The organism is Nocardiopsis lambiniae (assembly GCF_031845465.1).
In the GTDB taxonomy this organism is placed as follows: Bacteria; Actinomycetota; Actinomycetes; order Streptosporangiales; family Streptosporangiaceae; genus Nocardiopsis; species Nocardiopsis lambiniae.
Genome location: NZ_JAVREP010000004.1, coordinates 172,690 through 288,032 on the forward strand (window position 1 = coordinate 172,690; position 115,343 = coordinate 288,032).

94 protein-coding genes (2 of these 94 only partly in view) are annotated in these 115,343 nt (G+C 72.6%); 54 read left to right on the forward strand and 40 right to left on the reverse strand.

Features of this window, described 5'->3' with window-relative positions; all coding sequences use genetic code 11:
- The 6 genes from RM479_RS08465 to RM479_RS08490 all read right to left on the reverse strand — a co-directional run.
- Positions 1 to 490, reverse strand: partial view of a thiolase family protein gene (locus RM479_RS08465; protein ID WP_311511164.1) — the beginning only. It extends 689 nt beyond the left edge of the window; only the first 490 of its 1,179 coding nucleotides appear in the window; it begins with the start codon at positions 488 to 490; the stop codon falls past the left edge of the window.
- A 101-nt stretch (positions 491 to 591) separates the two neighbouring features.
- Positions 592 to 1,347, reverse strand: a complete 756-nt coding sequence (locus RM479_RS08470; protein WP_311511165.1) for a CoA-transferase subunit beta — start codon at positions 1,345 to 1,347, stop codon at positions 592 to 594.
- Entirely contained in the window at positions 1,344 to 2,168 is an 825-nt protein-coding gene (locus RM479_RS08475; RefSeq protein WP_311511166.1) for a CoA transferase subunit A, read from the reverse strand. The genes RM479_RS08470 and RM479_RS08475 overlap by 4 nt, the downstream gene beginning before the upstream one ends.
- Before the next feature lie 677 nt (positions 2,169 to 2,845).
- The gene (locus RM479_RS08480; protein ID WP_311511167.1) at positions 2,846 to 3,784 is read right to left on the reverse strand and encodes an alpha/beta hydrolase; all 939 of its coding nucleotides are present in this window, start codon (positions 3,782 to 3,784) and stop codon (positions 2,846 to 2,848) included.
- A gap of 193 nt (positions 3,785 to 3,977) precedes the next feature.
- Positions 3,978 to 5,324 (reverse strand): CoA transferase, encoded by a 1,347-nt coding sequence (locus RM479_RS08485; RefSeq protein WP_311511168.1) that lies wholly within the window; start codon positions 5,322 to 5,324, stop codon positions 3,978 to 3,980.
- A gap of 263 nt (positions 5,325 to 5,587) precedes the next feature.
- Positions 5,588 to 5,791 (reverse strand): hypothetical protein, encoded by a 204-nt coding sequence (locus RM479_RS08490; protein ID WP_311511169.1) that lies wholly within the window; start codon positions 5,789 to 5,791, stop codon positions 5,588 to 5,590.
- Positions 5,792 to 5,902: 111 nt separating this feature from the next.
- Here RM479_RS08490 and RM479_RS08495 point away from each other — a divergent pair, with 111 nt between their 5' ends.
- A complete protein-coding gene (locus tag RM479_RS08495; RefSeq protein WP_311511170.1) occupies positions 5,903 to 6,214 on the forward strand; it encodes a hypothetical protein in 312 nt (103 codons plus the stop codon).
- A 152-nt stretch (positions 6,215 to 6,366) separates the two neighbouring features.
- Positions 6,367 to 7,254, forward strand: a complete 888-nt coding sequence (locus RM479_RS08500) for a SigB/SigF/SigG family RNA polymerase sigma factor (protein WP_397221657.1) — start codon at positions 6,367 to 6,369, stop codon at positions 7,252 to 7,254.
- Between the two features lie 442 nt (positions 7,255 to 7,696).
- Here RM479_RS08500 and RM479_RS08505 read toward each other — a convergent pair whose 3' ends face one another.
- On the reverse strand, positions 7,697 to 8,884 hold the full coding sequence (locus tag RM479_RS08505; protein ID WP_311511171.1) for a 4-hydroxybenzoate 3-monooxygenase: 1,188 nt from the start codon (positions 8,882 to 8,884) through the stop codon (positions 7,697 to 7,699).
- Positions 8,885 to 8,953: 69 nt separating this feature from the next.
- The gene (locus RM479_RS08510) at positions 8,954 to 9,694 is read right to left on the reverse strand and encodes an IclR family transcriptional regulator (protein WP_311511172.1); all 741 of its coding nucleotides are present in this window, start codon (positions 9,692 to 9,694) and stop codon (positions 8,954 to 8,956) included.
- 91 nt (positions 9,695 to 9,785) lie between these two features.
- On the opposite strand from RM479_RS08510, the gene pcaH reads away from it, so the two are divergent.
- From pcaH to pcaDC, 4 genes are all read left to right on the forward strand, one after another.
- Entirely contained in the window at positions 9,786 to 10,571 is a 786-nt protein-coding gene (gene pcaH / locus RM479_RS08515) for a protocatechuate 3,4-dioxygenase subunit beta (protein ID WP_311511173.1), read from the forward strand.
- On the forward strand, positions 10,568 to 11,125 hold the full coding sequence (gene pcaG / locus RM479_RS08520) for a protocatechuate 3,4-dioxygenase subunit alpha (RefSeq protein WP_311511174.1): 558 nt from the start codon (positions 10,568 to 10,570) through the stop codon (positions 11,123 to 11,125). The genes pcaH and pcaG overlap by 4 nt, the downstream gene beginning before the upstream one ends.
- Positions 11,126 to 11,217: 92 nt before the next feature.
- Positions 11,218 to 12,444 (forward strand): lyase family protein, encoded by a 1,227-nt coding sequence (locus RM479_RS08525; RefSeq protein WP_311511175.1) that lies wholly within the window; start codon positions 11,218 to 11,220, stop codon positions 12,442 to 12,444.
- A complete protein-coding gene (gene pcaDC, locus RM479_RS08530; RefSeq protein ID WP_311511176.1) occupies positions 12,441 to 13,619 on the forward strand; it encodes a bifunctional 3-oxoadipate enol-lactonase/4-carboxymuconolactone decarboxylase PcaDC in 1,179 nt (392 codons plus the stop codon). The genes RM479_RS08525 and pcaDC overlap by 4 nt, the downstream gene beginning before the upstream one ends.
- A 63-nt stretch (positions 13,620 to 13,682) precedes the next feature.
- Here the strand turns inward: pcaDC and RM479_RS08535 are convergent, their stop codons facing one another.
- Together RM479_RS08535 and RM479_RS08540 are read right to left on the reverse strand one after the other, a co-directional pair.
- Positions 13,683 to 14,540: an SDR family oxidoreductase gene (locus RM479_RS08535; protein ID WP_311511177.1), complete on the reverse strand. Its 858-nt coding sequence runs from the start codon at positions 14,538 to 14,540 to the stop codon at positions 13,683 to 13,685.
- 125 nt (positions 14,541 to 14,665) lie between these two features.
- Positions 14,666 to 15,859 (reverse strand): AI-2E family transporter, encoded by a 1,194-nt coding sequence (locus tag RM479_RS08540; RefSeq protein ID WP_311511303.1) that lies wholly within the window; start codon positions 15,857 to 15,859, stop codon positions 14,666 to 14,668.
- Positions 15,860 to 16,189: 330 nt separating this feature from the next.
- Here RM479_RS08540 and RM479_RS08545 point away from each other — a divergent pair, with 330 nt between their 5' ends.
- The 3 genes from RM479_RS08545 (at position 16,190) to RM479_RS08555 (ending at position 18,630) form a co-directional block, all read left to right on the forward strand.
- Positions 16,190 to 16,552, forward strand: coding sequence for a winged helix-turn-helix transcriptional regulator (locus RM479_RS08545; protein ID WP_311511178.1), 363 nt, complete (start codon positions 16,190 to 16,192; stop codon positions 16,550 to 16,552).
- 109 nt (positions 16,553 to 16,661) lie between these two features.
- Positions 16,662 to 17,591, forward strand: coding sequence for a universal stress protein (locus RM479_RS08550; protein ID WP_311511179.1), 930 nt, complete (start codon positions 16,662 to 16,664; stop codon positions 17,589 to 17,591).
- A 4-nt stretch (positions 17,592 to 17,595) separates the two neighbouring features.
- The gene (locus RM479_RS08555) at positions 17,596 to 18,630 is read left to right on the forward strand and encodes a methyltransferase (RefSeq protein WP_311511180.1); all 1,035 of its coding nucleotides are present in this window, start codon (positions 17,596 to 17,598) and stop codon (positions 18,628 to 18,630) included.
- Positions 18,631 to 18,735: 105 nt separating this feature from the next.
- On the opposite strand, the gene RM479_RS08560 is transcribed toward RM479_RS08555, so the two are convergent.
- Entirely contained in the window at positions 18,736 to 19,551 is an 816-nt protein-coding gene (locus RM479_RS08560) for an NAD(P)H-binding protein (protein ID WP_311511181.1), read from the reverse strand.
- Between the two features lie 151 nt (positions 19,552 to 19,702).
- On the opposite strand from RM479_RS08560, the gene RM479_RS08565 reads away from it, so the two are divergent.
- On the forward strand, positions 19,703 to 20,425 hold the full coding sequence (locus RM479_RS08565) for a DNA alkylation repair protein (protein ID WP_311511182.1): 723 nt from the start codon (positions 19,703 to 19,705) through the stop codon (positions 20,423 to 20,425).
- Between the two features lie 27 nt (positions 20,426 to 20,452).
- On the opposite strand, the gene RM479_RS08570 is transcribed toward RM479_RS08565, so the two are convergent.
- Positions 20,453 to 21,052, reverse strand: a complete 600-nt coding sequence (locus tag RM479_RS08570; protein WP_311511183.1) for a hypothetical protein — start codon at positions 21,050 to 21,052, stop codon at positions 20,453 to 20,455.
- 151 nt (positions 21,053 to 21,203) lie between these two features.
- Complete coding sequence (locus RM479_RS08575; RefSeq protein ID WP_311511184.1) at positions 21,204 to 21,902, reverse strand: pyridoxamine 5'-phosphate oxidase family protein; 699 nt, start codon at positions 21,900 to 21,902, stop codon at positions 21,204 to 21,206.
- A gap of 319 nt (positions 21,903 to 22,221) precedes the next feature.
- On the opposite strand from RM479_RS08575, the gene pdxR reads away from it, so the two are divergent.
- The 3 genes from pdxR to RM479_RS08590 all read left to right on the forward strand — a co-directional run bounded on the left by pdxR (position 22,222) and on the right by RM479_RS08590 (position 26,403).
- Positions 22,222 to 23,661, forward strand: a complete 1,440-nt coding sequence (pdxR, locus tag RM479_RS08580; protein ID WP_311511185.1) for a MocR-like pyridoxine biosynthesis transcription factor PdxR — start codon at positions 22,222 to 22,224, stop codon at positions 23,659 to 23,661.
- Between the two features lie 206 nt (positions 23,662 to 23,867).
- Positions 23,868 to 24,665 carry a siderophore-interacting protein gene (locus RM479_RS08585; RefSeq protein ID WP_311511186.1) on the forward strand — a complete coding sequence of 266 codons (798 nt, stop codon included), beginning with the start codon at positions 23,868 to 23,870 and terminating at the stop codon, positions 24,663 to 24,665.
- A 133-nt stretch (positions 24,666 to 24,798) separates the two neighbouring features.
- Positions 24,799 to 26,403 carry a glycoside hydrolase family 10 protein gene (locus RM479_RS08590; RefSeq protein ID WP_449589933.1) on the forward strand — a complete coding sequence of 535 codons (1,605 nt, stop codon included), beginning with the start codon at positions 24,799 to 24,801 and terminating at the stop codon, positions 26,401 to 26,403.
- Here the strand turns inward: RM479_RS08590 and RM479_RS08595 are convergent, their stop codons facing one another.
- Positions 26,404 to 27,159 carry a thioesterase II family protein gene (locus RM479_RS08595; RefSeq protein ID WP_311511187.1) on the reverse strand — a complete coding sequence of 252 codons (756 nt, stop codon included), beginning with the start codon at positions 27,157 to 27,159 and terminating at the stop codon, positions 26,404 to 26,406.
- 284 nt (positions 27,160 to 27,443) lie between these two features.
- Between RM479_RS08595 and RM479_RS08600 the strand changes: the two genes are divergently transcribed.
- Complete coding sequence (locus tag RM479_RS08600) at positions 27,444 to 27,755, forward strand: hypothetical protein (protein ID WP_274809471.1); 312 nt, start codon at positions 27,444 to 27,446, stop codon at positions 27,753 to 27,755.
- Between the two features lie 193 nt (positions 27,756 to 27,948).
- Here RM479_RS08600 and RM479_RS08605 read toward each other — a convergent pair whose 3' ends face one another.
- Both RM479_RS08605 and RM479_RS08610 read right to left on the reverse strand, forming a co-directional pair.
- Positions 27,949 to 29,721 (reverse strand): ABC transporter ATP-binding protein, encoded by a 1,773-nt coding sequence (locus RM479_RS08605; RefSeq protein WP_311511188.1) that lies wholly within the window; start codon positions 29,719 to 29,721, stop codon positions 27,949 to 27,951.
- Between the two features lie 147 nt (positions 29,722 to 29,868).
- Complete coding sequence (locus RM479_RS08610; RefSeq protein WP_311511189.1) at positions 29,869 to 31,578, reverse strand: ABC transporter ATP-binding protein; 1,710 nt, start codon at positions 31,576 to 31,578, stop codon at positions 29,869 to 29,871.
- Positions 31,579 to 31,912: 334 nt separating this feature from the next.
- Here RM479_RS08610 and RM479_RS08615 point away from each other — a divergent pair, with 334 nt between their 5' ends.
- From RM479_RS08615 to RM479_RS08635, 5 genes are all read left to right on the forward strand, one after another.
- Complete coding sequence (locus RM479_RS08615) at positions 31,913 to 32,917, forward strand: ABC transporter substrate-binding protein (RefSeq protein ID WP_311511190.1); 1,005 nt, start codon at positions 31,913 to 31,915, stop codon at positions 32,915 to 32,917.
- 424 nt (positions 32,918 to 33,341) lie between these two features.
- Positions 33,342 to 34,286 (forward strand): ribose-phosphate diphosphokinase, encoded by a 945-nt coding sequence (locus RM479_RS08620; RefSeq protein WP_311511191.1) that lies wholly within the window; start codon positions 33,342 to 33,344, stop codon positions 34,284 to 34,286.
- A gap of 225 nt (positions 34,287 to 34,511) precedes the next feature.
- Positions 34,512 to 36,815 carry an FdhF/YdeP family oxidoreductase gene (locus tag RM479_RS08625; RefSeq protein WP_311511192.1) on the forward strand — a complete coding sequence of 768 codons (2,304 nt, stop codon included), beginning with the start codon at positions 34,512 to 34,514 and terminating at the stop codon, positions 36,813 to 36,815.
- Between the two features lie 51 nt (positions 36,816 to 36,866).
- Positions 36,867 to 37,463 (forward strand): hypothetical protein, encoded by a 597-nt coding sequence (locus RM479_RS08630; RefSeq protein WP_274809480.1) that lies wholly within the window; start codon positions 36,867 to 36,869, stop codon positions 37,461 to 37,463.
- A gap of 289 nt (positions 37,464 to 37,752) precedes the next feature.
- The gene (locus tag RM479_RS08635; protein WP_311511193.1) at positions 37,753 to 38,580 is read left to right on the forward strand and encodes an alpha/beta fold hydrolase; all 828 of its coding nucleotides are present in this window, start codon (positions 37,753 to 37,755) and stop codon (positions 38,578 to 38,580) included.
- A 78-nt stretch (positions 38,581 to 38,658) separates the two neighbouring features.
- Here the strand turns inward: RM479_RS08635 and RM479_RS08640 are convergent, their stop codons facing one another.
- From RM479_RS08640 to RM479_RS08655, 4 genes are all read right to left on the reverse strand, one after another.
- Positions 38,659 to 39,186, reverse strand: coding sequence for a tyrosine-protein phosphatase (locus RM479_RS08640; protein ID WP_311511194.1), 528 nt, complete (start codon positions 39,184 to 39,186; stop codon positions 38,659 to 38,661).
- 10 nt (positions 39,187 to 39,196) lie between these two features.
- On the reverse strand, positions 39,197 to 39,742 hold the full coding sequence (locus RM479_RS08645; RefSeq protein WP_311511305.1) for a class IV adenylate cyclase: 546 nt from the start codon (positions 39,740 to 39,742) through the stop codon (positions 39,197 to 39,199).
- Between the two features lie 1,118 nt (positions 39,743 to 40,860).
- Positions 40,861 to 41,031 (reverse strand): DUF397 domain-containing protein, encoded by a 171-nt coding sequence (locus tag RM479_RS08650; RefSeq protein ID WP_311511195.1) that lies wholly within the window; start codon positions 41,029 to 41,031, stop codon positions 40,861 to 40,863.
- Entirely contained in the window at positions 41,028 to 41,864 is an 837-nt protein-coding gene (locus RM479_RS08655) for a helix-turn-helix domain-containing protein (protein ID WP_311511196.1), read from the reverse strand. The genes RM479_RS08650 and RM479_RS08655 overlap by 4 nt, the downstream gene beginning before the upstream one ends.
- A 309-nt stretch (positions 41,865 to 42,173) precedes the next feature.
- Between RM479_RS08655 and RM479_RS08660 the strand changes: the two genes are divergently transcribed.
- From RM479_RS08660 to RM479_RS08680, 5 genes are all read left to right on the forward strand, one after another.
- On the forward strand, positions 42,174 to 42,575 hold the full coding sequence (locus RM479_RS08660) for a hypothetical protein (RefSeq protein ID WP_311511197.1): 402 nt from the start codon (positions 42,174 to 42,176) through the stop codon (positions 42,573 to 42,575).
- Positions 42,576 to 42,998: 423 nt separating this feature from the next.
- A complete protein-coding gene (locus tag RM479_RS08665; protein ID WP_311511198.1) occupies positions 42,999 to 43,223 on the forward strand; it encodes a helix-turn-helix domain-containing protein in 225 nt (74 codons plus the stop codon).
- Positions 43,220 to 43,420, forward strand: coding sequence for a BldC family transcriptional regulator (locus tag RM479_RS08670; protein ID WP_311511199.1), 201 nt, complete (start codon positions 43,220 to 43,222; stop codon positions 43,418 to 43,420). The genes RM479_RS08665 and RM479_RS08670 overlap by 4 nt, the downstream gene beginning before the upstream one ends.
- A gap of 383 nt (positions 43,421 to 43,803) precedes the next feature.
- Positions 43,804 to 44,169 (forward strand): hypothetical protein, encoded by a 366-nt coding sequence (locus tag RM479_RS08675; protein WP_311511200.1) that lies wholly within the window; start codon positions 43,804 to 43,806, stop codon positions 44,167 to 44,169.
- Positions 44,170 to 44,279: 110 nt separating this feature from the next.
- The gene (locus RM479_RS08680; RefSeq protein WP_311511201.1) at positions 44,280 to 44,486 is read left to right on the forward strand and encodes a DUF397 domain-containing protein; all 207 of its coding nucleotides are present in this window, start codon (positions 44,280 to 44,282) and stop codon (positions 44,484 to 44,486) included.
- A 140-nt stretch (positions 44,487 to 44,626) separates the two neighbouring features.
- Here RM479_RS08680 and RM479_RS08685 read toward each other — a convergent pair whose 3' ends face one another.
- Positions 44,627 to 44,815, reverse strand: coding sequence for a hypothetical protein (locus RM479_RS08685; RefSeq protein ID WP_311511202.1), 189 nt, complete (start codon positions 44,813 to 44,815; stop codon positions 44,627 to 44,629).
- Positions 44,816 to 45,466: 651 nt separating this feature from the next.
- Here RM479_RS08685 and RM479_RS08690 point away from each other — a divergent pair.
- Positions 45,467 to 46,768: a hypothetical protein gene (locus RM479_RS08690; protein WP_311511203.1), complete on the forward strand. Its 1,302-nt coding sequence runs from the start codon at positions 45,467 to 45,469 to the stop codon at positions 46,766 to 46,768.
- A gap of 77 nt (positions 46,769 to 46,845) precedes the next feature.
- Here RM479_RS08690 and RM479_RS08695 read toward each other — a convergent pair whose 3' ends face one another.
- Positions 46,846 to 47,763, reverse strand: coding sequence for an NADP-dependent oxidoreductase (locus RM479_RS08695; protein WP_311511204.1), 918 nt, complete (start codon positions 47,761 to 47,763; stop codon positions 46,846 to 46,848).
- 132 nt (positions 47,764 to 47,895) lie between these two features.
- Between RM479_RS08695 and RM479_RS08700 the strand changes: the two genes are divergently transcribed.
- Complete coding sequence (locus RM479_RS08700; RefSeq protein WP_449589936.1) at positions 47,896 to 48,330, forward strand: winged helix-turn-helix transcriptional regulator; 435 nt, start codon at positions 47,896 to 47,898, stop codon at positions 48,328 to 48,330.
- 126 nt (positions 48,331 to 48,456) lie between these two features.
- On the opposite strand, the gene RM479_RS08705 is transcribed toward RM479_RS08700, so the two are convergent.
- Together RM479_RS08705 and RM479_RS08710 are read right to left on the reverse strand one after the other, a co-directional pair.
- Positions 48,457 to 48,969: a DUF3995 domain-containing protein gene (locus RM479_RS08705; RefSeq protein WP_311511206.1), complete on the reverse strand. Its 513-nt coding sequence runs from the start codon at positions 48,967 to 48,969 to the stop codon at positions 48,457 to 48,459.
- A 79-nt stretch (positions 48,970 to 49,048) separates the two neighbouring features.
- Positions 49,049 to 50,206, reverse strand: a complete 1,158-nt coding sequence (locus RM479_RS08710; RefSeq protein ID WP_311511207.1) for an erythromycin esterase family protein — start codon at positions 50,204 to 50,206, stop codon at positions 49,049 to 49,051.
- A 94-nt stretch (positions 50,207 to 50,300) separates the two neighbouring features.
- Here RM479_RS08710 and RM479_RS08715 point away from each other — a divergent pair, with 94 nt between their 5' ends.
- Both RM479_RS08715 and RM479_RS08720 read left to right on the forward strand, forming a co-directional pair.
- Positions 50,301 to 51,056, forward strand: a complete 756-nt coding sequence (locus RM479_RS08715; RefSeq protein ID WP_311511208.1) for a TioE family transcriptional regulator — start codon at positions 50,301 to 50,303, stop codon at positions 51,054 to 51,056.
- A gap of 202 nt (positions 51,057 to 51,258) precedes the next feature.
- Positions 51,259 to 52,062 carry a hypothetical protein gene (locus tag RM479_RS08720; RefSeq protein WP_311511209.1) on the forward strand — a complete coding sequence of 268 codons (804 nt, stop codon included), beginning with the start codon at positions 51,259 to 51,261 and terminating at the stop codon, positions 52,060 to 52,062.
- A gap of 266 nt (positions 52,063 to 52,328) precedes the next feature.
- On the opposite strand, the gene RM479_RS08725 is transcribed toward RM479_RS08720, so the two are convergent.
- Positions 52,329 to 53,669 carry a TIGR01777 family oxidoreductase gene (locus RM479_RS08725; protein WP_311511210.1) on the reverse strand — a complete coding sequence of 447 codons (1,341 nt, stop codon included), beginning with the start codon at positions 53,667 to 53,669 and terminating at the stop codon, positions 52,329 to 52,331.
- 104 nt (positions 53,670 to 53,773) lie between these two features.
- On the reverse strand, positions 53,774 to 54,592 hold the full coding sequence (locus RM479_RS08730) for an alpha/beta hydrolase (protein WP_311511211.1): 819 nt from the start codon (positions 54,590 to 54,592) through the stop codon (positions 53,774 to 53,776).
- A gap of 139 nt (positions 54,593 to 54,731) precedes the next feature.
- On the opposite strand from RM479_RS08730, the gene RM479_RS08735 reads away from it, so the two are divergent.
- The 4 genes from RM479_RS08735 to RM479_RS08750 all read left to right on the forward strand — a co-directional run bounded on the left by RM479_RS08735 (position 54,732) and on the right by RM479_RS08750 (position 58,227).
- Positions 54,732 to 55,247 (forward strand): TspO/MBR family protein, encoded by a 516-nt coding sequence (locus RM479_RS08735; RefSeq protein WP_311511212.1) that lies wholly within the window; start codon positions 54,732 to 54,734, stop codon positions 55,245 to 55,247.
- A 70-nt stretch (positions 55,248 to 55,317) separates the two neighbouring features.
- Positions 55,318 to 55,953, forward strand: a complete 636-nt coding sequence (locus tag RM479_RS08740; protein WP_311511213.1) for a histidine phosphatase family protein — start codon at positions 55,318 to 55,320, stop codon at positions 55,951 to 55,953.
- A 413-nt stretch (positions 55,954 to 56,366) separates the two neighbouring features.
- The gene (locus RM479_RS08745; protein WP_311511214.1) at positions 56,367 to 56,939 is read left to right on the forward strand and encodes a type I-E CRISPR-associated protein Cas6/Cse3/CasE; all 573 of its coding nucleotides are present in this window, start codon (positions 56,367 to 56,369) and stop codon (positions 56,937 to 56,939) included.
- Between the two features lie 103 nt (positions 56,940 to 57,042).
- Positions 57,043 to 58,227, forward strand: a complete 1,185-nt coding sequence (locus tag RM479_RS08750) for a saccharopine dehydrogenase family protein (RefSeq protein ID WP_311511215.1) — start codon at positions 57,043 to 57,045, stop codon at positions 58,225 to 58,227.
- 274 nt (positions 58,228 to 58,501) lie between these two features.
- Here RM479_RS08750 and aroQ read toward each other — a convergent pair whose 3' ends face one another.
- Positions 58,502 to 58,969: a type II 3-dehydroquinate dehydratase gene (gene aroQ / locus RM479_RS08755; RefSeq protein WP_311511216.1), complete on the reverse strand. Its 468-nt coding sequence runs from the start codon at positions 58,967 to 58,969 to the stop codon at positions 58,502 to 58,504.
- A gap of 131 nt (positions 58,970 to 59,100) precedes the next feature.
- Here aroQ and RM479_RS08760 point away from each other — a divergent pair, with 131 nt between their 5' ends.
- Positions 59,101 to 60,909: an acyl-CoA dehydrogenase gene (locus RM479_RS08760; RefSeq protein WP_311511217.1), complete on the forward strand. Its 1,809-nt coding sequence runs from the start codon at positions 59,101 to 59,103 to the stop codon at positions 60,907 to 60,909.
- A 122-nt stretch (positions 60,910 to 61,031) separates the two neighbouring features.
- Here the strand turns inward: RM479_RS08760 and RM479_RS08765 are convergent, their stop codons facing one another.
- On the reverse strand, positions 61,032 to 62,273 hold the full coding sequence (locus RM479_RS08765) for an FUSC family protein (protein WP_311511218.1): 1,242 nt from the start codon (positions 62,271 to 62,273) through the stop codon (positions 61,032 to 61,034).
- Between the two features lie 423 nt (positions 62,274 to 62,696).
- Between RM479_RS08765 and RM479_RS08770 the strand changes: the two genes are divergently transcribed.
- On the forward strand, positions 62,697 to 64,859 hold the full coding sequence (locus RM479_RS08770) for an ABC transporter ATP-binding protein (protein WP_311511219.1): 2,163 nt from the start codon (positions 62,697 to 62,699) through the stop codon (positions 64,857 to 64,859).
- A 218-nt stretch (positions 64,860 to 65,077) separates the two neighbouring features.
- On the forward strand, positions 65,078 to 67,012 hold the full coding sequence (locus RM479_RS08775) for an ABC transporter ATP-binding protein (protein WP_311511220.1): 1,935 nt from the start codon (positions 65,078 to 65,080) through the stop codon (positions 67,010 to 67,012).
- A 440-nt stretch (positions 67,013 to 67,452) separates the two neighbouring features.
- On the opposite strand, the gene RM479_RS08780 is transcribed toward RM479_RS08775, so the two are convergent.
- Positions 67,453 to 67,926 (reverse strand): GNAT family N-acetyltransferase, encoded by a 474-nt coding sequence (locus RM479_RS08780; RefSeq protein WP_311511221.1) that lies wholly within the window; start codon positions 67,924 to 67,926, stop codon positions 67,453 to 67,455.
- Between the two features lie 493 nt (positions 67,927 to 68,419).
- Here RM479_RS08780 and RM479_RS08785 point away from each other — a divergent pair, with 493 nt between their 5' ends.
- The 5 genes from RM479_RS08785 (at position 68,420) to RM479_RS08805 (ending at position 72,988) form a co-directional block, all read left to right on the forward strand.
- On the forward strand, positions 68,420 to 69,889 hold the full coding sequence (locus RM479_RS08785; protein WP_311511222.1) for a hypothetical protein: 1,470 nt from the start codon (positions 68,420 to 68,422) through the stop codon (positions 69,887 to 69,889).
- A gap of 144 nt (positions 69,890 to 70,033) precedes the next feature.
- Positions 70,034 to 70,540 carry a flavoprotein gene (locus RM479_RS08790; protein ID WP_311511223.1) on the forward strand — a complete coding sequence of 169 codons (507 nt, stop codon included), beginning with the start codon at positions 70,034 to 70,036 and terminating at the stop codon, positions 70,538 to 70,540.
- Between the two features lie 14 nt (positions 70,541 to 70,554).
- On the forward strand, positions 70,555 to 71,766 hold the full coding sequence (locus tag RM479_RS08795; protein ID WP_311511224.1) for a helix-turn-helix domain-containing protein: 1,212 nt from the start codon (positions 70,555 to 70,557) through the stop codon (positions 71,764 to 71,766).
- A gap of 371 nt (positions 71,767 to 72,137) precedes the next feature.
- Entirely contained in the window at positions 72,138 to 72,374 is a 237-nt protein-coding gene (locus tag RM479_RS08800) for a hypothetical protein (RefSeq protein WP_311511225.1), read from the forward strand.
- A gap of 158 nt (positions 72,375 to 72,532) precedes the next feature.
- The gene (locus RM479_RS08805; RefSeq protein ID WP_311511226.1) at positions 72,533 to 72,988 is read left to right on the forward strand and encodes a transposase; all 456 of its coding nucleotides are present in this window, start codon (positions 72,533 to 72,535) and stop codon (positions 72,986 to 72,988) included.
- A gap of 56 nt (positions 72,989 to 73,044) precedes the next feature.
- On the opposite strand, the gene RM479_RS08810 is transcribed toward RM479_RS08805, so the two are convergent.
- Complete coding sequence (locus RM479_RS08810; protein ID WP_311511227.1) at positions 73,045 to 74,025, reverse strand: CPBP family intramembrane glutamic endopeptidase; 981 nt, start codon at positions 74,023 to 74,025, stop codon at positions 73,045 to 73,047.
- Between the two features lie 304 nt (positions 74,026 to 74,329).
- On the reverse strand, positions 74,330 to 74,974 hold the full coding sequence (locus RM479_RS08815; protein WP_274809535.1) for a hydrolase: 645 nt from the start codon (positions 74,972 to 74,974) through the stop codon (positions 74,330 to 74,332).
- Between the two features lie 300 nt (positions 74,975 to 75,274).
- Here RM479_RS08815 and RM479_RS08820 point away from each other — a divergent pair, with 300 nt between their 5' ends.
- The 6 genes from RM479_RS08820 to RM479_RS08845 all read left to right on the forward strand — a co-directional run bounded on the left by RM479_RS08820 (position 75,275) and on the right by RM479_RS08845 (position 79,819).
- The gene (locus tag RM479_RS08820; protein ID WP_311511228.1) at positions 75,275 to 76,234 is read left to right on the forward strand and encodes a DUF5996 family protein; all 960 of its coding nucleotides are present in this window, start codon (positions 75,275 to 75,277) and stop codon (positions 76,232 to 76,234) included.
- 171 nt (positions 76,235 to 76,405) lie between these two features.
- Positions 76,406 to 77,515, forward strand: coding sequence for an LLM class flavin-dependent oxidoreductase (locus RM479_RS08825; protein ID WP_311511229.1), 1,110 nt, complete (start codon positions 76,406 to 76,408; stop codon positions 77,513 to 77,515).
- On the forward strand, positions 77,512 to 78,564 hold the full coding sequence (locus RM479_RS08830) for a pirin family protein (RefSeq protein ID WP_311511230.1): 1,053 nt from the start codon (positions 77,512 to 77,514) through the stop codon (positions 78,562 to 78,564). The genes RM479_RS08825 and RM479_RS08830 overlap by 4 nt, the downstream gene beginning before the upstream one ends.
- A gap of 27 nt (positions 78,565 to 78,591) precedes the next feature.
- Entirely contained in the window at positions 78,592 to 78,990 is a 399-nt protein-coding gene (locus tag RM479_RS08835) for a GNAT family N-acetyltransferase (RefSeq protein WP_311511231.1), read from the forward strand.
- Positions 78,987 to 79,442: a carboxymuconolactone decarboxylase family protein gene (locus tag RM479_RS08840; RefSeq protein WP_311511232.1), complete on the forward strand. Its 456-nt coding sequence runs from the start codon at positions 78,987 to 78,989 to the stop codon at positions 79,440 to 79,442. Before RM479_RS08835 ends, RM479_RS08840 begins: the two co-directional genes overlap by 4 nt.
- 122 nt (positions 79,443 to 79,564) lie before the next feature.
- Positions 79,565 to 79,819, forward strand: coding sequence for a hypothetical protein (locus RM479_RS08845; RefSeq protein ID WP_311511233.1), 255 nt, complete (start codon positions 79,565 to 79,567; stop codon positions 79,817 to 79,819).
- On the opposite strand, the gene RM479_RS08850 is transcribed toward RM479_RS08845, so the two are convergent.
- The 5 genes from RM479_RS08850 to RM479_RS08870 form a co-directional block, all read right to left on the reverse strand.
- The gene (locus RM479_RS08850; RefSeq protein ID WP_311511234.1) at positions 79,816 to 81,621 is read right to left on the reverse strand and encodes a carboxylesterase family protein; all 1,806 of its coding nucleotides are present in this window, start codon (positions 81,619 to 81,621) and stop codon (positions 79,816 to 79,818) included. The genes RM479_RS08845 and RM479_RS08850 overlap by 4 nt on opposite strands.
- Positions 81,622 to 81,936: 315 nt before the next feature.
- Positions 81,937 to 82,245, reverse strand: coding sequence for a GNAT family N-acetyltransferase (locus RM479_RS08855; RefSeq protein WP_311511235.1), 309 nt, complete (start codon positions 82,243 to 82,245; stop codon positions 81,937 to 81,939).
- A 397-nt stretch (positions 82,246 to 82,642) separates the two neighbouring features.
- Positions 82,643 to 83,038, reverse strand: a complete 396-nt coding sequence (locus RM479_RS08860; protein ID WP_311511236.1) for a nuclear transport factor 2 family protein — start codon at positions 83,036 to 83,038, stop codon at positions 82,643 to 82,645.
- 85 nt (positions 83,039 to 83,123) lie between these two features.
- Positions 83,124 to 83,348, reverse strand: a complete 225-nt coding sequence (locus RM479_RS08865; protein ID WP_311511237.1) for a (4Fe-4S)-binding protein — start codon at positions 83,346 to 83,348, stop codon at positions 83,124 to 83,126.
- A gap of 314 nt (positions 83,349 to 83,662) precedes the next feature.
- On the reverse strand, positions 83,663 to 84,292 hold the full coding sequence (locus tag RM479_RS08870) for a TetR/AcrR family transcriptional regulator (RefSeq protein ID WP_311511238.1): 630 nt from the start codon (positions 84,290 to 84,292) through the stop codon (positions 83,663 to 83,665).
- A gap of 122 nt (positions 84,293 to 84,414) precedes the next feature.
- Here RM479_RS08870 and RM479_RS08875 point away from each other — a divergent pair, with 122 nt between their 5' ends.
- Complete coding sequence (locus tag RM479_RS08875) at positions 84,415 to 85,464, forward strand: methyltransferase (protein ID WP_311511239.1); 1,050 nt, start codon at positions 84,415 to 84,417, stop codon at positions 85,462 to 85,464.
- A gap of 134 nt (positions 85,465 to 85,598) precedes the next feature.
- Entirely contained in the window at positions 85,599 to 86,324 is a 726-nt protein-coding gene (locus RM479_RS08880) for a flavodoxin family protein (RefSeq protein ID WP_311511240.1), read from the forward strand.
- A 50-nt stretch (positions 86,325 to 86,374) separates the two neighbouring features.
- Here the strand turns inward: RM479_RS08880 and RM479_RS08885 are convergent, their stop codons facing one another.
- Entirely contained in the window at positions 86,375 to 86,842 is a 468-nt protein-coding gene (locus RM479_RS08885; protein WP_274809556.1) for a MarR family winged helix-turn-helix transcriptional regulator, read from the reverse strand.
- A gap of 111 nt (positions 86,843 to 86,953) precedes the next feature.
- On the opposite strand from RM479_RS08885, the gene RM479_RS08890 reads away from it, so the two are divergent.
- The 5 genes from RM479_RS08890 to RM479_RS08910 all read left to right on the forward strand — a co-directional run bounded on the left by RM479_RS08890 (position 86,954) and on the right by RM479_RS08910 (position 93,798).
- On the forward strand, positions 86,954 to 87,715 hold the full coding sequence (locus RM479_RS08890; RefSeq protein WP_311511241.1) for a MerR family transcriptional regulator: 762 nt from the start codon (positions 86,954 to 86,956) through the stop codon (positions 87,713 to 87,715).
- 205 nt (positions 87,716 to 87,920) lie between these two features.
- Positions 87,921 to 89,486, forward strand: a complete 1,566-nt coding sequence (locus RM479_RS08895) for an MFS transporter (protein WP_311511242.1) — start codon at positions 87,921 to 87,923, stop codon at positions 89,484 to 89,486.
- Positions 89,419 to 89,805, forward strand: coding sequence for an alpha/beta hydrolase family protein (locus RM479_RS27590; protein WP_397221688.1), 387 nt, complete (start codon positions 89,419 to 89,421; stop codon positions 89,803 to 89,805). The genes RM479_RS08895 and RM479_RS27590 overlap by 68 nt, the downstream gene beginning before the upstream one ends.
- Positions 89,806 to 90,113: 308 nt before the next feature.
- Positions 90,114 to 91,784 carry an alpha/beta fold hydrolase gene (locus tag RM479_RS08905; protein ID WP_311511243.1) on the forward strand — a complete coding sequence of 557 codons (1,671 nt, stop codon included), beginning with the start codon at positions 90,114 to 90,116 and terminating at the stop codon, positions 91,782 to 91,784.
- Between the two features lie 1,027 nt (positions 91,785 to 92,811).
- Positions 92,812 to 93,798, forward strand: a complete 987-nt coding sequence (locus RM479_RS08910; RefSeq protein ID WP_311511244.1) for a putative PEP-binding protein — start codon at positions 92,812 to 92,814, stop codon at positions 93,796 to 93,798.
- 198 nt (positions 93,799 to 93,996) lie between these two features.
- Here RM479_RS08910 and RM479_RS08915 read toward each other — a convergent pair whose 3' ends face one another.
- From RM479_RS08915 to RM479_RS08925, 3 genes are all read right to left on the reverse strand, one after another.
- A complete protein-coding gene (locus RM479_RS08915; protein WP_311511245.1) occupies positions 93,997 to 94,347 on the reverse strand; it encodes a hypothetical protein in 351 nt (116 codons plus the stop codon).
- A 42-nt stretch (positions 94,348 to 94,389) separates the two neighbouring features.
- Positions 94,390 to 94,782 (reverse strand): YbaB/EbfC family nucleoid-associated protein, encoded by a 393-nt coding sequence (locus RM479_RS08920; RefSeq protein WP_311511246.1) that lies wholly within the window; start codon positions 94,780 to 94,782, stop codon positions 94,390 to 94,392.
- 1,101 nt (positions 94,783 to 95,883) lie between these two features.
- On the reverse strand, positions 95,884 to 96,270 hold the full coding sequence (locus RM479_RS08925) for a hypothetical protein (protein WP_311511247.1): 387 nt from the start codon (positions 96,268 to 96,270) through the stop codon (positions 95,884 to 95,886).
- A gap of 1,331 nt (positions 96,271 to 97,601) precedes the next feature.
- On the opposite strand from RM479_RS08925, the gene RM479_RS08930 reads away from it, so the two are divergent.
- A protein-coding gene (locus tag RM479_RS08930) for an ADP-ribosyltransferase (RefSeq protein ID WP_311511248.1) crosses the window boundary here: on the forward strand, positions 97,602 to 115,343 show its 5' portion. Its footprint extends 5,634 nt past the window's final position; only the first 17,742 of its 23,376 coding nucleotides appear in the window; the start codon lies at positions 97,602 to 97,604; the stop codon falls past the right edge of the window.

Sequence of the window (115,343 nt, forward strand, 5' to 3'; positions counted from 1 at the left end):
CCAGGGACACGGTCCACCGTTCGGGCATGCGCGGGTTGACCATGCGCCAGCCCAGGGTGGTCGAGTGCAGGGCGGCGTCGCCGACGGGGAAGCCCTTGGCGGGTTTGGGCAGCACCCAGGGGGCGCGGCTCATCGACTCCACTCCCCCGGCGACGGTCAGACGGGCGTCGCCGGTCTGGACGGCGCGGGCGGCCTGGATCGCGGCCTCCATCCCCGATCCGCACAGGCGGTTGACGGTGACGCCGGGGACGGAGGTGGGCAGGCCGGCCAGCAGTGCGGCCATGCGGGCGACGTTGCGGTTCTCCTCGCCGGCGCCGTTGGCGTTGCCGAGGACGACCTCGTCGACGGCCTCCCCGGCCAGAGCGGGGGTGCGTTCGAGGAGGGCGCCGACGACGTGGGCGGCGAGGTCGTCGGGGCGCACCCCGGACAGGGCGCCGCCGTAGCGGCCGAAGGGGGTGCGCACCGCGTCGAGGATGTGGACGTCGGTCATCGGGTCTCCTGGTCCTGGTGTGGGGGGCGCCGCCGCCCGGCGACGCCCTGCGGCGCGGTCCGGGGGCCGCGCCGCGGGCGTACGTCGAGGGCGGCGGGAGGTCAGGCCGCGCCGGTCAGGGAGCGCAGGACCGTCAGCTCGGTGTCGGTGGGCACGGGGGTGACCACCGGGTCGGCCGCGACCCTCAGGTCCCAGCCGGTGGCGGCGCGGACCTCCTCGACGGTCACTCCGGGGTGCACCCCGGTGAGGACGAGTTCGCGGCTGTCGGGGTCGGGTTCCAGGACGCCCAGGTCGGTGATCACCCGGGTGGGGCCCTTCCCGCGCAGGCCCAGGCGTTCGCGGTCGCCGGGGCCGGAGCCGTGACCGACGGAGGTGACGAAGTCGACCCGGTCGACGAACGCCCGTGTGCTCTGGCGGACGATCACGACGACCTCGACGCAGGAGGCGGCGATCTCGGGGGCGCCGCCCGCCCCGGGCAGGCGCACCTTGGGGTCGGCGTAGTCGCCGATGACGGTGGTGTTGATGTTGGCGTACCGGTCGATCTGGGCGGCGCCCAGGAAACCGACGTCGATGCGCCCGGCCTGGAGCCAGAGGTTGAACACCTCGGGCACCGAGACCACGGCGTCGGCGCTCTCGGCCAGCACCCCGTCGCCGATGGACAGCGGCAGGTGGGCGGGGACCGTGCCCAGGGTTCCGGACTCGTAGATCATCCACAGGTCGGGGGCGTGGGTGCGGCGGGCCAGGTTGGCGGCGGTGCTGGGCAGGCCGATACCGACGAAACAGGACATGCCATCGCCGAGGGCGCGGGCCGCGGCCACGGTCATGATCTCGTCGGAGGTCCAGGTCGCGGCGGTCACAGGGTCTCCCCGGAGGTGGCGGTGGCGGCGGGGGTCAGGTCGGCCAGCCAGCGGGTGAAGGCTTCACGGTCGCGGCCGATGGCGTCCCAGGCCTTGTAGGCGTCGTTGTCGCGCTCGTAGTAGCCGTGCGCGTAGGAGGGGGCGGCGCCGCCGGGGACGACGCTGACGCGGTCGACGACCCGGCTCGGGAGGACGACCTGACCGGGGACGGGTTCGAGGGTGTCGACGATCTCCTCGACGGTGACCAGGACCCGGTCGGCGGCCAGGGCGGCCTCCTTCTGGATGCCGATGATCCCCCACAGCTGGACGTTGCCGGCGCGGTCGGCGCGCTGGGCGTGGATGATCGTCACGTCGGGGTTGAGGGCGGGGACGGCGGCCACCTCCTGCCCGGTGAAGGGGCAGGTGACGGTCTTGACGTGGGGGTTGTGCGTCACCAGGTCGGTGCCGCTGTAACCGCGCAGGATCGCGAAGGGCAGCCCGGAGGCTCCCGCGAGGTAGCGGTTGGCCATTCCGGCGTGGCTGTGCTCCTCGATCTCCAGGGGGGCGGGCCAGCCGGCGGAGACGGCGTCGCGGAACCGGTGGAGGGAGCCGACCCCGGGGTTTCCGCCCCAGGAGAAGACGAGCTTGCGGGCGCAGCCGGCGCCGATCATCCGGTCGTAGACGATGTCGGGGGTCATCCGGACCAGGGTGAGGTCGCGCAGCCCCCGGCGGATGATCTCGTGTCCTGCCTCGACCGGGATGAGGTGGGTGAACCCCTCCAAGGCGACCGTGTCGCCGTCGTGGACGAGTTCGGCGATCGCCTCGTCCAGTGGCGCGATCATGAAGGACCTTTCGTTCGTATAGCGAACGATTGTTCTCAAGGCGAACAATCAGGAAGACCGTAACCGTGCGAGCGGGCGCCCGTCAAGATCGCCCCGGCGCCGGGACACCCGGAGCGTCCGCCGTCCCCCCGGAAGGGACCGACGGAACCGTCTCGTGGGCACTTCCCCGCGGTGCGCCCCCGCCCACCTCGGGAGCGGTCGCTCGTGGGCGCGCACCCGCGCGGGGAGTCCGGGGCGGCGATGCGCCGAGGTCGCCGGGGGAACGGTCGGACGGTCCCGCGAGGAGTCGGCGGGCGAACATCACGCGCACGCGGAGAACCCCGGGCCGGGCGTCCGGGGACGGGGGCGCAGGAGGCATCGCGCACACGCGGAAGGCCCCGACCCGGCGGGCGGCGCACCCCGTCGGATCCGGACGCGGACCGCACGCCCCGAGGGGACGGCGCGCAGGACACGACGGACGCGCCCCCGGTCATGCGCGACCACCGTCCGGTCCCCCTGTCGGAGCGCCACCGGGGTCGGTGGTCGGCCGGCCTCGAAGGCGTCCGTGAACCGGGGCCTCGCCCCGAGGGCCATCGCGGTGGGCGCGCCGGGCGACGCCGGCTCCATCACCCACCGCCGGGGAGGACCCGTGCCACCCGCCGCCGCCCTCGGAACGACCGCCGAGCGGCGCGCCCCACTCAGCCCTGGGGGAACAGCGCGGCGCGCAACGCCTCCGTCTGCTCCCGACGGAAGGCCCGGACCACCTCGGTACTCGCGAACTGCACCTCGAAACCGTGGAAGGCCCCCGGAACGATCGTGAGCGCGCACGGCACCCCGGCCTCCTCCAGACGGCGCGCGTAGGCGACGTCCTCGTCGTGGAACAGGTCGTTGGTGCCGACCCCGATCCACGCCGGGGGCAGCCCGGTGAGATCCTCGTGCCGCGCCGGCGCCGCGTACGGGGAGATCCCCTCCGAACCGACGGGGCGGCCCAGGTAGGCGCCCCAGGCGAACCGGTTGCTCGCGGGCGACCACAGGCGCATGCCCGTCGTGTCGACGTCGGTGCGCAGAGCGGTGCGGTCATCGAGCATGGGGTAGACGAGCAGCTGGAACGCCGGTGCGGGACCGCCCCGGTCCCGGCACATCAGCGCCAGCCCGGCGGCCAGGCCGGCACCGGCGCTCGCTCCGCCGATCGCGATCCGCCCGGGGTCGACGTCCAGGTCGGCGGCGTTGTCGACGATCCAGTTCAGGGCTGCGTAGGCGTCCTCCAGCCCGGCCGGTGCCGGGTGCCGGGGGGCCAGCCGGTAGCGGACGGCGACCACGGTGATGCCCAGGTCGCGTGCGAACGCGATGTTGCCCCTCTCGTCCTGCGCGGGGTGGCCCATGACATGGCCGCCGCCGTGCATCCACAGCAGTGCGGGCGCGGTCCCCTCCACCGCCTTCGGCCGGTGGATCCACACCTCGACGGGCGGCGCCCCTTGCGGACCGGGCACGGTGCGGTGCTCGACGCGCATGTCCTCGGGTGCGGGTCCGGGTCGCATCTTCGAGGTGAGCCAGCGCAGAAGCCCCGCCGTGCCCCTGCGGACGGGCGGCGTGGGCAGGAAGCGGGCACGGGAAAGCTCGGGGTGCAGCGGGGGCACGGGGACTCCTCGATGTTCGGCATCGGAAGATTACCCCTCGCCACCGACGGGACCGGACCGAACGGGGCGAACGGGTGCGTCCACGGACCTCCGGGCCCGGGCCGCCGGGTTCCATGGGCCCCGCGGGTGTCCACCGGCCCGGCCGGAACCGCCTCGGACGGGCGCACGGCACGGGCGAGAACGGGTCCCCCGGTCAGCGCCAGACGGGCCGGTCGCCGCCCCACAGGGTGGGCGGGGCGGCCCAGTCGGTCGGAGCGCCGGCGTAACCGAGCGGCGAGCGGGCGTACCGCAGTCCCCCGTACGGCGAATCGGTCGTGGTGAGCCAGCGTTCCGGGTCGTGGGCGCCCTCCGGCGCGGGGGTCGGTTCGATGCCGTGCAGCAGCAGACCGGCCGCCCCCGCCAGCGACAGGCGCAGGTCACGGCCGCGGCCGTCGGCGGCCCGGTCGGCGAGGGCGCGCAGCACGGCCGCGGCCAGCGCGTAACCGGTCCCGTGGTCCAGTGCCTGGGCGGGCAGCGCGCCGGGCGCTCCGTCCTCGCCCGCCTCCACGGCGGCGATCCCGACCCCGGCCTGCACGAGGCTGTCGAACCCGCGCCGGCCGGACCGGGGGCCCGACCAGCCCCAGGCGCACAGCCCGGCCGTGATCAGCCCGGGGCGGCGTTCGGCCAGGTCCTCGGGGGACAGGCCGTACCGGTCCAGGGCCCCGGGACGGTAGCCGGTGATCACGACGTCGGCCGCGGCCAGCAGGTCCTCGAACCTCGCCCGGTCCTCGGTCGTGTCCAGGTCCAGCAGGGTGGAGCGCTTGCCGTGCGCGGTGTCGATGTGGGTGTCCCGGTCCTCGGGCGAGCGCGGTGTGTCCACCCGCAGTACGTCCGCGCCCAGCAGGGCGAGCGTGCGGGTGGCCACCGGGCCGGCGATGACCCGGGTCAGGTCGAGCACCCGTACCCCCGACGCGGGCAGGTCGGCCGGCCCGGGAAGGTCCTTTCCGATCCCGCCCATGACGCGGGACTCCACGAGCGGCGGCCGGGTCGGGTCGGGGTGGTCGGCCACGGCCACCGCGAGTCCTCCGGCGGCGTAGACCGTCTCCTGCACCTGACGCGCCGACCGTCCGGCCAGTTCCCGGCCCAGGCCGTCGGCGTCGGTGCCCCGGGCCAGACCCAGGGCGGCCAGCAGCCGTTCCCGGTGGTGGGGGTAGTTGGCGTGGGTGCGCACCCACCCGTCCGCGGTGCGCCAGAACCCGGACAGGGGCGCGAAGGGCACCATGGGGCGCCCGTCCACACGCAGGTGGCGCTCACTGACGAACGCGGTCGCGACCGCGCCCTCGTCCACCTCCACCGGTCGCACGGGGTCGCCGGTGCGCACGGACAGCAGTTCGGCGGCGGCCAGCGAGCAGACACCGACGGTCGCGCGGGCGAGTTCCCGCACCGGCAGCCGTGCGGGCAGCACCGGCCCGGCACCCCGGTAGGACACCCCCTCCACGAGGTCGGGCGGACCGCCCATCGCGGACCAGAGCAGGGACGTGGTGGCGTCGCTTTCACCCATGAGGGCATTGTGTCCGAACGATCCCCGGGGCACGAGCACGACCCCCCGGCCACCCGCCGCCCCCGGACGGCGTCCTCCCCGACCTCGGGCCCCGGTGGTCGGGACCGGCCCGCCCGAGGGTGCGATGTTCTTCGGGAAAGGACGCACCGGTGCCCTGTCCCACGTCCTGCCGAGGACCAAGGCCCCGGCGACGGCTCGACGCGACGGAAATCCCCATGATCGGGTCACCGGTGCGCCCTCGACCCTCTATCCCCTGTAGGGGGTCAAAATTTCTTGTGCTTCGGGGTCAGGTATTCGCGCGTTCCATCCCCCGCGTGGGCCACTTTTCCTGCGTTACCCTCGTCCCGCATCCTGCGTTTTCCGATGGCCTTGCCCATGACTTTCTCGACCGTACCCGCGGTATCGGACATCGTGGCTTCGCCCTTGCGGCTCTCGGACATTTCGATCGGCTCAGTTCGCTCACTCACAACATTCCTCTAACCGATCACAGAATATTTATGCGGGAAACGGGGAAAATATTTTTCGCCGCCAGGGGGACCTGACACCCAGACTACCCCTGAACAGTGACTATCAATGACATGACTCTCGAAGAACAGGACGTCTCGATGCTCGGATCGGGGCCCGGCGCCGCCACGGGCTCAAATCCGAGACCACGTGTGCAGAAGTGCCTTCCCCGCCGAATACCGAGTGAATTCCATCTCAAATTCTCCCGGCAGCCCGCCCTGGTCATCAAAAACTTGATCTTCGCTTCCCTCTTTTTCGGGGTCCGCCGCGAAGCCGTTTTTGCGTTCCCCATCCAGGCCAGAGGGTATGAGCGCGCTGAATTTCGGCTCCCCATCGGGGAGCGGAAAAACTTCCACGTGACCGGAAAAGCGGATTCATGGGCATGAAGAGCATTGAGACGGGCATGGTGGGAGTGCCGGTTCATCCCACCCACATCGGGAGCGGACGTTCCCTCAGGTGGATGGGGTGCGACACCATCCGACGTCCTGCCCCCGTGGCAGGGGCAGGGGCACCCAGGACCGAGCACAGGGGGTTTCCTTTGTTCCCGTCTGCCACTCAAGACACATCAACGCACACCGCCGCCGAAAAGGGCCTGATCCCCCACCCCCGCAGGCCCGCCGACCACACCCCGACCATCGAGAGCTCCGCCGAAGACCTCCTCACCCGCCTCCATGACCTGAACCAGGACGACCCGCGAGCCCACGACCTGCGCGAGCGCGTCGTGATCCTCTACCAACCGCTGGTGAACAGGATCGCCCGCGACTACAGCGGCAAGGGCGAACCGCTCGAAGACCTCAAGCAGACGGCCATGGTCGGCCTGGTCAAGGCCGTGCGCGGCTTCGACCCGGGCCGGGGCAAGCCCTTCATCGCCTACATGCGCCCCACCGTCACCGGAGAGATCAAACGTCACTTCCGCGACCGCACCTGGGCCGTGCGCGTACCCCGACAGCACCAGGAGAACCGGATCAGGATGCGGCGGATCATCGGGGAGTTCCAGCAGCACCAGGCCCGCACGCCGTCCCTGGCGGAGCTGGCCGAGAGGATGGGCATGTCCGAGCGGGAGACCGGGGACGTCGTCCAGGCGTCGGAGGCCTACCGGTGCCTGTCCCTGGACATGCCGGACTCGACCGAGGGCGACGACGACACGGGGCCGCAGCTCCAGGATCACCTGGGCCGGGTCGACAAGGGGTTCGAGCACGTCATCCAGCGGGAGACGCTCAAGCCGGCGCTGGACGACCTGAACGAACGCGAACGCACCATCCTCCACCTACGGTTCTTCGGCGACCACACCCAGGCCGAGATCGCCGATCGTCTCGGCTGCTCCCAGATGCACATCTCCCGGTTGCTGAAGGGGACCCTGGAGCACTTGCGCGAGAAGGTGGGAGAGAGCGGAACCGCGCTCCCGGCGCCCGGGCCGCAGAACTGACGCGTGCCCCGCGGCCGTTCCCGGCCGACGATCCGAAGCACATCTCCGCGCCCCACCTCCCCGAGGTGACCGCCCGCTCGAACCGGGCCCCACCGAGGGCGGTGATCCGCCGCCCGTGAGCGGCGTCGGCGGCCACGCACGAGAGCACGTCGGCGGCTCCGGCCCGCCATCGCGACCGACCCGGTCGCCTCCCCGGGCCCGTCGTCTCCCCCGACAACGGAACGCGAGGGCCCGCACGACGCCGCGGCACGGCCGGACCGCTCCCCGCGAGCGGGACCGATCCGGTCCCCTCGGCGGGGAGCGGTCGCGCGTCCCGCGCCGCCACGGAACCGACACCCCGGACCACGACCCCGCCCGGACACGAACACCGCACGACACCACCGACCCCTCCCAGGGGCGGCCCGCGCGACCGTCCGCCTCGGGCGAACGGCGCCGGGCCGCCTCAGAACCCGATGGGCAGACCCGCGTAGTTCTCGGCCAGACCGGTGGCGCCCGCCTCGCTGGTGGTCACCCAGCGCAGCTGGGACAACTGCAACCGCGCGTCGAAGGGGTCCTCCCCCGTGTGCAGCATGGTGGTCATCCACCAGGAGAAGTGGGTGCACCGCCAGACACGGCGCAGCGCCGTGTCGGAGTAGGCGTCGGCGAGCCGCTCGTCACCACGGCGCACCAGGTCGACCAGGGCGGGGGCGAGCAGGCCCACGTCGGCGACGGCCAGGTTCAGGCCCTTGGCGCCGGTGGGCGGAACGATGTGCGCGGCGTCCCCGGCCAGGAAGAGTCGGCCGTCGCGCATCGGCGTGCGCACGTGGGAGCGCATCGGCAGGACGCCCTTGTCCGTGATGGGCCCGGGGGTGAGCGTCCAGCCGTCCTGTCCGTGCCCGAGCCGGTCGGCCAGCGCCTCCCAGATCCGGTCATCGCTCCACTCGTCGACGGAGGTGCCGTTGGGGACCTGGAGGTAGAGGCGGCTGACGGTGGCCGACCGCATGGAGTGCATGGCGAACCCGTCGGGGTGCCAGGCGTAGATGAGCTCGTCGGTGGAGGGCGCCACGTCGGCCAGGACGCCCAGCCACGAGTAGGGGTGGACCCGCTCCCACGTGTTCACGACCTCGGCGGGGATCGCAGCGCGACTGGGGCCGAAGGAGCCGTCGCATCCGGCGACGGCGCGGGCCCGCACCCGGTGGGCGCGCCCGTCGGAGTCGGTGAAGGTGACCGAGGGGGACGCGGTGCGCGGGTCGTGCGGCGTGACGTCGGAGGCCTCGTAGTGGATCCGCTGCCCGGCGGCGGCGCGGGCGGCGATGAGGTCCTTCTGGAGTTCGGTCTGGCCGTAGACCCACACGCTGCGGCCGGTGAGGTCCACGAAGTCGATGTGGTGCCGCTCCCCCGGCCACTGGAGGTGGATGCCGCGGTGCTCCTCGCCCTCGGCTTCGAGCCGGTCGGCGAGTCCGACCGAGCGCAACAGGTCGACGGTGGAGTGCTCCAGCACCCCGGCGCGGATGCGGGAGGCGACGTAGGCCTCGGATCGGGCCTCGATGACGACGGACTCGACGCCCTGGGCGGCGAGCAGGTGGGACAGCAGCATCCCGGCGGGGCCGGCGCCGATGATGGCCACGTCGGTGGTGGTGATCTGGGTCATGCCCGCCATTGGACCCCGTCGGGTCGCCGATCACGGAACCGGGTCTTCCACTGAGCGGAAGAACAGGGGTCACAGTCTTCGCGAGATGCCCTGCGCGGCGACCTGGAGGGCCGTGACCAGCCGTCCCCGGTCGCGTTTGAGGGTGGGGACCACGACCGCGATCGCCGCGACGACCTCCTCCCCCCGCCGCACCGGCACGGCCACCGAACAGGCCCCCAGGGTCATCTCCTCCACGGTGGTGGCGTACCCGTCGCGGCGGACCCGCTCCAACTGCCGCAGCAGGATCCCCGGCCGGGTGATCGTGTACGGGGTGACCCGCCGCAGCGACCCGAGCACGCGCGAGCGCACCTCCTCGGGGGCGTGGGCGAGGAGCACCTTGCCGACCCCGGTGGAGTGCAGCGGCAGTGTGGAGCCGACGCTGCTGACCACCGGCACCGACGCCCGCCCCGCCATCCGCTCCAGGTAGAGCGCCTCGTCGCCGTCGCGCACGGCCAGGTGCACGGTGGCCAGGGTGGTGGCGTAGACGTCGTGCAGGAAGGGGGAGGCGGCGTCGCGCAACGTCGTCTGGACCGGGGCGAGCAGACCGATGTCCCACAGGCGCCGCCCCACCACGTAGGAACCGCCCTCACGGGCCAGGGCGCCGTGCCGGACGAGTTCGCCGACGAGCCGGTGCACGGTGGGGACCGGCAGGTCCGCGCGTCGGGCGATGTCCGACAACGACAGCCGTCGATGGTGTTCGTCGAAGGCTCCCAGCACGGCCATCACCCGGCCCGCCACGGTCGCCCCGGGTGTTCCGGTGTTCCCCGCCATGGGGACCATTCTCCCACCGATCTCCATCGAATGTTCCGCTGAGCGGAAAGGAGACCCGCGCCACCCCCGGCCCCCGCCGTACGCTCCCGCCATGAACAGCACCCCGGTTCCGGCTCCCGACCTGGAGCCCCAGGAGGCGATCAGCGCGCGGATCGCCGCCATCGAGGCCGCCCACCGCGCCGACGGCGGGGGCCGCCCCCAGCCCGCCCTCGACTACCCCCCGTACCGCAGCAGCGTCCTGCGCCACCCCACCAAGGACCTGCACCACACCGACCCCGAGACCATCGAACGCGAGGCCCCCTGCTTCGGGGACCGCGACGTGGACCCGCTGGAGGCGGACCTGACCATCGGCGGCGCGGGCGAACCGATCGGCGAGCGCATGATCATCGCCGGCCGGGTCACCGACGCCGAGGGCCGCCCGGTGCGCCGCCAGCTGGTGGAGGTCTGGCAGGCCAACGCCGGTGGCCGTTACGTGCACGAACGCGACCGTCACCCGGCCCCGCTGGACCCGAACTTCACCGGCGCGGGTCGGTGCCTGACCGACGACGACGGGTACTACCGGTTCCAGACGATCAAGCCGGGCCCCTACCCGTGGCGCAACCACCACAACGCCTGGCGCCCGGCCCACATCCACTTCTCCCTGTTCGGGACGGAGTTCGCGCATCGGCTGGTCACCCAGATGTACTTCCCGGGCGACCCGTTGTCCGCCCTGGACCCGATCCTGCGATCGATCACCGATCCGGCCGACCGGGAACTGCTCGTGGCGTCCTACGACCACGACCTGACCACCCACGAGTGGGCGACCGGGTACCGGTGGGACATCGTCCTGGGCGGTTCCCGCGGCACCCTCATGGAGAACGAAGGAGACGAGGCGTGAGAGCGACCCCGGGACAGACGGTCGGACCGTTCTTCCACTACGGACTGCCCTATGACGGCGACCGCGACCTCGTGCCCCCGGGTTCGGTCGGCGCGGTGCGGTTCGGCGGGCGGGTCCTGGACGGCACCGGCGCCGGCCTCCAGGACGCGCTGGTGGAGATCTGGCAGGCGCGGCCCGACGGCACGGTCCCCCGCGAGCCGGGGTCGCTGCGCCGCGACGGGTGGACGTTCACCGGGTTCGGTCGGGCCTCCACCGGCCTCGACGGCCGCTACGCGTTCTCCACCCTGGAGCCGGGGCCGACCGAACCGGGCGGGGCGGCGTTCTTCGCCGTCACCGTGTTCGCCCGGGGCCTGATGGACCGGTTGTTCACCCGGGCCTACCTGCCCGACGACGCGGTGGCGCTGGCCGCCGACCCGCTGTTGTCGTCCCTGCCCGAGGAGCGCCGGTCGACCCTCGTCGCCCGTCGCGACGCGCGGGGGCTGACCTTCGACATCCGCCTCCAGGGCGCGGACGAGACCGTGTTCCTGGACCTGTCGGGGTACCGGAGCCCCTGACCTCTTTCTCCTCCCGGAGGGGAGGGGATCCGGGACCGCCCACCCGCGCCCCTCCCGTTCCACCGACGACCGCCCGCAGGAAAGGAATCCCGTTGACCGACCTGTTCTGGCCCGGCGACGAACGCGCCGACGACCTGTTCGGCGACCACGCGTGGCTGACCGCCATGGTGGAGGTCGAACAGGCCTGGCTGGACGCCCTGGCCGGGGCGGGCACGGCCCCGGCCGGGACCGACCTGTCAGGCCTGGTCGGCCCCGACGACCTGGCCGCCCTGGCCGGGGCCGCCGAGGGCACCGGCAACCCGGTCCCGACCCTGGTACGGCTTCTGCGCGAACGCGCCCACGGCCCCGGGGCCGCCTGGGTACACCGCGGGCTGACCAGCCAGGACGTGGTGGACACGGCGCTGATGCTGTGCGCCCGCGACGCCCTGGACAGGGTGCGCGACGACATGCGCCATCAGATCGGGTCCCTGGCCGCCCTGGTCCGGGCGCACCGCGACACCGTCATGGCGGCGCGCACCCTCACCCAGCACGCGGTGCCCACCACGTTCGGGGTCAAGGCCGCCGGCTGGCTGGGCGGGACCCTCGACGCCGCCGAGGCGGTGGGACGGATCCGCACGCCGGTGCAGATCGGCGGCGCGGCGGGCACCCTGTCGGCCGCCGTGGACCTGGTCCGCGGCCGGGGCTCCGCCGACCCGACCGGGGCGGTGTCGGCCCTGGTCGCCACGGTCTCCGACCGCCTGGGGCTGGCGCCCGCCGATCCCTGGCACACCGCGCGGCGCACCGTCACCGCCCTGGGCGACGCCCTGGTGGGCTGCACCGACGTCTGGGGGCGCACGGCCGCCGACGTCGCCACCCTGTCCAGGCCCGAGATCGCCGAGGTGACCGAGCCCGCAGCCGCCGGACGCGGCGGCTCCTCGACCATGCCGCACAAGCGCAACCCGGTCCTGTCGGTGCTCGTCCGGCGGGCGGCCATCGCCGCTCCCCCGCTCGCGTCGACCCTGCACCTGGCCGCGGCGCTGGCCGTGGACGAGCGCCCCGACGGGGCCTGGCACACCGAATGGGCGACCCTGCGCACGCTGGCCCGCCGCACCGTCGTCGCCGGTTCCCAGACCCGCGAACTGCTGGCGGGACTGACCGCGAACACGGAGCGGATGGCGGCGACCGCGGCGGCGGCCCGCACCGACCTGACGGCCGAAGCCCGGGCCATCGCGGCGCTCACCGGCGCCGATCCCGCCGACGACACCCCGTTGGGCGTCTCCGACGTCCTCATCGACCGCGTCCTCGACCGCGCCCACCGACACCTGGAGGCCGACTCATGACGATCCCCCGCATCACCGGCGTGGAACTGGCCGGTGGCCCGGATCTGCCGCTGCTCCTCGTGGGCCCCTCCCTGGGCACCTCGGCGACGGCGCTGTGGTCGGCCGTGGCGGAACGGCTCGGCGACGCCTTCCACGTCGTGGGCTGGAACCCGCCCGGGCACGACGGCGCCCGGGTCCGGGACCCGTTCACCATGGCGGAGCTGGCGCGGGGGGTGCTCGCGTTCGCGCGGGGGGTCACCGCCGCCCGCGGGGACGCCGATCGTTCCTTCTCCTACGCGGGCGACTCCCTCGGCGGCGCGGTGGGCCTGCACCTGCTGCTGGACGCCCCCGAGGCGGTGCGCACGGCCGCGCTGCTGTGCACGGGGGCGCGTATCGGCACGCCCGACGCCTGGCGCGAGCGCGCCGCGACCGTGCGCGCCTCGGGCACCCCGAGCATGATCGAGGGGTCGGCGAAGCGGTGGTTCGCCCCGGGGTTCCCGGAGCGCGAACCGTCCACCGTCGCGGCCCTGCTGCACGCCCTCCAGGACACCGACGCCGAGGGGTACGCCCTGGCCTGCGAGGCGCTGGCCGACTTCGACGTGCGCGACCGGTTGGACGGGATCACCGCGCCGGTGCTGGCGATCGCGGGAGCCGAGGACGTCCCCACCCCCCCGGAACTCCTGGCGGAGATCGCCTCGGGGGTGCGCCTGGGCCGGTACGAGGTCCTGGAGGGGGTCGCCCACCTGGCCCCGGCGGAGGCCCCCGACCGGGTCGCCGAGCTGCTGCGCGCCCACCTGCGCGCCCCGGAAGCGCCCACCCCGGACGGCGTCCGCGACGCGGGCATGGCGGTGCGCCGGCAGGTGCTGGGCGACGCCCACGTGGACCGGGCGATCGCCGCGACCACCGATTTCACGGCCGACTTCCAGGAGTTCATCACCCGGTACGCCTGGGGGTCCGTGTGGACCCGCCCCGGGCTGGACCGGCGCAGCCGGTCGATGATCACGTTGACCGCGCTCATCGCCCGCGGCCACCATGAGGAGCTGGCGATGCACGTGCGCGCGGCCCTGCGCAACGGGCTGACGGTGGGGGAGATCGAGGAGGTCGTGTTGCAGAGCGCGATCTACTGCGGTGTCCCCGACGCCAACTCCGCCTTCCGCGTCGCCCAGGGCGTCCTGGCCGAGGAGGGCCTCGCCTGACCCCGGGCCGGTCGCCCGGCCCGGGTCCCCCGGCCGAGGGCCGAGGGACCCGGGCGGGACCGGTCAGGCCAGGGCGCGCAGGGTGTCGACGAGCGGGGTGGAGGGGCGCCCGATCAGACGGCGCAGGTCCCCGGTCGGCTCACCGAGCGCGCCGTCACGGATGTTCCCGTCCAGCGCGGCCACGAACCCGGCCGTCCCCTCGTCCAGGCCGACCTCGACCAAGAAGGCGACGTGCTCCTCGGTCGACAGGTCCTTGTAGACGACCTCCCGGCCCAGTACCTCGGACAGGGTCTCGGCCAGTTCGGCGTAGGTCCAGGCGGTGTCGCCGGTCAGCTCATACACCGCGTCCGCGTGCGCGGCCGGGTCGGCCAGCACCACGGCTGCCGCGGCGGCGAAGTCACGGCGGGCGGCGCTGGGCACGAGCCCCTCACCCGCGCTGCCGATGAACGACCCGTAGTCGCGGGCCTGCTCGAACTGCGGCACGTAGTTCTCGTGGTACCAGTTGTCGCGCAGGATCGTACGGGTGATCCCCGAGGCCGCCAACAGCTCCTCGGTGGCCTTGTGGTCGGGGGCCAGGACCAGGGTGCTCTCGGCGGCGTTGGGGGCGCTGGTGTAGACGATGTGCCCGACCCCGGCGGCGACCGCCGCGTCGATCGCGGCCCGGTGCTGGGCGACCCGTCGGCCCGGTTCGGAGGCAGAGATCAACAGCAGGGTGTCGGCGCCGGAGAACGCGGGCGCGAGGGTGGCCGGATCGTCGAGGTCGATCCGCGCGGTGCGCACCCCGGAGGCGGCCAGTGCGGCCAGCCGCTCGGCGTCGCGTCCGGCGGCGACGATCTCCCGCGCCGGGGTCCCCCGCTCCAGCAGTTCCTCGACGACGAGACGGCCCAGGTGGCCGGTGGCACCCACGATGACGACGGACATGAGCGATGGTCCTTCCCACTGCCCGGCCGAGACGTTCCCGGCCGCTGTCAGTGGGCAACCCGACAGGTGGGGGGCACATTCCAAAGTTCCCGTACCCACTTTTTTGTCAGGTACCCACCTTGAGGTTAGCCATGAGGTGGGAGGGGTCCCGGTCGTCCCGGGTCCGTGTCGGGCCCCTCCTCCCGTGGGACGGTCCCCTCCGCCCCGAAACCGTCCTCCCCCTCCGCCCGGATCCGGTCCTCCCCCTCCGGACCATCGGACGTCCGGGCGGCGCTCAACAGGGGGTGCTCGGCCACCTCGTAGCGCCGGATGTAGGTGCCCAGGAACGCCTGGAGGCTCGCCCCCATGGGCAGCGCCAGCAGCGCACCGGGCGCGCCCATGATCGCGACGCCGGCGAGGACCGACCCGAACGCCACGGCGGGATGCATGTCCAACGTCTTGGCGGTGATCCGCGGCTGGAGGACGTAGTTCTCGAACTGCTGGTAGACGACCACGAACGCCAGCACCCACACCGCCGCCCAGGGCCCCTGCAACAACGCCACGAGCACGGGCACGAAACCGCCGATGTAGGTGCCGACCGTGGGGATGAACTGCGACAGGACCCCCACCCACAGCGCCAGCGCGAAGGCGAACGGCACGTCCAGCGCGACCAGGACGAGATAGTGCGCGACGCTGGAGACCAACGCCAGGAGCGCCCGGGAGTAGAGGTACCCGCCCGTCTTCTCGATCGTGATCTCCCAGGCCCGCAGCACCTCGCGATGCGTCCGGGGCGGCAGGACCGAGCAGATGACACGGCGGAAGCGCGGGCCGTCGGCGCACAGGTAAAAGGTGAACAGTGCGACCGTCAACCCGTTGAAGAGCAGCCCCAGCAGGGTCGTCCCCGCGCCCAGGGCGTTGTCGGCGATCCTGGAGGCGTACCCCTCCACCACCCCGCTGGCACTGCTGACCTGCTCGATCAGGGTGGTCGGGGAGTAGTCGGTGTCGAAGGTGGCGTTGAACCAGACCAGCGCGGCGCGCAACATCGCGGGCGTCTCGGCCGCCAGGGCCAGCACCTGGCCGATCAGCATGGAGCCGAGCATGCTCAGGAAGACCCCGGTCGCCACCAGGACCAGGAGCATGACCGCGCCCGTGGCCGGCCCGCGGGGCCAGCGGCGACGGTGCAGCCAGTTGACCGCCGGCTCCAACGCCAACGCCAGGAACAGCGAGATCAGCAACAGGACGATGAGCCCCTGCAACTGGAGGAACAACCACAGGGCGACACCGAAACCCGTGACGGTCCACATCACCAACATGACCGCCCGGGGCAACCACGGGGGCATGCCCGCTCGGCGATCGGCGACCGGGTCCTGGTGCGGTGGGGTGCTCGTGTGCAAGCCGGGCTTCCTTCTCTGTACGGCCCGCGGTCGGACTCCGCCACGGGCCGGGGACGTCGTCCCCGCCCACCGGACGATAGCCGCCCCGGAGCCCGGCCGGTCCCCTCACCCGCGAGAACACCCCGGGCGAGGCGATGTCGGGTCCGGGGGACACCGACGGGGTTCCCCGGCTCCGCCCTCCACGGAACGGGGGACACGATCCGCCAGGGGGAGTCCCCTCCGAGGTCGCGGTACCTCCTTTTCCTCGGGTACCCGCCCCTGGGTAAGTTGGGGGGTATGAGCGTCACGAAGGCTTTCCCGGAGGGTCAGGTGTTCAGCGCCGACTGCCCCTCCCGCCGCCTGCTCGGCGAGATCACCTCCAAGTGGGGCGTCCTGGTCCTGATCGCGCTGGCCGACGGCCCCCTGCGCTGGAGCGGGCTGCTGCGCCGCATCGGGGGCGTCAGCGAGAAGATGCTCGCCCGCACCCTGCGTTCCTTCGAGGCGGAGGGGCTGGTGCTGCGCGACGCGCGCCCCGTGGTGCCCCCGCACGTGGAGTACAGCCTCACCGACGCCGGACGTGAGGTCACCGACCGCCTCGTCCCCTTGGTCGTCTGGGCCGAGGAGTACGCGGTGCGCGCCCACACCGCCGAGCGGGACTGAGTCCTCGGAGTTCTCCGCCACACCAGGGGGACTGTCGGTTCCCGCACCGACCATGGGGCAGACTCCTGGAAGGGCGCGGGTCATGTGCGCCCGACGAGGGAGGCACACGATGACCGACGATCAAGCGCGTACCCCGGCGGTGGTGACGGGCGTCGACGGATCCACCGACGCGCGCGCCGCGCTGGAGTGGGCGGCGGCCGAGGCCGAACGCGGAGGGCTGCCCCTGAAGGTGGTGCACGCCCTGTCGATGCCGGTGGTGACGAGCGTCTACGCGGGGCGCACCCGGTTCCCGCCCACCGAGGAGATCTCCCGGCAGGGTGAACGGATCCTGGAGAAGGAGGCCGACCACGTCCGAAGGCTCCACCCGGATCTGGAGGTGCTCACCGAGCTGGCGCTGGAGGAACCCCCCGTGGCGCTGTTGCGCCGTACCGGACCCGGTGACCTGATCGTGGTGGGGTCGCGCGGTTTCGGCCCGGTGCGCTCGGCCCTGGCCGGCACCGCGGGCGTCCGTTTGGCGGCCCGGGCCACCTGCCCGGTGGTCGTGGTCCCCCACCGCGAGGGGGACGCCGGGACGCCCGCCGCCCCCGAGCGGATCGTGGTCGGCGTGGACGGATCCCTGGACTCCCAGCACGCCCTGGACTTCGCCCTGCACACGGCGGCCCGTTCCGAGAACGGCTCGGTGGTGGTCGTCAACAGCTGGGAGGCGCCCACACCGTTCGCCTCCCCCGCACTCATCGCCTCGGGGTGGACACCGCCCGAGGACTTCCTGGACCGCCAGTCGGAGGAGATCGTCGCCGGGGTGCTGGCCGAGGTGATCGACGAGACCGTGGACCGGGTGGACCTGTCCGTCGTGCGCACCCGCAAGGAACCGGTCACGGCGCTGATCGAGGCGGGCGCCGAGGCCGACCTGATCGTGGTCGGTTCCCGGGGGCGGGGCGCTGTGCGCGGCCTGTTCCTGGGCTCGGTGAGCCAGGGCGTCCTGCACTCCGCGACGGTCCCGGTCGCGGTCCTGCCCCGGCACGCCGACACCGGGGAGTGAGCCGATGACACGACCCTCACCGGACCCGCGACCGCACACGGCGCTGGGACGGATGCTGTTCGGCGGCATGGTCGCCCACCTCATCGGCGGAGCGGTCCGGCTGGGCCTGCCCGACGCCCTGGGCGACCGGGAGTCCACGGCCGACGGGCTGGCCCGGACGTTGGACGCCCGCGCCGACACCGTCGAACGGCTGTTGCGGGCGTTGGCGGCCGTGGACCTGGTGGAGGAGACGGCGCCGGGACGGTACGCGCTCACCCCGACCGGACGGCTGCTGCGCTCCGACCACCCCGAGTCCATGGCCGCGATCGCGCGCCTCTACACCGACCCCCTCCTGCTGGACTCCTGGCGGGAACTGGCCGGGAGCGTGCGCGACGGCTCGGTGGCCTTCGACCGCGTCCACGGGGAATCGTTCTTCGACCACCTGCGGGGGCGCCCCGAACAGGCGGCGATGTTCCACGCGGCCATGGCCGACGGCACCCGGGGCACCGCCCGCGTCCTGCCCGACGCCTACGACTTCGCGCCGTTCACCACGGTCGTGGACGTGGGCGGCGGGGACGGGACACTGCTGAGCGCGGTCCTGGCCCGCCATCCGCACCTGCGGGGGGTGGTGTTCGACAACGCCGAGGGGACCGCCCTGGCGCCGGCGGCCCTGGAGCGCGCCGGGGTCGCCGACCGCTGCGCGGTGGTGACGGGGGACTTCTTCTCGACCGTCCCCGCCGGGGACGTGCTGCTCCTCAAGAGCATCGTGCACGACTGGGACGACGACCGGGCCGTGAGGATCCTGACCCGCTGCCGGAAGGCGATCACCGAGGACGGTCGGCTGTTGCTGGTGGAACCGATGCTGCCCGACGGCGCGGCCACGGCGGAGAACACCGTGCCGTTCCTGAGCGACCTGAACATGATGGTCAACACCGGCGGTCGAGAGCGGACCCGCGCCGACTTCGAGGCGTTGTGCTCGCGCGCCGACCTCACGGTGACGTCGGTGCGGACCCTGGCACCGCCCTCGGGGTACGCGCTGATCGAGATCGCGCCGAGGTGAGGGCGGAGCCCCGGTGACCGACGGACCGTGGTGAACACGGTACCGCCGTGAACGTCGGGCGGGCCCGGGCGCCCACCGGGGACCCGTGCCCCCCCCACGGCCGGCTCAGGACCGGAAGGCGTCGGCGTTGTCCCGCGCCCAGTCGGCGAAGGTGCGGGCCGGGCGCCCGGTGACCTCCTCGACGGTGGGCAGGATGCGGTCGGCGGTCTCGGGCGGGTCGGTGGCCAGGGAGATCCCGAACTCGACGTACTCCTCGGGGAGACCCTGGGCGCGCAGACGCGCGCGCTCCTGCTCCTCGGTGAGGCGCACCCAGGCGACCTCGCGGCCGATGGCCCGCCCGATCGCCTCGGCCCGTGCGGCGGGGGTGAGCGCCTCGGGTCCGGTCAGCACGTGGATGCGGTCGCCGTGTCCGCCCTCGGTGAGGGCGACGCCCGCGACGGCGGCGATGTCGGCCTCGTGCACGACGGCGCTGGGCCAGTCGGAGAGGGTGCGCACGGCCCCCTCCCCGTGCACGTCGGGGGCCCATTCCAGGGCGCCGGACATGAACTCCCCCGGGGCCAGGAGCGTCCATTCCAGCAGGTCGGTGCGTACGGCGCGCTCCATCGGACTGCCGCCCCAGGCGCCCAGGACGGTGGCGCGCCGCGTCCCGGAGGCCACGGCCAGGTCGACGATGTCGGCGGCGTTGTCGAGTTCGTCCCCGTCGCCCCCGAAGGTGATGAGGTGGACGGCGTCCACCCCGGCGAAGGCCCCGGTCAGGGTCGCGGTGTCGGTGAGGTCGCCGCCGACGACCTCCACCCCGGGTCCCAGGTCGGCGCGGTCCGGGGTGCGGGTGAGCGCGCGTACCGGGTGCCCCCGGTCGACCAGCCACCGCACCAGGTGGCGTCCCACGTTCCCCGTCGCCCCGGTCACCAGAACGGTCATGTGTCCCCCTCGTTCTCCTGTGTCGGACGGGCCCCGATGGGCCCGGACACCACCGTCCCGAACGTGGAGGACACTTGATGTCCTCCTCTCGCGCCGTTCTCGGCGAAGTCGGTGCTCGCCGAATGTGGGTGGCGCGCGATCTACTGTCCCCATGAGCACACCTCCCACGGCCGAGGATTTCCTGGCCCGTCTCGACGAGCACCGCAGCGACGAGGAATTGCGCAAGTACCAGCGCTACTTCAGGTTCGACGCCGACCACCAGGACCCCGACGACCACTTCATCGGCGTGCGGATGGGCACGGTCTTCGCCCTGGCCAAGGAGTTCCGGGCGATGGGGCCGGAGGAGATCGAGAAGCTCATGGACAGCCCGGTCCACGAGGCACGCGCCGGGGCGATGAGCATCATGGAGAAGAAGGCCAGGGACCGCAAGGCCACCCCCGAGGAGATCGGCGTGCTCGCGGCGCTGTACCTGCGCCGCCACGACCGGGTCAACGACTGGGACCTGGTGGACCTGGCGGCCCACCACGTGGTCGGCCGCCACCTGCGCGACCGGCCGCGCGACGTGCTGTACGCGTTGGCGCGTTCGGAGGACCCGTGGGAGCGGCGCACCGCGATCGTGGCGACCGCGCACTTCATCGCGCACGGGGACCTGGACGACGCCTTCGCCCTGTCCGGGATCCTCGTCGAGGACGACCACGAACTCGTCCAGAAGGCGGTGGGGTGGATGCTGCGGGCGGCCGGCGAGGTGGACCGCGTCCGGCTGCTCGCCTTCCTGGACGAGCACGCGGCGCGGGCCCCGCGTCCGCTGCTGCGGGCGGCGATCGAGAGGCTTCCGTCCGAGACGCGCGCCCACTACCGGTCGCTCCGACCATGAGGTGCCGGGCCGCCCGGCGCGGCCCGGTCAGGCCAGGAGGGCCTCGACGTGGCGCACCCGGACGGCCCGGGTGGCGGCGGTGGACAGGGGCTCCAGGGTGCCGCCGTTGCCGTCTCCGTCGTACCAGCTCAGTGACCAGGTGAGGGTGAGGGTGAGGGGGAAGGCCCCTTCGGGGGCGTCGCCGGAGGGGCGGGTGTAGGTGTGGGCGCAACCGATCTCGGGGACCGCGCAGGTGAAGGCGGATCCCTCGCCCGTCTCCCAACGGGCGGTCTCGGGGACCGCCACGACGGTGACGGTCTCACCGAAGGCCCGGGAGGTGAGGACGACCTCGGCGCGGGCCGGGCGCGCGGGGCGAAGGCGCAGGGGGGCGCCGGTGACGGTGGTCACGGCGGTGTCCTCCAGAGGCGCGGGCAGGGGCATCAGGGCGCGCATCCGTTCGGCGACGGCCCGGGAGGGCCGGCCGGGGGGCAGGCGGGGCAGGGCCCGGCAGGAGGTGCTCCAGGTGCCGCCCGAACGGCTGTGCTCGTCGCACGTGCCCGGTGCCTCCCGCGCGATCACCGCACCGTCCGCCACCGGGGCCATCGACAGGACCAGTGCCAGAGCGAGCGCCAGGAGACCGCGCGACACAGGGCACACTCCTTCATGTGATGGCACGACTACTGCGAGTGATCACAGGAGACCATAGCCACATCACGCTCCGTACACAACCGGTTCCGCGAAAGCGCCGGGGACGATACGGACCGGGAGGGAGCGATCGTCCCTCCGGCCCCGCACCGCGTCACGCGGGCGAACGGCGCTCCACGACATGGCGGGGCACCTCGATGCCCGACCGCAGCAGCGGGTCCGGCTCGGGTTCGCCGAACACACGACGCACGGGGACGACCCCCGCCCACACGTCCAGGGCGTGGTCCTCCTCCTCGTCCACCGGCGGCCCCGTGCGGACCTTCACCGACGCCTCGGCCAGCGACAACGCCAACACGCGGGTGGCCGCCATCTCCTTGCGGTCCGGCGCGCGGACCGCGTCCCACCGCCCCGGGGAGATCTGCTCGGTCAGGGCGCGCAGCCCGGCCGTGCGCTCGGCCTCCTCGGCCACCACCCGGGGACGGCCGTAGATCATCGCCGACCGGTGGTTGACCGAGTGGTGGAACGCCGACCTGGCCAGTACCAGACCGTCGACCAGGGTGACCGTCACGCACACCTCCGCGTCGGTGCGCAACGACCGAGCGCCCGTGGACCCGTGCAGGTACAGGGTGTCGTCGATGCGGCCGTAGGCGGTGGGCAGCACCCGGGGAGCGCCGTCGACGATCACCCCCAGGTGGCAGAACAGGCCTTCGTCGAGCAGGGCGTACAACTCGGAGCGGTCCGTGCGCTGCTTGTGCCCGCCCCGGCGCAGCCGGGTCCGGTCGGTGGCCGAGAGCGGGGCGTACGCGGCGGCGGAGGTCCGCGGGGGCGGTGGGGTTTCGGTGGTAGGGCGCATGTCTTCACGCTAGGGTCCGGGTGGCCTGCGCCCCAGGGCCACTTCCGGGCGAAAACCCACGACCACTTTCCCGCCCTCCCGCCCCGGGCGGTGAACGGGGGACCGGACGGTCCCGCCCGCGCCTCGCGACACGACCACCGTCGAGCCCGGGCGGGGATGGCCAGGGCCGCCCCGTCACACCGGCCCCGGCCCGCACCGGCGAGAACGGTGGGCACCGCCCACTCGGCGCTAATGTGAGATACGTGACCGATGATTCGTCTCGGATGTCCGCCCCGTCCCTGCCGCCCGCCCCGTGCCTCCAGCCCTAGAAAGCGCCCCCGTGCCCCGCCACCACGCCGAACCGGCCCTGCGCCTGGACCGGGCCGACGCCGTCCCGCTCACGGTCCAGCTGGCCGCCGCGCTGCGCGCGGCGATGTCCGACGGTTCCCTCGTCCCGGGCGAGCGCCTGCCCTCCAGCCGCACCCTCGCCGCCCAGCTGGCCGTCAGCCGCACCGTCGTCACCGACGCCTACCAGCAGCTGTACGCCGAGGGCTGGTTGGAGGGCCGGCACGGATCGGGCACCTTCGTCGCCCCCGGTGCCGCACCCGCACCCGTCGAACGCGGCCCCATCGAGCCCGCCTGGCGCACCGCCGCCGCCCGCGGCGGGGGCACCGCCCGGCACGAACACCGCCCCTCCCGCACCGAACTGCGCGAACGCGGCCTCATCGACCTGCGTCCGGGGGCGCCCTGGGTACACGCGGTGGACCGGGCCGCGTGGCGCCGCGCCTGGCGGCACGCCGCCGACCTGCCCCACGACGACGACCCGGATCCGCGCGGTCTGCCCCGGCTGCGCGGACTGCTCGCCGACCACCTGCGCCGCGCCCGCGGCATCGCCGTGGGGCCGGAGAACATCCTGGTCACCCGGGGCACCGGCAACGGCCTGGACCTGACGGGGGCGGCCCTGATCGCCCCGGGCGACCGGGCGGGGGTGGAGGAGCCCGGCTACGGGAAGGCCCGCACCGTCCTGGCCGCGCGCGGAGCGCGCATCGTCCCCTGCCCGGTGGACGGCGACGGCCTCGTCACCGACGGCCTGCCCCGCGACCTGGGCCTGGTGTACACCACCCCCGCCCACCAGTACCCGCTGGGCGGCAGGCTGCCGGTCCCCCGGCGCGAACGCCTCATCGCCTGGGCGCGCGAGACCGGGGCCGTGGTGGTCGAGGACGACTACGACGCCGAGTTCCGCTACGACGTGGCGCCGCTGCCCGCCCTGTACGGGATGGACCCGGGCCGGGTGGTGCTGCTGGGCACCCTGTCCAAGACCCTCACCCCGGACCTGGGCATCGGGTGGATCGTCGCCGAACCCGACCTGGTGGAGCACCTGGCGCGGGTGCGCCACGGCCTCACCGACCGCACCCCGGGAGCGGTGCAGGCCGCCACGGCGCTGCTGCTGGAACGCGGTGACCTGGACCGGCACCTGCGTCGGATGCGGCTGGAGTACGCGCGCCGTCGGGCCCTGGTCATCGAACACCTGGGACCCCGACTGACCGGGGACACCGCCGGATTGCACGCCATGCTGCCGCTACCGGCCGAGGCGGTGGCCCCGGTGGTCGCCGAGGCCGCCGCACACGGGGTGATCGTGGACGACACCGGTCGCACCAGCCACGCCGAACCGACGGTGCACGGCCTGGTGCTGGGGTACGGATCGGCGCACCCGGCCGACCTGCGCCGCGGGTGCGCGTCGCTGGCCGCGATCCTGGACCGCCGCCTGGGACCGGCCTGAGGACGTCCCGCGCGGGGGCGTCGGATCGCGGGAGGGACACGACGGGCCTCCCGTGTCGTCGGCGAACGTACCGGGCCGGTCCGGGCACGGGGGCGCGGGAGATGTCCGGGTCCGGGCACGGCCGCCCCGGTCGACTAACACGGTTGGTAAGGCTAACCTCATGTGAGTTTCGTGTCTGTTCGTCCCTAACCGAGAAGAGTGTTCCCGTGCGTGTCGAGAACCCCTCCCACCGCGCCGTGATGCGCGCCGACGTCGTGCGCACCGAGCGGATCACCGAGCACTTCGTCAACGTGACCCTGGGCGGGGACGAACTCGCCGACTTCGAGTTCCTGGGCCGCGACCAGTTCGTGCGCCTGTTCCTGCCCCGCCCCGGCCAGGAACGGGTGCACCTGCCCACCGTCGCGGACCGGCGCTGGGTGTCGCAGCTGTACGCGATGCCCAAGGAGCGGCAGCCCTACGTGCGCAACTACTCGGTGCGCCGCTTCGACCCGTCCGCCCTGGAGATGGACATCGAGTTCGTCGACCACGGCGAGGGCGGCCCCGCCTCCGCCTGGGCCCGCAACGCCCGGCCGGGCGACGGGATCGGCCTGCTCACCGACGGGGTCTACTACCTGCCCTCCCCCGGGTCCGGCACGCAGCTCCTGGTGGGCGACGAGAGCGCGCTCCCGGCGATCGTGTCGATCCTGGAGCAGGCCCCCGAGGGTCTGCGCGCCCGGGTGTACCTGGAGGTGCCCTCCGCCGCCGACGTGCGCCCCCTGCGGTCGCTGCCGGGGGTGGAGGTGCACTGGCTGCCGCGCACCGACCCGCACGAGGTGCCGGGCCGCCTGGCCCTGGAGGCGGTCCGCGCCGCCGACCTTCCCGGGGAGCGCCCGTACTGCTTCATCGCGGGCGAGAACGCGCTGCCCACCGAGCTGCGCCGGCACCTGGTGCGCGAGCGCGGGGTGGCCAAGGACGACATCACCTTCATCGGGTACTGGAAGCACGGGCAGGCCGTCACCGACTAGCGTCGCCGCCTCCCCGAAAAAGGTAAAGATAATCTCCCCTACGCCCCAGAGTGTCCAAAACGTTATGCAATGACCTAGTCTGAGCTCCGGTGCGCCACCGGGCGCACCGTGGAGGCAGCTCAGAGGAGATCCCGTGGCTTCTGGTCGACACGCCGGCCCGGCTTCGCACCCGTACCGACGATGGGTGGCGCTCGGCGCCACGGCGGGGCTCGTCCTGGCCGGCTACGCGATGGTCGGCGCGACCGGATCGGCCGACCCCGGCCCCGGCGCCGCCCTGTGCGGGGCGGCCGACGACAAACGCCAGATGCGCGGCGCCTGGCTCACCACCGTCGGCAACATCGACTGGCCCTCCGAGCCCGGCCTGTCCGCCGACGAGCAGCGGGCCGAACTCGACGCCCGTCTGGACGAGGCCGCGGACCTGGGCCTCAACACCGTCTTCCTGCACGTGCGCCCCACCACCGACGCCGTCTACGCCTCCGACCTGGAGCCCTGGTCGCGCTACCTCACCGGCGAACAGGGCGGCGACCCCGGCTACGACCCCCTGGAGTACGCCGTCGCCGGAGCCCACGAACGCGGCCTGGAACTGCACGCCTGGTTCAACCCCTACCGCGTCGGCGTCTCCTCCGACCTGGAGACCCTCGCCGACGACCATCCCGTCAACGAGCACCCCGACTGGATGATCCGCTACGGCGGCGAGGGCTTCCTCGACCCCGGCAACCCCGAGGTGCGGGCGTGGGTCACCGACGTCATCATGGACGTCGTGGAGCGCTACGACATCGATGGCGTCCACTTCGACGACTTCTTCTACCCGTATCCCAAGGACGGCGAGGAGTTCGACGACGACGCCTCCTGGGAGGCCCACGGCGGCGACTTCGACGACCGCGACGACTGGCGGCGCGACAACGTCAACCGGTTCGTCGCCGGCATCCACGAACGCGTCGAGGAGACCGCGCCGTGGGTGCGGTTCGGCATCTCCCCCTTCGGCATCTGGCGCAACGACGGCAGCGACCCCACCGGATCGGCCACCGAGGGGCTGGAGTCCTACGCCGCCCAGCACGCCGACACCCGCACCTGGATCCGCGAGGGCACCATCGACTACGTGGTCCCCCAGTTGTACTGGGAGCGCGGATTCGCCGCCGCCGACTACGAGGTCCTGGCCGACTGGTGGGCGAACGAGGTCGCCGACACCGACGTGGACCTGTACATCGGCCAGGCCGCCTACCGGGCGGGCGAGCCGGGGTGGCAGGGCGAGAACGCCCTCACCGACCAGCTCGACCACTCCTCCGGGATCGACGGGATCGACGGCGACGTCTACTTCTCCTTCACCTCCCTCACCGAGGAGGCCGCCGAGGCGTTCGCCCACGTGCGCGAGGAGTACTACGCGCACCCGGCCCTGCCGCCCCTGGCCGACGTGCCGGCCGACGCCGACCCCCGGGTGGGCGCGGTGCGCGGCCTGACCGCCACCGCCTCCGACGAGGGCACCGACCTGACGTGGCGGGCCGACGACGACGCCCGCCTCTACGCCGTCTACCGGATCGCCCCCGAACACGCCGAGATCATCGAATCCGGCGGGGTCGAGGACGTCTGCGAGACCCTCACCGCCGAGACCCTGCTCGGGGTCACCGGTGACACGACCTGGACCGACGACTCCGACGCCGAGGGCGCCTACGTGGTCACCGCCCTGGACCGCGACAGGGTCGAGGGGCCGGCGGGCGAGGCGGTCGACCCGCGTCTGTGATCAGCGGGCCAGGTCCCGGGCGAGGATCCGCAGCACCTCGGCGCGGTGGCGCACCGGGAAGAAGTGGTCGCCCGGCAGCACCTCCAGGACGTGCCCGCGCGTGGTCATCTCCGCCCACGCGGCCACCTCCTCGGGGGTGACCGAGGGATCGTCGGCCCCGGCCAGCGCCGTGACGGGCACGTCCACGGGGGCGGGCGCGGTCGGGCGGTAGGTGTCGACGAGCCGGTAGTCGCCCCGCACGGTGGGCAGCACCAGGGACCGCAGACCGTGGTCGGCCAGCACGCCCGGGGGTGTACCGCCCAGTGCCTCGATGACGGCGACCAGACCGTCGTCGTCCAACAGGTGCACCCCGGCGGTCGGCCCCTCCCGGCCGGGGGCGCACCGGGCCGACGCGAACAGCCGCACCGGGGCGCCCAGCGGACCCTTCGCCAACCGTCGGGTGCTCTCGTAGGCGACCAGGGCGCCCATGCTGTGCCCGAACAGCGCGTAGGGTCCGCTCACGCACTCCTCGATCGCGGCGACGGCGCCTTCGGCGAGGTCCTCCATCCGGTCGACCGGGGGCTCCCCCATCCGGGTCTCCCGGCCCGGGTACTGCACGACGAGGAGGGCGTACTCCTCGGGCAGGTCCGCCGACCACTCCCGATAGAAGTTCGCCGACCCGCCCGCGTGCGGGAACAGCACGACCGTGAGCCGTGCCCCCTCCCGAGCGTGGAAACGACGGAGCCAGGGACTCCCCGTACCGGGAACGGACCTCATGCGCCACCTCCGACCTGACGGGCGGAACCGGCTTCCGCCACAGGAGATCCAACCAGTCCGGGCGTACGGGCTCAACGGGCCCGCGGCGTCGCGAGGATCACCCGGCCTTCCACCGCCCTTGAGGGGATCGGTGTGCCGACCGTCCCCGTGGGCGCGGCGAGGGACCTGGTGGGGGCGTTGTCCACAGATCCCGGATTCTCCCGCCGCGCCGACCCGATCCCGGGAAGAATGGACCTCGAACACGAACGATCCCCGTTCCGGCGGGGAACGACGGGGGGGACGGCATGGTGGAACCGGTCGACACGTCCGAGGAACGAGCGCACGAGGCGCGCGGTCGCGCCGCCGCCCTGCTGACCCGGCTGGTGGCCGCCGAGTCCGAACACGGACTTCCACCGGTGGAATGGCTGCTGGACCGCTCCGGCGGGCTGCACGGCACCGCCTCGAAGGCGGGCCCGGAGGCCGCCTACGCCTGGGCCGACTTCTTCGGCGCCGCCGTCCGCGAGGGCGCCCCGGCGAGCGTGCACGGCCGCCCGACCCTGCTCACCGGACTGGACGACTACCGGGGCGTGCGCGTGGTGGTGCGCACCCACCACTGACCGTGGGGGTGTGCGGAGCCTCCCTCGGCGGGTCCCGCGCACTCGGCCGACCCACGCCGGCCGGCCGTCCCCGACGGGATCCGCCGGCCCGCTTGGGGAGGTCACGGACCAGGGCGGACCACCGGCCCGGCCACGGCCCGGTGTGACCGCCACCGGCCGCGACCGGAGCCTCGTCGGGCACCGTCCGGGAGGGTCACGGGTTCGGAGCGCCCCGCCAACCGCGCCACAGGTCGGCGTAACGACCACCCGCCGCGACCAGGGCCTCGTGCGGCCCCTGCTCGACGATCCGACCGTGGTCCATCACCACCACCCGGTCGGCGGCCCTGGCCTGGGTGAGACGGTGGGCGACCACCAACGTGGTGCGGCCCTCGGTGGCGGCCAGGGAGGCCCGCTCCAGACGTCGGGCACCCGCGCTGCCCGCCTCGGCGGTGGCCTCGTCCAGCACCGCCACCGGCGGGTCGGCCAACACCAGTCGGGCCAACGCCAGGTGCTGGGACTGCTCGGCGGTGAGCGCGTGCCCGCCCTCACCGACCACGGTGCGCAGCCCCTCCGGCAGGGCCCGCACCCAGGTCAGCGCGTCCACCCGCGCCAACGCGGCCTCCGCCTCGGCCTCGGTGGCCTCCGGACGGGCCAGCCGCAGGTCCTCCAGCAGGGTCCCGGCGAACACGTGCGTCTCCTGACTCACCAGGTACACGTGTCCGCGCAGGCGGCTCTCGCCCAGGTCCGCCAAGGGCACCCCGCCCAGGTGCACCTCACCCTCGTCCGGGACGCGCAGCCCCGTGACGATCGCGGCCAACGTGGTCTTACCGGCACCGCTGGCGCCCACCAGGGCCACCCGTTCCCCGGGAGCGATCTCCAACGACACCCCGTCCAGGGCGGGCGGGGCACCGGGACCGTACCGGTGCGCGACCGCCTTGACCCGCACCGAGGCGTCCTGCGGTTCGCGCGCGTCCCGAGGACCGGGGGCCTCGGGCAGGTCCACCACCCCGGCCAGCCGGGCCAGGCTCGCCCCGGCCGACTGCACCTCGTTGAAGTTCATCACCAGGAACATCATCGGACCGAACAAGCGGTGGAAGTACAGGGCCGCGGCCGTCACCGCGCCCACCGTCACCAGGTCACCGCGCACCAGCCAGAAGCCCGTGACCAGCACCATCGTCAGGCCCAGGCACTCGGCGCCGTTCAGGCGCGACCCGAACCGGGTGAGCAGGCGGAACACCGAGACCGTGATGTCCATGGCCGCCCGGGAACGCTCGGCGACACGGCCCTCGTGCTCGGCCTCGACCCGGTAGGCGCGCACGGCCGCGCGTCCCCTGAGGGCGCCCATCATCGCATGCGAACGCTCGCCCATCGCGACCCGCTCACGGGCGTAGTAGGGGCCCGAGATCGGCAGGTACCAACGGACCGCCCACACGTACACCGGCAGGGCGCACAATCCCGCCAGCCCCAACCGCCAGTCCAGCGCGGTCATGCCCACGGCGGTCAACAGCACGGTGGCCATGGCCACGACCACGTCGGAACCGTTGCGGGCGATGCCGGCGGTGACCACGGCGACGTCGTCCCCGACCCGGGACAGCAGGTCGCCGACGCGGACCCGCTCCAGGCGGGCCGCGGGCATGTGCAGGACCCGGTCCATGACGCGTTCGCGCAACCGGGCCAGGATCCTCTCGCCGGACCGGCTCACCAGCCAGCCGCCCAGGCCGGTGAGCAGTCCGCCGACCACCGCGGCGGCGGCGATGATCCCGGCGGCGCGCAGCACGGGGTCGAGCCCGGCCCCGTCGGTGATGTCGTCGACCATGGTGCCCAGCACCCAGGGCGCGATCAGTCCGACACCGCTGCCGATCAGAACGACGACCAGGGACAGGGGGGTGCCCCAGCCGCTGCGCCGCACCCCGTCGCCGAGCACGGCCCAGGTGCGGCGGGCCGACGCGGTGGGCAGCAGGTCCGCGTGTTCGTCGGTCGCGCTCACGCGGTCACCGTCCTTCCTCGTTCGGGCGTGCGCACACCCTCGTCCGTTCTCCGAGCGGGCCTCGGCGTCGTCCTCCCGTACGCGGTCATCGCCGCACCGACAGGAGCACCCCGCCGCCGAGCCACGGGGGTCTCACCGCACCGACGCTCACCGCAGCACCGCCTCGCCGTAACGGGGATCGTCGCGGACCAGCTCGGCGTGGGTCCCCCGGCCCCGGACGCGCCCGTCGATCAGCACCACCACCTCGTCGGCGCGGGCCAGCAGCGCCGGGCTGCCCGTCACCACCAGGGTGGCCCCCACCGGAACGCGCTCGGCACGGAGGGCGCTCACCCCCCGGGCGATCGCCTCCTCGGTGACGGCGTCGACCGCCGTGGTGGGGTCGTGCAGGACCAGCACCGGCGGATCGGCCGCCAGGGCGCGGGCCAGGGCGGTGCGTTGGCGCTGTCCGCCGGACAGGTTGGCGGCCCGGTCCGTGATCGGCCGGTCGAGGCCGTCGGGGTGGCCGGTGACCAGGTCCTGGGCCCCGGCCGCACGCAGCGCGGCCGACAGGTGGGCCTCGTCGCGGTCGGTTCCGGTGGCCAGATTGGTGCGCAGGGTCCCCTCGAACAGAGTCGCCCCGTGCTCCTCCACCAGGACGGCGGCGCGCAGGGCCGCCAGGTCCAGGTCGTGGACGAGGACCCCGCCGACGGTGACGGCGCCCTCCACCTCCGTGGGCGCGGCGCGCCCGGAGAGCAGTTCCAGGAGCGCCTCGGCGTCGCGCGGGTCGGTGGCCAGCACCCCGACGGTCCGCCCGGGTTCGAGGCACAGGTCCACCCCGCGCAGGGTCCGGTAGGTGACGGCGGCCAGCTCCACGACCGCGTCCCCCTCCGGGGCCCGATCGCCGGGGGCGACGGCGTCGGGGGCGTCGAGCAGGCGGACCAGGCGGCGGGCGGAGGCGCGGGCGGTGGCGAAGATCTGACCGACCATGCCCAGCCCCTGGACGGGTTCGGCGAGGAACTGGGCCAGGCCCACCACGGTGATGAGCTCACCGATGCTCAGCCGCCCCTGGAGGGCCATCCACCCGGAGACGGCGGCCACGCAGGCCAGGAACAGCAGGCTCGCGGCCGACACCACGCCCCGGTAGACGCCGTTGCTGGCGGCGGCGGACACCGAGGCGCGCAGGGCCCGGGCACTGGCGGCGCGATAGCGGACGGCGGCGGCCTCGCGGGCTCCCATGCCCATGAGGACCCGGAGTCCGCCGACCAGGTCGGTGGCCAGGGCGGTGGCGCCGGCGGCGGTGGCCTGTTTGGCCTCGCTGCGCCGGGTGATGTGGGCGGCGGGGACGCGCAGCAGGAGCATCATCACGGGCACGCCCACCAGCACGCCCACCCCCAGGGGCACGTCGATGGTGAGCAGGGCGACGGTGGTGACGACGATGGCGGTCGTCATGGCGATGAGCCCGGCCCAGGCCCGCACGTACAGGGCGGCCTGTTCGGCGTCGGAGGTGGCCACCGACAGCACCTCGCCGGTCCGCAGTCCGCTGCGTTCGCCGCGCGGATCCAGGGCACGGCGGGCGGCCTCCACGCGCAGCAGGTGGGCCTCGTTCTCGGTGGCGCGCAGCGTGAAACGGGCGCCGGCGCGGTAGGCGAAGGCCAGCACCGTGAACAGGGTGAGCAGCCCCGCGACGCACAGGGCCAGCACGCCGACGTCGCCGGTGACGACGGCCCGGTCGATGGTGAGGCCGATGGCGACGGGGACCAGCGCCTCGGCGAGCTGGTGGAGGGAGAGCAGGATGACGCCGAGGACGACGTCACGACGGTTGCGGACGAGGGTGCGCCGGGCCAGGGCGCGTACATCGACGGGGGTGGGGGCGCTCACGCGGTGGTCCCCTTCGATCCGGGGCGCACGCCCGCGCTTGAGCATGTGATCATCCGATCATTCCATTCACCTGTCGACGTGCCGCGATCAGGGTAGCCAGGTGCGCGCAGCGCGGCGAACCCGCCCCCCGCCCGCCGGATCCGGGTGTGACCCCCGCCACCCACGACCGTTCCGGGGGCCCCGCCCCCACGGAAACCGCCCCGGAGCGGGGATTCTCCTCCGGCACCACGACGCACCCCTTCGTACCGGTGTGCGCCCACCCCTCGGCCGCGCCACTATGATTTCGCTTAGGCAAGGCTAAGCTCACCTGATCTTCTCCCACGAATGAGGTTCCATGAACCGTGGCCCGCTGACCCGCGGCGGCGCGATCGCCGCCGGCGCGCTCTCCGTCCTGATGCTCGCCGCCTGCGGCGGCCGGGCCGCCGACGACTCCCCCGACGCCTCCGGTGAGAGCGCCGAAGGCTACCCGGTCACCGTCGAGACCCTGTTCGGCGACGTGACCGTCGAGGACCGCCCCACCAACGTCGTCGCCATGGGCTGGTCCGACGCCGAGACCGCGCTCGCCCTGGGCGTACAGCCGGTCGGCGTCGCCGACTGGCAGGGCTACGGCACCCCCGGCGTGGGCCCCTGGGCCGCCGACCTGTTCGACTCCGAGCCCGCCCAGCTGGCCACCCTGGAACCGAACCTGGAGGAGATCGCCACCCTGGACCCGGACGTCGTCCTCGACACCCGCTCCGACAACTCCCAGGACCGCCACGACCTGCTCTCGCCCCTGGGCCCGGTCGTGGGCCCGCCGCCCGGCGTCGAGGTCACCTACGGCACCACCTGGCAGGAGCAGACCCGCCAGGTCGCGCAGGCCCTCGGCGAGGACGAGCGCGGCGAGGAGCTCATCGCCGAACTGGAGGCCGAATTCGAGACGATCCGCGAGGAGAACCCCGACTTCGCCGACCTCACCATCGCCGTCGGCGCCTACTTCGACGGCCGGTACGGCGCCTACGTGCCCGGCGACGGCCGCGTGGACCTGCTCCAGAACCTCGGCTTCCAGTACGAGTCCGAGATCACCGACATGGCCGACGGCGCGTTCTACGTGGACCTCAGCCCGGAACTGGTGGAGGTCCTGGACGCGGACCTGACCATCGTCTTCCCCATCGGCGACACCGCCGACGTCCTGCACGAGGACCCGGTGCTCCAGGGCATCGGATCGGCCGAGGACGGTCGACTCATCATCATGGACGACCCGGCGCTGGCCAACGCCTTCTCCAGCGGCTCCACCCTGGGCATCTCCTACGCCCTGGACGGCATCGTCCCCCTCATCCACGAGACGCTCGGCCGGGAGTGACCCCGAGGACGCGCGAGCCGTTCGCTCTCAGGGGACCGCTCCCCGGTCGATGGCACCGGATTCCCGGTCCGGCCTCCAGGGAGCGGTTCAGCGCTCCGGGGCCTTTCCGCGCCCCCACCCTGACGTGAGACTCTCCCGCCCGCGGGTGCCCGGCACCCGCGGGCGCACCAACGCCCTCCCCATGAACGACGCCCCGCCCGCCGAGGGCCCCGCGCGTCCCCGACGGCGCCGCCCCACGGCATCGAGGGACCGCACGACCCGCCGACCGCCCGGAGCGGGTCGCCTTCGGAGCCGACCGCCCGGAGCGTCCGCGTCGTCTTCCCAGATCATCCCCACCACGTCGACACCCGGTAGGCCGTGAGCGGCCGGAACGCGGGCAGTACTCTCATTGCGGCCCATTCGCTCCCACGACACAGGGACATCCGTGCGAGACATCGTCATCTTCTCCGGCAGCGCTCACCCCGAGATCGCCGAGGAGATCTGCGCCGACCTCGGCAAACCGCTCTCTCCGACCCGCGTCTCCCGCTTCGCCAACGACTGTCTGGAGATCCAGCTCCAGGACAACTGCCGCGAACGCGACGTGTTCATCATCCAGCCGCTGGTGCCGCCGGTCCAGGAGAACCTGGTGGAGCTGCTGCTCATGCTGGACGCCGCCCGGGGCGCCTCCGCCGCGCGCACCACCGTCGTCATGCCGCACTTCGCCTACGCACGCTCCGACAAGAAGGACGCCCCGCGCATCTCCATCGGCGCCCGCCTGGTCGCCGACCTGCTGTCCACCGCCGGCGCCGACCGCGTCCTGACCATGACGATGCACTCCCCGCAGGTGCACGGATTCTTCAGCGTCCCCGTCGACCACCTGCACGCCCTCAGCGAACTCGCCGACCACTTCCACGGCGACGACCTCTCCAACACCGTCGTGGTCTCCCCCGACTTCGGCAACGCCAAGGCCGCCTCCGCGTTCGCCCGTCGACTCGACACCCCCGTCGCCGCGGGGGCCAAACAGCGCTTCAGCGACGACAGGGTCAGCATCACCTCGGTCATCGGCGACGTCACCGACCGCGACGTCATCATCCTCGACGACGAGGTCGCCAAGGGCAGCACCGTCGTGGAACTCATCGAGCGGCTGCGCGAGCACAAGGTGCGGTCGATCCGGGTGGCGTGCACGCACGGGCTGTTCACCAACGGCGCCCTGGAACGGCTCACCGCCATGGACGACGTCACCGAGATCGTCTGCACCAACACCGTCCCCCTGGCCCCCGAGAAGGTCACCCCCAAGCTGCGGGTGCTGTCGATCGCCCCGGCCATGGCCGAGGCCATCCGCCGCATCCACAACGGCGAATCGGTCAGCGCGCTGTTCAACACCCCCTGACGTCCGATCGGCCCGGCGGAGACCCCTCCCGCCGGGCCCCACACGGCGAACCCGCGCCGATCGACGCCCCCTCTCCCACGGCCGGCGACACACGGGGCTCCCCCGTCACCACAGGAACCCGGGCCCGCCGACCAGGGCGACGCCCCGCCCCCGGAACCCCGCTCCGCACGGTCCGCCCCCTCGGTCCTTTGAAGCGCGCGACCCATGGGTGAGAGAATCGCGACCATGAGACGCGACCGCCCCACCGGCCCCGACCCCGCCCAGGACGCGCCCCGCGTCGGTCCGCCCAAGACCGCCGCCGCCGGGCTGCCCGCCGTGCTCAACAGCGTCAAAGAGGTCGCCGAACACGCCGGGGTGAGGCGCGGGCTGCCCGCCATGCTCGCCGTCAACCAGAAACGCGGCTTCGACTGCCCCGGCTGCGCCTGGCCCGAGGGCGACAGGCGGCACCGCGCCGAATTCTGCGAGAACGGCGCCAAGGCCGTCGCCGAGGAGGCCACCGCGCGCGCCCTCACCCCCGCCTTCTTCGCCGACCACCCCGTCGCCGAACTCGCCGAACGCTCCGGCTACTGGCTCGGACGGCAGGGCCGTCTCACCGAACCCGTGTACCTGGCCGAAGGCGCCACCCACTACACGCCCCTCGGCTGGGACGACGCCCTGGACCTCATCGCCGACGAACTGCGCGCCCTGGACTCCCCCCACCGGGCCGTGTTCTACACCTCCGGCCGCACGAGCAACGAGGCCGCCTTCGCCTACCAGCTCCTCGCCCGCCAACTGGGCACCAACAACCTGCCCGACTGCTCCAACATGTGCCACGAATCCTCCGGATCCGCCCTCACCGAGACCCTGGGCGTGGGCAAGGGCAGCGTCTCCCTGGAGGACCTGTACGAGGCCGACCTCATCATCGTCGCCGGCCAGAACCCCGGCACCAACCATCCGCGCATGCTCACCGCCCTGGAACGCGCCAAGAAGAAGGGCGCCCGCGTCGTCACCGTCAACCCGCTCCCGGAAGCGGGCATGCGCGAGTTCCGCAACCCCCAGCACCCCGGCGGGCTCCTGGGACGCGGCACCGAACTCACCGACCTGTTCGCCCAGATCCGCCTGGGCGGCGACCTCGCCCTCTTCTCCGCGCTCAACCGCATCCTCCTGGAGGCCGACCGCGACGGCCGCGCCGTCCTGGACCGGGAGTTCATCGGCGCCCACACCCACGGATTCGACGCCTTCGCCGAGGCGCTCCTCGCCGAACCCGCCGACGCGTTCTGGGCCCGCACCGAACGCGACACCGGCCTGGACCACGCCCTCATCGAGGAGATCGCCGCCATGGCCATCGCCTCACAGCGCGTTATCGTGTGCTGGGCCATGGGCCTGACCCAGCACAAGCACTCCGTGCCCACCATCCGCGAAGTCGTCAACTTCCTCCTGCTGCGCGGCAACGTGGGCCGGCCCGGCGCCGGTGTGTGCCCGGTCCGCGGCCACTCCAACGTCCAGGGCGACCGCACCATGGGGATCTTCGAGCGCCCCTCCCCCGCCTTCCTCGACGCCCTCGCCGAGGAGTTCCGCTTCGAGCCGCCCCGCGAACACGGCCACGACACCGTCAACGCCATCCGCGCCATGGCCCGAGGCGAGATCCGGGTGTTCTTCGCCATGGGCGGCAACTTCGTCGCCGCCACCCCCGACACCCACCTCACCGAGGACGCCATGCGCCGCGTCGGCCTCACGGTGCACGTGTCCACCAAGCTCAACCGCTCCCACGTCGTCACCGGCACCCGGGCCCTCATCCTGCCCACCCTCGCCCGCAGCGACCGCGACCTGCACCGGGGCCGCCCCCGCTGGGTGACCGTGGAGGATTCCATGAGCCGCGTCCACGCCTCCCACGGCGTCCTGGAACCCCTGTCGGAGCACATGCGCTCCGAAGTGGACATCGTGCGCGCCCTGGGCTCCCGCCTGTTCGGTGAGACACCCGTGGCCTGGTCCGCCTTCGCCGACCACGACCGCATCCGCGACCACATCGCCGCCGTCGTCCCCGGCTTCGACGACTTCAACGCCAAGGCCCGCCGACGCGACGGCTTCACCCTGCCCCACGGGCCCCGCGACGAGCGCCGCTTCCCGACCGCCACGGGCAAGGCCAACTTCACCGCCAACGGCACCCACGCCCCGGAGATCCCCGAGGGCCGTCTGCTGCTCCAGACCCTGCGCTCCCACGACCAGTACAACACCACCGTCTACGGGCTCGACGACCGTTATCGGGGCATCACCGACGGCCGCCGCGTCGTCCTGGTCAACCCCGACGACGCCGCCGACCTCGGCCTGACCGACGGCGCCCACGTCGACCTGGTGGGCGAATGGCCCGACGGGCGCGAACGCCGCGCCCCCCACTTCCGGGTCGTGCACTACCCCACGGCCCGCGGCTGCGCCGCGTCGTACTTCCCCGAGACCAACGTGCTGGTACCCCTGGACTCCACGGCCGAGGTGAGCAACACCCCCACCTCCAAGTCCGTGCTGATCCGCTTCGAACCCGACTCCGGCACCTGACCCGCGCCGGGCGGCCCCGGCCGCCCCGCCCCGAGAGGGACCACCGACCCCGTGCTGCCCAAGACGCTCGACCACATCGCCTCCTGGTCCTGGGAGGTGAACTCCGACGACGACGACCTCACCCTCGCCGACGCCTGCGACCGACTCGCCACCGCCGCCCACGTCCTCACCGACGAGGGCCTGTGCGTTCCCCGCACCATGAAGGTGTCCTGGCTGCGCGCCGGCGAGGGGTACTCGGGCTTCGCCTCCCTCATGGACATCGACCCGGCCGCCGCGCTCACCGCGCCGGACATGGCCCGCGACGTCCCCATCGGCCGCCCGGCCGGACTCCCGGACGCCGAACCCCAGTCCATCACCCTGTCCGGACCGGGGGCCTGGATCGACGCCCAGGGCCGCGAGGAACGCGAACACGACCTGGTCGACGCGACCGTCTACCTGGCGCCCTGGTTCCTCGACATCACGGTGGGTGTCCGCCACTCCATCTGGCGGCGCACCGACTTCTCCGGACGCCCGCACCCCCAGGTGTACCGCCGCAACGCCCCCCGCCTGGCACGTGCCCTGGAGGGGATCGAGAAGGCCCTGGACCTGGAGACCGCCCCCGGCGAACCCACCTCCTACGGGGTCCCCGACAAGTACGGCATCACGTGACACCGTCGCCGTGCGCGCACCGGCCACCCCCGGGACGGTACGCCGCCGCGTCCTTCACAGGACCGGGAACAGGGGAGGCCGCCGTCCACCGGCCGGCCCCGTACCTGATCATGCACACCGAACCCGCGACCCGCGCCGTCCCGTCCGAACGGGCCGACCGTCTCCGCGCCTTCACCGGCCCCCTCCTCGAAGCCGAACCCGACACACCGGGTGCCCGAGGCGAATCCTCCACCACACGACGGGTACCCCTGCACCATCGGCCCACCGACCCCTGCGCCAAGGAGAGACCGTGACCGGAGTCCGCACCACACCCACCGGGGGCGACGTCCACGTATGGGAGACCGCGGGCACCCCCAGAGCGCTCGTCCAGCTCCAGCACGGCTACTCCGAATACGCCGAACGGTTCGTGACCTCCCACAACACGCTCATCCCCCACCTGGTGGAACTCGGATTCGAGGTGTGGGCCGCCGACCTCGAAGGCCACGGACGCGCGCCCGGCCGCCGGGGATCCCTGGACGCGCGCCGGGCCGTCATCGACCACGTGCTCCTGCGGCGGCGCATGCGTGCGCGGGGCCTCCCGGTCCTGCTGTTCGGACACTCCCTCGGCGGGCTCATCACGGCGGGCAGCGTCACCGTGGACCCCGCCGACGTCGACGGTGTGGTGCTGACCGCCCCCGCACTGCTCCCGCTCCCCCCGCCCCCGGTGCGCGCCGCCGTCGACCTGCTGGGACTGCTCCTGCCCACCGTCCCGGCGCCCCTGCCCAAACAGCCGCCCTCACGGCTCACCCACCTCACCGAGCAGATCGAGTCGCTCGCGGAGGACCCGCTGTTCTTCCGAGGGCGCCTGCCGATGCGGGTGGCCGCCACCGCCCTGGAGGTCAACGCGGGCGTCCGCCGACGCATCGCGCACTGGCGCACACCGTGCTTGGTCGTTCACGGCACCGAGGACACCGTCACCGACCCGGAACAGAGCCGCCTGTTCGTGGAATCGCTGCCCGTCGACGACAAGGAGTTCCACCCCGTCGAAGGCGGCTACCACGAACTCCTGCACGACACCGCCGGCGACCGTGTCCTGGACCTCATCACCACCTGGCTGGAGGCCCGCACCAAACGGTGACCTTCCTCCTGGAGGGGAGGAGGTCGAGGGACCACCCGCCACGGATCACCGGTGGTCCCGGCCTCGCCACCCGAGGGCTCAACCCAGGAGCCGAGCCCGGACACCGGCCAGGTCCCGCTCTGCGACCCCCGCCTCCAGGAGGTGGGCCCGTACGTCCAGCCCGTCGAGGACGTCGAGGACGCTCCCCCGGAGCGTCGTCCCCCGTTCGGCCATCAGGGACTCGATCATCGGCCCCTGGTCCCGTCGTCCCATCGCGGCGAAGAGGGGGACGAGTTCGGCGGTGGAGAGTGCGTGGTCGTCGGCGATCGCGTCGGCCCGTACCCCGGCCAGGACGAGCAGCAGCAGGGACACCAGGCCGGTGCGGTCACGTCCGGCCCCGCAGTGGAACAGGACACCGCCGGGCTCGGCTCGGGCCAGGGCGGTGATCACCGCTGCGCACCGTTCCGCCTTGCGTTCGAGGAAGGGGCGGTAGTAGAGCGGGGTCCCGTTCAACCCTCGATCGTTGACGTCCTGCCAGAACCCGATGTCCTCGACATCGTCCAAGGGCACCTCCAGGCGGATCGTTCCCGCCGGAGGGGCCACCGTGGCCGACGCGACGGGGAACACCGAGGATCCGCTAGGCTCTGGCGGCACGGACGAGGGAGTCATAGGTGTCGGTGGTGCGCTCTACCGGTACTTCGAGGGCGCGTACCCAGGCGTCCAGTTCGGCCTGTACGGCCAAGCCGTCGCGGTCGTCGGTGACCGTCGCCTCGACCTCGATGAACAGGCCCGCGGATTCGACCTCGTCAACGCAGACGGACCACTCCCCCACGGTGCCCGAGCACCGTGTCTTGACGATGCGCACCGTGGGCCGGAAACCCATGTGGACGAGGGCCTCGTGCATCTGCTGTCGGTCGGCCACGATGCTCTCGGCCTCGGAGCACTCCATCTCGTTCGAGACCGGCGTCTTGACGGTGAACAGATGCCGGCCGTCCTGGGTGGTGCGCAGCCGCGCGAAGGGGACCCCGACCTTCGAGAGGCCGTAGGCCCAGGCCTCAGGGGCGTAGGCCTGATCATCCTGGTGAACCGGACTGCCGAGTTCCACCCCGGCCCGCTTGAGCGCCGCCGACAAGGCCTCACCGTCCCCACTCCGCACCTGGTATTTCGCCTCGATCTCCCGCACCATGGGCCTCTCGTGTCTCGGTGTCGCCGTCTCGGTGAGCCTAACGAGCACAGCGTCGGATGGCAGGGGTTTCAGGATCCGGGACTCGCACACGCGGGCAGGAGAGACGCTCTGGTTGCGGGGGCGCCGGTGAACACGCGTCGGGGAAAGCCCCATGCCAAGGGGAGTCGGGCGCTCGGCCGACGGTGCCACACTCGACCCCGCCTTCCCCACTGTCGGGACGGCCCGCCAAGGGGTCCCGCTCACCGCCGCCTACCGGCACGGTGCCCCACGGGCGCTCGGGCCCCGGGCCCTGCCGGTGGAAACGCTCCCGCGCCCGGTGCGCGGGGGCGGGCTCCCGACCGGGGCCGCGGCCACCACTCCCGCCACCGGCCGCACCTGAGCAACCATGGCTTGGGGCCGTCCCCACGTGCGTGGGGCTCACGGTGACGGACCTCTGGAGCCTCCGCCCCTTTTTCTTCAGGGCGGAGGCGTCTTGCGTGTCCGGGCTCGGCCAATCCGGTGACAGCGGGTGCCCCGTGGGTTACGGTTTCCGGTGTGGTGCCTCACACCGCACGAAGGGCCCAGAAATGCAGCAGGTAGGATCAACGGCAACCATCATCCCCCCAACCGCTGGCAAGCACAGCCCGCCTTGCCCTAAAACCAAAGACGGCAAGCACGATTGGATGTACTCCGGGATGGCGAACATCTACTTCTGCACGTTGTGCGCCGCAACCGAGGAAAGGTGACGGTATGGCTGGGATCGGGGTCGTAGACCACCCGCACGTGTGGCTAGAACGCTCTGACCGCCGGGAGTGCATGGCCTGCGAAGCAACCGAACCCCTCCCCGCCGCCCCGGAAGTGTGCCCCGCCGACAACCTCCGCCACAACGACTTCCCCGGCCCGAACTTTGTAGACCGTTGCACGAAGTGCGGCAGGCTCCGCGAGCACGGCACTCTCTGACCGGGTTCCCGTCCCGGCCGCCCCTGTACGCCAACGTGGCACCCTGGGTTACGGTTTCGGTGAGCCCCCACCCAGCGGAAGATGCCGGCGGCCCCACGGTCCGGGGTCGATGCGTCGCCGCGAACACGAAACCGGCCCCCGCCAATTCGCCTGGCGGGCGCCGGTCCTGTGTGCTGTTACTTGGTGAGGGTGCCCAGGAGCACGGTCCACTCCCCGGCCTCGAACCCGAGGTGGCCCAGCTCCCTGTTCTGGGTGTCCCGAACCCGGGTCTCGGTGCCCTCGGAGACCTCGACACAGTTCTGCGAGCCAGAGCTGTAGGTCGACTTGTGCCAGTCGGCGGTGTTCATGCCGAGTACTCCTTGATCAGGTTACGCAGCAGGCCAGCAGACGCTTCGGGGGTCCGAGCCGCCGCCTGCAATCTGCTGAACAGCATGCCATATCGCCGCACGGTGGACGGGTCGTCGGAGGTCTGTCCGCGTAGTACGGATTCGACGTGCAGAACCTCTGGGGCCTCGGGTGCCGCGATGAGGGCGAACGAGCCGTCAACTCCGGGGTGGGGGTACTGCCCCCACTCGTACACCTGGAGCATTACCCGCCCGGACTCAGCCATTTCTAGCAGGTGTGTGCACTGTTCCGCCATGACTTTCGGCGGGACGAGGAGGCGCCGCACTACAGCGTCGTCTAGCACCACATGGTAGTGCGGTGTTTGGAGTGCTAGGAGGTCCTTCGCCCGGGACATGCGGGTTTCGACTCTCTCCTCTACCTCTCCAGGGGAGAACCAGGGTGCGCCGGATGCGATGACGCCGGACGCGTAGCCGGGTGTTTGGAGGTTACCGGGGACGTGTAGCCGTTGGTATTCCTTGATTAGCTCCGCTTCTCGCTGGTGTTGAGCGAGTTGGCCAAGCCAGTCGACTTGGTCCGGGGCGTACAGCTCTTGGTAGAGGCGGGTCAGTCGGCGTTCTGCTCGCAGCGTCACGTCGATCTCGCCGATGAGACCAGGCGAGATTCGGCGTTTTCCCTGTTCAAAGTGCGAGATGAGTCCCTTGCTGACTCGAACCTTCGCCGCAAGGCCCTGTTGTGTCATTCGCATCTTTGTTCGTTGGGACGCGAGGGCTCGACCCATACGAACGTCCCGCCTATCCCTTTCGTCCTTTTCGTCGCTTTCTTCAACTCCGTCCATGTCACCAGAAAACCACAAGGGAATACCTGATGACTACAGGAGAAGACGAAAAAATACCGGAAGGCAACAAAGGTGAACAGCAAGCTCACGCGGCTTTCCCGCCAAGCGCGGCCATGCAATGTTGTAGATCCGGCTGGAGATCACCGGCCGGAGGGCAAGCAAAAGCCCCGGCGGCCGAAGTCGAGAGCGGTCGCCGAGGCTCAACGCCCCACCCCAACAGCCGAGGTGAAGCGAATGCAGTGTACCGCCCCGAACACCCCCAGCACAGGGCAACCGGCCCCGCTCCCCACGCGGACCAGCGACGACCGCATGTCCGCACTCCGCATCCCCGCCGCCAACCCCCAGGACGGCGACTGGTACCTGACCCACATCTACACATGGGCGCACCGGCAGACGGACGCCCCCACCGACGTCGCCGACCGGGTCGCCCGCGTCGCCGTCGCCCTCGTCCGCAACGCCCACCAGTGGACCCGCAGCGGCCAGCCCGGAGGGCACGCTGAACTGCGCATCGACCGGTGCCGGTTCGACATCGCCGTGTCCGTCACCGACGAAGGCACCGAACCCTCCACGAACGGGGCCCACACCTTCCCCATCGCCGGGGCGAACGGCGGCCTGCACACCGTCGACGCTCTGGCCCTGTATTGGGACTGGGACGGCGGCGCCGGGACCCCCATCACCGTGCGCGCCTTGATTGACAGACGCACCTTCTGATCGTGCGGTGGCGACGCACCCGGGGCGACTCCCGACACCCCGCCCAGGGATTCCGCCACCGCACCCCGCCGGGCGGTCTGGGGAGATGGGCCCGGCCGGCGGGGGCAGCGCGCCAACACCCGCTGCCCCCGCCCTTTTCAAGCCGGTCGTAGCACCCCGGGGAACCCGTACCCCCGGCCCGCCCGAGGGTGTTGCGGCCAACCGGCCCCGCGAATCGTGTGAGGCACCACGCGGGGCCGGGGTGGGGCGGCAGGAACCTGTCACCTGCCGCCCCACCACCCGGAACGGCTGGTCGGTCCCTCCCCAGCCCCACACAGGAACCGACCGGTGTCAGCGGTCCGCCCTCTCGGGTGGGGACTCGGGGGCGGGCGGTGGGAACGGATGCCACCCCACCCCACCCCCACCTACACCGAGGAGCACGGCGTGACCCATCAGAACAGCAGGCCGATGAGGTGGTTGAGCATCGCGCAGGTCGCGGACCTGTGGGGAGTGGCCCAAGACACGGTTGAGAACTGGGTGCGACGCGACTGGATCGCCCACGTCACCGACCACGGAGGCCGCTACCGCATCCCCGAAGCCGCAGCCGAGGCCGTGATCGATGAGATGGACGCCGCCCGGTCGGCGCGAGACGAGACGAGGAACCGATGAGCGACCAGAACCCGCCACCCCTGCCGGTGTTGGTGACCCCCGATGAGATCGCGGCCCTGTTCCGGGTCGACCCGAAAACGGTGGCCCGGTGGGCGGCGGCCGGGAGGTTGCCGGGCGTTCGGACCCCCGGGGGCCACCACCGCTTCCGCAGAGAGGACGTCGATCGTCTCTTGGAAGAGGCCGGTTTCACGACCTGACCCCCGCCCGCCCGGAGGACCGCCGAGGCCCGGGTGGGCGGGCACCAAACCGGCCGCGCCCCATCCAAAGGGGGGCGGGGGCGCGGCCACCCGCACCGGCACGAGGAGAGGAGGAGACCCATGGCGTCGCACCGATTCGGTGACCGGCCGGGGCCGCCCCGCAACACCTGTACCGGGTACCTCGCCGTCCGGCTGGGTTTGCCCACCTCCTCGCCGGTGGTGAGCATCCGGCAGCGCGAAGACCCGTTGAGGCGAGGTGACCCGCTGATCCGCGCCGCCGAACAAGCCGCCCCACCACCGTCCAGGCCGACCGGTGAATGGGCGGAGCTGGGCGCCCTGATCCGTGACCTGCTGCACCACCGACCCGATCTCAGGAGAACCGAATGGACGCCACCACCGCCGAGTTCGCCCAGGCCGCCCGCCGGGCCGGTTTCTTCGCGGTCGTCGAGGGACCCGGCCAGGTGGACATCCGTGGGGTGACACAAGACGGCGAACCGGTGGGGGCGATGCGGTTCCGTTTGGTGACCCAGGCCAGGCGAGAGGTGTGGCGGTACGAGTTCCCGGCCCGGGAGATCCCCGCCCCCGGCAGCGGGTTGTTCAACAACTTCCCCCGGTACCCCGGCCCGGAGGACTTCGGTCGGCTCGGGTACTGGTGGCGGGACTTCGCAACCGGGCCCGAATGGCAGTACCACCCCCAGGACTGGATGCGCCCGCAGGCATGGACCTGCCGGGTTGGTGTGCGCGCTTAGATGTCCCGTGCCCTGGGAGACCGCCCAGGGCACGGGGTTGGGGCCCATTCGGGTCCCGCCCCTGCGGTTGGTGCCGCCGGGTTCCACAAGGGATGCACAGGAGGATACGCATGAAGCTGACCTACACCCAGGGCCGGAAGTCACTGCCGGTCGGCAAGCGGGTGAAGTCCGAGCGCTCCAAGAACGTCACGAACTGCGCGACGGCGCTGCTCGACACCACCGGGGTGGTGGAGATGGGCGACACCCGGAACCCGGGCGCGGCCCTGGTGTTCTCGGCCGGGGCATGGGCTGCCCTGCGGGTGGGTGTGGCCGCGTAGTGACGTGGGGGTCCATCCCCGCGTGCGCGGGGCTCACTCGCTTTCCTCCTGGTGGGCCCTGAACAGCGAAGGCCCCGCCGAGCGCAGGGCCTTCTGCGTGTCCGCTTCCGGACACCTCACGCATTCCCCGTGTAGGCCGACTACCGTCGTGCGATTCTGGCGATGGTCTCGGCGTACCGGTCGGCGTCCTCATCGGTGCGGGCCCACATGATGGGCGTCCCGCCCGACCGGGGCCGCAGGCGCCATATAGCGCCCCCGCTGTGCTCGCCGGGATTCAAGGGAGTGAACAAAACGTCGGGGTGCTTGGAGGCGAGATCATGATCGGCCATGAAACCCACCGTAGCTGGCTGCGGATGATCGTAGACCCGGTTCTGCGGTGGATGTGCGACCGGTGCGGTGCGGACAACAACGCGCGGGGCCGCCCGAACTGCTGGTCGTGCGGGCAGAAGAAGCCGTCGTGACCCGAGTGGGCTGAGCAGTCTGTCCCCGGTCCATCCCCGTGTGCGCGGGGCTCATCACACGTCACAGTCCACCAGGTTCACCGCGAACGGTCCATCCCCGCGTGCGCGGGGCTCACGCTTTTTCACCTGGGGAAATGCAGGCCGTTATCTCCGCTTGACCCAACCCCCAGCGAGCGTCCACGTCCACCGGCCCTACCGGCAACGCCCACTCGCGAATGCGGCAATACAAACCATTCGCCCATATCGAACGCCACCTCCGCAGAGAGCGAATACCAACGAACGGCATTCGCACCCCGAACCCCTGCGATCGCCCCTAGACTGCACCCACAACTCCATTTCGTGATCCCCCCATCACGAAAAAACGGAGCCGCCCGGTGTTAGCAGCACCCGACGGCTCCTGACCTACCTACCTGCACTACCAGGAAGGCGGCTAGGCATGAATCCTAGTCCCATACCCCCGTGCGCCCGCAATCGGGACGCGCGACTTCCCGTCCCCATCCCCCACCCGGGGGTGACGCGGTGAAGATCCTCCGCTCCCACCACACCGAACACTTCACCGTCCTACCGAACGCCGCCCTACGCGACCCCCGTCTCTCCTGGGCCGCGCGCGGACTCCTGGCCGAACTGCTCTCCCGGCCCCGGAACTGGTGGACCGACGCCGACGCCATGACCCGTCTGGCCAAACGCCAACGCGGTGAAAACGGAGAAAGCCGACAGAAGACGCGATCACTATTCCGCGAACTCGAATCCACCGGCTACCTCGCACGCTCCAAGACCCAACGCCCCGACGGCACCTGGTCCACCGCCCTGACCCTCCACGACCTTCCCCGGGACAAGGACACACCACCCGCTCCGACCGCCCCGAACGAGCATTCCCCCAGCTCGGACCGGGGTACCGAAAACCGGCCGTCGGTGGACCGAACGTCGGATTCCCGGCCCTCTTCGGTAAGTAACGACCAACGAAACAACGAGGACGAAAACCCGTCCGTCCGCGAGCCGGTCACCACAGAGGCCACACCCGCGCCCACACCCGCGCACCCACCGGAACCGGCGGCCCCGACCCTCCCGAACTGGACCCTCGACCTGCTGAAGGCGATCCCCGACGGCGCGCTGCGCCACCCCGCCCGCGACCGTCTCACCCTCGCCCGCCGTCTGGCGTCGCTGCACCTCGCGGGTCTCAAGCAGGAAGAACTCACCCGCGCCCTCACCGGCTGGGAGGAGACCCTCGCCCCGTTCGCCGCGCTCTCCACCCGCCTGGCGTCACCGGAGACGGTCCGCGCCTGGAACTCCCGCACCCCGACCCCGGGTCCCACGTCCCGAGGGTTCGAACGGAACCTGTTCGGCAGTGTCCCCATGGACCGTCTCACCGCACACGCCGACACCGGGGCCCCCGCCCCACCCGGCTTCACCCTCGACTCCCGGGGCAGGGCCACCGGCACCTGCCCGGACCATCCCACCGTCCGCAACGTCCCCGGTGGCGCCTGCACGGTGTGCGGACACGTCCGCCGCACCCGCCCCTCCGAACCCGTTCACCCACCGGCCGACCGGATCGGACCGACCCCACCGGAACGGATCGACCCACCGGCGACCGCCCCGGAGAACCCGCTCACGAGCCGTCCCTCCACCGGCCTCGACGCCTCGTTCGTCCACCCCAAGTGCGATGACCAGCACTGCAACGCCGACAGGACCTCACCCCGCTATCGCATGGTGTTGCGCATCGCCCGCACGGGCCGGGACGTCATCGCGGTGCCCTGCCCCACCTGTGGCGAACGCGCCGACCGGACCGCACCGGCGCCGGCACCGGCACCGGTCGCGGCGTGACCCCGCCCGTGAGCGCGGGGGCGGGCGGTGAGCGTCGTACGCCCACCGCCCGCCCGGGGATCACCTCCCGCCCGAGGTCAGGGCTTGAGGACGTAACGGCCGCGCACTCCGCCCTCGGCCATGGCGCGGTGGGCTTCGGCCAGCCGGGGCAGCGGCAGGACGGCGTGCACGCGGGCCGGCAGTTCTCCGGACGCGGTCCGGTCGAGCAGCTCGCCCAGCCGTGTGCCGTCCGGCCTCACCGACACGGCGCGCACGTCGATCCCGCGCTCCGAGGAGGGCACGGCACTCGGCTGCACACCCACGAAGAGCCCGCCGTCGCGGACCAGGGCCAGGCCCTGGTCCTGAAGGGCGGCGGCGTCGGCGACCGCGTCCCACCCGTGTGCGGCCCGGTCGGTGAAGTCGGCGCCGAGGCCCCGGACGAACTTCTCGTCCCAGGACCTGGCCAGACCCGTCACCCGCCAGCCGCGTTCCCGCGCGAACGGGACGACGTACCCTCCGACCGCGCCGGCCGCGCCGGTCACCAACAGCCGGCCGCCCCCGGCGGGGGCGTCGCCGAGCAGGTCGACGAGCTGGGCGGCGGTCAACCCGTTGAGCGGGACCGTCGCCGCCTCCACCGGGTCCAGGCCCTCGGGCACGACGGCGATGTCGGCGGCCGGTACGACGACCTGCTCCGCGTAGGTGCCGAAGTCGCGGTCGAGGCCGCCCACCAGGCCGGCGACGGGGGTGCCGACGGTCAGGCCCACGTCGGGGCCGACGGCGACGATGGTGCCGGCGAAGTCCCAGCCCAGGCCGGTGTGCTCGGGCTGGTCGATGAAGCCCAGAGAGTGGAAGTAACCGCTCGCGACCGCGAGGTCGACGGGATTGACCGAGGCCGCCGCGATCTCGACGCGGACCTCGCCGGGGCCGGGTTCACGGACGGGGAGGTCGATGACCTTGACCGAGACGGAGTCGTTCAGGGTGCGGACGACGGCGGCACGGAAGGTGGGGATACCCATGGTCGTACTCCTCGGGGTCTTGCGCTCGGAGGCTGTCGCACATCACTCTGGTGGGGTAACTCTCCAATGGGAAGTACGTACTCGGAAGTGCGTAGCCCACCCACGAGTAGGAAGGGGCGGCCGGTGGCGACGATGACCGCGGCGCAGAGGCGGGCGATGGCGAAGGAGGAGTACGACGCGTTCATGGCGATGTGTCCCAGCCGACAGTTGCTCGACCGGATCTCCGACAAGTGGGTCGCCCTGGTCCTGACCGCGCTCGGCGACGACTGCCGGGAACCGGCCGAGGGCGGGAGCACGGACGGGCCGCGGTCGATGCGCTACTCCGAGCTGTCCCGCCGGCTGGCCGGGATCAGCCAGAAGATGCTCACCCAGACGTTGCGCTCCCTCGAACGCGATGGCCTCGTCTCCCGCACCGTGACGCCCACCGTGCCGGTCACGGTCACGTACGAGCTGACCGAACTGGGGCTCTCGCTCCACGCCATGATCCGCGGCGTCAAGCGGTGGGCCGAGGCGAACATGAGCGAGGTGCTCGCGAACCGCGCGGAGTACGACGCGCGTGCCGTGTGAGCCGCGAGGCGTGGTGAGGCGCGAGGCATGGTGAGGCGCGAGGCGTGCGGTGTCGCCGAGGTCCGCCCGCGCCCACCGTGACGGTGGGCGTGGGCGGGCACGCCGGCAAGCCCGCTCGCGCGGGTGTCAGGGGACCGAGGGGTCCGCCCCGCGGCCCGTCCCCCCTGGTTCGGGCGGACGGAACCCCCACGCGGCCAGACCGAAGGCGAGCCCACCGAGCAGGAACCAGGGGTTCCACAGCAACAGCGTCCACAGTCGCTGTTCCGGGCTCACGTCCACGGCCCGGCCGGACGTGTCGATCAGCAACAGCGCCTGGACGGCGATGCCGCGCAACGACAGCACGACGCACGCGCACCATCCCAGGGCCCTGATCACCCACCCCGCCGGCCCTTGGTGCCGCGAGCCGGCGAGAAGCCACCCCAGGACACCGCCGACGAGGCACAGCACTCCCACGCCCCACAGACCCACCGCCACGAACCACAGGGGGCGTTCCTCGGCCAGGGGGCCCGCGGAGACGGCGAGCCCCCGGTCGCCGCCCATCGCCCAGTGGAAATGCGGCACCGCGAAAGCGATCGCCCAGACGCACGCGATACGCCCCCACGCCCCCGGCCTCGTCACGTCCCACCGACCTTCACGCATGACGCGAAGCATCCCACCGTCACGGAACGCCGCCGTCCGCCGCCCCCCGGGGGGCGGCGGATCGGGCCCGGCTCCGTCCTCAGCTCCCGACGGTTTTGACGATGGCCCCCGCGTCCGCGATGTGCAGGACCGCGTCGACCCCGGCGACGGTCGCCTCCTCAAGGGGGAAGTAGCCCTTCTCCGGAGTGGTATCGGTCCGGGTCCGGGCGGGAGCGAGTCCCGTGGCCGCCCTCAACCCCCACGTGGTGACGCCGGCCTGAAGCGCGCCCTCGTAGGTGTCCGCCTCCGGTTCCCCGAGCCCCAGGCCCTCGCTGCGCCCCAGGCTGCCCGCGACACACGCGTACCGCTCACCCACGAGCGATCCCACGATGGCACCGGCCGAGAACCAGTCCAGGTCCTCGTCCCCGAACCGCCAGACGCTCGGGGTCCTTCGGAGGTGCAGGTTGTGGGTGAAGACCAGCGTCGCCCCGCGCTCCGCCTCGATGTCCCGGATGTCCAGGAGGTTCTCGGCCATGAGCGCGTCCCGGGTGGCGATCTGGGCGCGCAAGCGGACGGCCTGTTCGGGGTGCCGCGCGCACTGCTCGTGGTAGCGCAGCAGGCCGATACCGGCCGTGAGACGGGTCCGGGTCCCGGACCACTCGGCACGTGAGGTCGCCGCGATCAGCTCCGGGGCGCGCGCGTAGAGCTCGCCGAGCATGCCGTCGGCGATCACCCGCAGCCGCACCGCCTCCTCCGTGATCCCCGGTGACATGGCCGGGTCCATGACCGCCTCCGCGCGACTCCACCGTTCGTCGTCACCGGTCAGGCCCGCGATGTCGAGGTCGAGCCCTAGACGGTCACGGGCGTACTCCAGGTATCCCCGGGGACTCGGCGCGCTGAAGTTCTCCCCAGGGGTGTCGAAGCCGTGGAAGGCGACCCGCTCTTCGGCCGACCGGTCCTCGTTGTACTCGCGCAGCCAGGCGACCAGTCGCCGGTTGGCGTCCAGTTCCCCGAAGTCGTGCGAGAAGCCCTCCTCCAGCACCCGGTCGAGGTCCCCCGCTCCGCCTCGCACGAAATCGTTCACGGAGAGCGCGGCCACACGGTCGATCTCGATGGCGATCGACCGGAAGCCGAGGTCGACCAGCCGGACGAGCAGTTCGTTGCGGACCAGCCCGAAGGCCGGTTCCCGGTGTGTCGGCTCGCCCAGGGCCAACAGCTCACATGACGCGGGCACGAAGTCTCGAATGTCCTGATCCATGAGTCTCAAGCGTATCCTTGAAAGAACGGTTGAGACCTGATCCCCTCCCACCTCACCTTTCTTCCGTCAAGCCTCAAAGCGGAGACAACCCTTCGTGCGACCATCCGACCTCGCCCACGAGCACGGCATCTCGACCCAGTCGGTCCGCAACCACGAGCGGGACGGGTTCATCCCGCCCGCCGAGCGCACCCGGAGCGGCCACCGGATCTACACCGAGGTGCACGCGGCGGCACTGCGCGCCCACCTCTTCCTCGTCCGGGCGTACGGCCACCCGCCCGCCGGCCGGATCATGCACGCGCTCCACGAGGACCGGCTCGACGACGCCCTGGCGGTCATCGACCACGGCCACGAGCGGCTGCTCCGCGACCGGGCCACCCTCGCCGCGGTGCGGGAGTCCGTGGATCACCTGACGGCGGGGCCCGACACCGCACCGGGGCGTTCACCGGCCGGCCGCACCCGGACCATCGGCGAACTCGCGCACCGGCTCGGTGTCACCCCGGCGACGCTGCGCAACTGGGAGGACGTCGGCATCCTCGTTCCCGAACGCGACCCCGCCACCGGATACCGCGTCTTCCGCGCGGAGGACGTCCGTGACGCCGAACTCGCCCACCTGCTCCGACGCGGGGGCTACCCGCTGGACCACGTACGCACCGTGGTCGGGCAGGTCCGAACGGCCGGCGGCACCGACGCGCTGTTCGCGTCCCTGAGCGACTGGCGGCGGAGACTGACCGCGCAGGGCCTCGCCATGCTCGACGCCGCCGCCCACCTCAGCCGCTATCTGGTCCTGCTCGACCTCGGCGAGGACGTTCGGGCCGACCACTCTCCGAGGGGGCGCGGAACGACCGTCTGAGATGGCGCGCCCCGGTGGCGCCGAAGAACGGGAGTCCGTCGCCGCGGCGCGCGAGGACCCCGCGCCCCGGCCGTGTTCCCTGCGGCACGGTCAGGAGGCGGAGGTCCCGCCCGATCGGGAGGACCCGAGATCTGACCGATGCGTCCGAGCCGCGCTCGGCGCACACTCGGTGAGACGGCGATCACCCCTCGGAGGGAAGCTCATGAACGTTCCGGAAGTGCGCATCTTCGACATCATGGCCTGCGACGTCTACTGGGACTTCGACGGAACACCGCTCCCCAGGGAGCAGCACAAGTTCCTGGTCTCCTTCCATCCGACCCCGGGCGTTCCCACCCCCGAACTCGTGGAGTCCATCACCGCGCGAGGCCCGGACGGGTACGAGGTGGTGTTCGGCGACCAGCGGTTCACCGCCGCCAACACCAACGGCCACATCTACGACCGCACCCTCGACTACTACTGGTACATGGTCAATCTGCCCACGGGCTTCCTGCCCGAGGGCGAGTACACCATCGAGGTGCTCTGCATCGACGGCCGGGTGCTGCGCAAGTCGCGCACGCACAGCGCGACCACCTCACGAGAGCTGGTCGAGCACTACAAGAACGAGCGCGAGCGCATCCTGGCCTCCTACTCGCCCTCCGGCGGGGAGGTCCTGGACCGGGTGCCCGTGTCGGGTGAGCTGCGCTGCGACTGGGCGACCCTGGACGGCTTCGGGGGCCCGGACGCCTACTACATCCACCGGCTGGCCGAGGGCGGATCGGCCAAGGAGTTCGACACCCAGAACCTCACGTGGTGGGACAACATCTTCGTGCAGCGTCTACGGGGCGATGAGCGGGCCGGGCTCAACCGGGGCGGCGTCGACGTCCACGCCGACCTGAGGCCCGAGACCACGTACTCCTACTTCGTGGAGATCACCGACGCCAACGCCCAGAGCGAGACCAACATCTGCGTCTTCCAGCCGCACCAGGTCTTCCGGACCCCGGCGCGGGTCGCCTCGACGGTGGGCTGACCGGGGGCGTGCGGCGCGGGTGGCCGTGCGAACGCCCGCGCCGGACGCCCTCTCGTGGTGCGGCCCGTCCCGGACACCGCCGAAGCCGACGCGGACCGAGGCGGGCCCTCGCCCTTTTCTCGTGTCCACCGCGCACCCACACCCCCGTGGGCACGACCGTGCCGGGCCCGCCCTGCGCCCACGTCCGGGGCGGTGGGTCCCGGAGACCGCGTGCGTGGACGGCGTGGGTGGAGCGCCGGCGCTCCACCGACGCCGTCCGACCCCGTTCAGACCGGTTCGGTGCGGCCGAACAGGTGCGCCAGCGCCTCCTCCAGGTGCGGGTACCGGAACCGGTGCCCCGCCCTCGCCAGACGACCCGGGGCGACCCGCTGGTTCGCCAACGCCATCTCGTCCGCCCCCTCCTTGCCCAGCAGCACGGCGGGCGCCCACCCCGGCACCGGGAACAACGACGGCCGACGCAGGGTCTTGGCCAGCAGTCGCGCGTGTTCGGCGCCGCGCACCGGGTACGGCGTCACCCCGTTGATCGGCCCCGCCAGGTCCTCGTCGAGGATCGCGCGCACGTAGACGTCGGAGAGGTCGTCGGCGCCGATCCACGACAACCACTGCCGTCCGTCACCGAGCCGACCGCCCAGACCCGCCGCGAACAGCGGGTACTGCAACCCCAGTACCCCGCCCGCCGGGGTCTGCACGATCCCCGTGCGCACCTGGACGCACCGCACGCCCGCCTCGGCGGCCGGTCCCGTGGCGGCCTCCCACTCGGCGACCAGATCGGCCAGGAACCCCTCGCCGCGCGGGCTGTCCTCGGTGAGGACCTCCTCGCCGCGGTCCGGCCCGTAGTATCCGATGCCCGACGCCGTCACGAACACGCGCGGCCCGCCGCCCCGCGCCACCAGTGCGGCGAGCGCCCGGGTCGGTTCGACCCGGCTGTCCCACAGTTCGGCCTTGTGCTCCTCGGTGAACCGTCCGAAGATCGGTTCCCCCGCCAGGTGCACCAGGGCGTCCACGCCTTCGAGCAGGTCGGCCGCGGGTTCACGGGGGTCCCACCGCCGTTCGTCCGGGTGGCTCGGTGCCCGCCGCACCAGCCGGATCACCCGGTGCCCGCCCGTGGTGAGCAGCGCGCACAGGTTGCGCCCCACCAACCCGCCCGCACCGGTGACCGCGACGGTCAGCGGCCGATCGCTCCAGGCACGGGCGCGGGCGCCGGCGGCCAGGTCGTCGGCGAGCTGGGCGTGCCGGTAGGCGAACATCGGCCGCAGCAGCGCGTCGGGGACGGAGGTGGCGACCTTGTCGACGACGCGGGTGCCGTCGGCCTCCTCGACGAAGTCGTGGGCGTGCGTCCACGACAGCACCGTCGACAGCGGCGGGTTCACCAGACGATCCGCGAACCGGCGCGGCGGGTCGTAGCGCTCCGGCAGGTGCGCGGCCTCCCAGCGCACCCCGCCCGGGAACGACAGCACCGCCACACCGTCCCGCAGGGAATCGGCTTCGGCGGCGAGCCGTACCGGTTGCCAGGGCGGTGCCAGGCGGGTGAACGCCCCCGGTCGGGCGTGCCACTCGAACACCTCGTCCCGTGGCGCGGGCACCACGCTCGAATACCGAAAGACCATGACCCTCCCTCGTTACGACTGTGGCCACGGTAACCCGATGGGCACGGAGGTTTCAGGTCGGGTGCCCGCGCGCCGCCCGATCGTCGCGTATTCCCCGGGTGAGGTCACCCACCCGTCAGGAAGCCGGTCACGGTCTCGGCGAGGACCCGATGGGCCTCGGCGTCGTCGATGCGGGCGGCCCCGTCCCCCGACTGGTCCCCGTAGGCGCCGAACTGGGCGTGGTTCATCCCGTCGATCTCCACCATCACGGCGTTCCCGGGCAGGTGGCCCCGGTTCTCGTCGATGGCCGCCGGGTCGGACAGTCCGTCCTCGCCCCCCGACACGGACAGCACCCGCAGGTCGTCCCGCTCCGCGAGTCCGGCCCCCTCCGTGGCGTAGGAGCCCCACAGCACCAGGCCCTCCGGGGCGAACGCGGGGTCGTCGCCGGCGTGGGACGCGGCCATGGCCCCGCCGAGGGAGTGTCCGCCCAGGTACCAGCGCTCCACGCCGTCGCCGTGCTCGGCGACGGCGTCGTCGGCGCGGTCGGGGTCCAGGACGGCCAGGTTGAGCGGCATCCGCGGGATGACGACCGTGACGCCGGTGGCGGCGACGACGGGCGCCCACGGGGCGGTGTAGGCCTCGGCCTCGACGCGGGCGCCGGGGTAGAACACCACTCCGGTGTCGGAGCCCTCGTCGGAAGCGGTGCCGCCGGAACCGGTGCCGCCGGAACCGGTGTCGTCGGGTGTCAGGACGACGGCGTCGTCGGTGATCTCCACGCGCACCCCCGGCAGCGCCCGGGCCCGGTCCAGGGGTCCGGCCTCGGCGCGGTACGGGGTGAGCCCCCACACCACGAACGCGCCCACCGCCAGGGCGAGGGCCAGGAGGAGGGCGATCGCCACGAACGCCCGGCGGCGGGCGGTGGAGGTTGTGCGTCGAGGGCTCATCGGGGCGTCCTCGTTCCGGTGGCGCGTCGGCCTCGTGCTCGGGTCCGCTCGGATGTCCGGGTGGTTCCTCGTAGATTTATCACGGAATCCAAGATACTTTCTTGTTACTGCTTCTTGGGACACCGACCTTCGGAGGATCATGGGGACCACCGCACACGACGACACCGCGCCCGCCGCCCCTTCGCCCCTCGCCTCGATCGTGGCACTGGGGGTCCTGCTCGCGCTGGCCTTCGGCACCGCCCTCCTCGGCGTGCTCGCCAGCCCCGACACCGCCGGCGAGTACGCGAGCCTGACCCGACCCGGGTGGGCCCCGCCCTCGTGGCTGTTCGGCCCGGTGTGGACCGCGCTGTACGCGATGATCGCGTTCTCGGGCTGGTTGGTGTGGCGGCGCGGACGCCTGCGCGGCCTCGCCCTGGCGCTGTTCGCCGGCCAGCTCGTGTTCAACGCCCTGTGGACACCGCTGTTCTTCGGCCTGGGCCTGCGCGGCACGGCCCTGGTCGACATCGTGGTGCTGTTGGTGACGGTGACCGCGACGATCACGGTCTTCGCCCGCGCGTCGCGGACCGCCGCGCTGCTGCTCGTCCCGTACTGGGCGTGGGTGGGGTTCGCGACCGTGCTCAACGCCGCGATCTGGTGGCTGAACCGGGGATCGTAGAGCCCCCGGAGACCGGTGTCCGGGGCACCCGGGACACCGGCTCCGGGACCCGCACTCGTACCCTGGGGCGATGCCGAGCATCTACCTCATCCGCCACGGCAAGGCATCGCCGGAGGCGGAGGACTACGACGAACTGAGTCCCACCGGATACGAGCAGGCCCGCCTGTTGGGCGCCGAGCTCAAGCGCCGCGACCTGCGCCCCGGCCCGGTGCTGGCGGGCGGCCTGCGCAGACAGCGCCAGACCGCCGCCACCGCGCTGGCCGAGGCCGGGATCGACGTCGACCCCCTCATCGACGAACGCTGGAACGAGTACGAACACCTGGAGCTGCTGACCCGACACCCCATCGGCGAGGGCACCCTCCAGGAGCGCCTGGACGCCGGGCTGTCGGCGTGGATCGCCGCCGGGGGCACCGGCGCGGGCACCTGGGAGGACTTCCGCGCCGGGGTCCGGGCCGCCCTGTCCGACACGGTGGCCCGGCTGGAGCGGGGCGAGACCGCCCTGGTGTTCACTTCGGCGGGGGTGATCGCGACGGTGTGCGCGGCCCTGCTGGAGGCGCCGACGCACGGTTTCCTGGCGTTGAACCGGATCGTGGTGAACGGTTCGATCACCAAGGTGATGCACGGTCGCGGCGGCACCCGCCTGCTGTCCTTCAACGACCACGCCCACCTGGAGCAGGGCGGGGCGGGGTTGATGACCTACCGCTGAGCCGTCGCGGACCGGGCGCACGCGCGGCCGTCGAAAACCGACCGGTCGGTACCTCAAGCGGTACCGACCGGACCGACGCCGGGGCGACCCCGGCGTCGGTCCGAGGGCACGGAGTCACCGGGCCTCGGCGTCCGGACCGCCGTCCGGGTGGGGGCCCGTGGGGCGACGGTGGGCGGAACCGGTGGGACGACGACCTCACCGGACGGGCCTCCGGCCGTTCGACGAGACGGCGGCACACGCCCTCGCCGCGCACCCGCGGAACGCTTCCCTGGAAGAGGGGGACCTCGGCCGTGAGCAGGCCGGGCACGGACTCCCCGTACAGTGGGGTGTTCGGCACGGCCCGGGTGAGCACCCGGTGATCGGTGCCCGATGACGCACCCCGCGCCGGCGGGGATGACCCGGATCGGATTCTCTTGCACCTGGCTCGTATCAGTCTCAACACCCGACGCGCACCGAGGATGGACCAGTGGGCCACCATGGGGGCGGCCGTGCGCGACGCCCTCGGCGCCGACGCCGCCGGGTCCGACGTGCGCCTGTTGTGGGCGCGCACCTCACCGACCACGCTGATCATCAGCTGCGACACCGCGCCCCACTGGGAGGCGATCCCCGGAGCGGTCGCGGGAACGGTCCAGCCCCTGCCGCGCCACACCGAGGGCGAGGTGATCCGGTGGGAGCTGATCACCGCGCCCACGACACAGCGCGAGGCGACGCCCACCGATGAGGACCCGAACCCCCGGAGCAAGCGGGTGCCGTTGGCCGAGGACGGGTTCCGGGAGTGGCTGGACCAGAAGCTGGCGGACGCCGCGCAGATCACGTCGGCGCGCTGGAAGCGGCTGGGCGGCAGGCCCGCGCGTTACCACTTCGTCGGCGAGGCCGTGGTGCGCGACAGCGACGCCCTCCAGGACCTGTGCCTGGACGGGATCGGCGCGGGCAAGGGCACCGGAGCGGGGCTGCTGCTCACCGGTACGGCGACGACGACGCGGTAGCGCCTCCCCCGCGGGGGTGGGGCGCACGCCCCCGTGACCCACTGCCAGACTGGGCCCCGGCGCGCGATCGACGAGACGACCGACCGACACGGAGGCCCACCCGATGCAACGTGAACGCGACCACGACATCGTCCTGTTCGGCGCGACCGGGTACACCGGCGCGCTGACCGCGGCCTACCTGGCCACACGTCTGCCCGACGGAGCCCGGTGGGCGCTGGCCGGGCGTGACGGGGGCAGGTTGGCCGAGGTCCGGAAGCGGGTGACGGCGTCGGCGCCGAACGCCCCCGAGCCCGACCTGCTGGTGGCCGACGTGACGGACCGGGCGTCCATCCGGGCGCTGGCGGCGTCGGCGCGCGTGGTCATCACCACCGTCGGCCCCTACGCCGTCCACGGCGAGCCGCTGGTGGCCGCGTGCGCGGCCGAGGGCACCGACTACGTGGACCTGTGCGGTGAACCGGCGTTCGTGGACCGGATGTACGTGGCGCACCACGCCACCGCCCGGCGCACCGGGGCGCGGATCGTGCACGCGTGCGGGTTCGACTCCATTCCGCACGACCTCGGGGCGTGGTTCACCGTCAACCGCCTGCCCGAGGGCGTGCCGCTGCACGTCGAGGGGTTCGTGCGGGCCAAGGGGACGGCGTCCGGGGGGACCCTGCACTCGATGATGGGCGCGTTCGCCGACCCCGGGGAGATGGTGGCCGCGGCCCGGGAACGGCGCGCCGTGGAGGAGCCGCCCGAGGGGCGGCGGGTGCGGGTCGACCTCCGGGGCGTGCCGCGCACGCGGCTCGCGCGGGGGTGGACGCTGCCCCTGCCCACGTTGGACCCGCAGGTGGTGGTCCGGTCCGCCGCCGCGTCGGAGCGTTACGGCCCGGACTTCTCCTATGGGCACTACGCGGCGTTCCGGTGGCCGACCAGCGCTCTCGGGGCGGCCCTGGGTACGGCCGGGCTCATGGCGGCGGCGCAGGTGGGACCGCTGCGCGAGCGGTTGCTGGCCCTGCGTGCCCCGGGTGAGGGCCCCACCGAGGAGCAGTTGGCCACCGGATGGTTCTCCGTGCGCTTCGCGGGCACGGGCGGCGGCCGTCGGGTGTACACCGAGGTGACCGGGGGCGAGCCGGGGTACGCCGCGACGTCGATCATGCTGGCGGAGTCGGCGCTGTGCCTGTGGCGCGACGACCTGCCCGCGACCTCGGGGCAGGTGACGACGGCCGTGGCCATGGGCGACGCCCTCATCGAGCGGCTGCGCGCGGCCGGGTTCGGGTTCCGGGTGCTGGAGACCGTCGAGGACTGAGACCGCGGAGGTGGCGGGGGCGCCCCGGGACCGGGGCGCCCGCCGACGCCCGCCGGACCGCGAAGGGCCGGTCGGGACACGCGAGCGGACGTGGGCCCGGCCGGGTCGGGTCCACGCGCGGCCCCGCCCTGGCCGGAACCCCACCGGCGCGCACCGACCGGAACGCGCCGACAGGGGTGTGCGGGCAGTGGGGCGCGTGAACGATCCCGGTCCGACGATCGGGCCCCGGGCCGGGCCGCCGGATCGTCCCCTCCGAGGGGTCGCGGAGCCCGGGTCAGCCCCGGCGTTCGGCGGCGCGGTCCAGGACCGCGCGCAGGGCCAGCTCGTAGCCGAACACCCCGCACCCCGCGACGTACCCCGCCGTCACCGGAGCGGTGACCGAGGTGTGCCGGAACGCCTCGCGCGCGTACACGTTGGAGATGTGGACCTCCACCACGGGCGCCTCGATGGCGTCGATCGCGTCGCGCAGCGCGATGCCGTAGTGCGCGTAGGCGCCCGGGTTCATCACCACGCCCACCCAGTCGCGGGCGGCGTGCAGCCGGTCGACGAGGATCCCCTCGGTGTTGCTCTGGGCGCACACCACGTCCACGCCCAGTTCCCCTCCGAGCGCGGTCACCCGTGCCTCGACCTCGGCGAGGGTGGTCGTGCCGTACTGGGCGGGGTCTCGGGTGCCGAGCAGGTTCAGGTTGGGTCCGTTGAGCAGCAGGACGGTGCGGGACGGGTCGGCGACGGGACTGGACACGGTGCTCCTTGTCGATCGGTGGGCACGACCAGCCTAGGGCGCTCCGCCCCTGGTGACCCCGGCCATGGGCGACTCCTCGGGAGCGGGTAGCATACCGACCAGTCGGTCAATCACTTCGAGGAGGCGACGCCGTGGCGTCCACCCTGCTGTCCGCCCGCGACCTGCGATTCCTGATCTACGAGTGGCTCGACGCCGAGGCCCTGACCCGGCGTCCCCTCTACGCCGACCACTCGCGCGAGACCCTCGACGGCGCGCTGGAGCTGGCCGAACGCGTGGCCACCGACCACTTCGCCCCGCACAACAAGACCAACGACGCCAACGAGCCCCGCTTCGACGGCGAGCGCGTCCACGTCATCCCCGAGGTCAAGAAGGCCCTGGAGGTCTACGCAGAGACCGGGCTGGCCGTCGCCGGCATGCCCGAGTCCGTCGGCGGCGCCCAGATGCCGCACCTGATCACCAGCGCGTGCGGCGCCTACTTCCAGGCCGCCAACCTGGGCACCTCCGCGTACACGTCCCTCACCGCCGGCAACGCCCGCCTGCTCCTGGCCCACGGAAGCCCCGAACAGGTCCGCACCTGGGTGCCGCCCATGATCGAGGGTCGGTTCACCGGCACCATGTGCCTGTCCGAACCGCAGGCCGGCAGCTCCCTGGCCGACATCACCACCCGCGCCGAGGACGCCGGGGACGGCACGTACCGCCTGTTCGGCAACAAGATGTGGATCTCGGGCGGCGACCACGAGCTCACCGAGAACATCGTCCACCTGGTGCTGGCGAAGATCCCCGGCGGGCCGCCCGGGGTCAAGGGCATCTCCCTGTTCATCGTCCCCAAGTACCTGGTCGACGCGGACGGGTCGGTCGGCGAGCGCAACGACGTCGTCCCCGCCGGGCTCAACCACAAGATGGGCTACCGGGGCACGGTCAACGCCCTGCTCAACTTCGGTGAGGGCCGCCACACGCCCGGCGGCTCCCCCGGCGCGGTGGGGTACCTGGTCGGAGAGCCCCATCAGGGTCTGGCCCAGATGTTCCACATGATGGACGGGGCCCGGATCGGCGTGGGGGCAGGGGCCATGGCGGTCGGCTACACCGGCTACCTCAAGTCGCTGGCCTACGCGCGTGAGCGCCTCCAGGGCCGCCCGCTGGGCGGCAAGGACCCGGAGCGGCCACAGGTGCCCATCATCGAGCACACCGACGTGCGCCGGATGCTGCTCGCCCAGAAGAGCTACGTCGAGGGCGCGCTGGCCCTGGTGCTGTACTGCGCCCGCCTGGTGGACGAACTGGCCAGTACCGAGGACGAGCAGGAGCGCCGCCGCGCCCGCCTGCTGCTGGACGTGCTCACCCCCGTCGCCAAGAGCTGGCCCTCCCAGTGGTGCCTGGAGGCCAACTCCCTGGCCATCCAGATCCACGGCGGCTACGGCTACACCCGCGAGTACGACGTGGAGCAGCACTACCGCGACAACCGCCTCAACGCCATCCACGAGGGCACCCACGGCATCCAGGCGCTGGACCTGCTGGGCCGCAAGGCGGTCCAGGAGGGCGGGGCCCGGCTCACACTGCTGGTGGAGACGGCCGGGGCGACCGTCGAACGCGCCCGTGCCCTGGGCGGGGCGGAGGCGGAGTACGCCGACCTGCTGGACGCGTCGCTGCGGAGGATGAGCGAGGTCGCGGCCCTGGCCTGGGCCGGGGGCGACCCGGCGGTGGCGCTGGCCAACGCGACCCCCTACCTGGAGGCGGTGGGCCACGTGGTGGTGGCGTGGATGTGGCTGGAGCAGCTGGTCACGGCGCACGGCAAGGAGGACGCCGACGGCGAGACCTTCTACACGGGGAAGCGGGCGGCGGCCTCCTACTTCTTCCGACACGAGCTGCCGCGCACCGGCCCGCAGTTCGACCTGGTCGCCTCGTGCGACCGCACGGTGCTGGACGTGCCCGCCGACGCGCTCTGACCCGCGACCCGTCCGGCGTCGCCCCACCGGTGCCGGACGGGCGCCGGGGCGGGAGCGGAACGCCTCGCGAGCACGGCGGTGACGCGGCCGGGCCCGGTCGTCGATCCGCGCGCCGGCGTGGGTCATCGGGGCGGGCCCGAGCGCCACCGCCTCCGGGGGCCCGAGCCGGGCGGACCGGGACGCCACCGCCCGAACCGGTCCAGGCGGGGCCGCCAACGCAACCACGGCAGCCACGGCACCCCCGGCGGATGCGGGACCAGCGGATCCTCCAGCTCACCCTGGAGGACCTCCTCCACCTCCTCGAACCGGATACCGGCGAACAGCATGATGTCGGTGGCGACCATCTCCACCGCCAGGTGGGTGGCCTGGGTGACCTGGTCGTCGTCGGGGCGTCCCGGCCCGTACATGCGGGCGGTCATGAGCGCCTGTTCCACGGCCTGTTCGCGGGCCTCGCGGCTGCTGAGATCGTCGGCGAGGATGCCGAGCACGTCGGCCATGCCGGAGACGATCGGCACGAGTTCGCGGCGTTCGTGAGCGCCCATGGCGGCGGTGCTGCGGCACAGGAACAGACAGCTCTCGGCGAGCAGGATGAGGCGTTCGATGATCTCGTCCTCGTCCAGGACGGGTTGCGGATCGCCCCAGCGGATCGTGGACAGTCGGATGGTGGACATGCTGCTCTCACGGGCGCGGCTGAGTTCGGCCATGGGCCCGCTCAGGTCGCCGAGCCGGTTGACCATCTGCTGGCTGGAGACGTCCCCCTCCTCGCCCAGGGCCTCGGCGACTCCGGTGAGCATGCCGGACATCCCCGTCAGGGCGTCGACCTCGATGCGGCGCAGGAGGGCGACGAGGCGGGCCGGGAACAGCAGCTGACTGAAGACGAGGGCGACGCCGGCGCCGAGGAGCGCGTCGACGAGACGGTCGATGCCGGGGCTGCCGTCGGCGATGAAGATGGTGGTGAGGATGGCGCTGGCCGCCGCCTGGCCGATGACGATGCGTTCGGCGTTGACGGCCACGGCGACGATCATGGCGAGCAGGGTGCCCGCGGCCATGGTGAGGGTCGGGCCCGTACCGACGACCAGGGCGAGTTCGCCGGCGCCGATCCCGATGAACACCCCGGTGAGCAGTTTGATGGCGTTGGAGCCGCGTTCCCCGCCGGAGGCGTTGAGGGCGATGACGGCGGCGATGGGCGCGAAGAAGGGACTGTGGTCCTGGATCAGACCACCGGCGATGGTCCAGGCGAGGACCGCGGCGAGGGCGGCCTGGACCACCGACCAGGTGTGCGCGGAGAGACGGTCGCGCACCTGGTGTGCGACCGCCTCGAACCGATGTCGTAGCTCACGGGTCCGTGCCAGGGGCCCTGCCATTGATCACCTCACCGAGACCGGACGTCGTGGTGGGGGGTGATGCGCGCGCTTACCCGCGGTTCCATTGATAGCGGTACGGGCGGGGAGAGTGTGGGTTCTGCGCGATCGTCGCGTTTCGCGCGAAGGCCACAACGGCATCAACCGCCCACGAGGTGATCATCGCGATGTTCCACCCCGATCACGTCGGAGGTCACGGGACGGCGCGTCGGCCCCGGCGCGCACGGATTCGGGCCACCCCTTTCACGACCGATCCGCGCACGGCGGTGGTCGGGGATCACGGCTCCGGTCGCGACCGGGGCGACCGCGCCCGCCGCACGACCGGATGCGGTCGGGCCGCAATCGGCCGCCTCCTCCCGGAAGGACGCACCGGGCCGTCATGATCGGGCCTGTCCCTCGCCCCTCCCGGAACGGAGAGTGACCCTGTTGCGCGCCCACGACGCCGACACCACCGACGAGAACGACGCGCCCTCCCCCGCCGCACCCGCCCCGCCCTCCCCCACCGGCTCTCCACCGGGGGCCGACCGGCCGACCACGCCCACCGACCCCTCCCCCGCCGCCGAGATCCCCTCCGCGTCCGGTGTCACCACCGCCGGGGACCCGACGAACACGGAAGGCCCCGGGAACGCGGAGGACGGGGAGACCCCCGATGCGGCCGACGACGCCGAGGCGTTGAGCGTCAACGGGCACCGGAGGTTCCGCGACGAGGCCGCACAGGCCACCTGGCGCACCATGGCGCGACGGATGCCCGCCCTGGTCGGCCACGCCCTCGCCCTGGGATGGCGGGCGGGTCCGGGTGACCTGATCGCCACCGCCGTGTTCGGGCTGGGAATGGGCGCGGCCACCGCCTGGGCGCTGGTGGCGACCACCTCCGTCCTGGAGGAGGTGTTCGCGGCCACCCCCACCCCCGATCGGGTGACGGCCGCGCTGCCCTCACTGTTCCTGCTGGCCCTGGCCCTGATCACGAGAGGGGCGTGCGGGGCGTTGGCCGGGCGCGCCCAGGCCCGGCTGGAACCCAAGGTCGTATTGGCCGCCGAACGCCGGTTCAACGAGGTCGTCACCGGGGTGCGGGTGGCCGCCTTCGACGACAGCTCCTTCAACGACCACGTCTTCCGCGGTTACGTCGGCGGGTGCGACCGGACGGGCGCCCTGGTCCGCCACACCGTGGACGTGCTGACGGGGCTGGTGGGCATCACGGCCGCCGCCGGCGTGCTCGGGGCGCTGCACCCGGTGCTGTTGCCGCTGATCCTGGTGGCGATGGTCCCCCAGTGGTGGAGTTCGGCGGCGTCGGCCCGGTTGCGGTACCGGATGACGCTGCGGCTCACCGAGGTGATGCGCCGCAAGTTCATGTTGCAGCACCTGATGATCGACCGGCGCACCGCCGCCGAGGTGCGCTCCTACACCATGGGCCCGCGGCTGCGCGACGAGTTCGACCGGTTCGCCCACCGGGAGCTGGAGGCCCGGTTGCGGCTGGCCACGCGGATGGCGCTCATCCGGGTGGCCGGGGGCGCCCTGGGCGGAACGGCCACCGCGGTGGTGTTCGTCGTCCTGGGCCTGCTCCTGTTCGAGGAGGTCGTCCCGATCGCGGCGGCCGGCGCGGCGGTGGTGGCCGTCCGGGTCGCCCAGGGGGCGCTGGGCACCATGCTGTCGGCGGTGAACCAGGTGTACGAGTCCGGCCTGTACGTCGCCGACCTGATGTCCCTGGAGGAGACCGCCCGGGAGCGCACCCCCCGGCCGGACCTGCCGCCGGCGCCGGACGGGTTCGCCCGGATCCGGGTCGAGGACGTCACCTTCACCTACCCGGGCTCCGAGGACGACGAGAACGGCGAAGGGGACACCCCGGAGCCGGCGCTGTCGGGGGTGGACCTGGTGCTGCCGCGCGGGCGGACGGTGGCGCTGGTCGGGGAGAACGGGTCGGGCAAGAGCACGCTGGCCAAGCTGCTGGCGGGGCTGTACACGCCCGAACGGGGGCGGGTGCGCTGGGACGACACCGACCTGTCGGAGGTGGACGCCGACGACCTGCGTTCACGGATCGCGGTCATCGCCCAGGACCACACGCACTGGCCCATGACCGCGCGCGGCAACGTGGTGATGAGCGGCCCGGAGGGGGAACCGGACCGGTTGGCGCGGGCCGCGCGGTCCTCCCACGCCGACACCGTGGTGGAGTCGCTGCCGCGCGGATGGGAGACGTTGCTGGACAAGCGGTTCGCCCACGGCCACGAGCCCTCGGGCGGACAGTGGCAGCGGTTGGCGGCGGCGCGGGGGTTCCACCGGGGCGACGACGGGGCGGCGGTGCCGCTGCTGATCGCCGACGAGCCCACCTCGGCGCTGGACGCCCGGGCCGAGCACCGGTTCTTCGCCTCCCTGCACGCCCACGCGGGGCGGACGGGGGCCACGGTCGTGCTCATCACGCACCGGCTGGCCTCGGTCCGGATGGCCGACCTCATCGTGGTCCTGGACCGGGGGCGGGTGGTCGCGCTGGGATCGCACGCGGAGCTGATGGCGCGGGAGGGCGTGTACCGGGAGCTGTGGGAGCTCCAGGCCCAGGCCTACCGCGACGGAGAGGAGCGGGTCGACCGGCCGGTGTGAGCCGGTGGCCGGGGACGGGGGCGGGGACGGGGCCGACCACCGGAGCGGGGGCGGCCCCGACCCCCGGAGCCGGTTACCGAGGACCGTCGCGCGCACCCTTCCACCGGTCACCGGCCGCGCCCCGACCCCGCCCCTCCGACCCCGCCCCTCCGGACGCGGGAAGAAGCGTTCCGGGCCCGCCGGGCCCGGACCCTCGATCGAACAGCTGGAGTGTTCTCTTGGCCGCACCCTCTCCCACCGCACCCGAACCCGAACCGACCGCCTCCGACACCGGAGAGAACGAGGACCTCACCGCACCCAAGTGGCGGTACTTCGACGACGAACTCGCCCGCACCACCCTGTGGACCAAGCTCACCCGCATGCCCACCCTCACCGCGGCCGCCGTCGGCTGGGCCTGGCGCGCCAACCGCCGGGACCTGCTCACGGCCCTGATCGCGAGCAGCGTCGCCGCCGTGCTCTCGGCGGTGAGCCTGGCCTGGGTGACCCGGGTGCTCGACGCACTGTTCTCGGAAGGCGCCCTCCCCTCACGGGTGGAGGCGGCGCTGCCCGCGGTGGCGGTGGTCGCCGCGGTGGCGACCCTGGCAGGAACGATCCGACTGGTCTCCGACCTGGCCCTGGCCCGGTTGGGCACCCAGACCGAGCGCATCGTCGAACTGGAGCTGTTCGACCTGACCACCCGCGCGAACCTGGTGGCGTTCGACGACGAGGAGTGGGCGGACGCCATGTACCGCTCCCGCGACCGGGGCCTGTACGAGGTGCCGCGCATGGTCACCGCCTGCCTGGAGGTCCTGTCCGGGTCGGTCGGCCTGCTCTCGCTGGCCGGGGTGCTGGCCGTGCTGCACCCGCTACTGCTGCCCCTCCTCCTCGTCAGCGTGGTCCCGGCCGGATGGGCGGCGATGCGGGCGGCCCGCATGGAGTACGAGGCGCAGCGGCACCTGAGCACCGGACGGCGCCGCCGGTGGATCCTGGGCGACCGGATGGCGTCCCGGGACTCGGCCGCCGAACTGCGCTCCTACACCATGCGCGACTCCCTGATGGCCGACTACGCCTCGCTGGCCGACCGGGAACGCGCCACCATGCTCGCGGTGGCCTGGCGCCAGACCCGGGTGCGCGCCCTGGGCGGAGTGGTCGGCGGCGCGGCGACCGCCCTCACCTACGCGGTCCTGGGCGTACTACTGGTGGTGGGGGCGATGCCGTTGGCGGCGGTGGGCACCGCGGTCCTGGCCCTGCAACGCGCCCAGGGCGGGATGCAGCAGCTCCTGTACTCGCTGAACCGCGTCTACGAGTCGGGGCTGTACTTCGCGGACTTCACCGAGTTCTGCGACAAGGCCCGCACCGCCCTGCCCCCGGTGCCCGCCGCACCGCCGCCGGGACGGTTGGAGAGGGTCGAGGTGCGCGACGCCACCTTCACCTACCCCACCGGGGAACGGCCGGCGCTGGAGGAGGTGACGGTGCACGTGGCGGCGGGTGAGACGGTCGCGCTCGTGGGGGAGAACGGATCCGGCAAGTCCACCCTGGCCCGGCTGCTGGGCGGTCTCTACCACCCCCAGGCCGGAACGGTGGACTGGAACGGGGTGGACTACGCGCGGATCGGCCCGGCGGTGTGCGACCGGATCAGCGTCATCATCCAGGACCACACCCGCTGGCCGATGACCGCCCGCCGCAACATCACCATGGCCCAGAGCCGGGACGAGGCCAGGCTGGCGGAGGCGGCCCGGTTGAGCGGCACCGACGAGGTGGTCGCCGCCCTGCCCCGCGGCTGGGACACGCTGCTGGACACCACCTTCGCCTCGGGGGTGAACCTCTCCGGAGGGCAGTGGCAGCGGATCGCCGACGGTCGGGGCTTCTACCGGGTCGCCGACCTGCTCATCGCCGACGAGCCCACCTCCGCCCTGGACGCGCGCGCCGAGGCCCGCTTCTTCTCCACCATCCACGGCCACGCCCGCCGCACCGGCGCGGCCGTCGTGCTCATCACCCACCGGATGGCCTCGGTGCGCATGGCCGACCGCGTCTACGTGCTGGATCACGGCCGCGTCATCGAACACGGCACCCACGACGAACTCATGCGCCAGGACGGCCGCTACCGGGAGCTGTACACCCTCCAGGCCGACGCCTACACCGATCCCGAGCCCGAGCCCGTTCCCGACCCGTGAAGAACCACCCGACCGGCCGGGGAGGCGGGCAGAGGGCCGGGCCGGCCTCCACGGAGGGCGGGGCCCGGCCGATGGAGGGGGCCGCCCCTCTCAATTGGCGCGCCGGACGTTGGATCCAGTGGACGGGCCGGCACGCGAGCGCCCGCACCGCTGCGGCGCGCCCAGTCGCGGCATGTACTTCCCGCGGACCCACCGAAACCAGGCCTGGTGCTCGCTGGGCCGGGGAAGCCGGGCACACGCCACCGCCCCCTCCCGGCACCGGACCGACACGCGTTCTCGACGGCCCACCCTCGATCTGATGACGACCGACGCCGCTGACCCGTGACGAGGACCGGGGCACGCCCGCCGTCCGGGCCCGGAAGATCAACCTGGAGAGCCGCATCGACGACGCGTTACACCAGAACCGCGGTCGACCGCCGACCACGCCGCCGGGATCGGGTTCACACGGCTCCCGAGCGCCCCCGGGGCCTGGGACCATCGAGGAGGCCGGTATCCGGCCGCCGCACCATGTGAACGTCGATCGGGTCCTCGGACTCCACACTGAACCCGTGGCGCTCGTACAGCCGCTGCGCGGCACTGCCCTGAAGGACCTCCAGACGAACGGTGACGCCGTCGGCGTCGGCACGCTCCAGCAGCGTTCGCAACACGGCGGACCCCAGCCCTCCGCCCTGGAGTCCCGGAGCGAGATAGAAGTGTTCCAACCACCATCCGTCCGCGGCCGGGCGGACGGTGACACAGCCCGCGAACACGTCATCGGCCATGATGACCGAGGTGTGCCGCGAAGAGAAGGAATCGCGCAGCCGCTGCCGGACACGGTGCTCGTCGAACCGTCCGAGCCGCTCCAGGTCCGGACGCATCACCGTCGCCCGCAGGTCGGCGAGCACCTCGACGTCCACCGGCTCCGCAGAGCGCATCGTCCACTCCGGAGAACGGCCCACCCTCACACTCATGTCCATGCCCGAGTATCCCGAAGCCCTCTCGACGCAAGGGCCTACAAAAGCCCTGAGGCCACCTTGAACGGACCTGTTCGAGAAACCCTCCATCCACTCGGAGTCTTACGCACTCGTTCGGGCCGTGCTCGTCGGCGCATCGGTCCCCACCCCTGGCCCAGGGACGACGACCCATCGGATGAGAAGTGCCCTGGTTGCGTGCCGTGACGTGTTGCTACGTACCGTTTCATGCCACCCCATCCGATAAGCGGTGTCATCTGGGGCCGGGTGATGCCGCCTGGTGTTGTGTCAGCACGGAACCGCGGAGCACGAACGGAGCACACACCGGCCACTGGCGGCGTCCGATGGCACCTCGCGAGGTACCCGTGATTTGTCCCCGCTGGTGCGCGAGGCCGTGGTTCTTTTCTGTGCCACCGGCTGATGTCCCCACCGTGGTCTTGTGCCAGGGTTCTCGGTTATGAGCGCACCCCCTGAACCCGCCGAAGCGTCCCTGGCCGCGTTAGGTGCTCTGCTGGACCGCTCCCTGGTCCAGATCGCTGACGCAGCCCGCGACGCACGCACCTTCGACCGGGAAACCATCAGAGCCCTCTCCGACGCCTGGGACAACACCACCTTCCCCCTGTTCCGTGCCGCGACCGGCCGAACCCCTCGCGCACGGGAACGGCGAGCCCGAACGGCCCTGGAATGGATGGCACGTCTGAGACCGACCCGTTGGGACTGGATGGTGGAGCAGGGCGCGATCGCCGGCCACCGGATCGACGCGCTGGTCCAGCCCCCACCCGCGCTTTTCGACAAGCCCTACCGCGACTATTGGGGCACGGTCCGCCCGGCGTACCACCACTGGATGCCCCAGACACTGACCGACCTGGCCGAGGACTACCTCCTGGGCGCCTCCACCATCCGCCACCTTCAGCTCGAACGGGCCGGTACCCGTCTGTGCGCTTTCCTCATCCTGGACCTGGTCCGCTCCTACGACCACGACGCGAACACACCGGGATCTCCTCCCACACTGGAGATACACCTGGATGAGGTGAGCGAGATGGACGTCGACACAGACACGGCCCTGGGAGTGCGCTTGGGCTCCGACGCGCGAGGGGCGACCATCGCTCTGGGCTCAGGGGGACTGCTGCGGGCAGGGGATGCGTCACTGCGACTCGACGACCCTTCCTGGCACCTGTCGGGTGCCGGTCACCGCGCCGACGTGCAGACCCCGCCCCGCCAAGCGGGGTCACGGGTCGAGCATCCGCCACAGGAAGGAAAGGTGGAGGGTTGCGCCCGAGGTGCGGCGACCTTCCTGCTCTGGGCCATGATGCGGATCCGCTCGGTCCGCTATCCCGGCGAGGTCACACGCATACCGGTGGAGGCGTACTGCCGTGCCCTACACGGGGCCGGACACGACGTCCTGGCGGCGGGAGCACTCCCTCCACGGCGGCGCGAGGCCGCCTTCCGCTCCCTGGTGGCCACCTGGCTTCGGCGCGGAGGAGTCGACCTGGCACCGGACTGGAAGATGCTCCTCAAAGACATGCCGGACGCCGGGGAACTGGCCCGCGCGATACGTGAGGACCTGGCCGCCGAGGGATCCCTCCCGCCCATTCTCGGACCCGCTCGTGAGGTCACCGGTATTGCTGACCGGGCCGAGCTGCGTATGGTCTCCTACACGGCGGCACACACCGACATGCGTGTGCGCCGTGAAGCCTGTGCCATGGTGCACCTGGCCGTACCCGCCCAGGAGGAAGGAGCGCCGTGGCACCTGCGTGTGGTGAACGCGACCGACCCTGTCCGGTTCCGCGCGCGGGCCAGTGCGTTCGGTCGTGCCGGACAGGTTCGCATCGGCCAGGGCACGGATGAGCTGGAGACCTTCATGGTGGGCGATGACGCTTTGATCCTTGACGCTAGCGCCTGGAGCCAGGAGCCGTCGTTGTACTGATCTGGCTGCAAGGTGAGCGGGTTACTGATCGCGCTGTGTGCCGGGAGCTGCTCCCGGTACTCGGGCGGCTGAGACCCGCCGTGCCCTTCGTTCGAGACGGCTGAACCTCGGATCCGCTCGGCGGCTCGGCTCTACACTCGGGCCATGCCGCGAACCCTGTACCTGGTGTTGTCCGGAGCCCCCGCACCGGAGGGAGTGGTCGAACTCGTTCAGGCCTTCCAAGGTCATGACTGGCGGGTGACGGTGCTGTCCACCCCCACCGGCACCGACTTCCATGACCCCGCCCGCTTGGAGGAGGTCACCGGCGACCCGGTCCGGGTGACGTTTCGCAGACCCGGCCAGGGGACGCCCCTGCCGTCCGCCGACATGGTGCTGGCCTGCCCGCTGACCTTCAACTCCACCAACAAGTTCGCCCAGGGCCTGGCCGACAACTTCGCGATCGCCCTGCTGTGCGAGATGGCCGGATACGGGGTACCCACCGTGGTGGTGCCCCACTGCAAACCCCAACTGGCGTCCCACCCGGCGTTCACCCGCTCCCTGGACACCTTGCGCTCCATGGACGCGGTCACCGTCCTGCACGACCCCGACGCCCCCTACGAGAACCGTCTGCCCTCCTGGCAGCAGGTCATCGACACCGTGAACAGCCTCTGACCGAAAGGCACGCCGTGGACCCCGCCACCCGAGGCCAGACGATCAAACGCGCCCGCCGGCGCCGCGGCTACTCCCAGAGCGTGCTGGCCGGCCTCCTCGGCCGCTCCGAATCGTGGCTCTCCCAGGTCGAACGCGGCATCCTCACGGTGGACTCCCACGAGATCCTCACCCGCCTGGCCCGCATCCTGCACCTGGACCTGGCCGAACTGACCGGAACCGAACCCGAGGCGGTCACCGACATGCGCTACGACGCAGCCCGCGCCATCGAACGCGCCATGATGCGCTACTCCACCCTGGAGACCATCGTCGCCGAGACCGGCCAGGAACCACGGACCGACTCCGCAGCCCTTCTCACCCAGGCCCACCACACCTATGCCGCCTACCAGGCGGCCCGCTACGACGAGGTCGGGCGCCGCCTGCCCCGCCTGATCCGCGAAGCCGAGGCCGCAGCCCACACCCCGGCAGCGGACCGCTCCGCGACCTGCGCCGCCAGGGCCATGGTCTACAACACCACCGCCGCCCTCCTGCGCCGGGTGGGGGAGAAGCACCTGGCCTGGCAGGCCGCCGACCGGGCCATGACAGCCGCCACCTGGAGCGATGACCCCCTGCTAGCTGCCGTGGGCGCCTACCGGCTGGCCTACGTCTTCATCTCCCGCGGACACCCGACAGAAGCAGCCGAACTGGCCATGGGCGCGGCGAGCGCGCTCGACCGCCGCATGCGCCCGGGAACCCCGGAAGAGTTGAGCGTCTACGGCGGACTCCACCTGGCCGCCGCCACCGCTGCGGCGGCCGGCTTCGACCGGACGGCCGTCCCGCGCCTGCTGGCCCAGGCCCGCCGCGCGGCCGACCGCCTCGGGGCCGACCGCAACCTCCACGGAACCGCTTTCGGCCCGACCAACGTCGCCATCCACACCATCAGCACCTCCATCGCCATCGGTGACGCCCGAACCGCCATCGACACCGGCGAGGCCCTGGACGTCGGTTCCCTGCCCGCCGGGTTGGTCGGCCGCCGCGCCCAGGTCTGCCTGGACCTGGCCCGCGCCTACACCCAAAAGCGGCAGGACGCCGCCGCGGTGCACACCCTGGTGGACGCCGAGCGGATCGCCCCCGAACTCATCCGCTACCACTCGGGCACGGCCGCGGTCCTGACCGAACTCCTGCGACGCGAGCACCGCCGCTCCACCCCGGAACTGCGGCCTCTGGCGGCCCGCGCCGGGGTCGCCTGAGCCGGACCCGCAGCTTCCTGCGGGCCTTTTACCTTCTCGCGGCTGCGAAGGGCCGCCGGTGTGGGGACGTACGGTCGCCCCATGTCACAGCACGATGCCTTCCTCCCACGCCGGGCCTTGAACAGGCTGGGGTCGTTTTACCATGCGGCACGGCCGATGACCGACCGCACCGACCTCGCCGTCGTCCCCGCGCGCTGCCCCGTCCCTTTCTCCGAGGGGTGGCTGTGAGTACCGGGCAACCGCTCACCTGGGCCGATCTCCTCCGCCTCGCCCGGCCCCGCACTCCACAGGACCCGCGGCCCCGGTTGGCGGAGCACCCTGGGCTCCCACGCCGTACCCGCATATCTGAACACCCCCGGAAGGAGAGCACGATGGGCGTCCTGGGCGAGACCCCTGTCCTGTGCCGTGGCGGAGCGGTCACCCGCCTTCAGAGGGAGAAGGCCGACGACCTCTTCGACCGCCTCTCCTCCCTCCTGCGTGATGCCGCCGACCCCGACACCGATCCGGCCGTGCTCATCCGCGAGGCCGACCGGGCCTTCGAACTCCTCCACCGGCACCTCGGCTCCGGTGGGGTTCTCCCTCAACCCTGGCGCGATGCCCGCCACTGACACCGGCTTCCCGGCCGAGCCCTTCCCCAAAAGCCCCGCTCCTGCCCCGGCCCCTGGCCCGCATCTCGCACCCGCGCCCCGATCCGCCCGGATCCACCCCCGATGAGAAGAGTCACCGTGATCGCTCCCGGTTGCCGCTCGCTGATAGCGAACGCACCGTGCGCCGCCACCTTGAACCGCTCCGGATCAACGGGCGGCCCGCACCGCCGCTGCCCGAGGCGCCGACCGTCCGCGAGGCCACTGGGCTGATCACCAGCCTGACCAGCCGATTGAAACCAGAGGAGGAGGTGAAACCGAAGCAGTTGCTCGGCCGCTGTCCGGAGCCGGACAGGGTCGCCGGGTGCGTGCGCTCCTTCGCCACGATGATGCGGGAGAAGAAAGGACAGGACCTGGAGACATGGCCGGCCACTGCCGAGGCGACCGAGATGCAGCCGGTGCGGAGCTTCGCCCGCGGATCGCGCCAGGACTTCGACGCGGTGACCGCCGGTCTCGCCCTTGGGTGGAGTTCCGGCCGTGTTGAGGGCGACGTGTGCCGGATCAAGGCGCTCAAGAGGGCCGGGTACGGCCGTGCCGGGGTCGAGCCGCTGCGCCGCCGCATCCTCGACGCGCCGTGACAGAGCGTGGCGGCTTCACAGAGATCGGATCAGAGCCGTATCTCTACCGTCCGCCGTCACAAGCCGTTCCTGAGACGGGATCGAGCCCGGTCGCCCTGGTCCTCGTGCGGCTCCAGCGGTGTCCTTGCCGGGCCGGTCTTGCGGGTCCGGAACCACACGACCGCCGCCGTGCCGACGAAGACGACGGTCGACGTGATCAGCAGAACGCCGTCCAAGCCGCCGGCCGAACGGTCGAACCTGACCGAGATATCGGCGTTCAGGGCGATCCAGAAAATGAAGGTGAGCGTGTTGAGGACCGAGTGGAGGACAGCCGCGATCTCGATCCCGCCGGTTCGCCAGGTGACGTAACCCGTGACGATGGAGAAGAGAAGATAGAACACGTTCCACCACGGGTCGCTCGCGGTGTGGATGACGCTGAACAGGGCGGCCGACACACCGATACCCAGGATCAGCGAGGTCCACCGACCGCGCCCCCAGCCGGCCGCGACACGGAAGACGAGCCCGCGCAGCCCGTACTCCTCGCCCGTCGCCTGCAAGGGGACGAGAAGAACGGTCACGACGAGCATCCAGATGACGTCCTCGCGCTGCCACACGGCGGTCACCCCGGGGGACACGAACTCGAAGACGGCGAGCGCGACCAGGAGGGCGGGAGTGATCGTCAACAGCGCTCGGGCGAACAGGTCGAAGCGGAAGCTCGACACGACCGAGCTCAGAGTAGCGCCGCGCACCCCGTACAGCCGGCGCTGGAGGAACATGCTCCACGGAATGACCAGGGCGACGGCGATCAGACCGAGGGCATGGGCCAGCGGGGTGAGGACCAGGCGCTCGTCACTCGGAACGCCCGGCCACAGGATGCCGTCGATCCATGCGCCCACCATCTGGAACGCGATGATGGCGCCGAACATGCCCCCGAGGAGCAGGACGATGGCGAGGATGCCGCGGCCGATGCGGCGTTCCTCCCCCGCCAGCACCCGGTGGTACTCGACCCCCGGCGGGACGGGCTTCGGCCCTCGGTGTTCACGTGTCTTCGCGGTCATGGCCACGCTCCTTCATCGATCGTTCGCGGATCAGGCCGAACAGAGGTGGGCGTCCCCGTGGGGGCGCGAGTGAGCGGTGGCGGCGCGGGCAGGCGTGAGCACGGGTTCGCTCCGGTTCCACTTCGCCACCCGGCGCGCGCCGCCCACCGGTGATCCACCCCTGGGCGCCGAGACCCGGACGCTCTGCTTCGCCGCCGACTCGGTGCTCACGCAGGAGCCCCCGACCGCAGCACCCGAGGACCGGTGGAACCCGCCACCGCACCCCGGCACGGCTTCTTCCCGGGGGTGCGGCACCGCCGCCGGGTCAGGAACGGGTGGCCAGCAACTGCATCTCCCAGGCGAAGGCGACGCCGCTGGCACCGCCGTGCTGCACCAGGATCTCGGCTTGGCCCGACGCGGTCTCCTCGCGGGCCCAGTCGCGCTGCCACTCGGCGACCACGGCCAGCCAGTTGAGCGGCGTCACGTCGGCCTCGATCATCCGCCGCACGGCCATCTCGTGCGCCTCCAACGACACCCCGCCCGAAGCGTCGGTGACGGCGTAGACGTCGTGGTCCTCGCCCGCCGCCTGGATCGCCGGCATGGCCACACAGATCTCCGTCCAGAGTCCGGCCATGATCACCTTCTTGCGGCCGGTCGCCCTGACGGCTTCGACGACCCGCGCGTCCTCCCAGGTGTTGATGAGCGTGCGGTCGATCGGCTTCTGCTCCGGGAACACGTCCTGGATCCCCTGGACGAGATGGCCGCCACGGTCCGCGAGCACGGTCGTCAGGATGGTCGGGACGTCGAACAGCTTGGCGGCCTTGGCCAGGCCGACCGCGTTGTTGAGAACGACGGACGGCTCATGGCTGTGCAGGTTGGCGACCTGGAACGGCTGGTGGTCGATGAGGAGGAGGACGCTCTCCTCCGGCGTCAGCAGGGCGTCGAGTCCGTTCTTGGCCTTGGTGCTCATGGCGGTACCTCTCGGGGGTCTCGTGTTCCGGGGGCCCGGACGGCGGGTGGCCGCCCAAGTAGATGACACATCATCCAAATTAGCATTTTTCGATGACGTGTCAACAAAATACGAGCATGGGCCCCGAACCGCCAGGCCGCGGACAGGGCTCGCCAGAAAGTTGATTTATCATCTACAGTTCGGAGGACACATCACTCACCACCGAGATCCGCGCCGAGCCGGGAGAGCCGGGGACGCAAGGCTTCACCGGTAGGACACGACCCCCGCCCCAGGTGGCGCGGCGAAGGAAGCGAGAACCAGATGAGCGACCCGTCAACGACGGACTGGCCGAGCCTGCGGGTCTCGGACTGGACGGACACCCGCGACACCCTGCACATGTGGACCCAGATCGTGGGCAAGATCCGTATGGCCCACGCCCCGCTGGTCAACCACTGGTGGCAGGTACCGCTCTATGTCAGCCCGCGCGGACTGACGACCTCCACCGTCCCCTACCGCTCGGGGGCCTTCGAGATCGAGTTCGACTTCGTCGGCCACCGGCTCGACATCCGCAGCAGCGACGGCGGAGCAGAGGGCTTCCCGCTACGTCCCATGACCGTCGCCGCGTTCTACTCGCAGGTCCTGGACCTGCTCGACCGGCTCGGGATCGACGCGCCGATCCGGCCGGTCCCCAACGAGGTCGACCCGGCGATCCCCTTCGCGCAGGACCACGAGCACGCCTCCTACGACGCCGAGGCGGCCACCCTGTTCTGGCGCCAGCTCTTGCAGGCCAACCGGGTGGTCGGCGAGTTCCGCTCGCACTTCGTCGGCAAGGTCAGCCCGGTGCACTTCTTCTGGGGCGGCATGGACCTGGCCTGCACCCGCTTCTCCGGCCGACCGGCCCCCGAACACCCGGGGGGTGTCCCCAACTGCGGGGACTGGGTCATGGTCGAAGGCTACTCCCGGGAACTGTCCAGCTGCGGCTTCTGGCCCGGCGGCGGCGAGGAGGGCGCCTTCTACTCCTACGCCTACCCCGCACCCGACGGGTTCGCCGAGCAGTCGCCCGGTCCCGAGGGCGCGTACTACAGCACCGAGTTCCAGCAGTTCCTGTTCCCCTACGAGGCCGCCCGCACCGCACCCGACCCCGACCGCGCCGTGGCCGAGTTCCTGCACAGCACCTACGAGGCCGCGGCGAACCTCGGACACTGGGACCGCCCCGCACTGGAGGACGACCCCCGACGATGGCACACGGCTCCCGCCACCCCGGGGAACGACGGAGCCTGACCGGACGGCGGGCGGGGGGAAAGCACGAACCTCGCCGATACGGCGGCGGAACCTCCGAAGACCACAGTTGCTTCATCAACCGAACGTCACGAGGTCGCGACCAGGGACGACCTGGCCCGGCCTCTCGTCCACCACGCAAGTCGACACGGCAACCACATGGAGGCGGGTGCGATGCAGTTCGGGATCTTCACCGTCGGTGACGTGACACAGGACCCCACGACCGGCCGGACACCGACCGAGCACGAGCGGATCAAGGCGATGGTCGCCATCGCGCAGAAGACCGAGGAGGTCGGGCTGGACGTGTTCGCCACCGGTGAGCACCACAACCGACCCTTCGTGCCCTCGTCCCCGACCACCATGCTCGGCTGGATCGCGGCGCGCACCGAGCGGATCATCCTGTCCACGTCCACCACCCTGATCACCACCAACGACCCGGTGAAGATCGCGGAGGACTACGCGATGCTCCAGCACCTGGCCGATGGGCGCGTGGACCTGATGATGGGCCGCGGCAACACCGGCCCGGTCTACCCCTGGTTCGGCAAGGACATCCGCCAGGGCATCCCGCTGGCGCTGGAGAACTACGCCCTCCTGCACAGGCTCTGGCGCGAGGACGTCGTCGACTGGGAGGGCAGGTTCCGCACCCCGCTGCAGGGGTTCACCTCCACGCCCCGCCCGCTCGACGGCGTTCCACCGTTCGTCTGGCACGGCTCCATCCGCTCGCCGGAGATCGCCGAGCAGGCGGCCTACTACGGAGACGGCTTCTTCGCCAACAACATCTTCTGGCCCAAGCGGCACTTCCAGAAGCTGATCGGCCTCTACCGCAGGCGCTTCGCCCACTACGGCCACGGCACCGCCGAGGAGGCCGTCGTCGGCGTCGGTGGCCATATCTTCATGCGGGCCAACTCCCAGGACGCCGTGCGGGAGTTCCGCCCCCACTTCGACCGCTCCCCTCTGATGGGCGGCGGGCCGTCGCTGGAGCAGTACATGGAGGAGACCCCGCTGACCGTCGGCAGCCCGCAGCAGGTCATCGACAAGACCCTCACCTTCCGCGAGAACTTCGGCGACTACCAGCGCCAGCTGTTCAACGTCGACGGTGTCGGGGTCCCGCTGAAGACCGTGCTGGAACAGCTCGACCTCCTCGGCGAGGAGGTCCTGCCGACCCTGAGGAAGGAATTCGCCAGGAACCGGCCGGAGCACGTGCCCGACGCCCCCACGCACGCCTCGTTGCTCGCCGCTCACGCATCAGGCCATGCCCGTGAATCAGGAGGAGCACCGCAATGACCAACACAGAGACCCGTCCGGACGTCTTCGTGTGCGGCGAGGGAGGCCTCCCCGGCCCCTTGGCCGCGCGTGAGGGCGGCGCTCCGGTCGAGATCATCACCGCCCGCACCGTCCCCCTGGGCGGGCCGCGCGCGATCAACGTGCGCCGTACCCTGCCGCAGCGGCAGCGCTCGCTGATCGGCGCGTGGTGCTTCGTCGACCACTTCGGCCCGCACGAGGTGGCGGACACCGGTGGAATGGACGTGGCCCCGCACCCGCACACCGGGTTGCAGACCGTCAGCTGGCTGTTCGACGGCGTCATCTCGCACAACGACTCCGGCGGGAACGCCGCCACCATCCGGCCCGGGCAGATGAACCTGATGACGGCGGGCTCGGGCATCTGCCACTCCGAGACCTCCACCCCGGAGGCGGTCCGCATCCACGGTGTGCAGCTCTGGGTCGCCCTGCCCGACGAGGTCCGGCACCGCCCGGAGCGCGGGTTCGAGCACTACGTCCCCGAGCCCGTCGAGTTCGACGCGGGCACCGCGCTCGTGTTCCTCGGCTCCCTGCTCGGTTCCAGGTCGCCGGTGAGCATGTACACACCGTTGGTGGGGGCCGAGATCAGGCTGCGTCCCGGCGGGGTCCTCGACCTTCCCGTCGATTCGGGGTTCGAGCACGGCCTGCTGGTGGACACCGGCGAGGACGTCAGGCTCGAAGGCGTGCACGTGCCCAAGGACGCCGTGGGCTACACCGGTGTCGGTGCCGAAACCCTACGCATGGCCAACGAAGGAGACCGACCGGCCAGGCTCGTCCTCCTGGGCGGTACCCCCTTCGGCGAGGAGGTCCTCATGTGGTGGAACTTCCTGGGCCGCACGACGGAGGAGATCACGCGCTACCGCGAGGAATGGCAGAACCACGGCGAGCGGTTCGGGCGGGTGGAGGGGTACGTGGGGCACGGCGGTCCGGGCCGCAACCGTGAGGGTATGTCGAGGATTCCGGCCCCGGAGCTGCCGCCGGTGCGGATGCGCCCCAGGAGGAACCCGCCGCCCCACGCACAGTTCAACGGCTGATCAACAGAAGCAGAAGAGGAATCCGTCATGACCGAACAGCGAACGGACAAGACCGGTGCTCCGGTGTCCATAGCGCTCGACCAGAACCGCGCCATCAGCGCCTACACCGTGAGCGTGGACGGGGGAACCCTCGCCGGACGCGCGGACTTCGTCGACCCGCCGCGGGCCGCCGACGAGCGCGTCTTCTTCCACACCGAGGTCGATGCGGAGTTCGGCGGCCGGGGCCTGGCCGGGCTGCTCGTCCGCGAGGCGCTGGCCGACAGCATCCGCAGGAACCTCACCGTCGTGCCCGTGTGCCCGCTGTTCGCCAGGCACCTGAAGGAGCACGGCGACGAGTACGAGGCCGAGGGCGGGAAGTTCCGTCGGCCGCGACCGGGTGACCTCGCGCTGGTCAAGGAGACGGTCCAGAACGCGGGTGACGCGTGAACGCGGAGCGCCCCTTCATCGACAAGGAACACCCCAAGGTCTACGGGGCGATGCTCAAGGCGGCCACGGCCTCCCGGACCGCGTCGCACGAGGCCGGTCTGGGCGACGACCTCATCGAGATGGTCAACATCCGGGTGTCCCAGATCAACGGGTGCTCGACCTGCCTGAGCATCCACTTCCCCAGGGCGCTCAAGGCGGGTGTGGAGCAGAGCACCCTGGACGTGCTGCCCGCGTGGCGCGAGACGAAGCTGTTCACGGATCAGCAGAGGGCCGCGCTCGAACTGGCGGAGTCTCTGACCGTGATCGACCCGACCCTCGACAGGCAGGCCGTCAACGCCCGTGCGGCCGCCCACCTGACCACCGCCCAGATCTCCGCGGTGGAGTGGACGACCACCCTGATCAACGCCTTCAACCGCATCTCGATCGCGAGCGGACATCCGGTGATCGGGTAGGAAGAGGCCGGGCGGGAGTGGGTGGGACGGGTCGGTGGTTCCCACTGTCGTGGCGGTCCGCGGCACGGACGGATCGCGACGGCGGTGGGACGGCCGCACCGCGTGGACGGGGTCGGGAACTGATGCGTGTTCCCCTGCTCGACCGCTCACGGACGCGCGACGTCGGCGGATTCCGCGCGCAGCGCCCGGTCGAGGAGGTGCGTCGGCTGCTCGACGGAACGACCCGGGAGAGGAGACTCAAAGCGGTGGACGACCGGGGGGACCGTGCGGTCTTCGGCACCTCGGGGCAGGTGGAGAGCTCGCTCACCGGGCTCGTCGAGCGCACCGGCGCCTCGGAGGTTCTCGCGAACGTCTGCTCCTGGGGGTCGGTCTCCTAGGGGATCGGTCCGTCGTGGTCCATCCAGAAGTCGACGGCCTCCGGGCGCGGGCGGGGCGCCATCGAGCTGCCGCCGTCGAACGCCATGACCTGCTCGGGAGCCTCCCGCACCGTCGGCCAGGCGGGGAGGTCGGGCCCGTTGGGGTCGCCGGTGCGCACGAAGTTGACCCAGTAGGCGCTCATCTGGTCGCGGAGCCGGTAGTCGGTCTCGGTGTAGTCGGCGTCGCCGTCGGTACCGAGGTTGTCGTAGGCGTAGGCCACCTCCGCCCCGTGGTAGGCGCCGTACTTCTCCAGGCCGTCTTCGGGCGGGACGTGGGAGAAGTGGTAGAGGTAGGCGTCCGATTCACCGGTCCGTGTCCGCAGGCGTGCCCAGCGGTGCATCGCCCGGGTCATGACCTTGTCGGTCCGGGCCTGCAAGAGCGAGTCGAGGACCTGGTCCTCGGTCCGTCCGGGGTAGAGCTCCAGGAACCGCTCCGCGTTCTGGCCGTGTTCCTCCAGAACCGACGCGCGGTACTCGTCGACGTCGGTGTCGGGTGGCAGGGCCAGGAGCAGGGAGGCCTCGTCGGCGTTGCTGCCGACCAGGACCGGTACGTCCAACTGATCGCCGGAGGCGTGGATGTCCGCGGGTGCCGCGGGGAGTACGTGGCCGTCGACGAAGGGCCGCCAGTGGCCGTCCAGGGATTCCGCGGCGGCCAAGACGCGGTCCAGGGGCATCGCCCGCATCTCCTCCAGGGTGGCTCCGCCCAACGCCCGGCTCAGCCGGAGCCCGGCGTCCGTGGCAGCCTCTCTCGTGTCGAACTGGTCGCCCTGCTCTGTGTCGCCGGTGGTGCCCATACAGGCTCCGCTGCCCGCGATGAGGCCGTCCACGAGGTTCTCGGTCAACGGGGTCGCGCCCAGGAGGCACACGCTCTCGCCGCCCGCGGACTCTCCGGCGACGGTGACCCGGTCGGGGTCGCCGCCGAAGGCCGCGATGTTGTCGCGGATCCACTCCAGGGCGGCGATCTGGTCCTGGATCCCGTAGTTGCCCGAGGCCTCGCTCCCGGATTCGTCGGCGAGATCGGGGTGGGCGAGGAAGCCGAGGACGCCCAGCCGGTAGTTGAGGGTCACGGTGATCACCTCGCCCCGAGAGGCCAGGGCCGCTCCGTCGTAGAGCGGCAGCGCACCGGAGCCGGTCTTGAAGCCGCCGCCGGGGATGTAGACGAGGACGGGCAGCCGATCCGCGCCGCGCTCGGTCCCCCGCCAGATGTTGAGGGTGAGGGCGTCCTCGCTGACCGGATACGGGTTGAGGAGGGTCCCCTCCAAGGGGACGTCGATGACCTGCGCGAGCGCGCGGGTGGTGAAGGTGGACTCGCTCTGGACGGGGACGTCGGAGAAGCGGTCGGCGGTGAACACCTCGGTGCGCGGCAGGGGCGGTCGGGGCGCCCGCCAGCGCAGCTCTCCCTCCGGCGGTCGGGCGTAGGGGATGCCCGCGAAGATCTCGACCGTGCCCGGGTCGTCGAGGACCCCTCGGACGGGCCCCTCCCGGGTGTCGACGAGTTCGGTCGGGGTGCGGTCCTCACCTCCCGCGAGGCGGTTCTGCGGCGCCGGATGGGCCGCCACCGCCGTGGCGCACACGAGCGCGCCCGCGAGCAGCCAGGCCCCGGTCCGCAGGAGCCGGGGGCCCCGCAGCCACCAGCGGGCCGTCGCGCCCAGGGCCACCAACGGCATCGCGATCAGCGCCCACCCCCACCAGGGACTCTGGTTGAGCCACAGGATCACGCCTGCGACCAGCGCGATGGCCGACAACGGCAGCAGGCGCCACAAGGGCCGGAGCCCTCGTGATGCACCGGCCGGTCGAGGCTCCCGCTCGCCGATTCCCATCTCTCACCCTCCGTTCCCGGGGGCCGTCCCCGGATCGAGCACCCTCGGGTCACGCGTCGACGGCAGAGAGGCCGGGCTCCGATTCCTCCTGTTCGGAGCCGAGGTCGTCGATCCCGCGGAAAGCCGGTGCCGCCAGGGCCGCGCCGCCCGGCACCGGCCAGGGTGAGGCCCATACCGCCCACCGGCGAACCGGGGCGACGCTGCCGCAGTTCGCCGGGCACGAGTTCCGATCAGCCGCATCGGGTGGGCGGGATCCGGTCAGTCGCCGACCTTGCTCCTGGACTGGTACACCAGGTCCTGGTACTCCGGGTGACGGGAGATCCAGGCCGCGAAGAAGGGGCAGGTCGGCAGCGCCCGCAGGCCCGCGGCCCGGGTCTCGTCGAGGGCCGTGCGCACCAGCGCCGACCCGACGCCCCGGCCCTCGTACTCCGGCGCCACCTCGGTGTGCACGAACGCGACGAGTTCGTCCGTACGGATGTACTGCGCCACCCCCGCCACCTCGGACGCCCCGTCGACACGGGCCTCGTAACGCTTCACCGCGGGCGCGTCGTTCACTTCGACAGCCATGAGCACTCCTTCTTCTCCGACGACTTCCGGTCAGCGGCACACTATGTGAATCTAGTTGACCAATCAACAACTGGCGGTGGGGACGCGTTCCCCCTGTGGCTGCCACGGCGGCTCCTCCGCGAGTACCCGCCGCCGCTGTGCGGCCCAGGCGGTCAGGCCGGTCCAGAACGTCGTGAACACGGCCGTGACGCACGCTCCGAGGAGCATGAGGGCGCGCGCTCTCGCGAAACTCCCGCACGGTGACGAACACCGATGGGAAACCCTGGGCCCCGAACCAGGTCAAGCGGAACCGCGCTCCGGGGCGACTCGACCAAGATTCCTCTGACCGGGCCGGAACACCCGTTCCGGGACCCGACCCGTTCACGGCACGACCTGGCGGGCCGTCCCGTGAACGAGTTCAGACCATGGGGTTCTTGCCGGCCGTGGATTCGGGGAGGGTCAGCTCCTGGACGACGTCCCAGTGCTCGACGATGCGGCCGTCCTCCAGCCGGAAGATGTCGACGATCACCACCGGGCCGGGCCCCCAGCCGTGGACGAGGCTGTGGGTGAAGACGAGGTCTCCCTGGGCCGCGGTGCGCTGCGGCTCCCAGGAGAACCCCTCCAGGCCGGGCACCACGGCGCGCAGCGTGTCGAGGCCGTCGGGCATCTGCGGGCTGTGCTGCACGTACGGCTCGGCCCAGTACCGGTCCAGCGCGGTGAGGTCCTTCTCGATGAAGAGCTCGCGCATCGCGGTGAGCACGATCTCGGTGTTGCGCTCGGCCGGCTCGGTTTCGGTGACGGTGTCGGGGTTCATGGTCAGGCCTCCGTGATGGTTTCGACGAGGTCGTACAGGGTGCCGTCGACGGTGACGTCGGAGCACGGGCTCGAAAGCCGTCGTCTCAGCCGACGCGGCGGTAATCGAGCGCGCCCGAAGGGCAGCGCCGCACCACCTCGGCCGTGCGATCGGCGGAGGCGTTGTCCGGCCGGATCCATGGACGCCGTTCGATGGCGAACACCTCGGGCAGACCGCGAACGCACTCGGCGGCGTGCCGACAAAGCTCCGCCTCGAAGGTGACCGCGATCGAACGCCCCTCGTACGTCTTCTTTCCGGATTCGCCGCTCATGCCTGCCCCTGTCACCGCGGTGCCCGCCTCCGACCGGCTCGGGCCGGTCCGGGCCTGTTTGGTTCGACCTGGTCGTCACGCTAGCAACATGTAGTTGATACATCAACTCACTTGCCGGGAATTGACTGTCCGGACCTTGACTTTCGAAACACCATAAACCCACTTCAGGGCAGGTTTTTGACACTCCGCACCGGAATCAGAATTTGATGATTGGTCAACCAGTGGGGTTTAATCATGCGTATCGCCGCCACCAGAGACGCGGCTGCCCGGTCATTGAGAGACCGTTGGGGGGAAGGGCGATCCGACAGACGAGATCAGCCGGAGCCCGGCCCGCCCAGGGCCGTGACCGCCTGGGCGCCGAGCCAGGATTCGGCCCGGCCGTGGTCCCAGCCGCAGTCATGGAGCAGGGTGCGCCAGGCCGCGATCCCGAAACAGAACCAGAGTCGGTCCGAGACCTCCTCGGTGTCCAGGCCCTCGGGCACCAACCCCTTCGCGACAAGGACGGTCGCGGCTTCGCGCAGCGCGCCGCGGTAGCTCCCCATGACCTGCTGCCAGATCCGGTCGGCGCCCTCGTCGCCCAGCGAGGCGTACAGCAGGTCGATCGAGTCGCCGAAGCGTTCGTGGTCGGAACGGGTTCCCCGGGCCAGGCAGGCGGTGGCCGTGGCCAGGTCGGGCGCGGAACGGAGTTCCTCGATGGTCGCGGGGGCCGAGGATTCGGCCACGTCGAGCCTGAGCAACTCGCGCAGAAGCTCGGCCTTGGTACCGGCGCTGGCGTACACCGTCTTGACCGCGGTTCCGGCCTCACGAGCGATGTCGGACATGGTCACTCGCGGATACCCGCGGCTGACGAACAGCCTCCGCGCCGCGTCGAGGATCTCCTCGCGGGTGCGGGCGGCGTCGCGTTCACGGCGGGGGGAGCGGTAGGCCCTGGGCTCGGAAGACACCCATGGATTCTATCTGCTACACACTTGACGTATTCAATGCACACCTTCTAACCTCAATTTTGGCCGATAGCGCGGACGTACCGCTGAGCGTGCGGTCCGAACCCAGGGAAACGAGATTCACCATGGCCCCAGAAGTGGCGTCGGCCCCCTCGAACGAGCAGTCATCCGGCACGCTCTCCGCTCAGATGGCGGGGATGTTGTCGGGGTTCACCGTCTCCCAGGCCCTCTACGTGGTCGCCAAGCTCGATCTCGCGGCGAAGCTGCTCGCGGGACCGCGGACCGCCGCCGAATTGGCGGAGGAGACCGGCGTGTTGGAGGACCCGCTGCGTCGGGTCCTGCACACCCTCAGCGGCGTCGGTGTGGTGACCCACCAGGCGAACGATCGTTTCGCCGTCACCGACCTGGGCGCCACCCTGGCCGAGGACACCCCTGGTTCCCTGCGCGGAACCGCGCTGCTGTGGATGGAGACCCACTACGAGGCGTTCGGGGAACTCCTCGGCACGCTACGCACCGGCCGAACCGGGTTCGCGCTCCGCCACGACCAGGAATTCGTCCCCTACCTGCGCGAACACCCCGAGCACCTGCCCAGCCTGACCTCAGCGATGGCCGAGCTGAACGGGGGACCGCGTCAGGCCCTACTGTCCGACTACCGGCTGCCGGAGGGCGAGGTCGTCGCGGACATCGGCGGCGCCGACGGTTCGGTGCTCGCAACCCTCCTGGCCGACGCGCCCCGGCGTCGCGGCGTCGTCATGGACCTGCCCGGGGTCGTCCCCGCCGCCACCGCCCGGATGAGCGCGGCCGGACTGGCCGACCGGGTGAGTGTGGTCGGCGGCGACTTCTTCGCCGGGGTGCCCTCGGCCGATGTCTACCTGCTTTCCGCGGTCCTGCACGACTGGTCCGACGAGGACTGCGCGCGGCTGCTCGCGCGCATCACGGAGGCGGCCCGACCGGGTGCCCGGCTCGTGGTGATCGAGTCGCTGCTGCCCTTGGGCGACGAGCCGCACCCGAGCAAGTCGAGCGATCTGATCATGTTGACGATGGCCGGCGGGCGGGAACGTACCGAGTCCGAGTACACGGCTCTTCTGGGCGCTGCCGGGTTCGTCGTCGACAGGACCGTCGTGGCCCCTGCCGGCGGTTACTGCGCCATCGAGGCGACCCTCAAGGCCGCTTGACAACCGCACACCGGGCCCTCCCCAAGCCGTTGGCCCGCCCCGTCCCGCCTTCTCTTCGCCGCCGACCAGCGGACCGAACGGACAACAGAACCGAATCTCCGGTCGGCACGACCGAACCTCCGAAAGGACATCCCATGACCGTACCCGTGAACGAGAAGCCCGACTTCAGCGGGCTGCGCGCGCTCTACATCAACTGCACCCTCAACCGGTCCCCGCAGCTCAGCCATACCCAGGGGGTGATCGACCGCAGCGCGGCGATCATGGAGGCGAACGGGGTCGGCGTGGACCAGTTCCGCGCCGTCGACCACGACATCGCCACCGGGGTCCGCCCGGACATGACCGAGCACGGGTGGGAGACCGACGAGTGGCCCGCGCTGCTGGAGCGGGTCCTGGCCGCCGACATCCTGGTCATCGCCGGATCGATCTGGCTGGGCGACAACAGTTCGGTGACCCGTCGGGTGATCGAGCGGCTCTACGGCTACTCCGGTGTGCTCAACGAGCAGGGGCAGTACGCCTACTACGGGCGCGTGGGCGGCACCCTGCTCACCGGCAACGAGGACGGCCTCAAACACTGCGCGATGAGCATCCTCTTCAGCCTGCAGCACATCGGTTACACGATCCCGCCCCAGGCCGACGCCGGTTGGATCGGTGAGGTCGGCCCCGGCCCGTCCTACCTGGACGAGGGCTCCGGCGGCCCGGAGAACGACTTCGCCAACCGCAACATCAGCTTCATGACCTACAACCTGATGCACACGGCCGCGATGATCCGACGCGCCGGCGGCTTCCCGGCCTACGGCAACCAGCGCGCGGCCTGGGACGCCGGCTGTAGTCCCGACAACGCCAACCCCGAACACCGCTGACCGTCGGGGAAGGCTGACGCGGATCCGTGCGAGGGGGCCGTGCCGCCGGCTCAGTCCGCCTGCTTCTCCATATGTTCGAGGACGCGATGGGAGAGTCGGGCGAACGTGATGAGCTGGTTCGGGGTCAGGGCATCGATGAACAGACGGCGGACGTGCCCGACGTGCACGGGCGCGGCCTCCTGGATCGCCTGGTAGCCGAGAGGAGTGGCGACGACGAACGCTCCGCGCGCGTCGTCGGGGCATTCCCTCTTGGTCACGAGTCCGCGCTTCGCCATCCGCGTGACCTGGTGGGACATGCGGCTCTTCTCCCATTCGGCGAGTTTGGCCAGTTCCAGGAAGCGCATCTCCCCGTCCTTCGCCTCGGTGAGCCGGACGAGGACCATGTAGTCCGCGGCGGACAGTCCGGAGTCGGAGCGGACGAGGCGGGACAGCCTTCCGATGAGTGCTTCCTGCATACGGATGAAGTTTTCCCAGGCCCTCTGTTCGTCCGGGCTGAGCCAACGTGGTTCCTCACTCATGGGAGCAGTCTACAGAATTCGTTGACACTTCATCGAAATGAGCCCACATGACGACGGCGATGAACCCCGGCCGCCGGGGGTCCGTGGATCGCAACTCCGAGGAGTCATACGATGCTCAGCAGTGAACTCGCCGCACTGGCCGGTGTCACCGTCCGCACGCTGCGCCACTACCACCAGATCGGTTTGCTGCCCGAACCACCGCGTTCGGCCGGGGGCTACCGGCGCTACGACGTGGGCGACCTCGTGCGGCTCCTACGGATCGCGAGGCTGACCGCGCTGGGCATCCCCCTGTCCGCGCTGCCGACGGTGCTCGACGACCCCACCGCCGCAGAGGAACTGCTGGACGAACTCGACCGCCAGGCGGCGGCCGAGATCGAACGGCTCAAGACCCGTAGGGCGGACATCGCCGCCCTGCGCAGCAGTGGCTCCCCGCCCGACCTGCCCCCGGAACTGTCGGTGTGGCGTTCGCCCCCTGGGGCCGGGGTGCCCGAGGACATGGCCCGGCTCGAACACGAACAACTCGTCCTGCTCGGACACGTCCTCGGCCGGGAGGGAACAGTGGGCCTCACCGCCCGGCTCGGCGCGGTGGGCAGGGAGATGCTCGCCCGGTTCGAGCCGCTGACCACACGCTTCTACGCCCTCGGCCCCGACAGCACGGAGGAGGAGGCCGAGTCGTTGATGGACGATTGGCTCGCCGCGCTCGAACCGGTCGCGGCTCGACTGGTCGGTGTATCCGACCCCGGTCCGAAGGTCTCGGCCCTGCTGGACGAACTGAACGAGCAGGCCCTCAAACCCGTCCAGCACCGGGTACTGCGCCGTATCCAGGAGCGGTTGGCCCTCGTGCGGCGGCGGAACGGAACCGAGCAGGGCTGACCGGCCCAGGAGCGGGGCGGGCCCGTGCGAACCTCGGCCAGGGGCCACGAACCGCCTCCCGGGCCGGGTACCGGCCCGTACCTCGCATGTCCCGAACCCGTCGACCCCTCTGTGGCGGAGGTCATGACGGGCGCCATTGACTCCGACGCGACGTCGGAGTTTCTACTGAGCGCTGTCCGAACAGATCAACGCTCAGGGGCCCACCATGACCAGCCCTCCCAAGGCCACGACCAGGACCTGGATCGGCCTCGCCGTTCTCGTCCTGCCACTGCTGCTCATCACCATCGACGGAACCGTCCTGATCATGGCCCTGCCCGCCATCTCGGCGGAGCTGAGCCCCACGGGCACCGAGCAGTTGTGGATGATCGACATCTACTCGCTCGTCCTCGCCGGTCTGCTCGTGGCGATGGCGACCGTCGGAGACCGGTTCGGCAGGCGGCGGAACCTGCTCATCGGCGCGGTCCTCTTCACCATGGCATCCGTACTCGGCGCGCTGGCCACGGCGCCCTGGATGCTGATCGGCGCTCGTGCGCTCCTGGGTGTGGGCGGTGCGTTCATGATGCCCTCGACGCTGTCCCTGGTCCGCAACATGTTCCTCGACCGTCAGCAGCGCCGTTACGCGATGGCGGTGTGGGGTGCGATGGCCTCCGTCGGCGCGGCTGCCGGACCGATCGTCGGCGGCTGGATCATCGAGACCTTCAGCTGGCAGGCCGCGTTCCTGATGAACATCCCCGTGATGGTGGTCCTGCTCATCCTGGGTCCGGCTCTGCTTCCCGAGAGCCGCAACCCCGATCTGCACAGGATCGACCTGCCCAGCGTCCTGCTCTCCTTCGTCGGACTGATCGGCGTTGTGTACGGCATCAAGACGCTCACCGGAGACGAGGGTCCGGCCCTGGGCGTCACCGCCGTGGTCATCGGGCTGATCGCGATCGGCCTGTTCGTTCGCAGGCAGCTCGTGCTTCCCACCCCGCTCATGGACGTCCGGTTGTTCAAGATCCGGTACTTCCGCGGGGCCGTCGTCACGGACGTCCTGTCCATCTTCGCCATGGTCGGAGCCCTGGTGGCGCTCGTCCAGTTCCTCCAGCTCGTGCTCGGTCTCAGCCCGTTGCAGGCATCCGTCTGGCTCATGCCCCAGGCGCTCATGGCGGCCACCGCGGCCTTCGTCGCGGCCGCACTGGTCAAGCGCTTCCTCCCCGCCTACGTGATCGCCCTCGGGCTCACGATCGCGGTGTCCGGGTTCGTGTTGACCGCCTTCCTGACCCCTGCGTCGAGCCCCGTACTGGTCGGTGCCTCACTGGTACTGGTCTCGCTGGGCGCGGGCATGGCTCTGACCCTGAGCAACGACATCATCATGAGTTCCGTCAAGCCCGAGCGCGCCGGACAGGCCGCCGCGACCTCCGAGACCGCCTACGAGATCGGGATGACCCTGGGCACCGCGGTCCTGGGCGGGGTTCTCGTCTCCTGGTACACCCGGACCGTCCTTGCCGGAAGCCACGCCATGGACCTCACGGCGGGCCTCACCGAGCGGGTGTCCTCGACCCTCGCGGAGGCCCTTCTCGTCGCCGCCGAACTCGGGGGTGACACCGGAGCCGCCATTGTGGGGCTCTCCCGAAGCGCCTTCACCGAAGCGATCACCGTGACCGGTCTCGCCGGCGCCGGCGTGATGGCCTTCGCCGCGATCTGGTCCCTGGTCACGCTGAGGGGTGCGTCGGCGCACCAGGACCTCGCGGCCGAACACGAGCGCGAGGACCGGCTCGAACACGAGCACTGACCCGCGACCGCCCGGCCCTGCCCGTTCACCCACCCTGCCGGTCGGTGTCGAGCAGGACGGCCTGCTCGACGCCGTGGACCGGGCCGTCGGCCAGGGCTGCACCGACCCCGACCGGGTCGGTATCCACCGCTCCTCCTACGGCGGCTACGCAGCCCTGGTGGGGGCCGCCTTCACCCCGGACCGGTTCGCCGCGGCTGTCGGCTACACCGGCAGGTCCGGCCCGGTCGACCCGACCGAGGGGATCGTCCCGTTCGCCCGCAGCAGTCTCGTGAACCACTACCTGCGCTACTTCGGCGGACGGTCCTCGACCACCTCCTGACCCACCCGCCACCTTCACCGACGACGCCCACGGCCTGCCGGCGGACGTGGACCGCGCGAACTCCCGGCAGTTCACCGAACACGCCCTGGCCGCAGAACGGTCCGTCACGCGTGCTCGGCCGGCGGGAAGAGCAGGGGTGGGTCCGGCACCGCGCCACAGCCGGATCATGACCGCTTCCGGCCGGCTCGGGCCATTGGTGACTTTTGACCGTTTCGCTGTCCGCGGGACGGTGCTTACGGTGGCCGGGCCGATGCACACCCCGGCGTCGCCCCCGCGGCCCCGGCCGGAGAAGCAAAGGAACACCCCCCGTGCGCACAGCACCCGTCCTCACCTGCGCCGGCACCCTGGTGCTCGCCCTGGCCTCATCCCTGGCGGTGGCCGCCCCGGCCGCCGCCGACGACCCCCTCCGGGCCTTCCACGAGCAGGAGGTCGTCTGGTCCCCCTGCGAGGAGCACCTCCTACGCGACGTGGAATGCGCCTGGATCGACGTCCCTCTGGACTACGCGGACCCCGGAGGCGAGCGCGCCTCCATCGCCATCAGCCGCAACCGCGCCTCGGACCCCGAACGACGCCGTGGCATCCTGCTCACCAACCCCGGCGGCCCCGGCGGCACCGGCCGCCAAATGGCCGTCGGCGACCGCCCCGACCACGGTTTCTCCTCCCTGGGAGCGCAGCGCGTCGCCGAGGTCTACGACGTGATCGGGATGGACCCGCGCGGCAGCGGCGCCTCCACCCCCTACCTGGACTGCGGTGCGCACTACCCGGTCACGGACCCCCGGCCCACCGACGACGCGCTCTCCGGCCACACCCGCGCGGTGATCGCCGCCCAGCGAGCCTGCGAGAGCGCCCACGGCGGCCTGATCCCGCACATGACCACCGAGAGCACCGCCCGGGACATGGACGTCATCCGCGCCGCCCTGGGCGAGGAGCAGATCTCCTACCTCGGACGCTCCTACGGCACCTACCTCGGTGCCGTGTACGGCAGCCTGTTCCCCCAGCGCCTGGACCGCAGCGTCCTGGACGCCGCCGTTCCACCGGAGGGCATGTGGCGCGACGTGTTCACGCTCCAGAGCGAGGGCGACCGGGCCAACGTGGAGCGCTACACCGCCTGGGTGGCCGAGCACGACGACGTCTACGGTCTGGGGTCGACGCCCGAGGAAGTGCTGGCCGTCTTAGAGGAGACCCGCGCACGACTGGTGGAGAGTCCCCGCCACGACCAGTGGCCGGACGATCCGGAACCGTGGATCTTCACGGCGGACCACTTCGACTCACAAGTGGGTCATGGGGCACGTTTCCAGGAGGACTGGGGCCCCTCGACCGCCGTCCTCTGGTACATCGTCAACGACCTGCCCTACCCCGAAGTGGAGTGGCCGGAGGATCCCGAGTGGCCGGAGGAGCCCGAGTGGCCCGACCCCGGGATCGACTACGACAACGTGTCCCTCATGATGGCCGTGCTCTGCGAGGCCGAATGGCCCACACGCCTGTCGGACTACTACGCCGACGTCCGGGAGGTCCGTGAGCGCAGCCCCTACGGCGTCGGGGCGATCTGGCACGTGCCCCAGCCCTGCACCTTCGCCTCGCACACACCCGCTCCACTGGTGGAGCTGGAACGCGAAGGCTACCCGCGCGGACTGGTCATCGGAGGCGAGTACGACGCCAACACCGTCTACGAGGGGGCGGAGCGCATGGCCGATCGGCTGGACAACGCGTTGATCACCGTCACCGACGAGGGGGACCACACCTTCTACGGGCGCGAGGGGATGGACTGCGTGACGGCGGCGGTGGACGCCTACCTGGTGGACGGCGTCCCGGCCGGGGACGCCCGGTGCGCCGGGCGTCCCCGCTCCGAGGACCCCCTCGACCCGCAGGAGGAGATGGGAGGTGCGGCCCGGGTCCTGGACGCCGACCCGCTCCGTGACCCGCTGCGGGCCGGCCCCATCTCCTTCGGGATCTCGGACGGGGGCCACCGCTTCCCGTAGCGATCCTCATCGCCCCGGGCTCTCCGTCTCCGACGGACTCCGGCGGTCGAACCGATACCGAACCGGCCGCTGCGTCAACAGCCGGAGGCGCGCACCCGGAGGCCGATACGACCGGAACCGTTGTTCGCTGCCGAGATGATGCTGCTGACGGCGCTGCGCGCGGATGGGCCCCGCGGCCCTCGCCGGCCCACTGCCCCGAGAAGGAGGAACGACACCGTGGGAAACGACCTCAAGGGCCGCGCGACCGACTGTCCGCGCGGCCTCGAACAGACCGGCCGGGACACCGCCCGCGGCCGGTGCGCCCCCACCGCCACCGTCGGGCACAACGACGGCGCGGACGCGCGGACCATCGCGGACGACATCGCCTCCCTGGCGGAGCGGTCCCCCGCCCGCGCCTCGACGCGGTGGTACCTCACCCGTATCGAGGAGTGCGCGCTTCATCCCGGAGGAGGACGGCGCACCCTGATCCGTCCCGCGCACGCGGGACGGGCCCGGGGGCGGGGCGCCGGAACGCCGCGTCCCCCGGGTGTTCCGTGGCCTTGCGTTACCTCTGGTGAGGGACGGAACACCTTGACGGCACCTGGACCATCTCCCTAAAATCAACCGAACCACAAGCAAACACAAGCATTACAACATCGAGATGGCACGGGAGAGCCCGGAGATCCGCGGCGTGCCACCTCGGGATGCGTGGTTCTCCTCTCCGCTCCACTCCTCGGTTTCCCCCTGCTCCGGAGAGGCCGCCCCGCTGCAACCGCCGGTGTCCCCGGCACCGCGGCGGGGCGCCCGAACCGGCCCGCGGTGGACCACCCGGCGTTTCCGGTTCCCCCGTGCGCCGCGTGGCCCCGCCCGGTCGGCGCCCCCATGCCGCCGTTCTCCCCTCGTCCCGGCGGGTGGGCGGCGCCGATCACGCTCCGGCGCACCGCCGCACCGGCCCGGGACCCGCCGGGTCCCCCGCCGTGCGTGCGACCGCCCCGCCTCGCGGCCCCAGGCCGCCCCGGGCCCCGACACGCCGTCCCCTGGAGAGACCGTGGCACACATCGCCTCCCGCTTCGCTCCCGCCCCCGCCTCGCCACGGCCGCCGCGCGCACCGGTGTCCGCCGCCGGGAACTCGGCCGTGCGGTTGCTCCTCGACATCAGCGGCGACGTGCTGGAACCGGCCTGTGCCGACCAGGCCGACGGTGTGGGGCTGCTGCGCACCGACTTCCTGTTCCACGGCCGCGCGGAGCCGCCCGCACGCGAGGAGCAGACCGCCGCCTACACGCGGATGTTCGCGGCGGTCACGGGGCGCGCCGTCACCGTCCGGGTGCTGAACGCGGGGACGGGGGTTGCGGGGCCCGCCGCGGCACGTCCGCGGCGCGCGGCGCTGGTGGACCAGCTCGCCGCCCTCGCGGCGGCGGCCTCGCGGACCGGGGCCGACGTGGGGGTGATGGCCCCGATGGTGTCCACACCCGAGGAGGCGGGGGAGTTCGCGGACCTCGCCCGCTCCCAGGGGCTGACCCGGGCCGGGGTGATGGTGCAGGTCCCGGCGGCGGCGCTGCTGGCCGACCGGCTGCTGTACGAGGTCGACTTCGTGACGGTCTGCGCCACCGATCTCGCCCGGTACACGATGGCCGTCGACCGGGCGGCGGACTTCCCGCCGGGCCTGCTGGACCCCTGGCAGCCGGCGGTGCTGTCCCTGATCGGCTCGGTCGGGTTGGCGGGCCAGAGCCTCCAGATCCCCGTGGGGGTGTGCGGGGACGCGGTCACCGATCCGCTGCTGGCCCTGGTGCTGGCCGGGCTGGGGGTGACCAGCCTGTCCATGGCCGCCCCGGCCCTGCCGGCGGTGCGCGACGCCCTGGGCCGCCACACCCCCGAGGAGTGCCGGAGCCTGGCCGGGCTCGCTCTGGGGGCGGGCTCGGCCCGGGCGCGCGAGGCGGTCCGGGCTGCCGCCCGTTCCCGGGGCACGGGGGCCGGTCCCGGCGGTTCCGCGGCCGGGGGACGGCCCGCGGCGTGGCGGGGCCGCCGTGCCCTCTGACCTGTCCGGAGCGGGCCCGACCCCGGGGCGGGAGTGCTGGCGGGGCGGTGGGCTGCGGCGCCGGCGGGCGGCTCCCCGGGGCCGCCCCCCGTGCAGGTCCGCCGCGAGGGCCGGAGACGTCTCCGCCTCCGCACCCGGCGGGGGCGGAGGCGGAGGCGGGGGGCGGACCCTAAGGGCCGGGCCGCGGGTGGGCGGCCGTCACCGCCGGCCGCCGGGCGTGCGCGGGTCGAGCGAGCCGGAGACGTCGACGTTGAGGTCCTCGGCGGAAGAGAAGCCGCGGGCGGTGCGGATCGCCCCGTCGGCGGCCTGCCTCTGCGCCACGGCCACGTAGTCGAGGAGCTGCCAGAGGATCTTCTCCGCCTCGCCCAGGGTCTCCTGCATCCGCTTCGAGTACTCCCCCTTGACGCCCCAGGGCACCTCCTCGAAGGAGGTGATCGCGCCGCGCGCGTCGGCCACCATCTCGTCCGTGAAGTCGGCGGCCTCGTAGATGAGCCTGGTGTCCCGGCCGATCCCGTCGGCGTCGACGGAGAGGCGGTCTGATGCGGACATCGTTCTGCTCCTTTTCGCTGTCTGGTGGCTGCGGTCGGACGGTCAGTCGAAGTCGTGCGGGGAGAAGCCCTGGGCGCGCAGGGCCTCGTCCACGTCCATCTCGCCGCGCAGGACGGCGGCCGTGTCGACGCCTTCGGGGGCGAAGACGTCGTACGCCTGCGCGACCCGGTCCGCCATCCGCCGCTGGGCGCGGTCGATCACCTCGACGAGCGTCGCCGACAGCTCGGCGGCGGCCATGCCCCGGTACTCGTCGGTGTGGAACACGAGCCCGGTGAGGACACCGGTCGCGTCGACCGTCGCGGTCACCAGCCGGTTCCTGGCCGTGGCCTCCTCGGTCGCCGACTCCAGGTCCGCGCCCGCCTCCACGAGCTCCCTCATCGTCGTATCGAGCCGCCGCAGTTCGGCTTCCATCTGCTCCCACATCGATGAACTCATGTCACCGGATCTCCTTCAAGGTTTTACTCAGGTCGTTCGCGGCGGGAACAGCCCGTGAAAGCGCCCTGCCGACGGCACTTCGGGCGGCGGCCGGAGCCACCCGGGGCCCGCCGTTCCTCGACAGCGCCCCGGAGGCCCGCCGAGCACCGCCGGCACGACCGCCCGGCCCGCACGGGGACACGGGAAACCGACGCACCGGAAATGCGACCACCGTCACACCGGACCGTGCAACAAAGAACGCCGCAACGGAACGCTTTACGAATGAGACGAAGAACTCCATTCACCGTCGGATCCCGCCCGTTTTCCTCAGGGAGCGGAGCCGCATCGGCGCGGCGGATCGGGCGCGCCCGGACGGACCCCGGTACACGACCTCGACCCCTGTGATCAGGACGGATCCCGAAATGAGGCCCTCTCCCGGCGACGCGCACCGGGAAAAGAAACAGAGAAGCAATCGCAGGAAACAGAAAAGAAAGACGAAGGAAGGAGCGCCCCGCGCGGGACGGGACCGCCCCGGCGAAGCTTTCCCTTCCGCCCGACACAACAGGTACCGCACCGGGCGAGGAGAAGGCAAGCCGCGGAGTCGCGACTATACCCATCGGAAACGCACCTCCACATTCCGCGACCGATCGAAAAACCCCGGAAACACGAATGCAACAAAAGTCCACGGCCATCCTCCGCGGAACACCCGGAAACCGGCTGTCCACTTCCACGACTCCGCACGCTGGTGTTACCTTTACCGTCGCTTCGGATACATGTGGCGAGGAAAGGGGCGGGCATGCTGTTCGACCCTCAGAAAATGGGTGACTCAGCACACGATTTCGTCAAAGTGATGCTGGGGATCGACCTGCCCCGGGCCAGCGCACCGGCCATGCGCGCCGCTTCGGAGGTCTACGACGTCCTCGACCAGCGGCTGCACGAGCTCTCCGACGTCATGGACACGACGCGCAACCGCATCCGGAGGAACTTCGGCGGAGCCGCCTCCGACCACTACGACCGCTCCCTCGCGGCCTTCACCAGCGGGGAGAAGGACTACATCGGCAACGCGGCGGGAACGAGCCGCATGCTCTCGGCCGAGCTGCGCAAGGCGGCGGCGAACGTCGACTACATGGTGGCGATGGTCTGGGTCCAGGTGGCCCAGCTCATCGCCGAGATCACCTGGGCCATCGCGACGGCCAAGTTCACCTTCGGCGCCTCCCTGAAGTGGATCCCGGTCTTCAAGGCGATCCGGAGCCTGGCCATCCGGCGGCTCATCGCCTGGTTCCTGGTCACCGTTCCCAGCCACCAGATCGTCAGCCAGGTCTTCGCGAGCTTCGGCGCGCTGATCCAGCGCGTCCAGATCGCCAACGGCGACCGGGACGGCTTCGACCATGACCTGCTGCGCGACGCGCACGTGGGGGCCGTGATCGAGGGGCTGGTCTCCGCCGGCATGTCCGGGGGCGTGGGGGCCTTCGTCAACAGCGGGTTCGCGAACGCCTTCACCCGCAACATCGACGACCTGCGCGGCCTGCCGGACCCGCCTCCGCCACCGTTCAGGAGCGGTGCGCCCGACCCGGCGCCCCCTCCGCCGCTCAGGGAGGGCGTGCCCGACCCCGTCCCCCCGCCCCCGGTCAGAGAAGGTGGACCCGACCCCGTTCCCCCACCGCACACGCTCAACGGCGACCTCGCCGACCTCTTCACCCGCCACCGGGACGAGATGCTGGTCCCGTTCCACCCCAACTCCCCCACCGGGGCGCGCTCCTGGGACAACGCGGTCGAACGGAACGCGTTCCGCGCGGAGATGGCGGGCGTGTTCCAGCGCGCCTTCGCCGAACGCCTGGGCGTCGATCAGGCGCGGCGGCTGGGCGACGACTACGCCGACACCCTGATCCGCTCGTGGGGCGACCCGGACCTGGGCTCCCGGCTGTCCCGGACGATCGGCGACCGGCTGCCCCCGCCCCTGCGCGAGCACCTGTCCGACGTCCCGCAGAACCTGGCCGGCTCGCTGCACGAGAGTGCGCGGGGGTTCTGGCCCTACCTGCGGGGCCTGGGACTGGGCGCGGGGACCGGGGCCGCGGAGGGCGTCCTCGGTGAGGGCCTGGGCGGTGTCGCCGGCGGCCAGGGGTTCACCGTCACCCCCTGGTCCGCCACGTCCGGCGCGACCATGAACACGGCCCACCAGCTGACCACCGACTCCGCGCTGGCGGGCATCGACGCGCTCAGCGGCCCCGGCGGCACCCTCCTTCCTCCCGACCTCCCCCCGCCCCCGGAGCCGGAGCGGCCCGCCCGGTCGGAAGAGGACCCGGCACAGGGCGGGGCTCCCGCGACGGGACCCGCCACCGGCAACGGCGGCGGGAGGCCGACGCCCGCCGGCGGTCCGGTCATCGCCGAGATCACCGTCGTCCCGCCCGTCGGCGGCGATGAGCCCGCCCGGGGTGACGGAGACGGATCGCACGGCGGCGGGGACGGGGCCCCGGCGAACGGCGCGGACGCGCACCGCACCGGCGGCTCCCCCGTCCCGAACACCGGTGACCAGGACACCCCTGCGGCCCGGAGGCCGCGGGACCACGACCCGGACGGGGACGGCGGCGCGGACACGCGCGGGCCCAACCCTCCCGAACGGGCCGCCGGGACGCCGGAGGCCCCGGCCGCCCGCCACGACCCGGGCGGGGCGGACCACACCGACGCGCATCGTTCCGGAGACGCCCCCGCCCCGCTCGCCGGAGACCGGCACGACCCGGCCGCCGGGACCTCCCGGGACCGCGCCCCGGCCCCCTCGCACGAAGAGGGCACCGAGGGCTCCCCACCGCTCCCGGCCGCCGTGACGCCCCCGGCACCCGGCCGTGAAGGACCCGAAAGAGTCGGAGGGCGTTACCGACACCCACGGCACGGTTCCCGGGTCCGGCCTCCTGGCCTTCCCCGTGACCGAGAGCGGTCCGGCGGGGCGCGCTCCCTCCGTTTCCGCCCCCTCGGGCGGACCGGCCCCGGCCACCGTGCGCACCGACCCGCAGGCACCCCCGTCCGGGGAGGGCGCACCCGGGACCGCGCCCCCGGAGACGGACGGCGGGGAGGCCGCCCCCGCCGGCGACCCCGCGGACGCACGCGCCGAACGCGCCGCCGACCTGGTCGCGCAGGCCCGACAGCACCTGGGCGACGGGGACGTCGCCCGGGCGCGGACGGTGAGCGCGGACATCCAGGACCTGCTCTCCCCCCGGCCCGACGACGGCGCCCCGCAGAACCCCTCCGTGCGCAGGGCCCGCACCCTGGCGCTCGGGCTGGTCTTCACCCTGTCCGACCCGGCGGACCGGCGGGCTCCCGCCGACCGGGACGCCTTCTCGGCGGACAGGGCCGAGGACGCCGCCACCCTCCTGGGGGGCGTCGAACGCAACCTCCGGGACCGCCACGACGCGGCGCGCGCCCGGCTCTGGCTCCCGGGCGGCAGCCTGACCACGCAGTACGTCCGCGACACCCTGCCCGCCGCCCCTCCGACGGGCGCGCCGGAGAACGGCGGGGCGCCGGTACCGGGCACCGGGGACGTCCCACCCGCCGCAGCGGCCACGACGCCCGACACCACCGGTGGCACGCCGGTCACCACGCAAAGCGCGGACACGGACGCGCCTGCGCCGCCCGACGCAGGCCCCGGACGCACGGCGGACGGCGCATCCGACACCCCCGGAAAGGCGGGCACCGACCCCACCGCCTCCGGAACCGACCCGAGCGCCGACGCCCGCGCCGCGTCGGTCCTGAGCCGCCTGCCCGAACTCACCCGGGCCCTCGCGGACAACGACATCCCCGGGGCCCGGGCGCTGGGCGCCGAGTTCTGGAGGCTGCTGCGACCCGCCGGCGGCCCGGCCCCGGAGAACCGCTCCGTCCGCGAGGCGCGCACGCTCGCGCAGGCACTGGTGTACGTCGTCTCCGACCCGTCCGACCGGCGCGTCCCCCTGAGCGGCGCGTCCATCCCTCCCGAACGCGTCCGGGACGCCGAGGTCCTGGCCCGCGGCATCGGCCGCCACCTCCGGGACCGCCACGACCCGGTCCGCGCCCGGCTCTGGCTGCCCGGCGGGCGGCTCACGACGGACTACGTCCGCTACGCGATGCAGGACCCCGCGGACCGGGGACCCTCCCCCTACGGCGCGCCGGTCACGGCGACGACCGTCAACATGGCGCTGGTGGACGGCGGCGGAGGCGCATCGGCCCCGGGGGGACGGTCCGGGGAGTCGTCGGCGCCGGGCCGGACCGAGGAGCCCGGATCGCGCGCGACGGAGGGGGACACCGGGAACTCCCCGTCCCCGCTCTCCCCCTCCGAGGCCGCGACCGTGGCGGAGCGGGCCCGCGCGACGGCGGAGAACGCCCTGGGCCTGGCACGCGGGGCCGCGGAGCGGGTGTCCGCGGCGGCCCGGACCGCGACCGACACCACCACCGACACCGCGGACGCCGTGACCGCCGCCGAACAGGCCGCCCGGGCCCGCGAGGACACCGCCCGCGCGGCCGGGGCGGCGCGGGACGCGGCCCGGATGGCGGCCGAGGCCGCCCGGGGGACCGCCGCCGCCCTCGGAGACGCTGAGCGGGCGGTCCGCGAGGCGGACCCGGGGACGGACGCCCGCCGCACCGCCACTGAGGACGAGACAGCGGCGCGCGCCCGCCACGAGGAGACGCAGCGGCGGCGGGACGAGGCGGAGCGCCACGCGCGGGACGCCGAGACCGCGCTGCGCGAGGCCACCGACGCCGCGGACGACGCCCTCACCACCGCCTCCGAACGCGCCCGCACCGACGCCGAGCAGTACGCGGCCAGGGCGGGCCGCGCGGCCGACGGAGCGGCCCACGCCCTGCGCGTCACACGCGAGGCCGCGGACCGGGCGACCCGGGCGACCCGGGAGGTCGTCGACGCCGCCGACACCGCGACCGCCGTGACCGCCGCGGAACAGGCCCTCCAAGCGCGGGACGCCGCCTCCACCGGGGCCGAGTCGGCGCGGCTGGCCGCGAACCAGGCGCAGGCGTTCGCGCAGCGTGCGTCCGATTCGGTCGCACTCGCGGAGCGGATCACCCGCGTGGCCACCCCCGGCACCGACGCCCACCGCGCCGCCGCCGGCAACGGGACCGCGGCGCGCGACCACCGCGAGCAGGCGGACCGGCACCGGGACGAGGCGGAGACACGCGTGGGCGAGGCGACCACCGCGCGCCACTCCTCCACCACCGCGACCGTCGACGCGCTGGCCGCCGCGGTGGACCGGGCCGCGTTCGACTCCGCGGGGACCCGTATGGCGGCCGACGAGGCCTACCGCCGGTCCGGGATCGCGGAGAACCGGCGCGCACGGGTGGAGGAGGCCGTCCGCGCGGCGGCACAGGCCGACGCCGCGCGACCCCGGCGTTTGCAGGACGTCCAGGACGCGGCCCGCCGGCTCACCGACGCCGTCCGCGAGACCCGGGAGGCGGCCGATGCCGCGGGGCGAGCGCGCACCACCGCGGAGGCCTCGGCCGATCCCGGGCGCGTCGCCGGCACCACCGCCGCCCTCGACTCCCTCGTCAGAGTGGCCACCGAACTGCGCAACTCCGAGGTGGAGACGCATCCGGACGCCGCGCGGCTCACGGCCGACCTCATGCGGACCAACTGGGTGATGGGCGGCGCGCGCCGCCTGGTCGGGGACACCGGGAACGCGCTCGCCGACGCGCGGCGGTACGCGCAGAACACCGAGGACTCGGCCGACCGCGCCGAGGCGCTGCTCCCCGGCGACCTCCCGTCCGCCTCCCGGCTGCACGAGAAGACGGACACGCGCTACGACCTGGAATACCTCGTCACCTCGCGGCTGAGCGGACCCGACCGCCTGTTCACCCGAGCCGCGCACCAGGCGGTCGCGGACATCGTCCGCGACCGGATCACCGACCCGCCCGCCGACCTCACGCGGTTGGTCGACACGGCCCTGAGCGACGTGGCCCACGAGCACGGGATGCTCGTCTTCTTCGCCCCCGGGGGACGGGAGATCACCGTCACCGACCCAGGCACCGGCACCGGCACCGACGGGGCCGACGCCCCCCGGTCCTGGACCGTCCGCGTCGCCCTGGCCTCGGAGGACCCCGGCGGGTACCGGCACCTGGACGTCGAGCACCGGGAGTCGGGAGCGCCCCTGGAGTCCCGGGAGGAGGAGCGCAGCCACTCCACCACCACCGGGGGCACCTCGTCCTACGACCCGCGCCGCATCCTCGCGGCGCGCTTCACGGGAAGTCCCCTGCTGCTGGGCGACGTCAGCGGGTCCGCGGCGGGCCCGTGGGTGACGGTGGGCGGCAGTTTCTCCCGCGGGCAGCGGGCCGCGTCCCAGGGAGGGACGACCGAGGCCGCCTCCAAGATCGAGTACACGACCTTCGCCAAGCCCGAGTTCTACGCCAACGACCTGCGGGTGTGGGCCGAGGTGACCGCGGGGCCGGAAGGGGCCGGGGCGGCCGACGACGGCGGGAGCCATACCGGGAGCGACACCGGGGAGGCTCCTCCGCCCGCAGTCGGGTTCCCGATCGGCTCCTCCGTGGTCCGCGACGGCATGGTGTTCACCCTGGCGGGCGAGGTCCAGGGGCGGCCCGACGAGATGCCCCGGCACATCGACCTCGCCCCGGGCGCCGGCGAGGGGACCGGCCCGGGGCGCCGGCCCCGCGACCTCGGCCCGGTGGGCGGCCTGCCCATCGCCGTCCACAGCGTCACGCCGAACACCCCGGCCGGGAGCGGCCCCGCGCACACCGAGCTGGGCTCCTGGGTCGCCGACTACCTCGTCTCCGACACCTACCGGCTGAACAGGGAGGTGAGCAGCGAGAACGCCGCCGTCCAATGGATGAAGGACGTCACCGGGCCGGGAACCGGCCAGGACATCGCGCAGTGGAAGCACGAGATCCGGGAGGTCCTCAACAACGACTCCTTCCAGGAGTACCTCCCCCATCTGGACCGGGGTCCGATCACCGTGAGCGTCTCCCACCCCCGCCTGGGCGAGGTGATGATGGAGTTCTCCGCGACGCCGCGCGACTACCGGATCAAGGACCACAGCCCCCTGATCGACGACGCGACCTTCAAGGAGAGCATCAAGGACGAGACCAGCCTCACCCAGAGCCGGAACACGAGCTTCACCCTGACCGGGGGAACCGGTTTCGGCCTGGTGGCCGAACTCCCCTCCGGCGGCACGCTCCGTGTCAACGCACCCCACGTGGAGGCCACCTGGTGGCAGTCGCTCTCCTCGGAGAGCCACAACACCTCCGGATCGGGAGAGCACCGCTCCCTGGGCCGCTACGTCTCCTCCACGGAGAAGTTCGCCGCCTACCAGGCCACCCACGACCTGTCCGTCCACGTCCAGGGTGAGGCGGCGCCCCACCGCTTCACGGTCACCGGCGTGGAACTTCTCCCCGGCGAGACCGCGGGCCGGCTGGACCGGGCCGCGCGGAACGAGGAGGCGGCCGACGGCGGGGGCGACGCCGGGCGGCGCCCGCCCTTCCCGCACCTGGAGTCCGACAACCCCGTGCACTTCCGCGGCTCCCACTTCCTGGGCCTGGAGTGGAGCGGACCCGCCCCCCGGGACGCGGGCGAGGGCGAACCGGCGGTCGACCGGGACGCCGACGACACCGGGGACGACGGGGGCTCGGAGACCTCCCGGGCACCGGCGCCGCCGGTCACGTCGGACGACCGGCGCGGCGTACTGGAGCGGTACCTGGACGACGTGTTGGCCGGGATCGCACGCGAGCACCCGGGCCTGGTCATCCCTGAACTCGCCCGCGACCGGGACACCTACGCGCACAGGCCCGGACGGGAGGGGTCCTCCTACTTCGAGCGTTCCTTCCGCGAGCACTGGGGGTTCCGCCGCTCCTACGACACCGCCTACAAGAACACGATGCTGGTGCGCGACACCATCCAGGGCATCCGGGGGACGGACGACCTGGAAAGGCTCGCCCGCCCCGGGGAGGGCCTGCCCCTCCGGCTCCGGGAGTCGGCGACGGTCGACCCGACCCTGATGGCGAAGCTGAAGGAGTTCTTCCGCCCGGACACGGTCACCGTCCGGCTGCACGCGCAGTTCGGCCGGCTGTCCCACGACGGGACGAGCACGGCGGAGACCGGCCTGCGGGTGCGCGGAACCGCTTCGACCTCCACCGAGTCCGCGACGGGGAGCGCCTTCACCCTCGCCGTCTCCGCGGGTTCGGGCATGGTGCGCTCGGCCGAAGGCGACGCCCGCGGGTTCGCGCGGCTGCTCGGCGGGTTCATGGCCTCGGTGGGCTACAACCGGGTCAACCACTTCGACGCCGCCTACGGCCTGGAGCACAAGTCCGACGCCCGCCTGTTCTTCCCCGAGGGCTCGGACCGGTGGAACGGCGAAGTGACCCTCGGCGCCCGCCTGCACGACTACGACGCCGACGAACAGGCCTACGGCACCGACCAGGGCACGGAACTGCTGGACCGGCCCGTCAAGGCGACCTACTCCCTGATCACGGCCACCACCGTCGGAGACAACCTGGCCTCCCCGGAACCGGCACCGGACCGGGCCGACGAGGAGCAGGCGGCGCTGTCCCCCGAAGAGGCGCGGGAGATGCTCGACCCCCGCCCGGGGCGCCGCGACCCCGCCGAGGAGGACACCGCGGAGACCGGGGACGGGACCGGCACCACCCGCGAGGAGACGGCGCCGGAGACCGGGACCACACCGCCCGAGGAGACCGGGGAGACCTCCGAGGCGGAGGGCGAGAGCCCGGCCGCCCCGGAGACCGACAACACGCGCGTCCTGCTGGACCACGGCGCGATCATCGAGCACGTCAACCCCCTGCTCCAGGAGACCGGCGACACGGGATCGGGGCCGGGCCGCGGCCTCCTGCGCCGCACCCTCGACGCGTTCTCCCGCCCGCGCCGGTTCTGGTCCGATGGGGGGAGGATGAAGCTGTCCGCCTTCCTGGACGGCGTCGGCGGCGCGACCCTGCTGTCCAACCTCATGTCCCCCACCGCGGTCGCCTCCGATCCCGCGTCCTTCTCGGAATCGGGCCGCCGCAGGCGGATCGAGGTGCCCGGCACCTGGCTGTCCCCCAACGACATGCGGGCTACCGGGGTCACCAGGGTCACGGTCGGCGAGATCACCGACCTGCGGCAGACCAGGGCGCAGGTCACCGTCCAGTCCGAGACCTCATCGACCGCGTCCGCCGCGGTCACCAGGATCGGCGGCTTCTTCGCAAGGTTCACGGGCTTCGCCGGCGGGACCACCAACACCATCGAGGAGGGCGGGGCCGACTCCGGCGTCGACCGGTCCTCCGCCAACGGCATCGTCCCCATGGCCGGCCCCTCCCACAACCGGAGCCTCTTCCGCCGGGGCGAGACCACCGACTCGGGCGTCTCCTCCGCCTCGGGGCTCCTCCTGCTGCCCAGGTCCGCGGCCGTCTACGCCTTCACCGCCGCGGGCACGATCGCGCAGGCGTGGGAGTTCAAGAAGCACCGCGGACTCAACTTCCCCAACTGGTGGACCCACAGGTACACCGGTTGGAAGACCCGCGTCGACGACCTCGTCTCCGGCTACATCACCGCCCGCGACGCCGAACAGGCCGGCATCATCACCGACGCCGTCACCCACGGCGACGACGGCACCCCCGCGCCCGCCACCCAGACCAACCCCGCGCCACCGCCCCACGCCCGCGTCCGCACCGGATTCGACAGCGCGGGCCGCCAGGCCCTGCCCGTCGACCCCGCCCGCGCCGTGGACACGTTGGAGACGCACCTGCGCACGCACGGTCTCACCCTCAGCCGCGGAGGCAAGGAACGCCTGCTCGTGACCCTGTCCGAGCAGTTGGGGACCGCCACGGACGCGCTTCCCCCGATCCCCGTGAACGTGGTGTCGACGGACCGCAACGCCCACTTCTCCAAGCCCGCCCGGGTCCTGGTGGACCTGACCAGGACCGCCCCCCGGGTCGACTACGTCACCTCCGCCGCCGCCACCGTCGAGACCCACTCCTGGCAGGCCGAGAACTCGCACCAGGACTCCCGCGAGAGTTCCAGCACCACGGGGTGGAACTTCGCCCCCTGGCAGACCAGCGGTAAGAACGGCGGCAGCGACCCCCCGCCGGACAGCAGCCTCTTCCTCACCTCGCCCTTCGCGGGGGCCGACAGGACCCAGAACGAGTCCCAGGGGCGTTCCTCGTCCTCGGAGACCACCCACACCATCGTGATGGAGTCCTCCGGCCCCTACGTGAAGGTCTCCCAGGACGCCTCCCTCACCCTGACCATCGAGGTGGACGGCGACGGACTGGTGCCCACCGCGGGGATCCGGCAGGGCGGGAAGTCCCCGTACCTGGAGTACAAGCCGCCGATCAGGGAAACGGTGACGGTGGACGGCGGGCGGATCCGCACCTTCCACCTGGGTTCGTCGCTCGACTTCACCCCGCCGGCGGCACCCGCCGCGGCCATGGACGCCGTGCCCGCGCCGCCCGCCGCCACACCCCGCGCGGGCGACACGCTCGCGGACGCCGTCACCACCGCCACCGGCGAGCTGACCCCGCCCCCGGCAGCCCTGCGCGACGCGATCATCATGCCCACCGCCGTCCACGGACCCGACCTGCGCGACACCGCGCTGCGCACCGTCGCCGCATCGCTCGGCTGGAGGCCCCCCGCCACCCCCGCCTTCGGCCCCACCCCCACCGCCGAACAGCTCGGTGAGCTCAGGGAGCACCACCGGAAGGCGACCGACGACGCCCGCCGCCACATCGCCGACCACCTCGAACTCGACGCCCGCTACACCCCCATCGACAACTCCCTCAACCCCGTCTCCCTCAAGGGCCTCCTCTCGCACAACCTCGGCCGCCCCTCCGGGACCGACATCCTGCGGATCGGGCGCACCCGGTGGCGCGCCGCCGCCACCCCCGACTTCACCGGCGCCCGCATCATCACCGCCCGTCCCGACGCCCGGCTCGTCCACAAGGAGGCCGAGGGACAGAGCGTCTCCCACAGCCGCTCCCAGGGCGGCGGCACCAACACCACCACGGCGTTCCGACCCACCGGCCACCACACCGTCGACGCTGGCAACAGCGACCGGAACGCGTTCCTGACCGGTTCCGGGGACGGCACGGCGCGCACGATCAAGCGCGAATCGCCCACCGCCAACAGCCTGGCCACGGGCGAGCCCTCCGACATGGAGCGCCAGCGCCTCGGCACCGCCTACCTGGTGGAGTTCGACACCACCTGGACCATCGGCGCACGCACCGACGAGAAGGCGTTCTTCGGCGGCACCACCCCGCGTCAGTTCACCTCCCACCACACGAACAGGACCAGCGCCTGGATCTCCCAGAGCGACGCCATCGCCCTGGGCGTCCTCACCCCCGAACAGGCCACCGCCGCCGACGCCCCCATCACCGCCGAGTACAACGCCTCCAAGGCCATGGGCGACGCCGAGGCCGCCTACACCGAGCAGCGCGCCAAACTCCCCGCCCTGGTCAAGGCTTACCTGGACGCCCACACGGCCCACGCCGCCGCTGCCACGCCCGCGAACCGCACCGCCCTCGACGCCGCCCGCACCGCCTACGAGGCCCAGGACGCCGTCTACCGGACCGCCCTGGGCACCTACAACGACGCCATCGCCGCCTGGACCACCGCGGCCAACGCCACCCGCACGCACCTGGACGGCATGACACCTCCCGGTGCCCCGCCGGCCCCGGCGCCCCGCACCACCTCCAGCGCGCCCCTGGGCGACCAGCTCCGCCCCGTGTTCGGCCTCGGGCCCAGGGAGACCTCGGCCACGACCGACGGGGGCGGCACGACGACGGAACCGGGATCGCGCGCTCCGGCCCCGGTCCCCGCGGTCGAGGCGTCCGGTTCCGGCACCACCTCCGGCCCGGTCGTGTTCGCCCTGACCGACATCACCGGGGAGGTGCGGGACCCGGACGAGGACGCGGCCGGGATGAGCGGCGCCCAACTCGACTCCCTCGCCCGCGGACTGGGGCTGACCGACACCGACGACACGGCGGCATCCGGGTCCGGGACCATCCGCCGCCTGCCCACCGGAGCCGACACCGACCGCTACGGCGACCTCCTGCACGACCCCGGTTACAACCCCAACGCCTTCGACGCGCAGCCCACCGCGACCCAGGACGCGGTCGCCGCCTACACCCGGTCCGCCTGGCTGAACCGCATCGCACGGATGAGTCCGCTGAACGAGGCGACGGTGCAGGCCGAGCTGGACCGGATCCGGGACGAGAGCCGGTCCTACCCCGGCTGGCAGGTCTACGAGATCGGCGGCGGCCGGTGGCCCGACCTGGCGCGGCTGGAGGAGGCCGCGGAGCAGGGCGACCTCAGCCCCGAGCAGGAGGGGATCGTCCGCCGCGTCCTCGACAGCCGGTACCCGCAGGCGGCACTGGACAACCTCTACGAACGCTCCGGCCGCGCGGGCCGGATCGCCGAGTCCCTCGCCCTGCGCGGGGAAACGGCCCACTTCCCCGACTCCTCCGAGGTGCTGGCGCTGATCCGGCGCCTGGACCGCGCCACCGGGCAGCCCTTCCCCGAGGGTTTCGAGGCCGTGCACGGCATGTACCAGCACCAGCACCTGCTGGGCGAGGGCAGCACCGACGCCCGCAGCCTCGCGGGGACCACGCACGTGGAACAGGGGTACTTCTCGGTCTCCCTCGGTACCGTTCCGTCCGCGGCCGGCGGCTCCCCCATCGACCTGATGCGGCTGACCGTGCCGGAGAGCGCCCGGGGCCTGTGGGTCGGCGACCGGAGCGAACACCCCGGCGAGCGCGAGGTGATCCTCACCCGGGGGACCCGCTACCGGATCAACACGGTCGAGCCCTGGGGTCGCGGCCACCTGTTCCACGCCGAGATCCTGCCCCCCGCGCACGGCGCCGACGGGCCCGCCGCGCAGGCCCCGACCGGGGCCGGCGAGGCGCTGGACCGCATCGACCGGGCCTTGGCCGCGGACGACACGGCAGCGGCCCTGGCCGGGATACGCGGGGCGGCGGAACGCTTCGCCGCGGACCTGGCCTCCATCCCCCGGGACGCCGACGGCCCCGGCCGGAGCGCGGCGATCGACCGCTTCGAAGGGCTGCGGAACGCGGTCGAGCGGTTGGCGGACCGGGCCGCGGAGATCGCCGACGCCGCCCCGGAGGCGGTCGCCGTCACGGTCGCCCTGGCCGCGGACCTCGCCGCCGCCGCGGAGGGCGTCGCGGCACGCGGCGCGGCCGACGCCCGGACGGCCCGGGACGCGGTGCCCGAGCCGCCCGAGGTGGACCCCGAGGACCCGGGCCGGATCACCGACGCCGCACGGGAGCGCGACACGGCGCTCACGCGGGTCACGGACGCCGCCGCCGCGCGCGACGACGCCGAACGCGCCGCCCGCATCGCCTACGAGGCCGCCGACACCGCCGCCCGCACCGCACGGACCGCCGAGGACGGGGGCGGGCCCCGGGTCGGGGAGGCGCGCGCGGACGCGGAGGCGGCGGACGCCCGGCGCCGCGCCGCGATCACGGCCGCCGAGGACGCGGCCGACCGGCACGAGACCCTCACGCGCAGCGTCAACATAGCCGCGAACATCGCCGTCGGTATCGCCCTGGACGACGTGGCCGACGCCCGCGGCGACGCCGCCGCGACGACGGCCGCCCTCGACCGGGCGCGGTCCCTCGCGGACCTGACCGCCCCGGGCTCCGCGGCACGCGCGAAGCTGAACATGCGCATGACCATGATGGGGCTCTCCGCCCCCGGCTCCGACGGCCCCGTCGTGTTCGCCGTGACCGACACCGCCGGGGAGGTGCGGGACCCGGACGGGGACGGCTCCGGGATGAGCGGCGCCGACCTCGACTCCCTCGCCCACGGTCTGGGGCTGACCGACACCGACGACACGGCGGCGCCGGTCGAAGTACACGAGGCCGCCGAGCGGCTGTCCGCCGAGGCCGCGGACCTGGCCGCCATCCTCCGGGACGCCGGCGGTCCCGGCCGGACCGCCGCGATCGACCGCCTCGAACAGCTCGGGGACGAGGTCGAACGGCTCGCGGACCGGGCCTCCGCGATGGCCGGCACCTCCCCGGAGGCGGTCGGCACAGCGGTCGGCCTGGCCGCGGACCTCGCCGCCGCCGCGCAGAACGCCGCGGCACGCGGCGCGGCCGACGCCCGGACGGCCCGGGACTCGGTACCCGAACCGCCCGCGTGGCCCCCCACCGACCTGGACGGGATCACCGACGCCGCACGGGAGCGGGATTCCGCGGTCGCACGGGTCACGGACGCCGACACCGCGCGCGACGACGCCGAACGCGCCGCCCGCATCGCTTACGAGGCCGCCGACACCGCCGCCCGCACCGCACGGACCGCCGAGGACCGGGGCCGCGCCGAGCAGGCGCGCGCGGCGGCGAAGGCGTCCGACGCCGAACGGCGCGTCGCGGTCACCGCCGCACAGGACGCGGCCGACCGGCAGGAGGCCCTCGCACACGCCGTCGACACGGCCGCGGCGGCCGGAGTCGGCACCGCCCTCGACGAGGCGTCCACGGCCCGCGGCAACGCCCGCGACGCCGCGGCGGCCGTGGAACACGGCCGGGACGAGGCCGTCACGGCGGCCGTGGACGCGACCGACGCGCGGAACCGCGTGGGAGAGGCCCTGGCGTCGGGTGACCGGGACGCGGCCGTCACCGAGGCGGTGCGGTCCCTGCGTGAGGCCGGCACCGCCCGGGCGGCGAGGGACGCGGTGGTCGGGCAGGCGGGGATCGCCGAACGGGAGTCCGACGCGGCGAGGGCCGCCCTCGACCGGGCGCGGTCCATCGCCGACCTGACCTCGCCGGACTCCGCGGCACGCACGGACCTGGGCACGCGCGCGGCACCGCCCTCCGACCCGGCCGACGCGGGCCGGCCCGCGGCCGATGCCCGGACCCGGGCCGACGCGGCGGTGCACACGGCGGAGGTGGCCTCCCGCGAGGCCCTCTCCCTGCCCCTGGACTCCGTGCGCCTGCACGGCCGTGCGGCCCGGGAGGCCGCGGAGCAGGCCGTGCGGAGCGCCGACACCCTGGTCACCGACGCGCGACGGCAGCAGGAGGAGGCCGCCGCGGCAGCCCGGACCGCCCGCGCGGCGCTGGGCCGGACACGCGCCGCGGGAGACGGGGCCGGGGCCCGCGCCGCCCGGGACGAAGCCGCCACCGCGGCTGACCGCGCGCAGGACCTGGCCCGCGGGGCCCGCGCGGCGCTCACCGACGCCCGTGCCGCCCTGACCGCGTCCTCCGACCTGTACGACTCCGCGATCGACGCGGCGCGCGCGGACGCGGACGCGGTGCGGCGGATCGCCGCTCTCGCCCCGGGCAGCACGGCGGCGGCCGAGACCGCCTACCGCACGCACACCGCGGTCCACGCCGTAGAGGCGCGGATGGAAGCCGACGTGGACCGCCTGGAGCGCGCCGAAGAGGGCCTGCATCAGGCGGAGGAGGCCGTCCGCCGGATCGAGGAGCTGGCCGCGCAAGCGCGCAGGGCCGCCGACGACGCCCGCGAACAGGCCGAGCACCCGCGCGTGTACCCGGGGACGGTGCGCAGGGACGGGTCCGCCGACACCTACGACCTGGACTACCTGGTCCGGTCGCGGATCATCGGCCCGGACCGCCTCTACACCGAACGCGTGCCCGAGGTGGTCGGCCACCTGATCACCGCCCAGGCACCCGACATGCCCGCGGACCTGCACGCGAACGTGGCCGCGCGGATCGACCACATCGCCCGCGAACACGGGATGGCGGTCTTCTTCTCCCCCGAGGGCGTCGACGTGACGGTCACCGACGGCACCGGGGACGACGCCCGCACCTGGACGGTCCGCGTCGCCCTGGAGTCGGCCGAACCCGACGGGTACCGCCACCTCGCCCTGCCCCACCGCGAGGCCGGGGCACCGCTGGAGTCGCGGGAGGAGGAACGCTCCCACTCCGCGAAGACGAGTGGGACCTCCACCCACGACCCGCGCCGGGGCATCGGCGGGCGGTTCACCGCGAGCCCCCTGCTCCTGGGGGACGTCACCGGCAGTTTCGCGGCCGGTCCCTGGCTGACCGCCGGAGGCGGCTACGCGGGGGGCCGGCGCGGCGCGTCCTTCGGGGGGAGCGAGCAGGTGGGCTCCGACCTGGAGTACACGACCTTCAGCCCGCCCGAGGTCTACCTGGGCGACCTGCGCGTCCGGGTGAAGGTCACCGAGAACGCCGACGGGGAGCCGGACACCGGCGCCGCTCCCGAGGGCGCTCCTCCCTCGGACCCGGGCGACGGGTTCCAGAGCGGTGTGGTCGAGAACGGTGTGGCGCTCGTGCTGGCGGGCGAGGTGAAGGCGAGACCGGACGGGACCCCCGACCGCATCGACCTGAGGGCCGACCGCCCCGGCGGCGACGGCGCGCACGCGCGGACTCCGAACCGTCCGGTCGGCGCCCTCCCGATCTCGGTCACCTCGGTCACCCCGCGCGGGGACGGCGCGGGCGGGCACCGCGAGCTGGGCTCCTGGCTCGCCGAGTACCTCGTCTCCCGGGACTACGCCCCGCATCGCACGGCCATGGACTCCTTCGCCCTGAGGCTGATGAGGAAGAGCACCGAGGCGAGGATCCGCGAGTGGCAGGCGGAGATCCGGGCCTTCTTCGACAACGACTCGGTCCAGGAGTACCTCCCCTTCCTGGGTTCGGCGCCGATGACCGTCAGCGTGACGCACCCGGTCCTGGGGGAGGTCATGCTGCGGCTGTCCTCGACCCCCGACAGGTACACCGCCAAGGCGCACACCCCCCTGATGGACGACGCGACCCTGAAGCACACCGTCGAGACGAGCACGGCTCTGGGGGTGAGCCGCAACAGCGGCTTCACCGCGACCGTGGGAGGCGGCTTCGGCGTCCTCATCCCGCTGTCCACCGGCGGGTCCATCCGCCTCAACATGCCCCACCTGGAGTACACCTACTGGCGGTCGCTGTCCTCCCAGGCCGAATCCGGCTCCGAGGCCGGGCACAACCGCTCGCTCGCGCGCTATGTGTCGGACACCGAGACGTTCACCGCGTTCGACTCCGAGAGCACCCTGTCGGTGCAGGTCCAAGGGGAGACGACGGCCCACGAGTTCGACGCGCGCGCCGTGGAGATCCTCCCGGGAGAGGGCTCCGCCGCCCTCCAACGCGCGGTCTCGGGCGAGGAGGCCCACGAGGGCGCCGACGCCGGACGGACCCCGCCCCTCCCCCACCTGCGCGGCACCCGCGTCACGGACTTCTCCGGCACCCACCACGACACGCTCACCCGGGTCCCCCGCCCCGAAGGAGGGGAGACCGCCGCACCACCGGGTGAGGCCCCGGCGGGCGCCGACCCCCGGGACGCGTCGGCGGCCGACGACGACCGCGGCGTCCTGGAGGAGATCACGGACCGCGTCCTGGCGGGTATCGCGCGCGAGCACCCGGGCCTGGTCATCCCCGAACTGGCCCGCGACCAGCGCACCTACGCCCGCAGACCGGGCCGGGAGAACGCCCCCTACTTCGAACGGTCCTTCCGCGAGCACTGGGGGCTGCGCCGCGACTACCGGACCGCCTACCAGAACACGATCGACGTGGCGAACACGGTGCGCGACGCCATGCACAACAGCAACCGTGACAGGCTCGCCTCCTCCGAGGGCCTGACCGTCGTGCTCAGGGAGACCGCGAGCATCGACCCATCGCTCATGGTGAAGAATCCCGAGTTCCTGCGCCCCGACGTGCTGACCCTGTCCCTGAAGGCGGACTTCTCCGGGCTGTCGCACCAGGGGACGACGACCGCCGAGACCGGGCTGCGCACGGGGGGAGACTCGACCCTGGCGGCGGAGTCGGGCCGGGGGTCGTCGCACACCCTCACCCTGTCCGCGGGATCGGGCATGATGCGCTCGGCCGAATCGGACGCCCGGGGAGCGGCCCGGCTGCTCGGCGGCCTCATGGCCTCCCTCGGGCTGAGCCGGTTGAACCACGGGGAGGCCGCCCACGGCGTCTCCCACAGCTCGAACCAGCGGTTCATCTTCCCGGGAGGCTCGGACCGATGGGGCGGCACGGTCGACTTCACCGCCCGGCTGCACACGCAGGAGCCGTCCCTGTCGGGTCGGCCGGACGGCGGTGTGGACCTGCTCGGAGAAGCGGTCCGGGCCCGCTACTCCCTGATCACCCCCAAGGACACGGCGCAGGTCCCGCTGCGCGGGGGAGAGGCGAAACCGGCCGGCGACCTCCCCTTCACCGCGCAGGACGCCCGCGCCCTCATCGACCCGCGGCCCGAGGACCTCGCCGTGCCCGACCCGGCGGACGCGGACGGACGCAGGGCGCGGGCGGTGATCGAGAACGGCGCGACCATCGAACGGGTCTCGCTCGCCGTGCCCGGAGGCGACGCCACCCGTTCCTCCGGCGGGGTGCTCCGGCGGGCCTTCGAGGCCTTCACGGACCAGCGCCCGGTGTCGGACGGCCGCAGGGGCAAGCTGCGGGGGTTCCTGGACACGGTCGGAGGGCGGCACTTCTTCACCGACTTCCTCTCCCCCGTCTCCCTGGCCACGGACCCGGCCACCTTCTCGCCCTCCGGGCACCGGGGCCGCGTCGACCTGGGCGGCACGTGGCGCTCCCCGAACGACATGCGCGCCACCGGGGCCACCTCCGTGCAGCCCGAGCGGATCGTGGACGTACACGCGGTCAAGGCCCAGTTGGCGGTGGCGGGTGACACCACCTCCACCGCCTCCGCGGGGGAGCTGAAGCTGACCAGCGCCACCCTCGGGGCCACGGGCTTCGCCGGGGGGACCAGCAACACCATCGAGGAGGGCGGGGCCGCCTCCGGCGCCGACCGGTCCACCGCCGACGGCATCGTCCCCATGGCCGGACCCTCCCACAACTGGAACTTCTTCCGCCGCGGCGAGATCACGGACTCCGGCGTCTCCTCAACCTCGGGGCTGTTCCTGCTGTCCAAGGCGGCGACGGTCTACACGTTCCGGATGGCCGGGACGATCTCCCAGGCCTGGGAGTTCAAGAAGCACCGCGGGCTCAACCTCCCCCAGTGGTGGTCCCACAAGTACGCCGGATGGAAGACCCGCGTCGACGACCTCCTCTCCGGCATCATCACCGCCCGCGACGCCGAACAGGCCGGCATCTTCACCGACGCCGTCACCCACGGCGAGGACGGCACCCCCGCGCCCGCCACCCAGCCCAACCCCACACCACCGCCCCACGCCCGCGTCCGCACCGGATTCGACGGCGCGGGACAGCAGCGGCGGCCGGCGGACCCGACCGCCGCGATCCGCGAGCTGGAGGTGCGGCTCCGGGAGCAGGGGCTCAAGCTGACCCGGGGCGGCCGGGAACGGCTCCTCGCCCACCTGACCCGCCGCCTGGGCAGCGCGCCGGGGGCGCTCCCGCCGGTCCCGGTCAAGGTGGTCCGGGCCGCCGGGACCTCGCGTTTCCTCCACCGGTCCAGGCCCGCACGGGTGCTGGTGGAGCTGAACAGGACCAACCCCCGGGTCGACTACGTCACCTCCGCCGTGGCCACCGTCGAGACCCACTCCTGGCAGACCGAGTCGGCTCAGGCCGAGTCGCGGGGGTCGGGCCACACGTCCGGGGCGGCCTTCATCCCGTGGCATCCCAGCGGCGAGAACGGCGGGAGCGGCCGACCGCCCGAGAGCCACTTCGTCTACGCCTCTCCCGCCGCGGGGGCCACCGCCCACCGTTCGACCACGGAGACCGACGCCTCCACGGAGGAGCGGACCCACACCGTCGTCATGGAGTCGTCCGGCCCCTACGCCAGGGTCACGCACGACACGTCCCTCACCCTGACCCTGGAGACCGGGGGGCGGCCCCCGGTGCGGGCGCACGCCGACAGCGGCGCCGTCCAGACGTTCCACCTGGGTTCGTCGCTGGACTTCACCGCACCCGCGGCGCCCGCCGCACCGCTGGACACGGTGCCCGCGCCGCCCACCGCCACGGCCCGCGCGGGCGACACCCTCGCGAGCGCCGTCACCACCGCCACCAGCGAGTTGGCCCCGCCACCGGCCGCCCTGCGCGACGCCGTCATCATGCCCACCGCCGTCCACGGACCCGACCCGCGCGACACCGCCGTGCGCACCGTCGCCGCGTCCCTCGGCTGGAAACCGCCCGCCGCCCCCGACTTCGGGGAGAGCCCGACCACCGAGCAGCTCGACCGGCTCGGGGAACACCACAAGAAGGCGACCGGCGACGCCCGCCGCCACATCGCCGAACAGCTCAAGCTCGACTCCCGCTACACCCCCATCGACAACACCCTCAACCCCGTCGCCCTCAAGGGACTCTTCTCCAGGGCCGTGGGCCAGAGCACGGGCGTCGACATCCTGCGGATCGGGCGCACCCGATGGCGTGTCGCCGCCACCCCCGACTTCACCGGCGCCCGCGTCCTCACCGCCCGCCCCGACGCCCGGCTCGTCCACAAGGAGGCCGAGGGACAGAGCGTCTCCCACAGCCGCTCCCAGGGCGGTGCCACCTCCGCGACCGCGGCCTTCCGCCCCACCGGCCACCACACCGTCGACGCCGACGACAGCGACCGGACCGCTTTCCTCACCGGCTCCGGGGACGCCGCGACCCGCACGATCAAGCGCGAATCGCCCACCGCCAACAGCCTGGCCACGGGCGAGCCCTCCGACATGGAGCGCCAACGGCTCGGCACCGCC

Bases quoted from the DNA above. Each gene is read 5' to 3' on its own strand.
- RM479_RS08475 (WP_311511166.1), bottom strand. From the start codon at position 2,168: ATGATCGCGCCACTGGACGAGGCGATCGCCGAACTCGTCCACGACGGC.
- RM479_RS08485 (WP_311511168.1), bottom strand. From the start codon at position 5,324: ATGGGTGAAAGCGACGCCACCACGTCCCTGCTCTGGTCCGCGATGGGC.
- RM479_RS08495 (WP_311511170.1), top strand. From the start codon at position 5,903: ATGACTCTCGAAGAACAGGACGTCTCGATGCTCGGATCGGGGCCCGGC.
- RM479_RS08505 (WP_311511171.1), bottom strand. From the start codon at position 8,884: ATGACCCAGATCACCACCACCGACGTGGCCATCATCGGCGCCGGCCCC.
- RM479_RS08510 (WP_311511172.1), bottom strand. From the start codon at position 9,694: ATGGCGGGGAACACCGGAACACCCGGGGCGACCGTGGCGGGCCGGGTG.
- pcaH (WP_311511173.1), top strand. From the start codon at position 9,786: ATGAACAGCACCCCGGTTCCGGCTCCCGACCTGGAGCCCCAGGAGGCG.
- pcaDC (WP_311511176.1), top strand. From the start codon at position 12,441: ATGACGATCCCCCGCATCACCGGCGTGGAACTGGCCGGTGGCCCGGAT.
- RM479_RS08535 (WP_311511177.1), bottom strand. From the start codon at position 14,540: ATGTCCGTCGTCATCGTGGGTGCCACCGGCCACCTGGGCCGTCTCGTC.
- RM479_RS08540 (WP_311511303.1), bottom strand. From the start codon at position 15,859: ATGCCCCCGTGGTTGCCCCGGGCGGTCATGTTGGTGATGTGGACCGTC.
- RM479_RS08545 (WP_311511178.1), top strand. From the start codon at position 16,190: ATGAGCGTCACGAAGGCTTTCCCGGAGGGTCAGGTGTTCAGCGCCGAC.
- RM479_RS08550 (WP_311511179.1), top strand. From the start codon at position 16,662: ATGACCGACGATCAAGCGCGTACCCCGGCGGTGGTGACGGGCGTCGAC.
- RM479_RS08555 (WP_311511180.1), top strand. From the start codon at position 17,596: ATGACACGACCCTCACCGGACCCGCGACCGCACACGGCGCTGGGACGG.
- RM479_RS08560 (WP_311511181.1), bottom strand. From the start codon at position 19,551: ATGACCGTTCTGGTGACCGGGGCGACGGGGAACGTGGGACGCCACCTG.
- RM479_RS08565 (WP_311511182.1), top strand. From the start codon at position 19,703: ATGAGCACACCTCCCACGGCCGAGGATTTCCTGGCCCGTCTCGACGAG.
- RM479_RS08575 (WP_311511184.1), bottom strand. From the start codon at position 21,902: ATGCGCCCTACCACCGAAACCCCACCGCCCCCGCGGACCTCCGCCGCC.
- RM479_RS08595 (WP_311511187.1), bottom strand. From the start codon at position 27,159: ATGAGGTCCGTTCCCGGTACGGGGAGTCCCTGGCTCCGTCGTTTCCAC.
- RM479_RS08600 (WP_274809471.1), top strand. From the start codon at position 27,444: ATGGTGGAACCGGTCGACACGTCCGAGGAACGAGCGCACGAGGCGCGC.
- RM479_RS08615 (WP_311511190.1), top strand. From the start codon at position 31,913: ATGAACCGTGGCCCGCTGACCCGCGGCGGCGCGATCGCCGCCGGCGCG.
- RM479_RS08625 (WP_311511192.1), top strand. From the start codon at position 34,512: ATGAGACGCGACCGCCCCACCGGCCCCGACCCCGCCCAGGACGCGCCC.
- RM479_RS08650 (WP_311511195.1), bottom strand. From the start codon at position 41,031: ATGAACACCGCCGACTGGCACAAGTCGACCTACAGCTCTGGCTCGCAG.
- RM479_RS08655 (WP_311511196.1), bottom strand. From the start codon at position 41,864: ATGGACGGAGTTGAAGAAAGCGACGAAAAGGACGAAAGGGATAGGCGG.
- RM479_RS08660 (WP_311511197.1), top strand. From the start codon at position 42,174: ATGTCCGCACTCCGCATCCCCGCCGCCAACCCCCAGGACGGCGACTGG.
- RM479_RS08670 (WP_311511199.1), top strand. From the start codon at position 43,220: ATGAGCGACCAGAACCCGCCACCCCTGCCGGTGTTGGTGACCCCCGAT.
- RM479_RS08675 (WP_311511200.1), top strand. From the start codon at position 43,804: ATGGACGCCACCACCGCCGAGTTCGCCCAGGCCGCCCGCCGGGCCGGT.
- RM479_RS08680 (WP_311511201.1), top strand. From the start codon at position 44,280: ATGAAGCTGACCTACACCCAGGGCCGGAAGTCACTGCCGGTCGGCAAG.
- RM479_RS08685 (WP_311511202.1), bottom strand. From the start codon at position 44,815: ATGGCCGATCATGATCTCGCCTCCAAGCACCCCGACGTTTTGTTCACT.
- RM479_RS08695 (WP_311511204.1), bottom strand. From the start codon at position 47,763: ATGGGTATCCCCACCTTCCGTGCCGCCGTCGTCCGCACCCTGAACGAC.
- RM479_RS08700 (WP_449589936.1), top strand. From the start codon at position 47,896: ATGACCGCGGCGCAGAGGCGGGCGATGGCGAAGGAGGAGTACGACGCG.
- RM479_RS08705 (WP_311511206.1), bottom strand. From the start codon at position 48,969: ATGCGTGAAGGTCGGTGGGACGTGACGAGGCCGGGGGCGTGGGGGCGT.
- RM479_RS08710 (WP_311511207.1), bottom strand. From the start codon at position 50,206: ATGGATCAGGACATTCGAGACTTCGTGCCCGCGTCATGTGAGCTGTTG.
- RM479_RS08720 (WP_311511209.1), top strand. From the start codon at position 51,259: ATGAACGTTCCGGAAGTGCGCATCTTCGACATCATGGCCTGCGACGTC.
- RM479_RS08725 (WP_311511210.1), bottom strand. From the start codon at position 53,669: ATGGTCTTTCGGTATTCGAGCGTGGTGCCCGCGCCACGGGACGAGGTG.
- RM479_RS08730 (WP_311511211.1), bottom strand. From the start codon at position 54,592: ATGAGCCCTCGACGCACAACCTCCACCGCCCGCCGCCGGGCGTTCGTG.
- RM479_RS08735 (WP_311511212.1), top strand. From the start codon at position 54,732: ATGGGGACCACCGCACACGACGACACCGCGCCCGCCGCCCCTTCGCCC.
- RM479_RS08740 (WP_311511213.1), top strand. From the start codon at position 55,318: ATGCCGAGCATCTACCTCATCCGCCACGGCAAGGCATCGCCGGAGGCG.
- RM479_RS08750 (WP_311511215.1), top strand. From the start codon at position 57,043: ATGCAACGTGAACGCGACCACGACATCGTCCTGTTCGGCGCGACCGGG.
- RM479_RS08765 (WP_311511218.1), bottom strand. From the start codon at position 62,273: ATGGCAGGGCCCCTGGCACGGACCCGTGAGCTACGACATCGGTTCGAG.
- RM479_RS08780 (WP_311511221.1), bottom strand. From the start codon at position 67,926: ATGCGCTCTGCGGAGCCGGTGGACGTCGAGGTGCTCGCCGACCTGCGG.
- RM479_RS08785 (WP_311511222.1), top strand. From the start codon at position 68,420: ATGAGCGCACCCCCTGAACCCGCCGAAGCGTCCCTGGCCGCGTTAGGT.
- RM479_RS08790 (WP_311511223.1), top strand. From the start codon at position 70,034: ATGCCGCGAACCCTGTACCTGGTGTTGTCCGGAGCCCCCGCACCGGAG.
- RM479_RS08800 (WP_311511225.1), top strand. From the start codon at position 72,138: ATGGGCGTCCTGGGCGAGACCCCTGTCCTGTGCCGTGGCGGAGCGGTC.
- RM479_RS08810 (WP_311511227.1), bottom strand. From the start codon at position 74,025: ATGACCGCGAAGACACGTGAACACCGAGGGCCGAAGCCCGTCCCGCCG.
- RM479_RS08815 (WP_274809535.1), bottom strand. From the start codon at position 74,974: ATGAGCACCAAGGCCAAGAACGGACTCGACGCCCTGCTGACGCCGGAG.
- RM479_RS08820 (WP_311511228.1), top strand. From the start codon at position 75,275: ATGAGCGACCCGTCAACGACGGACTGGCCGAGCCTGCGGGTCTCGGAC.
- RM479_RS08825 (WP_311511229.1), top strand. From the start codon at position 76,406: ATGCAGTTCGGGATCTTCACCGTCGGTGACGTGACACAGGACCCCACG.
- RM479_RS08830 (WP_311511230.1), top strand. From the start codon at position 77,512: ATGACCAACACAGAGACCCGTCCGGACGTCTTCGTGTGCGGCGAGGGA.
- RM479_RS08835 (WP_311511231.1), top strand. From the start codon at position 78,592: ATGACCGAACAGCGAACGGACAAGACCGGTGCTCCGGTGTCCATAGCG.
- RM479_RS08845 (WP_311511233.1), top strand. From the start codon at position 79,565: ATGCGTGTTCCCCTGCTCGACCGCTCACGGACGCGCGACGTCGGCGGA.
- RM479_RS08855 (WP_311511235.1), bottom strand. From the start codon at position 82,245: ATGGCTGTCGAAGTGAACGACGCGCCCGCGGTGAAGCGTTACGAGGCC.
- RM479_RS08860 (WP_311511236.1), bottom strand. From the start codon at position 83,038: ATGAACCCCGACACCGTCACCGAAACCGAGCCGGCCGAGCGCAACACC.
- RM479_RS08865 (WP_311511237.1), bottom strand. From the start codon at position 83,348: ATGAGCGGCGAATCCGGAAAGAAGACGTACGAGGGGCGTTCGATCGCG.
- RM479_RS08875 (WP_311511239.1), top strand. From the start codon at position 84,415: ATGGCCCCAGAAGTGGCGTCGGCCCCCTCGAACGAGCAGTCATCCGGC.
- RM479_RS08880 (WP_311511240.1), top strand. From the start codon at position 85,599: ATGACCGTACCCGTGAACGAGAAGCCCGACTTCAGCGGGCTGCGCGCG.
- RM479_RS08885 (WP_274809556.1), bottom strand. From the start codon at position 86,842: ATGAGTGAGGAACCACGTTGGCTCAGCCCGGACGAACAGAGGGCCTGG.
- RM479_RS08890 (WP_311511241.1), top strand. From the start codon at position 86,954: ATGCTCAGCAGTGAACTCGCCGCACTGGCCGGTGTCACCGTCCGCACG.
- RM479_RS08895 (WP_311511242.1), top strand. From the start codon at position 87,921: ATGACCAGCCCTCCCAAGGCCACGACCAGGACCTGGATCGGCCTCGCC.
- RM479_RS08915 (WP_311511245.1), bottom strand. From the start codon at position 94,347: ATGTCCGCATCAGACCGCCTCTCCGTCGACGCCGACGGGATCGGCCGG.
- RM479_RS08920 (WP_311511246.1), bottom strand. From the start codon at position 94,782: ATGAGTTCATCGATGTGGGAGCAGATGGAAGCCGAACTGCGGCGGCTC.
- RM479_RS08925 (WP_311511247.1), bottom strand. From the start codon at position 96,270: ATGTTGCGGGTGAAGGCGTTCGCGAACCCGCTGTTGACGAAGGCCCCC.